The sequence below is a fragment of the Alteribacillus bidgolensis genome (assembly GCF_002886255.1).
Classification (GTDB): Bacteria; Bacillota; Bacilli; order Bacillales; family Marinococcaceae; genus Alteribacillus; species Alteribacillus bidgolensis.
Window position 1 is genome coordinate 975791 of sequence record NZ_KZ614149.1, and the last position, 115343, is coordinate 1091133.

Consider the following 115343-nt stretch of genomic DNA (forward strand, 5'->3'; position numbering starts at 1 on the left):
TGTTCCGACTAACGTGTCTGGATAGGCTTCTACTTCACCGTTTTCGGTCTCATTAGCATGAACGACAGAAGCAAGATATTCCAAGTTTACTTGGTGAACAATACCTGTAGCCGGCGGAACTGCACTGTAATTATCAAATGCTTTTGTAGCCCAGCTAAGAAGTTTGTATCTTTCTTCGTTTCTTTCAAACTCCAAATCCATATTACGTCGAAGAGAATCGGACGAACCAAATTCATCCACCTGTACAGAGTGGTCTACGACAAGGTCTACTGGGATAGCAGGGTTAATTTTTTCTGCATCTCCCCCAATATCAGCCATTGCTTTTCTCAAAGAAGCTAGGTCTACTACCGCAGGTACACCAGTGAAGTCTTGAAGGATAACCCGTGACGGTTTAAAAGGAACATCTTCCTTTCCGCCTTTGTCTTGCCCCCAATTAGCAAGGCTTTCTACGTGTTCTTTTTTAATTACTTTTCCATCCAACTGTCTTAGCACAGATTCCAGCAGCACTTTAATAGAGTATGGAAGCTTGGATACATTAGCTACGCCTGCCTGCTCTAGTGCTTTAATGTCGTAGTAATAATACGTCTTTCCATCAGATGTGAAAGACTTACGCGCGTTAAAGACATCTTGATTTGTACTCATATGTATTCCCTCCTCAAAAACTATGATATAACAGATTGAAGAAAAAGTCGAAATCTTGTTTCCGCTTATAAAAATTACCGGAAAAATTCGATGATTTCCACCCACTATCTAAGAATAGCAAAACTTTTTACAAATATAAAGTGAAACTTATAACCTGCAGTACTTCTGCCTTACACAACCAGTGCCTGCATTACCTTAGGGGTTTCTAATTACCTATGAAAGGGATTGCATTTCTTTTTCGATGGTTTGGAGTGCGCCTGCAATAATTTTACTTTCTTCTTCTGTAATAGTGCGGAAATCAAAGACAACTTTTTCTTCTTTTATACGAGCGACGACAGCTGGTTTCGTTTCTGTACGAAGCTTATCTATTACCACTTGGGCAGGGGTATTGCCCGAATGCAAATGTACTACAGCAGTAGGCAGTGTCACTTCCGGCATCGTACCTCCCCCTACTTTCGATACATCTTCTTCAATGAAAGTTTGCCATTCAGATAAATGAATTAAATCAGTAAATGCCTCCGCTCTTTGCTTTATGGACTGTTTTGTTTCTAGAACCCGCTCTGCTGTAGGTATAGTATATACGCCTTCTTCTCCTTGCAAATATGCTTTCAGCGTTTCCTCTAATGCTGCAAGTGTCATTTTATCTACTCGCAGAACTCTAGCAAGCTGGTGTTTTTTTAAGTGATTGATCCATTTCTTTTTCCCTGCAATAATTCCAGCTTGAGGTCCGCCAAGCAATTTGTCTCCGGAAAAAGTCACAAGGTCAGCACCATCGTTCAAAGCCTCGGAAACAGTAGGTTCTCCCCCTATACCATGGTTTTTGAAGTCATAAAGCGCTCCGCTTCCAAGATCTTCATATACAATTAGGTCTTCGTTTTCCTTAGCTATGTTAACTAATTCTTTTAACGGTACTTCAGCTGTAAATCCAATTGTTTTAAAATTGCTTGTATGTACCTTCATTATCATAGCTGTTTGTTCATTTACTGCTTCTTTATAATCATGCGGGTGAGTTTTATTCGTCGTGCCTACTTCTACTAAAGAGGCTCCGCTTTCTTCCATAATAGAAGACACTCTAAACGAACCGCCAATCTCCACGAGCTGCCCTCTTGATACAATTACTTCTTTTCCTTCTGTTAATCCTTTTAATACTAAATACACAGCTGCAGCGTTATTATTTACTACCATCGCTGCTTCTGCTCCTGTACACTCTTTTATTAAGTCTTCTAGAATAGAGTGGCGAGAGCCTCTTTGTCCAGAAGTTATTTCATATTCTAGATTTGTATAGGACCTGGCAGCCATAGCTACTTTTTTCACTGCTGCCTCACTCATATTAGCACGGCCGAGATTGGTATGAAGAATCGTACCTGTGGCATTTATCACACGTTGGAGCCGATCTTCCTGAAAATATTCACTTTTATACTTTAAACGTTCTAAAAGGTATGTTTTAATTTCTTCTGTTGTATGTACATCTGGCCCGATATTTTCTAGAAATGCTTGTCTGAGCAGGTCCACTTCATTACGCAGCCAGCTTGTTACAACCTTTTCTTCTCCTATTTGTTCAGCTGCTTGTTGAAAAAGCTGATTTTGTTGCAATTCATGAACAGACGGAATTTTTCTTAACTTTTCTTTCATTTCAATCTCCTTTTTTAGGGAGAAAACTTGGGTTCTCGGCAGTTCCGTTTATCTAAACTGTTTACCGTTAACACTTCACTCTTTTCTAATAGTGGGAAAACCAGAAGAATAAACTTTTTCTGGCTGCCTTCCAAGTTATCTTCCGAGCTTCTCTACAAATTCTTCTTCATCTGGAAAATCGCCAGTTTCCTTTTTGGAATAAATTTTCTCTCCATTTAATGAAACTTCAAACACCCCGCCAGAACTAGTAATAAGCTGGATTGATTCAATTTCTCCCCTGTATTTATCATATAGTTTGTCCGTGAGACTCACGGCTTTTGGAGCATAGTTTCACTGCATACAAAATTCAATGCTTAATTTCATCGTCCCTCGTCCTTTCTTTCGATAGGTTTCTTTTTTTATTTTAGTTTATCGTTTGTATTCATGCAAACAAACGAATTATAATAAGATATAGATGCCGACTGGAGGTGAGCGTATGAGTAATGAAGAAAAAATCAGATTAACAAGCCTGTCTTCAAAAGCTGGCTGAGGATGCAAAATTGGTCCTGAGGACCTGGCGCAAGTATTGCGTCACTTACCTGAACGAGAGACAGACCCTAATTTACTAGTAGGTATGGATACTTCTGATGATGGGGGTGTCTATAAACTAACCGATGATATTGCCCTCGTACAGTCGGTCGATTACTTTACACCGATTGTGGATGATCCATATATGTTCGGCCAAATTGCTGCTGCTAATGCGCTAAGTGACATATATGCCATGGGGGGGAAACCAACAACGGTATTAAATATTGTCGGCTTTCCTATTAAAGAGCTTCCCGATGAGATTTTGGCCGGTATGATGAAAGGAGCATCTGATAAAGTTGACGAAGCAGGAGCTGCCATCGTAGGCGGTCATTCAATAGATGACCAGGAACCAAAGTTTGGACTGGCTGCAACCGGTATTGTTCACCCTGAAAAAGTGTGGGCAAACAAAGGGGCAGAACCAGGAGATGTTCTCGTGTTAACTAAGCCTCTTGGTGTTGGTATTCTAACAACCGCTATTAAACGAGAAGCAGCAACGGCCGACCAAGAAAAAGCCGTGACAAAAGTAATGGCACAGCTAAATAGAACAGCTGCTGAAACATTGTCAGCTTATACTCCTCATGCCGTTACAGATGTCACAGGATTTGGTCTGCTCGGTCATGCATTTGAAATGGCTGAAGCAAGTCATGTTACATTTTCCTTTGATTCGGAAACTATTCCGCTTTTAGATGGCGCAGTTATTCTAGCGGAACAGGGAATTATTCCTGGAGGTTCCAAGGCAAATGCAAAGTACCTTGCATCTCACATTGCACGAGAAAATCATGTCTCTGAGTTAATGCAGTCTATTCTTTGTGATGCCATTACATCAGGCGGTCTTCTCATCGCTATGTCAGAGGATGAAGCTGCAAATTATGTCCAAGACATGCATGATAAAGGAGAAACCGATACAAAAATCATCGGTAAGGTAATGGAAAGAAATACACAATCCATTTTTCTCAAGTAATAAATACTATGTATAGTAGCCAGACCACAGCCAAGGTCTGGCTTTTTATTATCTAGCCATAGTTATGAAGCGATTGAAAATTTTAATTATCACCGTTTTATTTATGGTTCTTTTGCTCATTCGCTTTAAGATTGGTGATACAATTTTTTTGCTTTTATGCACATATCTCTTAGTCATTACTCTTATTTGGTTTGAGCAAGCTTATTAGAAGACAATTCCTCATATAAAAAAAACAGCTTTGATAAAATGAGCATCAAAGCTGATTTTTCAATATATAGATTTGGATTTCAAGTCAATGCTTAATTCCCGATCCTCCAACCTTTATTATTGTTGTCATTAATTTCATCCCTTTTAATAAATAATAGAATCCAAATAATGTTGTCAAGGTTGCTGCGTTAAGGATGAAATAATAATTAACTGGTAATTGAAATACGGGAGTTGTAACAAACATATAATTAGAACCTATGATAGGATTGATGATTCCTACACATGCTGCACATAAATAAATGAAAACACCATTGTACATAATGGTTTTAAAAGAAATCTGCAACCTTATTTTTATTAAATGATATACTCCAATAAATAGTATGACAAAATGATAATAAAAAAAGTAAATGGCATATTCTGTTCCATAGGAAACGATGCCAAATGGGTAGGAAATTGCAATTACCGGCCCTATAATTAATGGGCAAATCATGATATCCATAATTCTTTTGTCGTTTTTAAGGACAGCATATACTGCGAGTATTTGCATAATGTTGCATAGATGTAAAGGGGATTGTCTAGAAATATCAAACAATCCGTCCTTTAACAACATAGAATAATAAATACTCCAGCCGATCGTTATCAAAACACATACTGTGATTCGAAATGTTTTAGTCATTTTACCACCATTAACAAATAATCGCAGGGTTTTAACTTATTATTCCAAATGGATTCACGGTTTATGTATATTTATTTTGTAAAGAACCACTAGCGAAAAGGTAAAATCAATGACTTTTGCCCCTGTCAACGCTACATCCGCAGTGACTTTTCTATTGTTCCATTCCTACCTTTTTAATCCATTTAAATAATCTGCTAGTACTTTAAACTTGTTCCTCCCAATGACAGACATTTTCCGCTATTTTTCACATATTATGTTGGAGAAAGGAGGAATCAAGATGGATAATTGGATTTTTTTAATGCTAGCAAATATTTTGGCTGGGGTTGCGTTAATAAAAGTTCCATTAGAAGGGACTTTCTTAGAAGGTATCATTCCCGTTACAACTATCATTGGTATTCTTGCTGTATTAATTTTTTCTTTTTATCTTCTTTTTAAAGGTGTAAGGTTTCTGTTTGGTAAATATTAAATAAAAAGCTGCTAAGTAAAGTGTTAGCAAAAAATTCTCTTTATTGTGTGGGCTTGAACCGGCTTGAGCACATACGCCAAAATTTACTTTTTGAAAAAAGACACTCCTCAGCGTCATAAAGCCAAGGAGTGTCCATTTCATGTTATTTAGTCGTGCAGTGTGTGAGCTCATCTATGCCTATACATAGGTGATTACGCGACATTGTTTTTATCGTTAATGTTTTCTTCTAACGGCAGTTGATTCGCTCGGGCTTTTTTCGCCGCCTGGAAAAAGAGAACGGTTACAATAATAGTTGCAATTGCAGCACCAATGTAGGAAAGGTTCATTGGTAAGCCAAAACCGATAGGTGCATTCAAAATATAAGTTGTCGTTGCCATCGTCATAAATATTCCTGGAATCATAGCAATCCAATAGTTTTTCTTTGCAATAAATAGATACATTGATCCGACCCATAAAGCAATTACCGCTGTAGACTGATTTGCCCAGCTAAAGTAACGCCAAAGCAGCTCAAAATCAATATTGGTTAATACAAAAGAAATAGCAAATAGAGGAAGAGCAATCCATAAACGACTACGCCATTTCTTTTGAGGCAGTTTAATATAATCCGCAATAATCATTCTTGCACTTCGGAATGCCGTGTCACCAGAAGTAATTGGCAGAACAATAACACCAAGTACAGCTAATGTTCCTCCCACGGCACCAAGCATTAAAGTTGACGCTTCACTAACAATAGCTGCTGGACCTCCATCTGCAAGCAATTCGTTTAACCCTGCAGGACCGTTGAACAGACTCATCGCAGCTGCCGCCCAAATCATGGCAATAATTCCTTCTGCAATCATCATTCCGTAAAAGATTTTACGACCTTGTTTTTCATTTTGTGTCGTACGAGAAATTATTGGTGTCTGTGTGGCATGAAAACCAGATAATGCCCCACATGAAATAGTTAAGAACAATAATGGAAAAATCGGTGCATTGTCAGGATGAAGATTTGTAAAAGACAGCTCTGGGATCGGTGCTCCGGTAAACACTAGCATTCCCCCGACACCGAGTGCACTAATTAATAACAAGGCTCCTAAAAACGGATAAACACGACCAATAATTTTATCCACAGGTAAAAGCGTCGCGATAATAAAGTAAACAAAGATAGCCGCTAAAATGAGACTCATCGTTGTCCAACCATTTGACAAACTAAAAAGCAGTTCAGCTGGAGCAGATACAAACACCGTACCAACTAATACAAGCAGCAAAACAGCGAACACGTTAACAACGTGCTTCATCACATTTCCTAAAAACTTACCTGCAAGCTCAGGCAAGTGAGCACCACGATTACGAATCGAGATCATACCTGTTAAATAATCATGGACGGCTCCAGCAAAAATACACCCAAACACGATCCAGAGAAAAGCAACAGGCCCATAAAGCGCTCCCATAATTGGACCGAAAATTGGTCCAACTCCTGCAATATTCAGCAGTTGAATTAACGAATTTTTTTTCGAGTTCATTGGCAGGTAATCCACGTTATCTTGATTAGCATAAGCTGGAGTGGTTCTGCCTTCATTTACTCCAAACACTTTTTCTACAAACTTACCATATGTGAAATATCCTATCACTAATAAAATAATGGCTATTAAAAAGGTATACATATTGTCATCCTCCCTTTTACAACTGTGAATGCGGTTACAAAGAAGTATAACGCAGCGTACGATCTAATAGTGAATACAGGAAATAACATGTAGAAAACGAGCACTATCATGTCGTATTACCATCCTCAAACGCAAAAAATGTAACCCTTTTCCTATGATTCACTTGGACAACATGATAACATCGCTTTCCCGCATCCATATTTTTACAATACTATCTGGAAGTTCCGATTTACTCGCCTATCTACGCAATTTACTCGCCGTTTTATTGATTTTACTCGCCAAGCTCTTATAAGGACTTGGACGACTAACGACATCACTTACAACAATATCTTCCCCATCTGAGCAAAATGAAAAAACAGTTCGCTTTATCCAGCGAACTGCTTTACAGCTCTAATCGTGCTCTTAATGCTTTAACGTAATTTCGACTAACAGAAAGCGTATCCTTTTCGCCTTTTACTTTAAGCTGATAAGCGCCGTTAAACCATGGAGTAAGGCGAACCACGTAATCTAAATTGACAAGATAGCTTTTGTGTATGCGAAAAAAAGCATATGAAGACAGCCGTACTTCTAAATCTTTTAATGGTGTTTTCACTTCATATGTCGCCTCATTTGTGATAACCTTTGAGACTTTTTCCTCTCGGTAAATATAAATGATTTGTTTTGGATCAAGGTAAAATATTTCACCATCTTCGTCGACTGCCAATTTTCCAAGTGGATTTTTTACAGTTTGGTTTTCGGTTGAGATTGGCTGCAAAATTTTTTTAATTCTCTTGATCGCCTGGTTTAATTGTTCTTCATCATAAGGTTTTAACAAATAGTCGACAGCCTCGTACCGAAAGGCTTCTGCTGCAAATTGTGGATAAGCGGTAGCAAATACAATAAGCGGTACTTTTTTTAGCTCTTCAAGTGACTTAGCTGTTTGCATGCCATTCATTTTTGGCATTTCTACATCTAAAAACACAACGTCCGGTTCAAGTTGGAGTGCTTTAATAATAGCATTTTCTCCTGAATCAGCTTCACCTACAATGGAAAGCGAAGGATGTTGACTGATTAAATGTTTTAATTCATCCCGGCTGTAACGTTCGTCATCAACGATGAGTACGGTAATAGCTGTTTCCATTTCATTATCCTCCTTCACTGGGTAAGAAAAAAGTGATCTTCGTTCCAATGTCAGGTTTACTTATTATTTGAAGGAAAGCTTTCTCTCCGAACATCATCGTCAGTCTTCGATTAACATTGAAAAGCCCAATGCCCGCTCCAGTTTCTGACATTGCCCGTCCATGTTGAATTTTATCAATCGTTTCTTCAGCCATGCCATGTCCATTATCTTCTACTTTCACTTCTACTCCATGCTGGCTCTTGTGAATGACAATATTTACGAAACAATCCTCATTTTTATTTTTTAATCCATGTTTGATTGAGTTTTCAACAATTGGCTGCAGCGTAAGCGGTGGAATATTTGTATTAAGCCCATCCTCATCAATGTCGTAGAAGATTTTTAACTTATCTACAAAACGGGCTTCTTCTATCGCTAAATATGCTCTTACGTGCTGAAGTTCTTGGTCTAAAGATATCATATCAACGGTAGTTCCAGTTAAATTTTGTCGTAAAAAATGAGAAAGAGACACAAGTAAATTCCGAGCTTCTTTAGGATTAATTCGGATTAAAGAAACAATGATATTGAGCGAGTTAAAAAGAAAGTGCGGACTAATTTGTGCTTGTAAAGCTTTAATTTCCGCTTCCTTTGCAAGCTGGTACGCTTTATCTGCTTGTGCAACTTCGAGCTGATGACTTAAAAGGTCACTCAGCCCTGCAATTAATTCTTTAATAACACTGGTGATTTCTTTTTCGGAATGAAAATAAATTTTTAATGTTCCAACAGTTTCACCACGCTGCTTTAATGGGGCAATAATAGCTGCACCAAGCTGGCAATTTTCATTCGCACAGTGTATGGTTTGATCCGTGGCTACCACAAGCTTTCCTTTGTTTAGGACATCTTTTGTTATATCCGTTTGGATAAGGCTGTTTGTACGATGATGAGAGCTTCCGTCCCCAATATGAGCCAATATGTGGGTTTGGTCTGTAATGGCCACTGCACTGGAATCAATCTCATTGTATAAGATCCGGCAAACCTGCTGCGCAGATGCCGTTGTCATACCCTGGCGGAGGTGTGCTAATGTTTGATCAGTAATCCTTAATGTTTTTTGTGCTTGCAGAGCCCCTGCTTTTTCTTCTTCATTCATTACATTTTTGATCACTAAAAGAAAAAGAGCTGAACCGAGTCCGTTTGCGATAATCATTGGAAGACCAATAGCTTCCACCAATGTGACAGCTGCTTCGAATGGTCTTGAAAGCATTAAAATGATGACCATCTGCACTGCTTCGGCAATCCCTCCTACAAAAAAAGCGGTTTTCAGTTTCACATGGTGGTTACGCTTGTACACTGCCCCTGCGATAAGACCAGCTGCGATAGAAGCGATACTACAAGAAAAACCGGTAAAGCCGCCAAGAGTAAAACGATGAATACCAGCAATGAGACCAGCGCCTACGCCTACTTTATAGCCACCAAGCAGTCCAGCTAATACAACACCAATTACTCGAGAATTAGCAATTGCTTCATCTGCAGCGACTTCAGCTGTCCAACGATTAAATTGAAGAGTTTCCGTGCTAAAAGTTAATCCGGAATACGTACCAATAATTCCAAAAAAGCCAAAGAAAAAAATCACGGTATACTGTTGTTTTCGGTTTAACCGGTCTTGATAAAACAACCCTCTAAAAAAAGGAAACCGAGTGAGGATAAAAGCAATCGTTACAATAATCCCTAGACGTTCTAGCATCGTGAACAATAACTCAAACATGAACGTACCCCTTATTACATGCTTTTGCATGGTTAGAATAAAACATAATATGAATGAATTTCATATTCATTTCTATATCATTATAAACGAACATTATAAAATTCCCTCGTTATCGTTCGATTTTCGCTTCAGGCGGACGCTTTCACCCTCGGGGCACAAGTGCGACATCTACTCCCACTCACTTTGTTTGTTCTCGTAGTGTCTTCTTTACCACGGGCTTGGCTTCAGCCTCCTCGGCAGCAAGCTGCCTGCGTGGTCTTCAGCTCAATCTTATCCCGCCGAAGTCGCCGCCTTCCGCTACAATCGATATAATGTTCGTTTTTGATAATCAAAATAGCACTTCCTTATGGAATTGATTCAAATAATAGGTTACTTTATTTTTTCCAAAAAAGTGTAAAAAACTCGAGATACCATATTAGGATCTCGAGCTTTGATTGAATATAAAAATCATTTTACGCTTGAAGCGCTTTTCCGTAAATGGTTTCAAGACCTATAGATGTTAAGTCGTCTGGCGAGCCATTAAAAATGACTTCACCATGAGATAATCCGATGATACGAGTGGCAAATTCCTTAGCAAGTGTAACATCATGAACATTTATTATCGTGGTGAGATTTTTTCTTTCATGTACCTCTCTTAAAAGCTGAAAAATTGATCGAGCTGTGCCTGGGTCGAGACTTGCAACCGGTTCATCTCCTAAAAAAACTTCGGGCTCCTGCATAAGTGCTCTGGCCACTCCAACGCGCTGTTTTTGTCCGCCGCTGAGCCATTCTACCCGCCGGTCAGCCATTTCTTCCAAACCGACTTGCTTTAAAATCGCTTGTGCTTTGTTTTTTTCGGATTGGGAAAAAACACCTGCAAACGCCGCGATGCCATGTTTTTGCCCAAACAGCCCCGTTAAAACATTATGTTCTACCGTAAGCCTGGGAATAAGATGAAAATGCTGAAAGATCATACCGGTGCGGCTTCTCCACTGCCGTCTTTTCCATTCAGACCATTCAGCAATATCGCTCCCATCAATGATAACTTTGCCATCCGTCGCCTGCTGCAAAGCGTTAATCGTGCGTATCATCGTAGATTTTCCTGCGCCGCTTGGGCCTAGTACACAAACAAACTCCCCTCGATCGAAGGAAAGATTTATATTATTTAATGCAGGTTCCTCAGATTTTGGGTAAAACACAGTCACATCATTTAATTCAATCATTTTCTCACCTCGTGCACTTGCTTAAATTACTTTTTTACGTATAAACGCTCCAAATAAATCTACAATAATAACCAAAAGCATAATCAATATAACTTCAACTGTTACAGCTGGATAGTTAAAACTGTTAAAATCATTTATTAGTTTTTGCCCAATTCCGCCCCCGCCAATGAACCCAAGAATCAAGGATGTACGAATGGCTACCTCAAAACGATAAAAGTAATGGGATAATACATTTGGCCAAATTTGCGGCAATATCGAAAATAAATTTCCAATACGCCGTCCTGCTCCTACCGATTGCATTGCTTCTTGAGGTCCTGCATCAGCTGCTTCAATAAGTTCTGATATTAATTTGCCCAAAACTCCAATATTATGAAGTAAAATAGCCATCACTGCAGGAAACGGACCAAGTCCTAATACGACAACAAACACCAAACCAAATACGATCTCCGGAACCGAGCGTAGTATAGATAAAAAAAACCGGTTCACATAATATAAAAAAAGATTTGCCGTTGTATTTTTTGCAGCTGCAAAGCTTAACGGCAAGGCAATGAGCAATGCAATAAACGTTCCTAAAAATGCTACAGCTAATGTGACAAGAATAGGATCAATAAGAATTGGCAAAATATCCCAGCTTGCCGGCAGAAATCGATCATGTATAAAAGAATATGCATTGTTGAATTCTTCAAAATTGTTCCATTCAAATTCTGTTTTCCTCATGCTCCACCAAGTAAACAGACCTAATAGGACTGCATAAATCCAGGCTCTTTTCCGGAACCAGCTCATTGCCTTTACTCCTTTACTTGACTGTAATGCTAATCTTCAATGCTTTCCATATTCAGCATGCCAAAGTCTTCGGCTGCTTTAGAAATACTTTCATATTGGCTGTGATCCGTTTCTACAAACGCCGAAGCACCGCCAAATATTTCAAGAATTTCTTCATCTTCGATACTAGTAAATGCCTCTTGTAATGCTTGTTTTGTATCTTCATCCATATCACTTGGAACCGCCCAAGGATATTGGTATAATTGTTCTGATTCCCATATAACTTTTAATTGACTGTCGTCTATTACACCATCCGCAACTAATTCATTGTAAATAGCACTGTCAATCGCACCAGCATCTACTTCTTGACTTTCAACTGCGCTTGCAGTGACATCATGTGAACCTGTGTAGCGAACGGATGCAAAATCATGTTCGTCTTCGGATTCAAAAACGCCTCTGTCTCTTAGTTCAAGACCTGGAATGAGAGAACCGGAAGTAGAAGAAATACTTCCAAATGCAAAATCAACTTCCTCAGAGTCCCCCAATAGTTCATCTAAGCTATCCCAGGGCTGATCTTTATGGGTAAGAATATATGAATAATAATAAGGTTCCCCGTCAATCTCTTGTGTAATGATAGCCTCTGCTCCGCTTTCTTCATTAGCAATAACATAAGTAAGCGGTCCGAGATAGGCCATATCAATATGCCCATAATTTAAAGCTTCTACAACCGCATTATAATTGGGATAGTGATCTACAGCTACTTCCTGGTCCATGCTATCATTTAACGTTTCTTCTAGTTTTCTCAATCCATCTTCCATTTCTCCAGAAGATTGTGCTGGTATAACGGCAATTTCTAATGCATCCTCAGATTCGCTGCTGTTTTTATTTCCTTCTTCATTCTCTTCATCAGCCCCGCCGCAAGCTCCTAAAAAAAATAAAGAACTTACAGCAACAGTAATACCCCACGTTTTCATCACAGTACCACTCTCCATTTCTAATATGTAATGACTATGATTCCATATTGGAATACCCTTGCGTTAATAAGCTATCACTGTTTATGATCATTGTAAAGAATTATTTAGCATCTGTAAAAAGGAGCAGCCCATTATGAATGAAAAACAATTAGAGGTTTTTGCGGAACTTGCAGCTTGGCGGAGCTTTTCAAAAACAGCTCATAAGCTGGGAATATCGCAATCAACGGTAACAAAACAGCTTAAAAGCCTCGAACAAGAACTTGGCAGCCGATTAATAAACAGGCAGACTGCTGCACTAACAGAAGAGGGCGAACTAGTGTATGAAAAAGCAATAGAGTGGCTGAAAGAATGGAGAGATCTTCGCAAACTCTGTCAAAAGCGTGGAGAAAAGTACACACAAACTTTACGAATCGGTGCAAGTACTACACCAGGGACATATTTTTTACCATCTATATGTAAAGAATGCCACAATCAGTTTCCACACCTGCGTTTAAACCTTTATATTGATGATTCAAACAATGTTTTAACATTACTTTCTGAAAACAAAATAGATATTGCGGTTGTCGGCACGAAATCGTCTTCTGCCACTATCGATATGTATCCGCTTTGGAAAGACCGTCTTGCCGTTATCGGTCCTCCCGAAGCAGATGATGACCCAGTTACTCATTTCTCTGATCTTCAATCCTTTTCATTTGTGAAAAGAAAGCAAGGCTCTGGTACGTACCAAGCGGTCGAAATAGCTTTAAGCAGCTGGAGAGGCTCACTCCCTGAATTAGAAACAGCTGCTGTCGTACCCAATACAGAAAGCTTGCTTTCTCTAGTAGAAGCAGGAATAGGCTACGGATTTATTTCCGAATTAGCCCTTCCTTCTGCAAAAGCGAGAGGCTGTGTTTTTAAAGGATTTTTGCCATATAATAGAGACTTTTATATCGCCTGTTCAAAAAGTGCTCAAGAAATGGAAACAGCCGCCGCTTTCAAAAACGCAGCAGAAATATGGAAGACAGTCTATAGGAAAACATAGATCTATTACTCAAGTATATTTTTATACAATTCAATATATCGTTTAGCTTCTTCTACAGGATGATGATATGTCAAAACATAGTCACGAGCCTGCTCGGACAACTTTTGGTATAGTTGGTCGTTAGAAAAAAGCTGTTCAAACTGTCTGGAAAATTGGCCGGGAGATGAAAATAAATAGCCATTGCAGCCAGGCTGCACAACACTTTTATTGCCCGGGTTGTTTCTTGCTAATGCAGGAACTCCCTCTGTCATTCCTTCTAAAAGACTGACAGGCTGTCCTTCTGACTCGGAAGTATTGACTACCGCATCTGCCCATTTATATAGTATGTGCATTTCTTCTGGTTCAACCGGCGGATGATAGGTAAACCAAGGGCGTTTACTAGACTCATGAAGTACCTGCTGCTCAATTTCTTTATTTAACGGTTCTCCTATCAACATAAATCTCAGATTGGGATATGACTTCTTTTTTTCATCAAGTTCATCAAGCACGTACAGAACATCTTTCACAGGACGAAGACCAGCCGGCAGCAAAATATTGGGGAAACCATCAGGCAGTTCTAAATTAGTTTGCTGTTTAGGTAAAGGTATGTTTACAGCCTGTGGTATAACATGTGTTTTTCCACGAAGGAAGGGAAAATCCTGTACCGCCTTTTCTTTCCCATCTTCAGTAAAAACAGTTAATGCTGCTGCATCCTCTAAAAGATGGGCCATGCTGTCTTTTTTTTGTTTTTCTTTTAGATCTATATTTATATCTGTTCCTCCGGTTGTTAAAAGAAACGGTTTTTGAATAAAGATTTCGTTCGAAGTAAGCCACTCTGCTGTTTTTCTAACATGAAGTGCATGAACAATATCTGCTTGTTCTAAATATGGTTCCGCAGAAGCTGTTTCCTCCTTAAAGGCAAAGACATTCACTGTTACACCAGCTTTATTTAAATATTCCTTCATTCGTTTTGCAGTAGTTGCATTACCTCGTTTTGAGTAATAATAGGGTGTTAAATATAATACGTTTAATGTTTCTCCAGTTTTCATGTCAGTTACGCCACACTCTTTCCTGATCTATTCTTTTTGTCCATCCTGATTCATCCATCCATTCTAAAAGGGGGACCAGGTATTTTCTCGTTAAGTGAAGTACATCTTTTGCCTCCTGCAGGGTAAATGAAGCTGGGTGATGATCACGAAGCTTTTGTGCAGCTTCACCTGCTGCATGTTTAGACCATACGTGTTTATCATCCATCCCGACAGCTTTCTCTTGTTGCAGCAGCGACCGTTTCAGTTCCTGCGATAGTTCATTAGGCAGCTGTTGTTCTTTTGCATACTCGTCCCAAGGTTTCACTGAAATCCCGTCTTTTCTCCAGCTTTCCAGCAATTGCTGTATTCTTTTTTCCCAGCCTTTTGGATAATACGGGGCAAAACTATGCAGTGATACATATTGTTTGTGCTTTTTGATTTTGTTCTGTGTCTCTGCTTCTTCTAAAAATCGCTCGATGAGTTCTTTTGGCAGTGATCGTAATTTCAATGACTGCAATTCTTCTTTATTTTTACCTGTTCTTAAAGGATACCTTTCATGATAATCTTTTAATTCGTCTATTAATTCCTTCCAAAACTGTTCGTATGTTTCCTTTAATACCAGTTTTTTATTAGAAAGCTCCCAAATTGTACTATTTTCTATTAATTGCGTCACCAGCTCATTCGCGTCCTCTTTCGTTAGTCCTGTCTGTTTTGCAATTTCTTCTCTGGTCAGCCATTTTTCTTCAAGAAGAGCGGTTTTAATGAGTTCGTCTGGTGTGCCTTCTAATTCTTTTTCGAGACGCTGCACCGACTTTTCGCCAAAAGGAAGACGTTCCCCTTGCGGATTTATGATCCAGCCGCCGCCGATTGTTTCAGTAGGTGTTGGCCGGCGTAAAATAAACCGATCTTCTCGTTTGGTAACGACCGGTTTGTCTAAGCGCAGCTGACAAACTACTTTATGTACTCCCGGTTCTAATACATTACGGTCAAAAAACACTATGTTTCCGTAAACTTCGGCTGTGCCAAGGTGAAGCTTAATATATCCCCGCTGTTTTAAATCATAAAAAAATTCTTTAGAAGGGAATAATACGACGTGGACAATAGATGTAGTGACATAATGTTCGGCAGCCACAACGACATCTCCTCGTTTTATTTCTTCTTTTGAAACGCCGCTGAGATTCATGGCAAGCCTTTGACCAGCAATCCCTTCCTGTACTTGGCTGCCGTGAATTTGCAGCTGTCTTATTTTTGTTTTTTTGCGCTGCGGGAGGACCTGCACAGTATCTCCTTCGTAAATACTTCCTTCATATACAGTGCCTCGCACAACGGTTCCTTGTCCATGGACCGTAAACACCTGATCAATTGGAAGTCTAAAAGCCCCTTTTTTGTCTCGAACGGGGATTTTTTCTAAAATATATATTAACTGCTTACGGACTTCCTCTACTCCGCGACCGGACACACTATCGACAAATACCATCTCTGCTTTTTCAAAAGGTGTTCCTTTTACTTCTTCACGAATGTCTTCTCCGGCAAGCTCCAGCAAATCATCATCTACTTTATCTGCCTTTGTGACCGCAATAAGTCCGCCCTTTACGTCTAGCAAAGATAAAATATCGAGGTGCTCTTTTGTTTGCGGCATCACTCCTTCATCTGCGGCAACAGTAAGGACAACTGCATCAATGCCTGCCACTCCAGCAATCATCTGCCGGATAAACCTTTCATGTCCAGGGACATCGATAATAGAAACATCCAAATCATCTGTTAACTGTAAAGGAGCAAATCCGGGTTCAATTGATATATTGCGTTCTTTTTCTTCTTTTAGACGATCCGTATCTATTTTCGTTAATGCTTTTGTAAGCGTGGTTTTTCCGTGATCAATATGACCAGCCATACCTATTGTTAATGTCCTCTTCCCCATGTCACTTCCCGCCTTTTTTTTGCTCGATCTGATATTATTTATTATGTGTCAATATTACTATAAGTAAGAAAGGATTGAAAATAATTCTACCTGCTTGCATAATACAGCCAGAGCGGGTAAAATACAAATGATTATGGGGCCGGTTGCGATGCTGGTGCACGCCGAGGTCTTCAAAACCTTCAGGGAGGCGCGTGCCGTCTCCGCTGGGTTCGATTCCCAGACGGTCCCGCCATATTTTGTTTCCTTGTATAACCTGAAATATTCCATACAAAACCCTTCTGCAAAGAGAGCAGAAGGGTTTTTTAAGGTATTTATTCATAACTTTGGGGATCATTTTGAAGTTTTTTGGTAAGAACTTTAATTTTTTGCTGATACTCTTCGGTTAATTCTTTTGCCCCTTCAATAATTAAACTAGAATAGTAAGCGAAAGGAGCGATGTCTACTTCAGACTTTTCTACGACACTGTAGGTTTTTGCTTTGACCCATTCTTTTGTCTCTAATAACTGTACATTCACTTCGATTCTTTCGTAAAAATGAGGGTGGCCTTCTCTTTTGTCTAGTCCTTTAAAGTCGGGAACCTCAAACAAAATCCCTTCCACTTCATTGCCTGTCTCCGGAATTATGTCTGCTACTCCGCCTTTTCTAGCCTTTGAATATGCACGGTAGCCGAATCGATAGTCTTTAAGTACAGCTGCTCCAACAGGCTTAGCATCCACCGTCCTTTTTATATCCCTTACATTCATACATGAACCATATGCAAAATAATACACGTTTATAAATCCTCCTATTACACTGCGAGGCTTTTTTCATCACGAAACATTGCTATTTTTTTCACCTATTATACCAAACTAAGACGAAGCAACAAACTTCGTTAATTCCAGCGCAATGCTAAAGTTAATTTACAGCAGTCCAAATCCTCTATCTGTGATTTAAATTCTAAACGAATGCCGTCAGGATTGTAATGCACTTCTACCTCTGAGGTTACTCCGATGGAATAAATCAACCGAAAAACCTCTTCTTCATCCGATTCTTGTGCAGCAGACATTAAAAAAGCAGCAAATTCTTTTGAAGCAGACAAACTTTCGACAACTGTATCAGCATCTCTTAGAAGCTTTTTCATTTCATGAGCTGAGCTATACAAAAGTTCAGGGTTCACTGGCAGTGATTGTCTAAGAGGTAAATAGTGCATAGGGCCATAACAGCAGCGTGGCGGATAAAAGGAATACATAAAAATAGTACCCTCCTAGAAGAAGAAGTACTATTAAAATATGACTCTTCAATCGTATCAGTTACTCGTTTGACGTCGTCTTTTAATTTGTACTCTGCCCCCATTACAATTCTTACTTTATTAATTCAAAAAAGGAACATTGGATGGAGTGTTTATTAAAAGGAATCGTTTATCATAATAAATTATAATATAAATGCAAAAAAATCTTTCTTAAATTATTTCCTCACTCCATATTTACTTTTTCGCTTTCCTTTTATATTTCCTGATTTTATTATATTGGGTTTTATCCTTCAGACTCTTAAACCCCTGAATTAATGGCCATCGATTGAGCTCAAAAATATAAAGAGAGCCATCTTCTTTCATTCCAATATCTACACCAAATATTTTTTGGTTAGGAAAAGAACGTCCTAACGTCTCAGCGGCAGCAAGAGCTATTTTCTTAATCTCTTCTACGATAAAATCTTTCTTTTCAACTGCATTTAATTTTTCCATTGCTGTTTCTAAGGGGAGGACAATTCCGCGGCGGCGTTTGTTCGTTACTTTATATCCCGCTCCAGCTTTTCTTGCGATGATGCCATTTACAACCCAATCATCTTTTGTTGTTAATCGTTGTACGATAATCCTGAAATCAAAACGCTTCCCATCGATGGTTGCAAGATCAATTTCTTGTTGAATAATATACTTTCTTTTTTCTGCTGACTTTTTAATATAATTATAAGCGGCTGTTCTTCTTTTAAAATACTTCCTTGTTTTGTTTATATGCACCAGATACTTTGAATTTATTTTACTAACAAAATAAATTCTTTGACCTTGCCGGCCGCTTCGTGGTTTTACAACAACAGAATTGTATTTTTTTAACATATTAATAAAATTTTGTCTATTCCATTTTAATGTAGCAGGAAGATGTTTTTGCAGAGCTTCATCTTTCTTTAAAGCAAAATACATTTTATATTTATTTCTTCCTTTTAATTTCACTACCATCCTAACATCCCTCTTTTATTTGAAGATATAAGCTAAAAAGAGAAAGCAGCTTAATAAATGAAAAAGAATTACCGTTTATCTTCTTTATACTCCTTAAGCCGTTGTTCCTGTAAATCAGTAAAACCCTTCAAAGAAGGTTTACGGTTGATCTCAAAAATATGAAGCGATCCATCCTTTTTTATTCCAATGTCTATTCCATAAAGCCGTTTCTTTGGATAATACCGGTTTAATGCGTTTGCTGCTAGAATGGATACATCTTTAATGTGATCTAACAAATATCCTTTTTCTTCATTTGAAATATTACTTTGATTCATGGCCTCATCAAAAGATAAAATATTTCCGCCCTTACTAGCATTTGTTACCATTCTTCCTTTTTTTGCCACCCTCACTTTGTGAGCCGTTGCTTCCCATGGTAAATTTATAGATTTTCTTTGCAGAATGACCCGGATATCAAAGAGTCGTCCGTCTATTTTTGCCATTTTAATACGTTTTTGAATAATATAAGAGGTATTATTAATTCTTTTTTTCATATATTCATATACTCTTTGACGAGATGAAAAATAAATTTTATTTTCGTATAGTTGAACGACATAACTTTTGGAATTTCTTTTGAATATGAAATAAATATTTTTCGCCTTCAATCCTTTGTTTGGTTTCACAACAATAGATTTGTTTTTAGATAACATTCTCTCAAAGTTTTTTTTGTTCCACTTTTTGGTGTGAACGAGATAAGGCCTAAGCTCTTTATTTCTCTTCATCGCAAGGTATAATTTCCATTTATTTCTCCCGCTTATTTTCAATTTTTCTATCCCTCCTCTATTTATCACTGAATCTATTACCTTTTCAGTTTATTCATAAATATAAAATAAGTAAGGGTATATATGGGAAATAATAAAGTGAATATTGAAAATAAGGCTTTCAACCATTAATAGAATCACTAAAAAAATAATGTCAAAACAGCCTTCTGTTATCTATGCTGATTCGATAAATTTTTATTTAAGAATCAATTAACATTGGAATAAACTACCATTTTTCCCAAAATCATCAACTTTCTAATATGCATGTATACCTGCTAAACACAAATAATAAGAAAAACACAGGCATATGTCTGTTAGACAGGTTTACTACTAGAAAAACTCAGCTTGCGCCATGTAGTGGAAACCGCCTAACAAAAGGTAAAAGGAACTTCTACTACTAAAAATCACATTGTATGTTGAGTGCCGTAGTTTTGCTTGTACTGTTAACTATAAAAACTTATTTTTTTGTAAGTATAAAAAAGGAGGGATCTCATTCTTGCATATTTCAACACAAACACAAAAAGAAAAAGTCATGTTGGAAGGTTTTTTGCGCTCGCTTGAACAAGACAATACAAAAGCGGAATACGAACCTATTGTTCAAATGTTAAAAGAAGCTGTGCAGGAAGAAAATACGCCAAGTACAGAAGCATCACTAAGTGAGGCCTGTAATGTGAAAAACGCTTGGGAAAACAGCGATTGCTGGTATGAAGATGTCCCGGAATAAAGGTTGTTGTTAGAAAAACTCGGCTTGCCGCCGAGCCTTACGGCGGAAGTCGTAGTTTTACTTATACTTTGTTCCTTAACAAAGTTAAACATTTCAAAAATAGAGAAAAGCATTCATGGATTGTCCCCGTGAATGCCATTCCTTTTGTTATTTTTTCAAGATGGTTTTAACACTTTCTTCCAAAATGTCTAACCCTTTTTCTAAGGATTCTTCTTTAATATTTAATGGCGGCATTACTTTTACCACTTCATCATCAATACCTGCTGTTTCTAATATCAATCCTTTTTCAAATGCGCTGCAGCAAATATCACTTCCCATTCCTTCCACATGACAGGCTAATCCTTTCATTAATCCTCTTCCACGCACTTCTCCATTCAGTTCTGGATGATGCTCAACTAATTTCTCTAATCTTGCTTGAACGATGTCACCTTTACGTTCTACTTCTTTAGACAACGTGTCATCTTCCCAGAAATGTAAAGCTTCTGAAGCTGTTACAAACGCTAAATTGTTTCCTCGAAACGTCCCATTATGCTCACCTGGTTCCCAAATGTCATGTTCAGGTTTCATTAACGTAATAGCAAATGGAAGTCCATATCCGCCTATTGATTTAGACAAACAGATGATATCCGGCTTAATTCCTGCCGGTTCAAAACTAAAGAATGTTCCGGTTCGACCTACCCCGGCTTGTATATCATCAACAATTAAAAAGATGTCAAATTTCCGGCAGATTTCTTCGACTCGTTTAAGCCAATCAAAACTAGCAACATTAATACCGCCTTCACCTTGAACTGTTTCTAAAATAATCGCGGCTGGTTTTGAGACCCCGCTGCCATCATCCGATAAAAACTGTTCAAGATATTTCGTCGAATCTGACCCATCTTTTAAAAATTTATCATATGGCATGACAACCGCGTTATGCAGCGGAATCCCTGCCCCGTGACGTTTAAATTCGTTACCTGTTATAGAAAGTGCTCCCAATGTCATACCGTGAAATGCATTGGTAAAACTCATTACCGTTGTGCGTCCTGTTATTTTCCGTGCTAATTTTAACGCCCCTTCTACCGCATTGGTTCCCGTCGGTCCTGGAAACATCACTTTATATGCCATATTCCGAGGTTCAAGAACGATCGATTGGAGCTGTTTAATAAAGTCTTCCTTTGCTTCCGTCGCCATATCCAGTCCGTGGGTAACACCATCTTTTTGCACATATTCTAAAAGCTTTTCTTTCATTTTAGGATGGTTATGACCATAATTTAATGCTCCAGCTCCTGCAAAAAAATCTATAAATTCATTGCCTTCTTTATCCCATAGAAATTCTCCCTGGGCTTTCGAAAAAATGGTTGGAAAACTGCGGCAATAGCTTCGAACTTCTGATTCATGCTCATTAAAAATATTTAAATCTGAATTAATTTTTATCGTCATGATTTAATCCTCCTCTTTTCCATTTCCCAATATAGGGCTAATCTCATAAGTTTGTTCTGCTTCATGCTCATTACCTGGAAAGGCGTCCGAAGAAAACCGCAGCGTTTTCACCATGTTTGCTCCGAGATGTTCCGAAAGTTTCCGAAAAAGAGCTAGGGAAGCTTTATTGGAAGGTGAAATTGTTGTTTGAATAGCTTTAATATCAGAACATTCATCGCTTTTTAAAAGCTTTTGGATCAAAGTTGTGGCAAGACCTTCTCCTCGCTCTGATTTAGCAACAGCTACTTGCCAAACAAACAAAATATCGTGATGTTCAGGATGGCGAAAACCAGAAACAAAACCAACGATTTCTCCCTCGTTCTCTGCTACCATGCACGTATTGGAAAAATACTCACACAAAATTAAGTAGTAATAAGATGAATTTAAATCTAATACATCTATTTCTCGAACGAGCTCCCAAACTTTTTTACCGTCATTAATATTAGGATGCCGAAACGTGCGAGTTTTAATCGAAGTCAGTGTCATCTCCCCCAAAATATTTATTTATATGGATTAATATCCGTAAAAAAACAAACACTTATTAGTAAAACCTTACTCCAAATATTGAAATTTCTACATAAACTCAAAGGTGGTTTTTATCATGGGAATTGTCGTACAAAAATATGGCGGAACATCTGTTGGAGATGTGTCAAAAATAAAAAAAGTGGCAGAGCGTGTAAAACAAACAGTGGAGGAAGGTGATAAAGTTATCGTCGTCGTTTCTGCAATGGGGGACCAAACAGACAAATTGGTATCTTTAATGTATGAAGTAACGGATACTCCGCCTCGTCGTGAAATGGATATGATATTAACAACCGGAGAACAAGTGTCGATTGCTTTATTATCAGCTTCTCTGCAAGAAATGAATGTGCCATCCATCTCTTATACAGGCTGGCAGGCTGGAATAGCCACCGAACCTTATTTTGGAAATGCTCGAATTATTAATATAGAATCAGAGCGAATACAAGAATCAATTGATGAAGGAAAAGTCGTCATTGTAGCGGGTTTTCAAGGAATGACCAATGAAAAAGAAATCGCAACGTTAGGAAGAGGAGGCTCTGATACAACAGCAGTAGCAGTAACTGCTGCATTAAAGGCCGATCGTTGTGAAATAAACACAGATGTAGACGGAATCTATAGTACGGACCCAAGAATCGTACCATATGCCAAAAAACTCTCCACCATTTCTTTCGATGAAATGTTAGAAATGGCTGTATTAGGTGCTTCTGTTCTTCATCCTAGAGCCGTTGAATTAGCCAAAGTTCATGGAGTAAATTTGTTAGTTCGTTCTAGTTTTTCAGATAAAGAAGGAACGTATGTAAAGGAGGAAAACACATTGGAAAAAGAAATCGTTGTTAGTGGAGTTGCATACGATGAAGATGTGAGCAAAATAGAGGTATTGGATATACGAAATGAAATTGGGGCAATGTCTAAAGTGTTTGACTCCCTTGCACAGGCCAATATTAACGTTGATATGATCGTATTAAGTGAACACGGAGCAGAAACCTTTCATCTAGCCTTTACAGTTGGTAAAGAAGAAGCCGAACGCGCTATGGAAATTATAGAAAAACAGAAAGAAAATTTAAGCTTTCGTCACGCTTTTTTCGAAAAAGATGTTGCAAAAGTTTCTATCATCGGTGCAGGTATGATTACTAACACCGGGGTAGCAGCTAAAATGTTTAACGTATTAAATGATAACGACATTCGGATGAAAATGATTACAACATCAGAAATTAAAGTCTCTTGTCTTGTACCGCTAGAATACGGCAAACAATCCGTCAAAATCCTCCATAGTGCATATGATCTAGATACAGAAAATGAAACTAAAATAGAAGCATAAAGACTTTCCAGTAAGAATAAAGGGACCATTCACCAATCTTAGTGAATAGGCCCTTTTTTACTATGGCAGCTCTGTTGTGCCCATTAAATAGCGATCACATTCTCTGGCTGCTTCTCTTCCTTCATTGATCGCCCATACAATTAAACTTTGTCCGCGTCTCATATCGCCTGCTGCAAAAACCCCTTTTACATTCGTGCGGTAGTTTCCATACTCAGCCTTTACATTTGAACTTTCATTCGTATCAATACCAAGGGATTGAATTAAGCTTTGTTCTGGTCCGCTAAAGCCTATAGCTAAAAGAACAAGTTGAGCCGGCCATATTTTTTCTGTCCCAGGTACTTCTATTCTTTTTTTGTTTCCATTATTATCGATTTTTTCCTCTACATTTATTGTATGGACTTCTTTCACGCGGCCATTTCCGTCTCCAACAAATTTGGTCGTTTGCACCATATAAGCACGCGGGTCTTCTCCAAAGACAGTGGCTGCTTCTTTTTGTCCGTATTCTACCCGGTGGATAATCGGCCATTGCGGCCATGGATTATGAGCTGGACGATCTGTTTGCTTTTTGTCATGAATGTCAAATTGCGTTAATGATTTGCATTGATGTCTTATTGATGTGGCAAGACAATCAGTTCCTGTATCTCCTCCTCCAATAACAATAACATCTTTTCCTTTTGCTGAAATATATTGGCCGTCCTCTAACTTTGTATCCAATAAACTTTTCGTATTGGCATGCAAAAAATCCATCGCAAAATGAATTCCTTTTAAGTCCCGGCCTTCCATTGTTAAATCACGATGTTGGGATGCACCGCCGCAAAGAATAACCGCATCAAACTCTGATTGAAGTTTAGAAACAGGATAATCTTTTCCTACCTCTGTATTCGCAATAAACGTAATTCCTTCTTGTTTTAATAAGTCAACTCGGCGTTCCACTATACGATAAGAAAGTTTCATCTCAGGTATACCGTACGTTAAAAGGCCCCCTATACGGTCATTTCTTTCAAAAACAGTAACATAATGACCGGCTTTATTAAGCTGAGCAGCACAAGCTAGACCTGCTGGGCCGGATCCGACTACTGCCGCTTTTTTTCCAGTCCGATGTGAAGGCGGTTCCGGCTTGACCCACCCTTCTTCAAATCCCTTTTCAATAATCGCGCGTTCTATCGATCTAATAGCAACCGGGGGCTCATTAATTCCAAGTACACACGCTCCTTCGCACGGGGCAGGACAAGCCATACCCGTAAATTCGGGAAAGTTATTCATTTTATGTTCTCGTTCTAAAGCTTCTTTCCACTGGCCTTGATAAACAAGGTCGTTCCATTCAGGGATGAGGTGATAAACGGGACAGCCAGTTGTCATTCCATTTATATTTGTTCCCATATGACAAGTGGGAATACCGCAATCCATACAGCGAGCTCCTTGTATTTTTACTTCTTCCTCTGCCATCGGCAATGTATAATCGTTCCAATCTTTCACCCGATCTGCCGGATGACGCTCTGGCCAAGTTTGGCGTTGATACTCCATAAATCCAGTTGGCTTACCCATTGTTTATCCCTCCAGTTCCATTGGTTCTTTTATTTCTTCTACCGCCTTTTTGCTTTCATTAAAGGCAGTAATCGCTGCCTCTTGTTTTGTCATTCCTTCTGCTTCTAGCTCTTGAAGTCTTGTCTGCATTTCTAAATAATCTTTTGGAATGACTTTAATGAAAGAAGACAATAGATTTTCCCAATTATCGAGCACGTATTGCGCTTTCGTACTATTCGTATACTGAACATGTTTTTTAATCAGCATGTGTATGTCTTTTTCCTCTTGTTGATCCTGTACACGCTGTAGCAGTACTTGTTCTTGGTTGCATTTCTCATGAAAAAAAGAATCTTCATCAAGCACATATGCAATTCCGCCTGACATGCCCGCAGCAAAATTTTTTCCGGTATCTCCTAAAACAATGACTTTTCCTCCTGTCATGTACTCACAACCATGATCACCAATTCCTTCAACCACTACTTCGGCTCCGCTGTTTCTAACACAAAAACGTTCGCCGGCTATACCACGGAGATAAGCTTCTCCAGAAATAGCTCCATAAAAGCAAACATTACCGACAATAATATTTGCTTCAGCGGGAAAGGTTGATTTTTTTGAAGGATGGATAATTAATTTACCGCCTGAAAGTCCTTTTCCAACATAATCATTGGCATCACCTATTAGTCTCATTGTTATTCCAGGAGGTATGAATGCTCCGAAACTCTGTCCAGCCGACCCTTTACATGTTAAATGAATCGTATCTTCAGGCAAGCCGTGCCGGCCGTATCGTTTAGTGATTTCATTTCCTAACATCGTTCCTGCTACACGATTAATATTCCGAATAGAGACGGTCGCTTTTACTGTTTTTTTCTGTTCGATTGCTTGTTTACACATCGGAATAAGTTCTTGCTGATCTAACGTTTTATCAAGACCGTGAACCTGTTCTATCACGCTGTAGCGGCTGACATGTTCAGGAACGTCAGGTTGATATAGAAGCGCATCCAAATTTATTCCTCGTGCTTTCCAATGTGATAAAACTTGTTCATCAGCTTTTAATACATCGGTCCGGCCAATCATTTCATTTATCGTTCGAAACCCAAGTGCAGCCATCCATTCCCGAACTTCTTGTGCAATAAATTGCATAAAATTCACAACGTGGTCTGGACTACCTGTAAATTTCCTTCTTAGTTCAGGGTCTTGTGTTGCTACACCTACAGGACAAGTGTCTAAATGGCAAACTCTCATCATGACACAACCAAGTACAACCAACGGTGCGGTAGAAAACCCAAACTCTTCAGCTCCGAGTAAGGCAGCTACAACCACGTCACGTCCAGTCATCATTTTGCCGTCTGTTTCTACAACGATTCGATCTCTCAGGCGATTCATTAATAATGTTTGGTGGGTTTCAGCTAATCCAATTTCCCAAGGCAGCCCGGTGTGCTTGATACTAGTACGCGGAGCCGCTCCAGTGCCGCCGTCATATCCACTGATTAAAACAAGATCTGCTCTTCCTTTTGCTACACCGGCAGCTATTGTCCCTACCCCTACAGCAGAAACAAGTTTTACACTAACGCGCGCTTTTGGATTCGCATTTTTTAAGTTATGAATTAATTCAGCTAAATCTTCAATAGAATAAATATCGTGATGCGGAGGCGGTGAAATCAAAGCCACACCTGGCGTAGATCTTCTTACTTCTGCGATCCAAGGGTATACCTTTTTTCCTGGCAGGTGGCCTCCTTCTCCTGGTTTAGCACCTTGAGCAATTTTAATTTGAATTTCATCGGCATTAGATAAATAATGACTGTTCGCCCCAAAACGGCCGGAAGCTACTTGCTTGATTGAGCTGCGCCTCCAATCACCGTTAGGGTCCTTTGTAAATCGCGTTTCCTCTTCCCCGCCTTCACCCGAATTGCTTCGTCCGCCAATCCGGTTCATTGCAATAGCTAACGCTTCATGAGCTTCTTCGCTTATGGAACCGTATGACATTGCTCCTGTTTTAAAACGTGCTACAATTGCTTCTACGGGCTCGACTTCTTCGATTGGAATTGGTTTTCTTCTTTTAAATGTCAATAAGCCTCTTAATGATTGCAGATGGTTCGTTGAATCCGTCAGTAAGTGAGAATACTTTTTGAAAAGCTCATAATTATTATTCCGGCATGCTTGCTGAAGCAGATGAATCGTTTGGGGGTTATATTGGTGGTCTTCACCATGTTTTCGCCATTGAAATTCATCGCCTGACTCTAGCGTTGGAGTCCCTCTGTTTATTCGAAAAGCTTTTCCGTGCCTCGTTAGTACCTCTTTTTCAATTATATCTAAACCTATTCCGCCTAATCTTGAGGCTGTACGTGTAAAATATTTATCAATTACATCCATATGAATACCAACTGCTTCAAAAATTTGTGCGCCGCGATAGCTTTGAATGGTAGAAATTCCCATTTTAGAGAGTATTTTTACCACTCCATCCACTGCAGCTTCCACATACGTCTGAATTGCTTTTTGTTCATCAGTATGCCGAAGATCTCCTAGCTTAATCAGCTGACGTAAAGAATCATATGCAAGATAAGGGTGAATTGCTTCAGCTCCGTAGCCGATCAGCATTGCAAAGTGATGAACTTCCCTAGGCTCTGCCGAATCTAGCAGAATACTGACTTTTGTTCGTAGTCCTTTCCGTATTAAATGGTGATGCAAACCAGATACTGCTAGCAAAGCAGGAATTGCTGCGTTGTCAGCGTCTACCCCGCGATCGGATAAAATAAATAATGTCACGCCATTTTCAATAGCTTGCTCGGCTTCTTCAAATAACGCGTTTAATCTATTTTCTAATTCATTTTCCTCTTTATTGACATTAAATAAAATTGATAACGTTTTTGTTTGAAATCCTTCATAGGCATTCAAACGAAGTTTTTCTAATTGAGAACTTGTTAGAATAGGCTTTTCCAACCGGATTTTTTTACAGCTTGCTGGCTGTGGTTGAACGAGATTTCCCTCAGGACCAATTGTTGTTTCAACGGCAGTAATTACTTTTTCTCTGATTGCATCAAGCGGTGGATTCGTAACTTGTGCAAACAGTTGTTTAAAGTAATTGTACAAAAGCTGCGGACGTCTGGATAAAACTGCAAGCGGTGAATCATATCCCATAGAACCAACTGGATCTTTTTTGTCTGTTACCATCGGTTTTAAAATTTTGTTCAGTTCTTCTGTCGTATACCCAAATGCTTGCTGAAGAGTTATCAGTTCCTCTGCAGTGAAAGACTCCTCTGTATTAACCTCAGACAAATCTTCAAGGTTAACCATATGTTCATCCACCCATTTCTCATATGGTTCTTCTAAAGCGATCGTATGTTTCAGCTCTTCATCACTAATAATCTTCCCTTCTTCTACATCGACAAGCAGCATTTTTCCTGGATGAAGCCTTTCTTTGTACTCAATTTCTTCCGGGTATATATCAAGTACGCCTACTTCCGAACCGAACACTATCATGCCGTCTTTTGTGACATAATACCTTGCTGGTCTTAAACCGTTTCTATCCAGACAGGCGCCTATTTGTTTTCCATCTGTATACACTACAGCAGCAGGACCATCCCAAGGTTCCATCAAGCAGCTGTGATACTCATAAAATGATCTTTTTTCAGGACTCATTCGTTCATCGTTAACCCATGGTTCTGGTATCATCATCATAGCTGTATGAGCAAGAGAACGGCCAGACAAATGCAGAAATTCAAAACAGTTATCAAACATAGAAGAGTCACTTCCATTTGTGTCAATAACAGGTAATATTTTTTCTAATTTCGTTTTGTTAAATGCGATTGAATGACAAAACTTTTCCCTTGCCCGCATCCAGTTTACATTACCTCGAAGTGTATTAAATTCTCCATTGTGTATTGTTAAACGATTCGGGTGAGAGCGTTCCCAGCTAGGAAATGTATTTGTGCTAAAGCGAGAATGAACGAGAGCTAATGCTGATTTGAAATCAGGGTGATTTAAATCAATATAAAAAGAATCGAGTTGTTCTGGTATTAACATACCTTTGTAAACAATAGTAGTACTAGACAAACTGCATATATAAAACGTTCCTTCAATATTGCCGGTTTCTTTTTCAGACCGTTTACGAACAATGTATAACAGTCTTTCAAATTCCATTCTATCGTTTGGATCCGTTTTAGGTGCAATAAAAAGTTGACGGATAAAGGGTTTTGACTTTTTTGCATGGTCGCCGACAAAGGAGTCGTTAACAGGCACCGTTCGCCACCCTAGAAATGTGAGGCCTTCCTCGTTAATGATTTTTTCAACTATTTGCTCGGATTTTTTCCGCTCTTCTGGTTTTTGAGGCAAAAACACCATACCTATCCCATAATTTCCTTTTGGAGGGAGTTCGATATCTAGCTTTTCACAGGCTTGTTTGAAAAAGGAATGCGGAATCTGCGTTAATATTCCCGCTCCATCACCTGTACTGATATCAGCGGATTGTCCTCCTCTATGTTCAAGGTTGCAAAGTATCGTAATCGCATTCTGAACAATATCATGTGATTTTTTGCCATTGATGTTCGCGATCATACCAATCCCGCAAGCTTCATGCTCATTTGCAGGATCATATAATCCTTGAGCCTTTGGATAGTCGTTTGCTTTCATGAAATCACTCCCTTGGAAAAGTAATCCTTTTCTACAAGGTAGTTTTCGTATATAGTAAATGCATTATTCCATATGAAATTAATTAGAAAAACTTGGCTTGCCGTTAAGTCTAACAGCGGACTCATATTTTCTAAATGCTTAAGCAAATATAAAAACCGGTGGAAGCACCACCGGTTTTAGTTCAAACTGAATATTTTTTTCCACCAAGGCTTTTTTTCTTTTTTCTCATCTTGATTTCCGTTTTGTTCTTCAATAAAAATTATTTCTTTATTTACGGCGTACTCTTTAGCGAGCACAAGTCCAATATCTGTTTTCTTATCCATGTTTGTCACTCGCTTAGCGTGCACACCATAATGAGCCGCCATTTTAGTGTAAGGAGACAAGGCCGTATATCCTAATTTTCCATTCACGATCATAACAGTATCCGCATGATTTTGTAACACTTTTTCTACTTCTGGATACGTACCTTTTTCCATCACTTGTTTTTTTGTAAGGGCTAGAAGCACACGTTCTCTGTACGTACCTAGAAATCTCCGTTTTTCCTCTGGATTTGTTTCTTTTGGTCCGTAGATCCCTTGTTCTATATAATCGTTCACATCTTTTTTGGCCATTGTTTACGTACATCCTTTCTTACGACAATAATTAGTATGTACCATTTACACTAAAACCAATTGGCAAACTTCAATATAAACATTCCTAGTATAGCCACAGTAAGAATGTAACTGAATCTCAATAAAGAACGATCTTTATTGTTATTTTCCATGGATAGACGAAGGTTTTTGGCAGTTAATCCTAAGAGAGCCCCAATGGTGAGCCAAAGTACAAAAACAACAATAATCCACCACGATAACCCGTTTTGTATAAGAAATATCCCGGTAATAATAGAGCCGATTAAACCAACGTGAGCGAAATGCATGATTGGACGGTACAGTTTCTTAATGAATAGGAGGTTCTCTCCTTCCATCCCTTTTAAGAAAAAGGGTAAGGGAATCAGCATAAAAAAGGCCAGGGCCATCAGCCAATGAATAATAAAGCTGCTAATTTCTAACCACATGTTTTCCTCTCCTTCCATTGGAAGTATACCAAATCCGCCTTCATTTTGATATTGCGAAAGATATGAAATCTATGTCTTCCCCTGCTTTTTTGTGATTTCTGTGATAAAATATCGTTTAGATTCAGCAAATGAGGTGAATCGGATGCCTTCCGATATATTTATGTGGTTTATTGTTTTCTGGTCCGTTTTTCTTACTGTCGTTATGTTTATCGGCGGTTATTTTATGTTTCGAAAGTTTTTAAAAAGATTTCCAAAAGAAGACGGAAAATCTATTTTAGACTGGCAGGATTACTACCTCGAAAGAACCATTCATTTATGGCCGCAGGAAAAAAAGGATCTGCTAGAAGAGTTGGTAGAACCTGTCCCGGAATTGTTCAGGGATACAGCCAGAGAAAAAATTGCCGGAAAGATCGGGGAACTAGCGTTACAAGAAGACGTAAACCAAATTGATGAGGATCTTTTAATCCGTGGTTACATAATCGCTACCCCCAAAAGAGATCACAAATTTTTACGAAAAAAACTAAATGAAAAGGATATAGATGTTTCTCCTTATGAACATTTATTTTCGTAAAACAAGCTAAAAGCTTCCTAGTAAAGGAGGAGAAGTGAAAATAAGCCGCCTAAAAAAAGAGGGCTGTCTGCGTGTAATTAGGCAGACAGCCTGTTTCTTTTTGAAAAATATTATGACCTAAATGCTACAGCTGTGTTTTTTTCTTCCAACCGCATTTGTCTTTCCATTTTTTTATAGGCAATAAGCATAAATATCCGCCATGGAATAATCATGCCATATGCAAGGATAAAAAACATTGCTCCTAATTCTTCTATGTTTATAGCATCACCAATCAGTAGTTTAAAAATGATTCGTGCAATTAATAAACCAAATAAAATAAAGACAAAAGCTTTAGAACGTTTCATATAGATATGTTGTTCTCTAATTTCAAAACTAGACGTTTTTATTAAGAGCAATGAAAATACAAGACCAACCGATAAAGCTTCTATGGTTTGTGATATCGTAATATGGGTTGGTTCATATAAAAACATTAAAAATCCAGTAGACATAAACAATGGCGGTAAAATTATTTTTTTTGCTGTTGCCGGCCTTTTTATTGCTTTCATTCGAATAAAAATGGCTATTGCTGCCATCATTGCTGCGCCGAAGGTGGTAATTATTAACATGGTATTCATTCTTTCCAACTCCCCTCCCTGCTTGATATCATATGCTGTGATTACAGGGACGCTCATTAAAAAAACATTACTACTATCATACAACGAGTGAGAGAATTCATGCAAACAGGTTTAAGCCTTTGATTTCGGAATTGAATCATTAATGATTTTTTCCAAAACAAAAGACTGCTTCAAAATGGCATGTGAAACTCTAAACGTCCACAGTTCCTTTTGAAACAGCCTCTTGATTACTTTTTATCTTGTTGCTTCTGCATTGCTTTCATCATCTGATTTATTTTCTTTTGAGAAGGGTTTTGTCCCATTTGCATCATCATTACCCGAAGCATTTGCTCGTTGATTGGCGGGTTTTTCTTCAAATAGTTCATCATTGTTTTTCGAGCAATAAAAAATCCTAATGCAGCACCCGCCAATAGACAAAGCACACCGACGAGTACAAACCAAAGCCAGTCCATCCTCTAATTTCCTCCTTCTAAAGCCATTAAAACAAATATTCTGTAATAATTGCCACGTTTAACCTATATAATTATAACGTATCCCCTGTGCCATTAAAAGAGGTGAAGAAAATTTCTTTATAAAGGCGGCTGAAAATACGGAATTTCAATACAACAAAAAAGAGCAAAATTAGAGACCAAGCTTTACAAAAACATTATAAAACGGAAAACACTTTTAATGGTTTTAACCAGCCGTACGTTTCTTTTTCAAAATTGACAGCAAATACATACGGGGACAAACTTTTTAAACAGTCAAAGACTTCCCATTCGACTTTAGGAGAACCAGAGTGAGTAAAATGCACAAATCTGTCATCAACAAACAATTTACTTTTTGACTTTTCTGAAAAATATAAATAACCTGTTTCGGCTTTCTCTTCTTTATACCCAATGTTGTGCAGTTGACATGACAGGGAGTCATTCCAGTGAGCAGGTAAGATGGCCTCCGTAATATAACGTATTTGTTTTTCTAAAACAGGACGAGCCCACTCGTATGCACGCTCATAATCAAGAAACAAACGAAACAACTTGTTTTCAGATTGATAATATTGCATCGCTACTTCTTTTGTAATAATGACCATTTGAAACCGGGTTGTCATGATTTCTCCCCCTTCACTGCTTTTATTATATAATACCTCATCATAAGTAAAAGTCCTGTCATTTTCTGAAAATAATTAATACTGATTTTGTCGAATAAAAAATTGAGAACATAGTTAGAGGTAAAAGAATAACATTTATATCTTTATACCTAAAAAAATAGAAAAACCCCGAAAAAAGAGCAATTTATTTGATTACTCTTTTTCGAGGCGCCAGAATTATTTTGAATCCAACAAAGATTTTGCTTTAGCTACAGCATTTTCTACTGTAAACCCGTATTCCTGTACAATTTTATCTCCAGGGGCAGAGGCACCAAATCGATCAATGCCTAAAACAACCCCATTATACCCTACATACTTATGCCATCCGTGGGAAGCTCCCATTTCTAATGCAAGAGCAGGAACACCTTGTGGAAGAATTTCTTCTTGATAGGCTGTGTCTTGTTCATCAAAAGCTTTCCAATTTGGCATACTTATAACATTTGCTTTTATTCCATCCTTTTCCAGCTCACCTTTTGCTTCAACGGCAAGTGATACTTCAGAACCTGTAGCGAGAAGAAGTATATCCGGACGCTTGGAAGATTCTGAAAGAACATATGCTCCTTTTTGCACTCCTTCTTCTGCTTTATCAACAGTACCTGGAAGTGTTGGGAGGCCTTGTCGAGTTAACACAAGTGCGGTTGGAGTATTTTCACTTTGAAGAGCAGCTTTCCATGCAGCCGTTGTTTCATTTCCGTCAGCCGGACGAATAACATTTACATTAGGAATTGCTCTTAAAGAAGATGTTTGCTCAATAGGCTCATGAGTTGGGCCGTCTTCCCCAACAGCAATGCTGTCGTGAGTGAACACATAAGTTAGCGGCAGTTTCATGAGAGCACTCAGGCGAAGAGCCGGGCGCAAGTAATCCGAAAATACGAGAAAGGTGGAAACGTAAGGATGGACGCCTCCATGAAGTTTTAAACCGTTTCCGGCCGCAGCCATCGCAAACTCACGCACTCCAAACCATACATTTCTCCCTTTATAATTATCACGGCTGAAGTCTGATTCTTCTTTAATTAACGTTTTATTAGAAGAAGCAAGGTCAGCTGAACCGCCAAACAAAGAAGGAACCGCTTTTGATATTTTTTGTAGTGCTTCTCCGGAAGCTGCTCTTGTAGCAAGTTTTTCGTCATTGTATACAGGCAGTTCTTTTTCCCAGTCCGCCGGAAGGTCTCCTTTTATGGCACGTATAAATTGTTCAGCCAGTTCAGGATATTTTTCTTTATATGTTTCTACCTTGTCGTTCCATTCTTGTTCTTTTCGTGCACCTTCTGCTTTGCCTTCAGCAAAATGTTCTGTTACTTCAGCAGGTACATGAAATTCTTCTTCAAAATTCCATTTGTACGTCCCTTTAGCAAGTGTTACTTCATCTTCACCTAACGGAGCACCGTGGGCTGCATTTGTCCCGCCTTTGTTCGGAGAGCCAAATCCAATCTCTGTTTTTACTTCAATAAGAGATGGACGATCCGAGTTTTTCGCTTCTTCGATAGCGCTTTCGATTGCTTCAAGATCATTTCCATCTTTTACAAGAATCGTGTGCCAGCCATAAGCTTCATAACGTTTCATTACATCTTCGGAGAAAGATTGATGCAGATCTCCATCAAGAGAAATATCATTTGAATCATAAAGTACAATTAACTTTCCTAACTTCAAATGGCCAGCTAATGATGCAGATTCAGATGAAACCCCTTCCATCAAGTCTCCATCACCGCATAAAACGTAAGTGTTATGATCTACTACGTTAATATCTTCTTTATTATATACAGCAGCTAAATGACGTTCTGCCATTGCCATTCCTGTGGCCATCGCCAATCCTTGTCCAAGCGGTCCTGTTGTAGCTTCTACACCAGGTGTATCTCCGTATTCAGGATGTCCTGGGGTCTTGCTGTCCCATTGTCTAAAGTTTTTTAATTCATCCAGTGATAAATCATATCCGCTTAAATGAAGGAGACTGTATAAAAGCATAGAACCATGCCCTGCTGATAATACAAATCGATCACGATCAAACCAGTCAGGATTGCCCGGATTATGTTTCATAAATTTACTCCACAATGTATAGGCCATAGGAGCAGCGCCCATCGGTAATCCCGGGTGACCGGAACTGGCCTTTTCAATACTGTCAATAGATAGTGTACGGATAGTGTTAATGGCTAATTCTTCCACACTCTTAGCTGCCATGTCATTCCCTTCCTTTCCCAAAATTCAATATGTATTATTACCTACGTATTTAATCATAAACGTTCTATCTTAATAGTACAAGGCTGATGTCAAGTATTATCGATAAACGACCTTCAAACAATTTGTTTTTTAAAATAAAGTACCTGAAAACGACTGCTGATAAATTTTAAGCATATTGCCATTTTAGATCATAATTAGAATTGTATCCGATTTTCACAGTAATATATAAAAAGCCTGATGGTGCGTTAACCATCAGGCACTTTTTATCTGTATATGAAACTACTGACGATAGTTCAAGTTATTTCTTTTCGTTTTAACTAATTGATCGGGAGTAACATCTTTACCATTCGGATCCACAACTTTTACGGATTGCAGCTGGCTTTTAAAGGAGGAACGGAATTTAGATAAATATTCTTGCCGCAGCATTTTCTGTTCTTTTTCTTCCTGCTCCGTTAAACCCGTAGTTTTAGAACGGTTAGCTAGTTCATTAATACGTGCAATCTTCTCTTGAGAAAGCATAAATGTATGAAAACCTCCCTAATGTTCCGCTTTTTTAACTTGTCTTTTAATGTAAATGATCTATTTATGATTTGCAACAGCTATTGTACTTGATGAGAGGCGCTCCATAACACTCAAATTCAAAATTTTCCAAGCAACAAAGGAATTACTCCGAATTATTAGCTATTTTCTCCATGTGTTCTTTGTACCTTCTGTGTACAGTAGCCTTTGAAACATCATAACCAAATCCACGCAATGTTGCTGCAATATCATAAAATGTCAGTTCTAATTTTCTAAGCCGAACAATTTCTTCAATTGGTGCATCTTTCTTTTTCCTTCCGCCCTGCCTGCGGTCAGATAAATTTTTTTCAGGCTTATATCCACTGGCTACTGCTTGTTTCATTCCTCTTTTAATCTTTAAATTATGTAATTTTCTTTGATGTTCTTCTACCATAGACAATATATCCATCAACATGTTATCAGTTTCAGACAACTGAAGTACTCCTTCGTCTTTCACCGTATATATAGGGATATTTAGTTTAAATAATTGATGAAGCATGGCCACTTTGGCATTTCCTCGTCCTAATCTAGTATCATCCTGTATACATAAAACATCAGCTTCTTTTGCAGATAAAAGATCCAGAACTTCAAGCAGGCCATCCCTTTCAATCGAATACCCGCTAGCTTCCTCTGCAATAATTTTTGAGAGGTAAAATCCCTTTTTTTCTGATAAATGAATGAGTTCTTCTTGTTGCCTTTTTAATGATGATTTCTGTGTTTCTTTATTTGTACTTACCCGGCAATATATTATGCAGCTTTTCAATAATTCCCTCACCTTTTCATTAGCTCATATTTATTTTCCTTTTTCACTCATCCACCCACGTATAGGTTAGCACATCTTCTTTCTCTTCATCCAGCGTATTTACATACACGTCTTTATCTTCTTCATACGAAGTTAATTGAACAGTTAATACGAGTGAAATGATAGAAATAATAAAAAGAATTAAAATGGCCCATTCCTGACTGCTTAACTGTTTCATTTTGGTATACATTACTTTCCCTCCGACTCATGAGAATGTATGTTCTTATTATGATTCAGTATAAAGGGAACCTTTGTTCCCGTCAAGTGATAATTAGAACGAATGTTTGCGTACATATGTTTTCCATGCTATACTTAACACATGAAAATATTAGAAATAGAGGTGCTGAACCGATGCCAAAATTATCGAAACGCCAGCAGCAAATTTTAGATTATATAAAAGATGAAGTCCGGCAAAAAGGTTATCCTCCTTCCGTACGTGAAATCGGTGAAGCTGTTGGCCTCGCATCCAGTTCAACGGTGCACGGTCATCTCTCCAGGCTTGAAAATAAAGGGTTGATTCGGCGTGACCCAACCAAGCCAAGAGCGATTGAAGTATTAGAACTAGAAGACGTGCAGCCGCACATTTCAGAAAGCAATGCTGTTTATGTTCCTGTATTAGGTAAAGTTACAGCGGGGGATCCAATTACTGCTGTAGAAAATATTGAAGAGTATATCCCCTTACCAGAGCGTATGGTCTCAGATGAAAAAGTATTCATCTTAACTATTCAAGGGGACAGTATGATCGAAGCTGGTATTTATGATGGCGATCTCGTCATTGTTAGACAACAGCAGACCGCAGATAATGGAGATATTATTGTAGCAATGACAGAAGAACTTGAAGCTACAGTAAAACGCTTTTACAAAGAAGAAAATTTTATTCGTCTGCAGCCAGAGAATGCTGCGTTGGAACCAATTATTTTAGACAATTGTACTATTCTGGGGAAAGTTACGGGTGTATTTCGAACGCTGCATTAATTGTCCATATTTTACATGAAACAACCCGGCCATCAATGTTATGAAACATTAGCCGGGTTATTTTTGGCCTCTCATTTTACTGCACTATTGACAAATCACCCCACGTTCGAAGCGGTGATTAGTATTTAACAAATGCAGTTCCTACGATGATTAGCAGTATAAATAATACTACAATCAACGCAAAACTGTCTTTATAACCGTATCCCATTAATATCCCTCCCCTGACGTGTCCTCTTTAATAATTTATGATCTCTCTTTAGATTTGTTTAGACAGTTGTATAACCTTTTCAGAAATAAATTATTAATAATTGGATGTTGGTCTAAGAGTAGAAAAACGCGGCTTGTCGCTATATAAAAGACCACTAATGAAAAAGGAAAAGAACTTCTGCTAAAAACGCACATGTCCTTTACCTTGAATCGTTTATCGCTGCATTTTTAAAATGAACCTTTTCGTTTCTATTCATTTCTCCTTCATATTTATTCCATCCAACTCATCCATTGTCCTAAAGTTAGATAACCTGCAATTTCATAGCCGTTTCCCTGTCCAAATGGTTTTACAACTACTGTTCCCATGTTAGGAATCTGACCTAACCCTACGCCTGGGGGAAAACTGTGAGCGACAACGACCTTATTTTTTCTCGGAGCAGGCGGTATTTCTAGAAATGAATGTAGGGAGTTTAAAATTCTTTCCTGTTTTATGGCACTCATATGACTTCCCAGTCTATAAATATTAATCCAAAAAGGGTCCTCTACGAGATTGCTTTTGCCAAAAGCCAATTCAGCAGTTTCTCTCGTTCGGCAAAAAGGAGCAGTTATAATTGGATACTCAATAGGAATACGTAACGTGCGAATTACTTCTCCGTATAAAACAGCTTGTCTTCTTCCTGCCTCAGAGAGATTTCTTTGAGTAAAACAATTTTCGAAAAGGAAATTCGGTTGATCTTCTCCTACGGTTGCTTCTCCGTGCCTCGTATAAAAAATATATCCCCCTTCTTGGAGCAAATCGAGCAGTGATCGGTTGATGAAAAGAGGTTCTGCTGTATATCCATCAGCAGCGTTATGTGGTGGCGCTGCCCCGTAACGATTTGGAAGTCCTTCATATACATATGATAGAACCGAGTTTAGGTGCTTTACATTCAAAATGTTTGCCGATGCTGTTTTAAAAAGCTTAAAACGTTCAGATTGGGCAAAATGGTACAGTGCGGGGTCTACAGAACGCAAACGTATATTCAATGTAATTACTCCTTCTTACAACGACTAGGCAATGGTTAATATATGTTATCCCCCATAAAGTGTGCAGACGTCTCCCTGTTGCCTATACCAAACGTGTAAAAACCCCTTGATGATACGTCATCAAGGGGTTAAAAATTAATTTTAGTATGTGGAGAGAAATTGTTCTCTTTCCCAAGGGTGTACTTGAGAGCGGAACATATCCCATTCGATTTCTTTTGCTTCTGCAAAATGTTCAATAGCATGAGGTCCGATCGCATTAACAAGAACTTCGTCGTTTAAGAGACTGTCCAACGCTTGTTTAAGGTCAGCTGGAAGATCTTTAATGCCTTCTTCTTCACGCTCTTCTTTGCTCATGACATAAATATTACGATCGGTTGGCTCAGGCGCCTTGAGTTTTTTCTTAATACCGTCAAGACCTGCAGCAAGCATTGAAGCAATAGCAAGGTATGGGTTAGCAGCTGGGTCTGGGCTTCTTACTTCTACACGTGTGCTAAGTCCTCTAGAGTTAGGAATACGAACAAGTGGACTTCTATTTCTAAGCGACCAAGCTACATATACAGGAGCTTCAAATCCTGGTACAAGACGCTTATAAGAGTTAACGATAGGGTTAGTCAATGCAGTGAATGCTTGAGCGTGCTCAAGAATACCGCCTAAAAACTGCATTGCTGTTTCACTTAGTTGAGAGTCTGTGCTTTCATCTAAGAAAGTGTTCTCTTTGCCTTTAAACAAGGACATATTACAGTGCATCCCGGAACCATTCACCCCAAACAATGGTTTAGGCATAAATGTCGCATGCAAACCATGCTTTCTTGCAATGGTTTTTACTACAAGCTTAAAGGTTTGAATATTGTCGCAAGTAGTAATTGCATCAGCATATTCAAAGTCAATTTCATGCTGTCCAGGAGCAACTTCATGGTGAGAAGCTTCAATTTCAAATCCCATATCTTCAAGCTCAAGTACGATATCGCGGCGGCAGTTTTCACCTAAATCTGTAGGGGCAAGGTCAAAGTACCCGCCTTTATCATTAAGTTCCATTGTAGGTTCGCCTTTTTCATCATTTTTGAAGAGGAAGAATTCTGGTTCTGGTCCAATATTGAAAGCAGTGAAGCCCATTTCTTCCGCTTCTTTTAATACGCGTTTCAAAATACCACGCGGGTCGCCGGAAAATGGTTTTGGTTCTCCACCTACTTCACCAGGTTCATATATGTCGCAAATAAGGCGTGCTACTTTCCCTTTTTCAGGAGTCCAAGGGAATACTACCCATGTATTTAGATCAGGATATAAGTACATATCAGATTCTTCAATTCTAACGAACCCTTCTATGGAAGAACCGTCAAACATCATTTTGTTATCCAAAGCTTTTGATAGTTGATCCACTGGAATTTCTACGTTTTTAATAATACCTTGAAGGTCTGTAAATTGAAGTCGAATAAATTTTACGTTTTCTTCTTCAGCCATTCTTGTGATATCTTCTCTTGAATACTTGTTGGCCATTTGGTGTGTCTCCTCTCTTTCGTTTCAATAAATAATAGTATGAAATCTTCTGTCATGATGGACAAAAGGAAATCACCTGATCAATGAAAAAATCTGGACAATTGTCCTTGGATCATTGAAGTTCTTCCCTGCTTTCCTGCAACCAATACTTCATTTTTTAAGTGTCGACGCAGTTCTTTATCACTCATACTTTCTGTATTTTTAAGAACAGGCTTCGGTTTTTCCTCTTCATTTTGGGCACGCAGTTCAAAAATTTCTTTAATTCCTGATAAATTCACTCCGCGTTCAATGAGAGTTTTAATTTCTAACAGCCTATCTACGTCATTAAATGAAAATAATCGTTGATTGCCTTCAGTTCTTGCAGGATAAACAAGACCATGTTCTTCATAATACCTAATTTGCCTAGCGGATAGTTCTGTCAGCTTCTTCACTATGCTAATAGGAAATAAAGGCATATTCCGCCGGATATGATCACCCATTTGGCTGCCTCCTTCCCTTAAGAAGTTATTTTCATCCTACACGATGTTAGGTTTTTAGTCAAGTACATGTTAGCTTTTTTTACATTAATTTTTTCAGTAATGTCAGATGTCTTTTCACCTATTTTTCCGTATAGGAATGAAACGGAGGAATCAACTTCTCTTCGATCAACACATTTAATGCATGCGAAACAGCATATTTCACATGAGAAAAGGTCAGACCTCCTTGGATATAAGCTGTATAAGGGGGCCGCAGCGGTCCATCAGCAGACAATTCGATACTAGAACCTTGTATAAAAGCCCCAGCTGCCATAATAACTTCATCTTCATAACCTGGCATATTTGATGGCTCTGGTACAACCTTAGAATCGACTGGAGAAGCTTCCTGAACAGCCTGACAAAAACGAACCATCCTTTGTTTATCCTCAAATGTCACTGCTTGAATAAGATCCGTTCTTTCTTCTGTTGAAGACGGAAAAGTTTGCAGGCCCGCTTCTTCAAGAAGAGCGGCTGTGAAAAAAGCCCCTTTTAACGCTTCACTAACAACGTGTGGAGCCATAAATAACCCCTGATACATTTCGAGAAGGCTGTTTAACGTTGCTCCGCCTTCTAGACCGATTCCTGGAGCAGCAAATCTAGAAGCGGCTTGTTCTACATATTGATTCTTCCCTGCAATATATCCGCCTGTTCGTACGAGCCCGCCTCCTGGGTTTTTTATGAGAGATCCAGCTATTAAATCTGCTCCAACATGTCCAGGTTCAGTCGTTTCCACAAATTCACCGTAACAATTATCAACAAATACAATGACATGAGGGTGAGATTGTTTAATTTCAGTAATTATTTGTTTCATTTTGTCCATAGGGATAGAGGGACGGGAGGCATACCCTTTTGATCGCTGCAGGGCAATGACCTTTGTTTTCGATGTCATATTTTCCCGTATGGCTTCACTATTTGGATATCCATCTTTATTTAAAGGCGCAACATCACAAATTATGCCATACTCTACCATCGAGCCGGTTTTGTTGTCAGTAAGGCCGATGGCAGTTTGCAGCGTGTCATAAGGCATTCCTGCATACAGCAGTCTGTCTCCAGGTCTTAGTATGCCGAATAACGCTGCATTGATCGCATGCGTGCCTGATATAAATTGATGTCTAACGATAGCCGATTCAGTTCCAAATACTTTTGCATATATGCGATCAAGCGTTTCACGGCCTGTATCGTCATATCCATACCCCGTGGATGGATTAAAATGAAACGATGATACACCTTCCTCTTGAAAAATATTTAAGAGTCTTGCTTGATTCCAATCAGCTGCTAATTCTGCTTCACGTATTTTAGATTGTATTTTGGCTTCTGCTTGATTCATTAGATTTTGTAATTCTCCCTTATTATGCCAAGGTGAAACCATTTTTTATTCCCAACTTTCTACATGTATGCTTCATATTTTTTTATTGTGCCGTTAATTGGATGATCTGGGAGCACGTAACCTTTGCAATTAAAACTGTTTTCCTCTTCCAATAACTCTTCTTCTTTAATTAGTGTATATCTTTGAAGTTCGGATAAGCTTTTTCCATCTTTTGTCGGAATTTTTACGTGATAATAGTCCATTTGTTGTTTTAACGTTTCTTCCATTAACGTAAGGAGTTCTTCAGTATCTTCATCACTGAAAGCAGAAATAAAGATGGACGGCCGCTCAGAACTAGGTAAAGCAGCTGGTTCTTTAATGAGATCACTTTTATTGAATACAGTTATAGAAGGTATCGCATTTGCTTTTAATTCACTCATAAGCTTGTCCACTGTTGCCATTTGTTCATGGGCTTCTGGATGAGATGCATCCACCACATGAAGAAGTATATCCGCTTCTTTTACTTCTTCTAATGTAGAACGAAAAGCAGCAATTAAAGTTGTCGGCAAATCCTGGATAAATCCTACCGTATCTGTAAGTAAAGCTTGATAACCAGATGGAAGTTCCATTTGTCTAGTCAGCGGGTCCAGCGTGGCAAATAATAAATCTTCTTGAAACGTATCAACACCAGATAATTTACTTAAAAGTGTTGATTTTCCAGCATTAGTGTAGCCTACAAGTGCAAATTGAACAGCATTGTTTTTGCGCCGCTGTTTTCGATAACTTTCTCTATGGGCCTGTACATCAGCAAGCTGCTTTTTTAAATCATCCATGCGTTTTTGAATATGACGCCGGTCTGTTTCAAGCTTTGTCTCCCCCGGTCCTCTCGTTCCAATCCCCCCGCCAAGACGGGACAGCACTTGGCCTTGTCCGGATAAACGCGGCAATAGGTACATCAACTGGGCTAGTTCTACTTGAATTTTGCCTTCCTTTGTTTGTGCCCGTGATGCAAAAATATCAAGAATGATTTGGGTGCGATCTATAACTCTCACATCAATTTCTTCATCCAAGTTGCGGATCTGTCCGGGCGATAATTCATCATTGAAAACAATTAAATCAACATCTTTTTCAGCTGCTGCAAGCGAAAGTTCAGCTACCTTTCCCTTACCGATATAGGTAGCAGCATCAGGGCGTTCTCTCGCTTGCACAATCTCCTCAACAATCTCTCCGTTTGCGGTGTGAACTAGTGCCTTTAATTCATCCATTGACATTTGATAAGATTCCGCTTTCTGCTCTGATAATCGACAGCCTGCAATGATTACTCTTTCTTTCATACATGCACCTCTTTTCAGCACTCTTCTATTATAAAGTCCCCTGCTTCCAATGTCATGAGCGTTTGTTTATCTATCTTTTCTTCTTTTTCTAGTATTCGAAGAGCATGCCTTCTAATGACACGTTCGATGAGGTTGCGGACATAACGTCCATTGTGACTTTTTTTCTCATAGTACGAGATCGAATGAAAATGTCTTCTCATCTTACCTATGAGCTCTTCTGTACATTGATAATCCTTTTCCTTTGTCATCCGCCTAAACAATTCAAGCATTTGTGTGCCAGTAAAATCATGAAAATACAGTTTATTTGGAAACCGTGAAGGAAGCCCTGGATTTAAAGAAAGAAACCGTTTCATTTCTTCTGGGTACCCTGCGAGAATAAGAATAAACTTATGCTGGTTATCTTCCATTGCTTTTACAAGGGTATCAACGGCTTCACGGCCAAAATCCTTTTCTCCGCCACGTGCTAGAGAGTAAGCCTCATCAATAAACAGAATACCCCCCTCAGCTTTTTTTATTAAATTTCTCGTTTTTTGAGCAGTCTGACCAATATATTCACCGACGAGATCTGCTCGCTCTGCTTCAATAAAATGTCCTTTCTCAATAACTTTCATATCTTTTAACATGTCGGCCATGATCCTTGCTACCGTGGTTTTCCCGGTGCCTGGATTTCCTATAAATAGCATATGAAGGTTTTGCTGGGTAGGCTGTAAAGCAGCATTTTCCCTGCACTGATTAACATACACAAGCGCATACATTTCTCTTATAAACTCTTTAATGTTTTTCATTCCTATCATCGTATCCAAACTTTTCTCCGCTTTTAGAAGCGGGTAATGCTGTTCGGATGAAAGCTCATTTTTTTGTTCTTTTAGGGAAGCCCCCTTTTGAGCAGAATTTATAGTAATTTGAATTTTGTCTCGACCTTTTGTTTGAATCATCACGAACAATCCCCTCTCTTCTTGCAAAGTATAAAGCGGGCGTTTACCCATACTATACGCAAAAAAATCTTATTGGTGATTCGTCTGTCTGATATAATCGAAGGTAAATTCTTATATTATGCAGCGAAAGGAAGATTGTTATGACAGGACAAGCCTTTCAGCTCCCACTTGATGCAGAACGCTTTCTTGAAAGTCTTGCAGCAAAACAACGAAAAGAAAGTACCATTACCAGATACCGTTATGACTTGGCTGATTTTTTCCGTTATCTCGAAGTAAAAACAGAATCAAACATGATTATACAGTCCAAATCCATTACTCCTCACTTGGCAGAAGAGTATTTTTATTTCTTAGAAAATGTGCGCCATTATCAGCTTCGCACCTTAAAAAGAATTCAAACTGTTTTAAAACGATATTTTGCTTATTTGCTTTCTACCGGAAAAATACAAATAGATCCAATGACTTCTCTTGATTTAGATGAGTCCATTTGGAATCAACTAACAAAAGAAGAACTACTTACTCGTTCAGAAGAAAAAAAATTAACAGGATCGCTGCTCTCGGATAGTGGATTATCTCAAAAACAAGCCGCTGCCAGGCCGCTGCTTGCTCCCCGAAACTTATTGATCGTGACCTTGTTTTTAAATTACGGACTTAGACTGCAAGAAATTTCAAACCTAAAAATAAAACACATTAATCAAGGAAAAGGACAAATTATGATACCTGAGGAAACAGGAAATCCTCGTACTCTCCGTTTGACAAAAAGCGATCAAAAGCTTCTTTTTCATTATGTCAAAGTGATCCCAGAGCCTGTTCGTCCAAAACGTCCGGAAGATCCTCTATTCGTTGCTTTTGATTTTCAGCGTCAAACTTACCGGTGGAGTTATGAAACCGATGCACCGAAAAACTTAACAGAAATTGCCATCCAAAAAATGATTCGAGAAGAACGTAAACGAGCAGGAATTGACCGCTCTGTATCTGCCAGACACTTTCGCAATACGTTTATTATCCGTGTCCTTCAGCAAGGCCAAACGCCGGAGCAAGTAAAAAAAATGCTTGGCTTACAGACGATTTTGACATTAAATAAATATATCGATTATGTAGAAAAAGAACACTCTTCATAAATGACCTTATTTTTGACTGAATTCGTAAGAAAAGCTTCCGGAAGTCCGGAAGCTTTTGTTCTTACGCATTTGCAGAAGCATTTTCTGTTTCTGCTTCTACTTGAATAGGTATATTGCGCTGAGGTGCAAAAGTCGAAATAGCATGCTTATATATAAGCTGCTGTTTGCCATCACTGTCAAGCACCACTGTAAAATTATCAAATGCTTTCACCTGACCGCTCAGTTGAAAACCGTTTAGTAAATAAACCCTTACTGGCATTTTTTCTTTACGTAATGTGTTCAAAAATTGATCCTGGATGTTAATTGGCTGCTTCATCTCATTCAGTCCCCCTCATCATACTCTACTAGGAATATTCGACTTTTAATACATTTTTCCTTCTACATAGGAAATCATTTCTTTTATTTTTTCTTGTTTATTCTCTTTGGTTATATCAAACCATTCCACTCTTTCTTTATTGCGAAACCAGGTTAATTGTCTTTTTGCATAACGGCGCGTATTTTTTTTTAATAAATCAATCGCATCTTCTAAGGTGTATTCCCCTTTAAAATAAGGATAAAACTCTTTATAGCCAATAGCTTGGGCTGCTTGGCAATCCTCTGAATAATTGTCATAAAGCCATTTAGCTTCGTTGATTATTCCTTTTTCTACCATGTGGTCAACTCTCAAATTAATGCGTTTATATAGAGCATGCCTGTCCATTGTCAGACCCGTCATCACCAAGTGGTAAGGAGACTCATATCTGTCTTGATTCGAAAAATCTTTGCGTTTTTGACCGGTCAGATGATGGATTTCTAAAGCTCTTATCACTTTTTTTATATTGTTATGGTGAATAGAACGTGCGCTTACCGGGTCCACTTGTTCTAGTTTTCGGTGCAATGCCCTGGCCCCATATTGCTCTTTAAACGTATCCATCTCTTCTCGAAAAGACGGATCTGACGGAGATTCATGAAAATCCAGCCCTCTTGTAAGAGAACGGATGTAAAAACCAGTACCTCCGACAACGATTGGCAGCTTGTTTTTTTGATTAATATGAGTAATCAACTGCGCTGCATCTTGTTTAAACGATGCAGCAGAATATGATTCAGAAGGATCCTTTTTGTCAATTAAATGATGCGGGATGCTTTGCTGCTCTTCTATAGAAACTTTCGCTGTTCCAATGTCAAGTCCTTTATATATCTGCATAGAATCTCCGCTTATAATTTCGCCTTGAAAATGTGAAGCAAGCTCTAGACCAGCTTCTGATTTTCCAACCGCGGTGGGACCAACAATAACTACTAGTTTTTCTTTATTCATACCTATTTCCTTTCTTTTCCATTACAGCAAAACCAAAGGAAGCCCCTTTTCTTCTCTTCTTAAAAACAAATCCCATCTCTTCTACGTGTGGGTTTGGTATAGAGCTTTTTACAACAACCTTTCGCTTAGCAACTCTCAGAGCTTCTTTTATTTGTTCAGCCTGCAAAGTTTCATAATTTGCAAAAGATCGAAGAGGAGCGATATGAACAGAAGACTCCACCGTCTGTTCAAACATTGGATCGAAATACACGATATCAAAAGCCTCATCTGTCTGGTTCTTTAAAAAATCGAAATAATCTGCGTTTGCAACGACAATTCTTCGCATAGCTTGATTAAATGTACTCCGTTCTTCCTCCCAATGTTGAAGCCCCTTTCTGACAATTTCAGCTATGTACTTATTTTTTTCAAGAGAAGCAATATATCCTTTTTTTCCGGTAATAAAACTTGCGACTATACTATCTGAAGCAAGTCCCATCGTGCAATCAAGACAAGTCATACCTTCTTTTAAATCCATTGCTTCTGCCATAGGATCATTATATCCTTTAAAAATACGCTGGACACGAAGCCATGCCATGCTCGGATGAAAATGAAAAGGCTGAGAAGAATGAGGGTGATAAAGTTTGTCTCCTGTTTTACTTACAACGTAAATCGGTTCATTCGTTTCTTGAACCCATTTTCTAAATGATCGTTTTTTTCTTTCTTGAAAAACGACACCCCAATTTTCAGCTAACCGCTGAGCCTCTTTCATATCAGCTTGAGAGACTGTTTTACCTGTCGTTACAATCATCCAATTATTTCCCCTTACCTTCATCCATTATACCATTTTTTATGAAAAAAATCCCTTTTGTACAAAGGGATCACGCATCACTCTTATGTATAGACAATAAAAAGGCGCTTTAAAAGCGCCTTTTTTATCATGATTAATTGTCAGATTGGGATTGTTTTAGCATATAAACCGCCATGATAAGACTTACGATAATGACAAAAGCAGAAACTCCCAAAACAACAACAAGATCCAATGGTGTCATGCATAAACTCCCCTTCACCTGCTTTTGCATGAATTATAACATGGCCATATTGTTAATATTTCATGAAATTGTGACAAAGATGTAAACATTTTTTTGGAAGCATTGGTATTTACATGACACGTTTAAACATTTTTTCCATATCATAACCTGAAAAATGGATGATAATAGGTCGTCCATGCGGACATGTAAATGGTACTTCGCATTGACGGAGCCGATCAATCAGTGCATGTATTTCATCCATTCTTAAATACCGGTTCGCTTTAATTGCTGCTTTGCAAGACATTAAAATGGCAGCTTCTTCTCTTAATTTATGAATACTGATTTTTTTATTTTCCAATAATTGCTCGAACAACTCTCGTATCGTACTTTCCTCTTCTCCATCTGGAAACCAAGCAGGATGTGCAGTTACTCTGTACGTACGAGTTCCAAAGGGCTCTAAAAATACTCCAACTTTTTCTAAATCTTTTTTATGCGTTGTGATAAGCATCTCTTCTCTTGGAGAGACCTCAAAAGTTACCGGGACGATAAGATCTTGCAGATGAGGATTGGTTTCACCGATTTTCTCTCTGTAATGCTCATAAAATATTCTTTCCTGAGCTGCGTGCTGGTCAATGATATACAATCCGTTTTCGTTTTGAGCTAAAATATATGTTCCGTGCATTTGGCCAATAACTTCAAGTTCTGGCACTTTCTTTTTGCTTATTTCCTCTCCTATAGGCGCAGATCGTTCATAAACCTCTTCATTCGTTTTTTCTTTGTCCGCGTCGCGAAAAATGGCCTCATTGCTCTCCCATTCATCAAGCACAGGTGTTTTGTTTTCTATATATTCATCTTCCTGGATTTTTGTTTCCTCTGCTTTCGACGAGTTTTCTGAGTTACGTTCATAAGAAGAGGGTATGTTCTCTAGGTTCGTCTCTATTGGATTCGGTCTTTCTATACTCTTATTTTCCGAAAAAGTTAAGTTCAGCTGCTGGCTGTCTGCACGTTTTCCACGCTTTTGATCCACTTCTGGAATAAGCTGTTCTTCAAAAAGCTGTGCTTTAATCGCTTCTTCTAGGACAGCAGTAAGCTCCTTTTCTTTACTAAGCCGCACTTCAAGCTTAGAAGGATGAACGTTAACATCTATTAAGACGGGATGCATCCATATATGAATAACAGCTAACGGATACCTTCCAATTGGCAGCAGTGTGTGAAACGCATTTTCAATTGCTTTAGTAAGCGGGAAATGCCGCACATACCTTCCATTAATAAAAGTCGAGATATACTGCCTAGACGCTCTGTTTATTTCTGGTTTGGCTGCAAAACCTTCTACTTTGTAATCGACTGACTCTTCTTTTACGGACAAAAAATTTTGAGCGGTGCGGCGTCCGTATATTGCTGCAATAACTGCTTTCATGTCTCCATTACCATTCGTAAACAGCAGCTGTTTTTTATTATGCATTAATCGAAAAGATATATGAGGATTAGCCAGAGCGAGTCGGTTAACCACATCGCTTATGTTTCCAATTTCTGTATTTATGGTTTTCATATATTTCAACCTTGCCGGCGTATTAAAAAACAAGTCTCTAACCGTCACTTCTGTTCCGCGTCTGCTTTTTGCAGAAGAAAAAGCAATACGCTTTCCTCCTTGATAACGAACGAGTGTACCGGCACCTACTCCTGTTCCTGACTCTAAACTGAGTTTGGATACTGCAGCAATACTCGGGAGCGCTTCTCCACGAAAGCCTAACGTAGAAATTCGGAATAAATCTTTTTCTGTTTGAATTTTACTCGTAGCATGTCTTAAAAACGCAATTTCTGCATCTTCTTTTGGCATCCCTTTTCCGTTGTCCACTACTCTTATTTCTGATAATCCGCCTTCTTGAATTTGTATATCAATCCGTGTGCTTTTTGCATCAATCGCATTTTCAGTCAGCTCTTTGACAACAGAAGCCGGTCGTTCCACTACTTCACCTGCTGCAATTTTGTTAGAAAGATCGTCGGAAAGTTTTTTTACTGAAGACATGTACAATCATCCTCCTTTCCTATGAACGCAGCTTCCGCTGGTATTTATACAGGGCTTCAAGCGCTTCTATTGGCGACATGTGTAATACATCTGTATTTTTGATCTCTTTTATTACCGCTTCTGTGTTTTCATCTAATGAGACATAAGCTGATTTTTGTTCTGGTTGAAACAAGCTTAACTGCTCCGGGTATTCTTCCGTTGTAATGGACTCTTGTTCCGAAGAAGCAGCGTACTGAGATTGAATCACTTGTTCCTCATACGTTTTATCAAAACCAGATTGTTCTGCAGAAGGAGCTGTTTGTTCAAATTCTGCAAGCAGCACCTCTGCTCTTAATAGGACGTCTTTTGGCAGCTCCGCAAGTTTTGCGACATAGATTCCATAGCTTCGGTCAGCTTTTCCTTCTTCTACTTTATGCAAAAAAACAATCTCTCCGGCTTCTTCTACAGCACGAACATGGACGTTTTGTAGTTTGGTCATGGCCTCTTCTAACGTTGTAAGTTCATGATAATGAGTAGAAAACAAAGTTTTAGCTCCAACATGGTCGTGTATGTATTCTACGATAGACTGTGCGAGCGCCATGCCATCATAAGTAGATGTCCCCCGCCCTATTTCATCGAGTAAAATAAGACTGTTCGGCGTTGCTTTTGCAAGAGCATGTTTCGTTTCAAGCATTTCAACCATAAATGTACTTTGCCCCGAAGCTAAGTCATCAGCTGCTCCAATACGCGTGAAAATCTGATCAAATATAGGGAGTTTTGCTTGCGCTGCAGGTACAAAACAGCCTGTTTGTGCCATAACAGATATTAACGCGGCCTGGCGCATGTACGTACTTTTACCGGCCATATTCGGGCCGGTAATTAAAAGCATTTCCCGTTCACCGTGCATAAAAATGTCGTTAGCGACGTAATCACCGTGGTTCAGCATGTGTTCCACAACCGGATGGCGTCCCTCGTGAATAGTGAAAGTACGGTCATTCGAAAACTCTGGTTTTACGTATTGATTTTGTTCACTTACAAGCGCAAAACCTTGCAATACATCAATTTCACTAATAATGCGCGCTGTTTTTTGCAGCCTTGGAATAAACTTTTTCACTTTTTCTCGCAGTTCTAGAAATAATTTATGCTCAAGCTCCGTACTGTTTTGTTCTGCACCTAAAATGAGTGATTCTTTTTCTTTTAATTCCGGTGTAATAAAGCGTTCTGCATTCGTTAATGTTTGTTTTCTTTCATACCGCCCTTCTGGAAGAGAAGGAATATTTGGTTTCGTCACTTCAATATAGTAGCCAAAAACTTTGTTAAACCCAACTTTTAAAGATTTAATGCCTGTTTCACTACGTTCTTGCTGTTCAAGTTTTGATATCCATTCTTTACCGTTTGTGCTTGCTTCTCTGTATTCGTCTAATTGTTTATTATATCCCTCTCTAATGATGCCTCCGTCCGTAATTGAAAGAGGGGGATCCTCTGCTAGACTGTCTTCTAGAAGCTGGCGCAAATCATGAAAATGTTCGACTTCGTCTACTAATTCACCTGCATACTCATTATTTAACTTTTTTAATAAAGTAAATATATTAGGAAGTTCCTGGAGTGACCGTCTTAACTGGACAAGTTCACGTGCGTTCACATTGCCATAGGACGTTTTGCCAGCCAGCCTTTCTAAATCATAAACATGTCGGAGCCTGTCCCTTAAATCTTCTCGTTCGAAAAAATATTCTAATAGAGATTCAACCAGAGACTGCCGTTTATGAATAGTATCTATATTTAATAATGGTTCTTCGAGCCATTTTTTAGCTAGTCTTCCTCCCATTGCAGTTACAGTCTGGTCCATTAACCATAAAAGAGACCCTTTTTTCTTTTTTTCACGAAGGGATTCGGTTAATTCCAAATTACGGCGTGAATGCAAATCAAGCTGCATATGTTCATTTGGTTTGTATATTCGGACAGGCTGAAGATGAGAAAGTGCCCGTTTTTGGGTTCTCTTAAAGTAATTGGTTAAAAGAGCGACCGCTTTTTGTAATTTTTCATTGCTCCACTGTTCACAAAGCTTTTCAAATTCAGGTGCAAGTTCAACTGAGGGTTCTATTGAAAATATAATGGCGGATCCACGAAGAATGTCTTCATGGAAATCTGGCGGTACCACAAGTTCTTTAATATCAGATCTTGTAATTTCGCGCTCCCATTCACTCTGCTGATTTCCAAGCACCGCTGCTGCTGTTTCCCCAGTTGTTAAATCAGCTTTTATAAAAGCAGCCGTTTTATCATTAAAAGGATATAAAGCCGCAATAAAATTATTCTCATTTTCTTGTATGGCTTTTCCTTCCATAACCGTTCCAGGTGTAATAAGCTGAGTGACTTCTCTTTTCACGACACCTTTTGCCGTTTTCGGGTCTTCTACCTGTTCACATATTGCAATTTTATAGCCCTTTTCTATTAAAGTTGATATGTATTGTTCTGCTGAATGGTAAGGCACCCCGCACATCGGTATATCTTGTTCATTTTTACTTCCTCGTTTCGTCAAGGTGATTTCTAATTCTCTTGCAGCTTTTATCGCATCATCAAAAAAAAGCTCATAAAAATCACCGAGCCGAAAAAATAAAAAAGCATCTTCATATTCTGATTTTATTTGTTTGTATTGCTTTATCATTGGTGTTTCTTGTGCCACTTCTATTCCTCCAGCAATTGGTTATAATTTAGCAATCTATTTATACTTTCATCTTATTATATCATACAGCATCCTTTTTCAGGTTAAGGAAAGAAAAAGCCTGACTTTGCATAAAGCTAAAGTCAGACTGTTTAAGGAGAGTTATTGCTTTTTGTCATCTAGAAAGTCCGTGTCAATCTTTTTCAATTCCTCATCGGACACTTGTTCATCCCACCTAATGTTTTTATAATCATCATCTTCTGCTTCAGGGTGTATTTGGATACAGACTTTCGTTTCACCAACAATTTCAGCTGAGAACTCTTTCTCAACGTCCACCTTAACTTCTTTACCTTTTTCTCCAATAGATGCTTCTAAAGTATTTGGCTGCTTTAAAGCTCTTGCAATGACATCGACTTCATCACCGATCATCTCATTTTGTTTCATTGCAAGCGGGACAACTTCTGTGTACGTAACATTTTCTGAGGTTACATCTGTTTTAGTGTTTTCATCATAAGAGTACCATACATTAATGTCATAACTGCCTAAAATTTCTACAGAATCCCCTTTTCGATCCGCTTCATACTCATGGTTAATAATCCAGCATCCCAGAATGCTTGTTGGTTTTTGAGGCGGTTTAACGACATGAGTATCTTTACAATGCTTTTTCCCTTTTCCACACACGGCTTTGGTGACAATCTCCCTGTAGCGTGCATTATCTTTTTCCGATGGCATGTAGTACCCTCCTTTTCAAACATGAAAGACATCAGCTAAGAGATGCAATCACAACCATTCATGTTTAACTATATGCATGGCAAACGTCTATGTTGTCAATTTTATTCAGCCGTGCTCTCAGGTATGTCTTTTAGCTGACCAAGGCCCTTGCTCTTTTCTGGTCGCAGGCTCTTTTACTTTATATGTATTAGCTGTACTTGTAATATATGTCTATTTTATCTATTGAATACGGTACGTGAAATTTTATTAGAAAGTTAATAAGGAAGGCAGGCAATGCTGCGCTCTGATCATCCATTAGAGATTCCAAAAATAGAGCCATCCCACATTAATTTATGGGACGGCTCTGAATGATTATCAGCTATTCTTAATATCGATAAATGGACTTTTGTTCGTAGTGCCTCTTAGTTTATCTCCACCGGTTGATTCAATGATTTCATCGGTAACCGTATTAGAAATCGTCGTAGAAACGAGCTGCAGCAAGTGATTAACATCTTTTTGGCTCTGTTTAAACTCTTGTACTAACGGGATCTCATCAATTTCCTTGTTCAGCTCATCGATTTCTTGTTCTACTTGTTTTAACGCTTCACGTTTTTCATAATGCTGCAAGTTTACGGCTTGTTTTTGTTTATTTTTAATTTTACCAATTAATTCTTGCACTTTAAGATTTTTATTAATTTTCTCTTCTGCTTTTTTAAAGAAATCCACTTCTTCTGTTTCTGAAATTAATTTTCCAAGCTCTCTCGCTTTATCCAGCACTTCTTTTTTGGAATAGACTGTTTCGCTCATTATTTATTCACCTCTGCCATTTCTACCATTTCGCCGTCAAGTGTCCATGTCTTCGCCTCTGTAATTTTCGTGTAGACAATTTCTCCAATGCATGATTTTGGACCGCGGAAGTTAACAAGTTTATTGGTGCGGGTACGCCCCGATAAAATATCTGGATTTTTCTTGCTTTCACCTTCTACAAGTACTTCAACAATTTGGCCTTGCAGTTCCTTGTTGCGGCGGGCAGAAATCTCATTCACGACTTTGTTTAACCGTGCCAAGCGGTCTTTTTTTATATCCATCGGTACATTATCTTTCATTTTAGCCGCAGGCGTGCCGTCTCTTGGAGAATAAATATACGTAAAGGCACTGTCGTAATCCATCTCCTTGACAAGAGATAGAGTATCTTCAAACTGCTCTTCTGTTTCATTTGGAAAACCTACAATAAGGTCTGTTGTAAAGGAAGCGTGCGGCATTGCTTCTTTTATTTTTCTCGCAAGCTCCACGTATTGTTCTCTCGTATACTTTCTTGCCATTAATTTCAAGACAGCATTGTTACCAGACTGCACTGGCAAATGAATGTGCTCTACTAAATTTCCGCCTTGAGAAAGTACATCTACTAAGTGGTCATCAAAATCACGCGGATGACTTGTCGTAAAACGGATCCGCGGAATATCTATTTTATGCAGCTCATCCATTAAATGACCGAGTCCATAATCTCTATCTAGGTCTTTACCATACGCATTGACATTCTGTCCTAGAAGTGTAATCTCTTTGTAACCTTGACGGGCAAGATCTCTTACTTCTGCAATAATATCTTCTGGAAGACGGCTTCTTTCTTTTCCGCGAGTATAAGGAACGATACAATACGTACAAAATTTGTCACAGCCGTACATAATGTTGACCCAGGCCTGCGTTTTACCAGCACGTTTTCGCGGCATGTTTTCAACAACATCGCCTTCTTTGGACCACACTTCGATCACCATTTCTTTTCCTTGAATGGCGTCTTTTAAAAGGTGAGGAACGCGGTGAATATTATGAGTTCCAAAGATTAGATCGATATGCTGGTGTTTTTGCATAATGCGGTTGACAACAGACTCTTCTTGGGACATACAGCCGCATACTCCTAGAATTAACTCTGGTTTTTCCCGTTTCAACGTTTTCAAATTACCGATTTCACCGAATACTTTATTTTCTGCGTTTTCACGGATAGCACATGTATTTAAGAAAATAACATCCGCATCTTCCGCCTTATCTGTTTCCGAAAATCCCATTTCTTCTAAAATACCAGACATATTTTCCGTATCATGATAATTCATTTGACAGCCATAGGTGCGGATCATATAATTTTTTCCCGCCCCGATTCCTTGCATTTCAGCTGGTATTGAAAAATTGTAATACACTTCTACGTCTTCTTTACCGCGCCGCTTTCCTTTTTTGTAATTGGGCTGTTCATTGATTAAAATACTGCGGCCGCCGATTTTCATATATTGCTTTCCGTTATTATCCTCTTCCATTTGAGCCTTTGAGAAATCAAAATATTTACTGTAGTCTTTTGATGCATTGTTATTATTTTGAGAAGAAGCATCTTGTGAGGTCATTTCACCTTGCTGCTTACGTTGTTCTTCATTCATTAGCCAGCATCTCCTTTCTTCCATTTTCCTAATAAAAGCTGAAACTATTTATATACCAAATCAACACATCTGTTTCCTTCAACAGTGAATGTCAGATTAGCAAAACATATGGAAGGTCCAATTTTAAATTATACCTTCTATGGACGAGGAAAACAATAGCGCACTGCCTTTAAACAGTGCGCTTAACGTCATTTTATACCGTTAGGAAACAATACTCGTTTACCGGAATATATGTTTGCTTTTATCTCACCAGTTTTTACGAATAGTCATGATTTTTTATGGTGAGGTTTCTGTGGCGGTTCATTGCTGTTGCTATTTCAAATCGGCGGGGCATTGCCATATCACCTGGATGTTTTCCTTTAAATGGAGATACCACGTCCAAACCTTTTTCTTTTACTTCGTTTTCAAGAAATGAAAGAATCGCCTCTATGGATGCTTCCTTGCCTAGATGAGCACATGAGTGGCGAATCATATTAGCGATAGCGTTCGTCTGGCTGCTATTTATGAGCTGTTCTACACCAGAGAGGTCAATGATATCTTTTCCATACATAATCGTTGTGCGCCCCTTGGCACTTACTTTTTCTTTTTTTCCTTTTCTAGGTTGAAAACTAGAAGTGAGTAATGTCCTGTTCGTAACGTCTCCAAATTCCACTCCAGCTTCTTTTTCACGTTCGGATCCAAACCGTTTCGCAATATCTTTTGCTTCCTCTGTTACGTTTTTTGGCTTATATTCTTCCATCATGACGACACAATCAGCTACATCAAAATAGTCTCCAGCACCGCCAACTACAAGAATAGTTGAAACATCATGTTCTTCGTATAACGCTTTTACTTTATCAATAAAAGGTGTAATTGGTTCTTTTTCTTTTGCAACAAGAGCCTGCATGCGGCCATCTCGGATCATGAAATTTGTTGCACTTGTATCTTCGTCAATTAAAAGGCATTTCGTACCAGCTTCTAAACTTTCTATTATATTAGCTGCCTGAGAAGTGCTTCCGCTTGCATTTTCCGTTGTAAAGGTCCGTGTATCTTTTTGAATCGGAAGGTTTGATATAAAGGGAGAAATGTTTACACTTGCAACACTTCGTCCATCTTCAGCGCGAACTTTCGCAGCTGAATGGTCAGTAATGACGAATTCCCGTCCATCCCCGGCACGATGATTATATACTCCGCGCTCAATAGCCTCTAGAAGCGTACTTTTGCCGTGATACCCTCCTCCGACAATGAGGTTTACACCCCGCTTTAATGCCATGCCTTTAATAGGTGATCGGTGAGGCACCTCTATTTCGACTTCTAAAGACGAAGGGGCATAAAAAGGAACAGCTTGATCGGTATGCAGCGGTTTGTTGCTGATCCCACTTTCTCTTGGAAGGATGGACTCATTGGCAATAAACGTTATATAGTTGTTTTCTATAAGAAACGTACGAATGGCTTCCTGCTGGTCAGAAAGCTCTAATTGTTTTGTCAGTTTCTGCTTGTTATATTGTTTTACTGTACTGTTTATCACTTCAGGCAGATCCTTTGTCAGACGCTGTTTTGCTTGTTTTCCTAAAATGGTTCTTCCCCTTGCTGGAAGATGGATGGAAAGACGGATGTCTAATTCATTTTCTTTTAATACGACCGCTGTTCTGTCGATTATCTCTTGGCCTGGACCATCAATAACGATCGCGTTTCGCTGATTTCTTTTTTTCAGCTCGGTTTGAATTTCATTTGCTAAATAATCAATTGTCGCAATTCTTCTTGCGTTTGTTTTATCACAACTTTCGTCAAGACCGAGTGACTTCCTGCTCATGACAACTCGTGCACGCGAAGGACTTGCATAAGGATCTGCCTGGATATGATCCATATGTAAAGTAAAATCATTAAATCGAAAGGACCCTTTCATGTCGTTGTATGCTTTATATCCTTTATGATCAATTCTGTCTAATGTTTTAATTAATTGCTGCATCTTTTGTCTCCTTTCTTCTATTTCTTCCCAACTATTTCCCGAACAGATTTATTTTAAACAAAAAGGCTTGGTCTATAACGTTAGACCAAACCATTAAATCAGCTTACATAAATTCACTTGCAAGCCGTTCAAATTTCTCCCTGTCAAGCTCTAAATTATCATCTGAAAGCGGAGTTGATTTGTACCCTGGGATTTTATCTTGATATGAAGGCGTTTCTTCATCATGATAAATAAGCCCGGTTACTAATCCATTGTGTTCCATTAAGGTTTGCATTGCTTTATTGCGGTCTGTATGGTCATAATCTTCCACATCACTTAGTTTGGTCAAATTTTCTTTAAACCAATCGTATGTGTTTACTTTATTAAAAGTGACACAGGGACTAAATACGTTAATAAGTGAAAAACCATTATGGTTCATTCCTTGTTCAATTAACGAAGTAAGCTCTTTTAAATCACTTGAAAAGCTTTGTGCCACAAATGTTGCTCCTGCAGTTAATGCTGTTTCCATAGCATTCAAGGACGCTTCAATCGAACCATCCGGAGTGCTCTTTGTTTTAAAGCCGGCATCACTTCGCGGAGATGTTTGTCCTTTTGTCAACCCATAAATTTGATTATCCATAACGATATAAGTCATATCAATATTTCGGCGGATAGAGTGAATAGTGTGGCCCATCCCTATAGCAAAACCGTCCCCGTCTCCACCAGAAGCAACAACAGTCAGATCCCGATTTGCCATTTTTACTCCTTGTGCTAAAGGAAGTACTCTTCCGTGAACACCGTGAAAACCATAAGCGTTTATATATCCTGAAATTCTCCCTGAACATCCGATACCGGTAATTAGTGCAAGCTCGTGCGGTTCAAGACCAACGTTAGCAGCTGCACGCTGGATAGCAGCTTGAATGGAAAAATCACCGCAGCCAGGACACCAATTCGGTTTCACTTTATTACGAAAATCTTTAACTGTAGCCAATTATAACAACTCCTTACACTTGCTGTATATTTCAGCAGGTAAAAATGGATTACCGTCATATTTTAAAATGCTTTCAACTTTCACTCCTGTATTCAGCCGGATAATACTTGCGAGCTGCCCCGTAGCATTATTTTCGATCACTACTGTCTTTTTGGCGCGATGTAATCTTTCCTCAAGCTCTTCTGTTGGAAATGGATGCAAAAGCCGAATATGTGCATGATTAACGTTGAAGCCATCTTCATCCAAGCGGCTGATTGCTTCTTGAATGGCTCCTCGTGTAGAGTTAATTCCAACCACAAGCAAATCAGGCTCCTCATAAGGGTCATTTGTATAAATTGGCTCATCAAATCGATAAGGAACCGTCTCTGTTTTTCTTAAACGTTTATCCATTTGTCTTTGTCTATTTTCAGGTTTTTCAGAAGGCTTTCCTGTGTTATCATGCTCTACGCCCGTAACATGGAAAATTCCATTTTCCATACCAGGTAATAATCTTGTTGAGATGCCGTCTTCTGCTGCAGCGTATCTTTCAAAATATTCTTCTGGCGCCTGCTCTGGCAAATTTGGTTCCTTTTCAAGCTTTCCTCTTCTAATTTGAATTTTTTCATAGTTTAATGGCTCAACGGTTTGTTTTCCTAAGGACAGCGCAAGATCTGTCAGCAAAATAACCGGGCATTGATATTCTTCAGCCATATTAAAAGCTGTTATAGTATCGTAAAAGGCTTCCTGTACAGTGCTAGGCGTAATAACAATTTTTGGAATTTCACCGTGTGTGCCGTATAATATCGCCATCATATCGGATTGCTCCTGTTTTGTCGGAAGACCCGTGCTCGGTCCGCCTCTTTGGGTATCTACAATAACCATTGGAGTTTCGGTCATACCAGACAGGCCAATCGCTTCTGTCATCAACGACAATCCAGGACCAGCAGAAGCTGTGAAAGCACGTACACCAGCGTAATTAGAGCCTATCGCCATGTTGGCTGCTGCTATTTCATCTTCGGTTTGAATGACAGTTCCTCCAAAGTCTGGGAACTTTTTAATTAAGTATTCCATAATTTCAGATGCTGGTGTAATCGGATAAGCTGCCATAAAACGCGAACCTGCTGCAATGGCGCCAAGACCTATCGCATCGTTTCCAATCATAAACATACGTTTTTTGCCATCTGCTTCGTTCAAAAGAAAGTCATCAAGCTGCCCTCCGGCTTGTTGAGAAAAATAAGCAGCTCCTTTTCGAATCGCCTCCATATTTTTTTCAACTACCGCTTCGCCTTTTTTCAAAAAGATTTCCTCTACGACCTCTTGATAATGATCAGCTGAAATGCCAAGAATGGCACTAGATGCACCGACTGCCACCATATTTTTCATCAATGGAGTGCCTAATTCCTTTGCTATTTCTGTAAATGGCACATCGTATAAAGACGCTTTCCCGTCATCAGGAATGGTTGGTTTACATTTCGCATCTGCAATGACAACTCCTCCTGAACGAAGCTCCTGATAGTTGACATCAATCGTTTCCTGATCAAATGCTACTAAAATATCTAAATCATCTGATATTGCATTGATTTGTTTTGTACTTACACGAATTTTATTGTTCGTATGGCCGCCTTTTATACGGGAAGAGAATTGACGGTAACCGTATAAATAATAGCCAAGCCGGTTGAGGGCTACGGAAAAAATTTCACCGGTGCTTTCAATCCCCTCTCCCTGCTGACCTCCGACTTTCCAAGAAAGTTGATCAATCATATGTCTCATCCTTTCGGTTCCTTACCTCTCTATCATCTATTTCTATATGTGTTTGTTTCATATGCAGCATGACGATTATTAACATACACTTTTTCATCGTAGAATGAACCTTCTGAAAAAGCAAGGGAAGAAGACTTTACTTTATTAAAATATTATACCAAAGTATCCTTATATGTTCTATAGGTTTTATTGCACATAAAAACCTGGCTTTGTCGTTGGACAGCCAGGTTTTTGTGTATTACATTTTTCTTCATTAACGGGGCTCTATGATTAACTTAATTGCCGTTCTTTCTTCTCCATCGATTTGAATGTCAGTAAAAGCGGGAATGCAAACTAGGTCAATTCCGCTTGGAGCCACAAACCCCCTTGCGATTGCTATGGCTTTGATGGATTGGTTAAGGGCACCTGCGCCTATTGCCTGAATTTCAGCGGCGCCTCTTTCACGAATAACTCCTGCCAATGCGCCTGCTACAGAATTGGGAGTGGATTTGGCTGATACTTTTAATACTTCCATTTTTAGTACCTCCTTATGTGGGATAATGCCCCTCATTAACTATATTCATGATATCCATGTATATTCCTGCTTATTTGTGTTATATTTTCTAAATTTTCTAATGAATAGCGCAAGGTGCTGAATGGAGATATTATTATTCAAAAAAAGGGTTTTCATCGCTTATTTGAATCCGATCGATTTTTTTAGCACTCCCCGTATTTGAATCTGCTTCTATTAGTATCCCATTTAATTGTTCCCTGCCTTTGGCAACTTCAAACCTAACTGGAAGATTTGTTAAAAATTTATTGATAATATCCTCTCTTTTCATACCGAGTATACCGTCTATTGGTCCTGTCATCCCTGTATCGCTTATATAGGCGGTGCCATCAGGTAATATGCGGTTATCAGCTGTTTGCACGTGTGTGTGGGTACCTGCCACAGCAGTGACTTTACCATTTAAAAACCAGCCCATTGCTTGCTTTTCGCTCGTTGCTTCAGCATGAAAATCTACGAAAATGATAGGGGTCCGCTTCTTTATCTTTTTAATAAGTGCTTCTGCCTTTTTAAAAGGACAATCGTTGGGAGGCATAAACGTACGGCCCATTAAACTGATCACCCCTATTTCTAGATCGTTTACTTTCGTAATAACATATTCATTTCCCGGAGTTTCTTCAGGATAATTTGCCGGTCGTGCCATTAATGGGGCTTCATTAATAAATTCAAAGATATCTTTATTATCCCACGTATGGTTTCCTAAGGTCACCGCTTGTGCTCCTTTTTCTAAAAAACCTTTATAAATTTTCTCTGTAATTCCTTTGCCCCCTGCTGCATTTTCTCCATTTACTATCGTGACAGTCGGTTTATATTTTTTCTTTAGTTTAGGAAGGTATTCATTCACCATATTTCTGCCGGGAGAACCAACCACATCTCCAATAAATAGAATTCTCATATTACGTCTCCTTTTGTATTCCATATATCCTTATTTTTTATTTTATATAATTTGTTTATATCAAAAGTTCGATTAGAAGTTCAAATTTTGAGCAGTGAACGGCTTTTTAGCTTATAAAAATAAAGCGGCGAAATCGCCGCTTTATTTTGCATATTCTACTGCTCGTGTTTCCCGTATCACCGTCACTCTAATGTGACCAGGATAATCGAGCTCTTCTTCAATTTGTTTCGTAATATCTCTGGCCAACCGATGAGCCAATGCGTCATCTACCAAATCAGGTTTCACCATAATTCTTACTTCACGACCTGCTTGAATGGCGTACGTTTTTTCAACTCCATCGAAGGATTCAGCTATTTCTTCTAGCTTCTCTAATCGACGAATGTACGTTTCAAGCGTTTCTCGTCTAGCACCTGGCCGCGCGGCAGATAATGCATCTGCTGCAGCAACTAGGGTTGCGATTACCGAAGTTGCTTCTGTATCTCCATGGTGAGATGCAATACTGTTAATGACAACTGGATGTTCTTTATATTTCTGAGCGAGCTCTACACCAATTTCTACGTGACTGCCTTCCACTTCATGGTCAATCGCTTTACCGATGTCATGAAGAAGCCCTGCTCGTTTCGCTAACTGTTCATCCTCACCAAGTTCTGCAGCCATCAACGCCGTTAGATGAGCCACTTCCATTGAGTGGTTAAGAACATTTTGCCCGTAGCTCGTTCTAAATTTCAATCGGCCGAGAATTTTAATTAAATCAGGATGCAGTCCGTGAATCCCCATTTCAAAGGTGGTTTCTTCACCGTATTCACGAATTAATTCATCTACCTCCCGCCTTGATTTTTCAACCGTTTCTTCTATGCGGGCAGGGTGAATACGTCCATCCTGTACGAGCTTATCTAATGATGTTCGGGCAATTTCTCTTCTAATAGGATCAAATCCTGAGAGAATAACAGCTTCCGGTGTATCATCAATGATTAGATCAATTCCTGTCAGCGTCTCTAATGCGCGTATATTTCTTCCTTCTCTTCCAATAATACGGCCTTTCATTTCATCATTTGGAAGATTTACAACCGAAACAGTTGTCTCAGCAATGTGATCTGCTGCACAACGCTGAATAGCCAGGGAAAGAATCTGCCGTGCTTTCTTGTCTGCTTCACTTTTAGCACGTTCAGTATGCTCTTTCACCATTATGGCCGTTTCATGGTCCAATTCCTGTTGTACATCTCTTCTAATCATGTCTCTTGCTTCTTCACGGGACAATCCTGAAATTCTCTCCAGCTCTTCTTGCTGTTTTGTTAAAATCTCCTCCACTTTGCTGTTATTATCTTCTACCTGTCGTTGTTTGTCGGCGAGAGATTCTTCTCTCTTTTCCAACGATTCTTCTTTCTTGTCCAATGTTTCGCTTTTCCGGTCAAGAATCTCTTCTTTCTGCATTAAGCGGTTTTCTTGTTTCTGAACTTCATTTCTTCGGTCCCGCAAATCTTCTTCTGCTTCTGCACGAAGCTGATGCGCCTGGTCTTTAGCTTCTAGCACTGCCTCTTTTTTACTGGCTTCTGCTTTCCGCTCAGCATCCTCTACGATTTGTTTCGCGGCTTGTTCCGCGCTCGCTATCTTCGCTTCTGCAATAGATTTACGAACAAAATAACCAATCAATCCACTCAAAGCTGCAACGACAACAAGCAAAATGGAGATGAGAAAGATGTTGTTATCCAAGTCTTTTCACCTCCTCTTGCTATCTGGTTGTACCCTTTTTGTTCAGGTCTTTGTGCCTAAAGGGAAACTTGTTTCATTTTTGTTCATAGAAAGCATTACAAACATCTGAATGTTTCTTTGACGTGGTGTCGACCGGTTGCGCCGTCGATAAAAAAGGCTTTATTTCTGTGAAATAAATTTACTAATTTCTCCATTTTAAAAAAGCCTTTTAAAGCAAATACGGTGAACATTCCATGACCCTTTTTCAAGCATCACTCCATTTAATTGTATCCTCCAGTTCTAGACATGTCAAGACTTCCCAATGGCTCAAACCCTTGGCCGTAAATGGATTGCGAAGATTTAGATTACATGGCTTTAAGGACAAAGGTTCTCCGTAAAAATAATCGCTGCTAAACTGTACGTTTATAGCTGAAGTTTTAGCGTAAACCATACATTATTCTTTCTGCGTTTTTAAAAACCACCCTTTTCGTAATAAAAGGGTGGTATAATCCTTCTTATTCTTCTGTATCTACCAGCAGTCCTTCTTCTTCTTGAGATTGAATGGCATCAAGGTTATAGTGCTCACGGATGCTTTCTTCAATTGCAGCAGTCACTTCTTTGTGTTCCTTTAAGTATTGCTTAGCATTTTCTCTGCCTTGTCCTAAACGGTCTCCATCATAGGAATACCAAGCTCCGCTTTTTTGCACAATGTCGAGTTCAGAAGCAATATCAAGGATAGATCCTTCCCGTGAGATTCCTTCCCCGTACATGATGTCCACCTCAGCCTGCTTAAACGGAGGAGCCACTTTGTTCTTCACGATTTTAATACGAGTTTTATTTCCTACCATTTCATTTCCTTGTTTGAGTGTTTCAGCCCGGCGAACTTCTAAGCGGACAGATGAATAGAATTTTAAAGCACGGCCGCCTGGAGTAGTTTCAGGACTACCAAACATTACACCGACTTTCTCACGAATTTGATTAATAAATACAGCAATCGAATTGGATTTGCTAATCGCTCCTGACAATTTACGAAGAGCCTGTGACATCAACCGAGCCTGCAAACCGACGTGGCTGTCGCCCATTTCCCCTTCAATTTCCGCTTTTGGCACAAGGGCGGCAACGGAGTCAACAACAATAATATCGACCGCACCGCTTCTTACAAGTGCTTCCGCTATTTCAAGCGCTTGTTCTCCTGTGTCCGGTTGTGATAATAGCAGTTCATCAATGTTTACACCTAAATTTTGGGCGTAAGATGGATCAAGAGCGTGTTCGGCATCGATAAAAGCCGCCTGACCGCCTTTACGCTGGACTTCCGCAATAGCGTGAAGTGCTACAGTCGTTTTACCGGACGATTCCGGGCCATAGATTTCTACAATTCTGCCACGCGGATATCCGCCCACTCCAAGGGCAATATCAACAGCCAAAGCGCCGCTTGATACGGTGGAGACTTTTCGTTCGGCCTGTTCTCCAAGCTTCATAATCGAACCCTTGCCAAATTGCTTCTCAATATTTCTAAGCGCCTGATCCAGCGCTGCTTTTCGTTCACTCATTTTATCTCTCCTTTTTATTGCCAAACTCCAACTGTCCAATTGGTCTTGTTTCCCCCGAAAACAAGAAGAGCATTCTTACCTCATATTTAAAACGCCTTGACAAAAGAAAGACCGTTTTGTTTTACCACCTATTTCATCATACCTTGTTTTATTTCATTTGCCAATAGTTTTACGAACATTTATTCGGTTTTTTAGTCTATAATTCCTGTACTGGTATTGATAAGATTATAACTCTGCTATGTACGCATTGAAAAACTGTTCAAAGGAATTTCCTCTGAACAGTTTTCATGCCTGGTTCTATTTAGTTGAACGCGGTTTTGATGGAGAAGAGCTTCTTTTCGGACGCGGTTTTGCTGGTTCTAAATTAACACGCGCGCCATTTATACGCGAATAACGCAGTGCTTCATAAACAAAAGGTGCAACTTCTTCTGGAACTTCTACAAACGTAAATTTTTCAAAGATATCAATGCGTCCTACTGCTTTTCCAGGTATGCCGACTGCATCTGAAATTTCTTCAATCAAAACTTTAGGACTCATATTAACATTTCGTCCAACATTAATAAAGAATCGAATCATTCCTTTTGCGCCGCCGGTTTCTCCAAAATTATAGCCGTCATCATTTTCCCCGATAGCAGTCGAGAAATTCATTTTCATTAAAGAACGAATAATGTTTTTTGGATCATACTCTGCTAAAAGTTCATCTGCAAGATCATCAAAAAGTGATAATTCCTGCTCATCTTCGAATTGGTCAATAATAAGATTTTTCCATGCTTCTTGCTGTTTTTCCACGACTTCTTCAATAGAAGGTACACTCTTTGTTGGTATAGACATCTTTATCTCTGATTCGATTGAACGAAGGTGTTTCATTTCTCTTGGTGTGACAAGAGTCAAGGCTTGTCCTGTACGGCCGGCTCTTCCTGTACGACCGATACGGTGCACATAACTTTCCGGGTCTTGCGGGATATCATAGTTTATAACGTGACTGACATTTTGTACGTCTATTCCGCGAGCGGCTACATCAGTTGCTATAAGTAATTCAATTGTACTTTCACGGAATTTTTTCATGACAGCATCACGCTGGGACTGAGTAAGATCTCCATGAAGCCCATCTGCTAAATACCCTCTCGCTTGCAGCACTTCCGTTAATTCTGCTACTCCTTTTTTTGTGCGGCAGAAAATAATGCCAAGCTCCGGGTCCTGACTGTCTAAGATTCGGCACAAAGATTCTTGTTTGTTGCGTTCAAGCACCTTGTAATACCATTGATCAATAGAAGGAGCAGTTACTTCGCTTTTATTTATAGAAACAGTTGCCGGCTTCACCATATAACGTTTAGAAAGCTTACGAATCGCTGGAGGCATCGTAGCTGAGAAGAGAAGTGTCTGTCTATCAACATTAATTTGTTTTAAAATGGTCTCAATATCTTCAATGAAGCCCATATCAAGCATTTCATCTGCCTCATCAAGAACGACTGTTTTTACGCGGTCAAGCTTTAATGTCTTCCGTCTTAAATGATCCTGCACCCGCCCTGGAGTACCAATTACAATCTGTACCCCTTGCTTTAATGCTTTAATCTGATGTCCAATCGATTGTCCGCCGTAAATAGGAAGTGTACGAATATTTAAGTATTTAGATAGTTTTTGCAGTTCCCCGGACACTTGTATAGCAAGTTCTCTTGTCGGAGTTAAAATCATAGCCTGAACGTGCGTTTCCTTTGTAATTCGATTGATCAGCGGAATCCCGAATGCGGCCGTTTTCCCAGTACCAGTTTGCGCCTGGCCAATTACATCTTTTGATTGCAATATTTCAGGAATTGCTTTTTCCTGAACGGGAGAAGGTTCTTCAAACCCCATTTCCCGAATCGCTTTTTTAATTTCATCTTTTACATCAAAATCGTCAAAGTACGTCATTTGTTTACCACCTTTTCCTTCAGTAAAAACCAGCAGCCGTAATAAACTGCTAAGCGGCGAATTTGTTCACGGCTCCCAGCGAGATTTAATTCATGAGATGTCACTCCATGTGGTCCGGCAATTCCAATCCACACTGTACCCGGTAACTTTCCTTCTAAAGCGCCTGGTCCTGCTGCGCCAGTAAAACTAATGCCTATGTCTGTCTGATACTGGAGGCGGACCTTCTCTGCCATCGACTCGGCACATTCCTTACTTACCGTTCCGTATGTATTCATCAAATCATTGCTTATCCCTAACACCTTGTTTTTCACTGATTGAGAATACACAGTGGAGGATCCTTCGAACATTGCCGAAGCTCCGGAAACATCGACAATATGCTTGGCAAACCATCCGCCAGTTAAACTTTCCGCAGCAGCCAGAGTTATTTTTTGGTCACCGAACCTTTTTACAACTTGTACAGGCAATGTCTCATTTTCTCTGCCGTAAATATATTTTCCCACTCTGAGTTTAATCTGGCTTTCTATATTATCTAATAAGTCATCTGCCACAGAACGGGTATTTGCTTTTGCTGTAAGTCGGATTGTCACTTCCCCGTCAGAAGCTAGCGGCGCAATAGTCGGGTTCGTTTGTGCTTTTATAAGATCTATCAGTTCTTCTTCAAGTCTGGATTCTCCTATATTGAAAAAACGAAGAACTCTAGATAACACTAAAGATTCTCCAGACATTTTTTTTAATAAGTAAGGTTTCGCTTCGTTTTCATACATGTGTTTTAATTCACGAGGAGGTCCCGGCAGAAGAATGAATAAAGTTCCTTTGTATTTATCTGCCATACCACAGGCAAGTCCGGCTCTATTATAAAATACATCACTGCCTTCTGTATAGTGAGCCTGCTTTTTATTATTTTCAGACATAACTCTTTTTCTTTGTTTAAAAAACTGTTTCATGTTATCAAGAGTAGGTTCATGATACATTAAGCGCTTACCTGTCAAATCGGCGACAACTTCCTTTGTAAGGTCATCTTCGGTTGGTCCGAGACCGCCTGATATAAATACAACATCCACTCTTTCGCAAGCTTCTTCGAGCACTGATTTCATACGTGGTTTATTATCACCCACAACTGTATGCCTGTAAACATTTATACCAACGGCAGCCAGCTCCTGTGACAAAAATTGTCCATTAGTGTTCGCTATTTGACCTAGAAGAAGTTCTGAACCTACTGCGATAATTTCTGCATTCATTTTTCCACCCCATTCAACACTTCATTACATCGAATGCTTGAAAATATGCTTGTTTTTCAAAAAATAATCAACACCTGATATTATCGTCAATACAACAGCAATCCACATAAGAATCATTCCTAATGGAATATTTAGGATGGCAAAAATAAGACCATCTAAAAGAAGAACAGCTAGGGCAGTCATTTGAAAAACTGTTTTCCATTTACCGAGATTGCTCGCTGCAATAACTTCTCCATCAGAAGCAGCGACGAGCCGAATTCCTGTTACTGCGAATTCTCTGCTTAATATGACAATGGCCATCCAAGCTGGAAGTATCTGCAATTCAATTAAAGTCAGCAATGCGGCGGTTACAAGTAATTTATCAGCCAGAGGATCTAGGAATTTACCAAAATTACTGACTAAGTTGTATTTTCTTGCATAATAACCGTCCAGCCAATCAGTAGAAGCGGCAATGATAAACATAATAAAACCTGCTGCATGCGTGACGGGAAGTGATATCCCGCTTATTTCAATACTGCCCATTGATAACGGAACGAGCATAAATATCATAAAAATCGGTATTAAACATATACGTGCAATTGTTATTTTATTCGGCAGATTCATGGTTTTCCCTCGTTTCTAATGCTCTATGCTCCCCTAGACGTCATTGTATCACACAATACACATACCGAGGAAAGGAAATCAATTTGAACCATGTTCATTAAAGAAGGCAGGAGAAGGATGGAAGTTTTAAAATGAATGGAAAAATCCCCGGAGTTTACCCCAGGGACTACATTATTCAGCTTGCTTATCGAAAATAAGGTGCTGATGAACCGCTTCGGAGGGGTCAATCGGATATTCAATAACTTGTCCATTAAAACGAACGGTAACGGCTGTGGTATTTCCAATATTTAATTTCACATAATCTTCATCACTGTAATCAAGTTCTACAATATCGCCTTCTGAAACACCTGCAAAATCTTCAAGAATAGTACCATTTTTATCTTGGGCATCCAGGTAAGAGTCTCCCGAAAGCTCTAATTCAATCATCATATCCTCTGAACCTGATACATCAAAAGTGGACCGGCGATTGTCTGTAGATAGGAGCTCTGGTTCCTCATTTTCTGCTTCTTCTGTTTCATCTTCTTTTTCTTCAGATCCGTTTTTATCTTCCTTCGTTTCACTGCCGTCTTCGGTTTGTTCCTCTTCTTGTTCTTCTTCTTGTTCTTCTTCATTGCCTTTATCTTCGTCTGATGTACCCATATTATCATTAGAATCAACTTCAATGGATGGGTCATCTTCCGGAGATACACCGCCCGGATTGCCGCCGCCAGCTCCTTGTACAACCAGGTAGACTCCAGCAGCTACTACAATAAAAAATAAAATGCCCATTAATGCAGGAAAAACATTTGATTTTTTTTCCTTCTTTTTTTGTACATTTGGTCTTGCCCGTTCCGCTCTAGAAGGCAAATCTGTTGCCTGCTGCTTTGGCTGCGGAAGTTCTCCTCCATATGTCTCAAAAATATCATCCGGGTCAAGTGCTAACGCTTCTGCATAACTTTTCACAAAAGCCCGCGTATAAAATGCTCCGGGAAGAGCTTCGTACTTTCCATTTTCAATGGCTGATAAATATCGTTTTTGTATTTTTGTTATCTCTTGCATCTTTTCAAGCGAAAGTTCTTTTTCTTCTCTTTTCGTTTTTAAAAATTGACCAAGCTCTGACACTATTAACACCTACCACCTAACTGATATCAAAAGAAGAAAAACCTGATTCTACCACTTCATATGTGATCTCCTCTTTTTCGTCATTTCTTAATTCAATTATACAATCAAAATCATCAAGCGTATAAGAAGACTCTCTTACAAATATATCAGGGTGTTCCACCACTTTTACGGCAGGGAGCCTTAAAATATCGTCCACTAACATTCTATGTTTTTCTGTAGCTCTCATCATTGAAACAATTCCATCAATAATGTAAATATGTCCTTCTTCGAGCTCATCATCAGCCAATTGATTTCGTACGGTCTGTCTAAGAAGCGTTGACGATATAAAAGACCACCGTTTATTAGCGCAGACGCTGGCAGCTACTAAAGATTCTGTTTTTCCTACCCTCGGCATCCCTCGAATACCAACGAGATAATGACGATCTTTTTTAAACAATTCTGCCATAAAATCAACGAGCAGGCCAAGTTCATCACGAACGAATCGAAATGTCTTTTTGTCGTCCGCATCTCGTTCTATGTAACGGCCGTGCATAACCGCCAGCCGATCACGCAGCCTCGGTTCTCTCATTTTTCTTACGGTAATATTATCAATTGTGTCAAGAATGGAACGAAAACGGGTGATTTGATCATCATGCTTACTTCGAATAAGCATACCTCGCCGGCTGTCTTCTACACCATTAATGGTAACAATATTGATTGAAAGCATACCTAGTAAGGAGGATATATCCCCAAGAAGGCCTGGACGGTTTTGATGGATTTCATACTCTAAATACCACTCTTTTTTTTCTTCCATCCTTCTTTCACCTCTTCTTACAGATCTTTCTTTTCAGATATTTGTCATTTTACGCTATTTTTCTCTATTTGAACAGAGTAATAAACTGATTTTCAAACTATTGTACTTGCAATTTTTTTCGAAAAACTCGGCTTGACGCCGAGTCCTTTATGGGCGGAAGGCTTAAATTTACTTATACTATGATCTTTTAACAAAGTTAAACATTCCTGGTGTATGAAATAATAGAATGGCCAAAATGCTCTGGAATTGAGGTGAGATCGAAATATTCCTTGGAGGCCTATAGACCTCGAACTTTAGCATTGTCCACCTCCTCCTGCAAATGCGAATTGTACGTTAACTTTACGTCGTACTCTATGCCAGGATGCACTTTCTGCAGAATGAAAACGAGGCTTTTCCACTTCAGGTCCGAGAAGGTGTGGTTAATGACATAACGTTCCCTGTCAGTTGCTTCCTTCCAATCCAAAAATTGAAATGGATTGGTGGTAGGTGTATTTCCTATACCCAAAAAACGAAAAAAACTATTTGACATTGTACGCTAAAGTATAAAAAAGAAAAACTGTCCCCCTTATTAAGAAGGACAGCATCGGTCTTTGCAGCATTATTGAGAGGAGTTCGACTGTACCATTTTAACCATTATATTGGCAATTGCATGCTGCTCCTGCTCATCAGCTACCTTCCATAGATCAGCTAATACTCGTTCTTGTTCATTTTTAGGATCTACGTTGTTTGCAAGATATTCTCCTACCTCATAAGCTATGTCAGAAGTAACATTTTCTGTCATACCGTCTTGCTTGGCCTGCTGAAGTCTTCCATCTAAGAACTGTTTCCATTGATCCCAATTATCTAATACAGACATGTAATTCCCTCCTTAAAGGTGTCATCATATTTTAAGATGCTCCGGCAGGAGGAAAATTATGTGTTGATAAAAAGAAAATTATTTTACCAGCCACCATTTATATCAAGAACATGACCATTTATATAACTAGCTTTGCCGCTCGTTAAAAATGTAACTGCTTCGGCTGCTTCTTCAGCATATCCGAAACGCCCAGCAGGAATTTCGTCTTTTAAAGCTTGCATGTCACTTTCTGAAAAACCTGACATCATAGGGGTATCAATTACACCTGGAGCAAGTGCGTTTACACATATGCCAGATCGGGCAGTTTCTTTGGCAAGCGACTTCACAAACGTATTTAAGCCGCCTTTTAAAGCAGAGTAAGCCACTTCCATCGCTGCCCCGCGCTCTCCCCAAATAGAAGATATCATCACAATTTTTCCTTGTTTGTTAGAAATCATAGCTGGCAGCAATTTCTTGGTTAACAACATGGCATTTAATAAATGAAGATTGGCCAGTTCATAAAGCTCTTCTTCGCCAATATCCTGAAAAAAACCATAATGCTGGATTCCACAATTATATATGAGCGTATCTACAGGGGAGTGCAGCTGTTTAAAAAGCTTATCAGCCCCTCCTTTTTTTGAAAGGTCACTCATTACTAAGAATACAGGTACCTCAAAAGTTTCACATTTTTCTTTTAAAAAAATGGCATCCTGTTTGGACTTATTATAATGGAGAAACAACGGTTTTCCTTCAGCAGCCATTTTAAGAGCAACAGCTCTGCCGATAGCACCGCTAGCCCCTGTAATTAATGTAAACCGTGACATCTTTTAATTCGCCTGCTTTTGTATTATTTGTGAAACAGAACGTGTACTTTCTTCAAAATGGGTTTCCAGCATTTGATTTATTTCATCTATTGTTATTTCTTCTAAAACCGGAATGGCTTCAAACAAATGAATATTGTGAAACGCAAAACTCGTATATTGATTTGCAACAAACTCAAGTGAATTCAGCTGTTTTAAAAAGTTACCGATTTTTTTCTTTCTTACCCGTTCGAGCTGGTCTTCAGATAAACCTTTGTCCCTGGCATTGTCAATTGTTTGAATAATACGTTCTTCCAATTTATCAGGCTCTTTTGTATCGCCTCCTACTGCTAGAAAAGAAAAGGAGCGTTCCGCTGTAAACTCTGTGGAAAAAGAATCGTCAATCAATCCATCTTCGTATAAAGCTTCATACGCATCAGAACCTGGACCAAACAATGCATCAAGCATTAACTGCATGGAAAATTCATATTTCAGCAGTTCTTTCCCCTCTAACTTACTGGCATTCACTTTATATCCGACCATACATTTTGGCGTGTTCACACTCATTTTTGCAACCGATTTATCATTTTTTACCTCTTTTGGCTCACCGTCAAAGATCCGTTCAATTTCTTCAGGCTCTTTAAATGATTTATTGTTTTGGTTATTTCGTACCAATTCAATAATCTGATCAGTCTGCACATCTCCAGCAACAAATAAAATCATATTAGATGGATGATAGAACGTTTCATAACATTCGTAAAGGTCTTCTTTTGTAATCTCATAAATCGAATCTGCACTGCCTGCAATATCAATTTTTACCGGGTGTTTATGATACATACTGCCAAGCAGATTAAAAAATAACTGCCAATCAGGATTATCTTCATACATTGTAATTTCCTGCTCAATAATTCCTTTTTCTTTCTCAACCGTTTCATCCGTAAAATAAGGGTGCTGAACAAAATCAAGCAAAGTCTCTAAGTTTTTATCCGTATCCTGTGTACTTGAAAATAGATATGCTGTCTTTGTAAAACTTGTAAATGCGTTTGCTGAAGCTCCCTGTTCTCCAAAGGTCTGAAACACATCGCCTTGTTCATCTTCAAACATCTTATGTTCAAGAAAATGAGCAATGCCGTCTGAGACCGTTACTGCTTCTTTTTTTCCAATAGGTACAAAGTGATTATCAATCGATCCATAATTTGTTGAAAAAACAGCAAATGTTTTATGAAAATCTGGTTTAGGAAGAACATATACTGTTAAACCATTATCGAGCTGCTCATTATAAATTGTCTCTTGCAACTGGTCAAATGTTTTCTTGTTTGTCATTTTGCAGCCTCCTCACCGCGTAAAAAGTAACATGTATCCAATTCAACAGTAGCGGCTCCTTCTATAACATCTTGCTTTGTAACAGAATCAATTGCTTTTACCCATTCTGATAAATCCCGTTTTTTATCTGCAGCTACGCTTTGAGAATATAGATCGACAATACCTCTTGCAGAGTCTGCTGTTTCAAGCAATTGATTTTTTACCATCACTTTTGTTTGTTCAACAGACTCGTCGGTAAAATGGCCTTGTTTCATATCATCTAACTGTTTTTTTATAATATCCACCGCTTTTTCATATTTAGAAGCTTCAATGCCTGCAAAGACTAACACCAATCCTTTCAGGCTCTCATACCTTGAAGCAGCGTAATAAGCCATGCTTTCTTTTTCTCTTACGTTCATAAACAGTTTAGAATGAGGAAAACCTCCAAATAAACCATTCATTACTTGCATTGCTGGAAAAAGGTTATCAGCAAAAGTGATAGACGTTCTATATCCTAAATGGAGTTTGCCTTGTTGAATATCATCGGTTTCCGTTATTTCTTTTGGCTCTTTCGCTTCGCTGTCATTTCCTTCATTCATCGCCTCTTCTGTTTTAGAAGTGACAGAAAATATAGAAACTGCCTCTTCTGCTTCTTCTGCTTTCACATCTCCAACAATATATAGGCGGATGTCATCTTCTTGAAGCATTCGCTTATATTCCTGCATTAAAGTCTCAGAAGTGACCTCGTCTACTTTTTCCATCTCACCATATGGGTGAACAGAATATGGTTCATCTTTGCACATTTCTTCTAACAAACGTTTATTTGCATACCGAATTTTATCATCATAGATGGATTCCATTCTCTGTTTTAGCGTACGTTTTTCTTCTCGTATAACTTTCTCAGAAAAATTTCCATTTTCATCAAGGTATGGATTTTCAAGCACTTCACGCAAAAAGGACAGGCTTTTTTTAAACAAAGGGACTTTGTCTTTTAAGAATTTTTCATTTGCTGCCTCCAGCCGCAGCGAAAGGAGATGATTTTCTCCTTTTCTTTGAACATCTGCCTGAAAAGATGCTCCATACAGCTCATCTAAATAAAGCCTGATTTGCTTTCGAGAAGGGTACTCGTTTGTTGCGCTTTTTAACACACTCGCTAAAAGTGATCGTTCGGTTGCTGTTTTTTGTGTTAAACTGCTTTTTATTTGTAACACAAAAGTCGTGGTTTTGTATTTTGGAGTGGATACCAAATGTACATCGAGTCCATTCTTATTAATAACTTGTTCTTCTAACATATTGGTTCATTACCTCCTTGTTTTTACAGCTTTTAGCGCGATGGCATCTCTTCATTATTTTGATCGCTATGTTGACTGACAAGAACCTCTCTTGGTTTACTTCCTTCATAAGGCCCTATAATACCCCGCATTTCCATTTCATCAATTAACCTGGCTGCACGTGTATATCCTATTCGAAATCTGCGCTGCAGCATGGACACGGATGCACTTTGCATTTGCAGTACCAATTGAACAGCGTCGTCATAAATTTCATCACTTACTTCTTCTTTCACTTCTGGTTTATCTTCTGGAATCATTTCTTCCTGATAGATCGCTTTCTGCTGAGAAATGACGGCATCCACTACCGTTTCCACCTCTTCATCAGATACAAACGCCCCTTGTACCCTTGTTGATTTGTTCGCTCCTACCGGCTGAAAAAGCATATCCCCTTTTCCTAACAGTTTTTCTGCCCCGGATGAATCTAAGATCGTTCTAGAGTCGGTTTGGCTTGAAACACCGAAGGCAATTCGAGAAGGAATATTTGCTTTGATTACTCCTGTAATAACATCCACCGAAGGACGCTGCGTTGCAATGATCATATGAATACCTGCTGCCCGTGCCATTTGAGCAAGCCGTGTAATAGCATCCTCCACATCGCTTGAAGCTACCATCATTAAATCAGCAAGTTCATCTACTAGTACAATAATATATGGAAGCTCTGGCTGTTTTTCCTCTTCCTTTTCATTTTGCTTTTTAATGAGTTCATTATACCCTTCAATATTTCTCGTTCCAGTGTGGGAAAATAAATCGTAACGTCTTTCCATTTCTGCTACGACTTTTTTAAGCGCCTGTGCAGCTTTTTTTGGCTCGGTAACAACAGGGGTAAGCAAATGCGGTATCCCGTTGTATACATTTAATTCAACCATTTTAGGGTCAATCATCATGAGTTTTACTTCATGCGGCCTTGCTTTCATTAATATACTTGTAATAATACCGTTAATACAAACACTTTTACCGCTGCCAGTAGCCCCTGCAACAAGTAGGTGCGGCATCTTATGCAGAGACGCCAGTACAGGTTCGCCCGAGATGTCACGACCTAATGCTACAGCAAGTACATGATCTTCTTTTTGGTAACCTGCTTCTAATACTTCTCTTAACGTAACCATCGCTACTTCTTGGTTAGGAACTTCGATACCTACAGCTGCTTTTCCTGGAATCGGAGCTTCTATCCGTATATCTTTAGCAGCAAGAGCGAGTGCCAAATCATCGGCTAGATTGACTATTTTACTGACTTTCACTCCCGTATCAGGCTGCACTTCGTACTTTGTAACAGCAGGGCCTAAATGCACTTCATTAACACGGGCCTTTACTCCAAAGCTATGCAATGTTTCTTCTAATTTACGGGCATTAGAGGAAATTAGCCCACGCTCTTGATTTTGCGTATTATGCTTTGGAGTACCAAGTAAATGCAGGGCTGGCAACTCATAGTCTTTATTTTCTTGTTCATGTGATATTAACGGTGTTTGTTCTTCTTTGCCTCCTTCTTCCTGATTGCTTATTGTATGAGATGGCTTTGGTTCTTCTTTTGTCTCAGCTTGATTGGATCGTTCTTTCTTTTCTATTTCTCCACCTTGATAAGCTTGTTCGGCAAAATTATAGATAACAGGTTCTAGTGCTTCCTCCTTTTCAGGAGATTGATCGGCTGATTTATTGTTATGTTTTGAAGACGTCTCTTGTACACCTTTTTCCTTTTCAACTTTTCTTCGTTCTAAAGCTTCTTTTCGCTGCTTTGTTTTAGTTTGTATAGAAAGCACTGCTTGTTTTAATTTTGGTCCGCTTTTTTTAGAAATATACTGAATAATATCCTGAATCGAAAGACCAGTAATAAGTAAAAAAGAAAGGATAAATAATAAAACAGCTATAACTCTTGTTCCGCCGGCATCAAATAAAAACTGCGTCGTAACAAACAGTACTGCCCCAGCCATGCCTCCGCCTAGGTCTTCCACACGCCCGCTGTCAAAGGGATCAAGAATAAATAACTCCCAAGTTGTTACAAGCGCCGAACTTTCCTGATATTCACCAAGGCTTCCCAGATTCTCAAACATTTGTACGTGACTTAAAAGCAGTAATGTAATAATAGCTAGATAAACTCCGCTTAATCGCTTCCCAAATAAGGTTGGAATCTTTCTTTTTATAATTAACGCCGCTGCTAAAATTAATATCCCTATATTTATTAAAGGGGACCATTCACCTGCAATAAAACGAAAAAGGGACAATGTTACTTCCCCTGCCCGTCCTAAATGGAAGAGTGCAAGAATGCCAAAAGTGAAAATAAAAAGTCCGCTCAATTCATATTTCATTTGTGCCTTCCAATGTTTGGAAGACCTTTTTTTACGCTTAGATTTTTTTGCCATTTTATCACCTCGAACCTTCCGATGCTGATTAGTTGCAGAAAACGGCATGTATTATCCGAGAAAAATACTTAAAAAATGTTAACCACAACGAATTGGGCTGCCTCATGCGAGAAAATATCGGAGACAGCCCTCTTTGTATGACTATTCTTATTTTATTATAACACATTTTTCCTTCATTTCCTTCAAAAAAACATTATTCTCCTGTCCATTCTATACCTGGTTGGTATTTTTGCAATAAATAATCATGAGGATTTGAACTATGAAGAGAAACGACCTTCCAAGTGAAGTCATCTGTTTTTTCAATAACGAGCGTACCGTTTTCAATATTCACCTGCCTTTTATTGTTCCAAGCATTTTCATCAGGTGGAAAAATCGAATCCATGGAAAGCGGAGTATAGAGAATCATTGCAGCATGTCCCCATTCTTTTGTTTCTCTTCATCAATAAGTTGATTGAGTTTTTTTAAAGCAAGCCCAATGCCTCCAACCTCGTCAATTAATCCATATTTCACGGCATCGGCTCCAATAACATTTGTACCAATGTCTCTTGTCAAATTTCCTTTTGCAAACATCAATTCTTTAAATGTTTCTTCTTCAATATTAGAGTGGCGGGTAACAAAACTAATCACCCTATCCTGCATTTTATCGAGATACTCAAAGGTTTGAGGAACTCCGATTACAAGTCCGGTTAATCGAATCGGGTGAATCGTCATGGTGGCTGTTTCTGCAATATAAGAATAGTCAGCCGCTACAGCAATTGGAACACCGATTGAATGCCCTCCCCCAAGTACAATTGTTATGGTCGGCTTACTCATGCTTGCTACCATTTCGGACATAGCAAGGCCTGCTTCTACATCTCCTCCAACTGTATTTAATATGAGCAGCAGTCCTTCTATCTTTGGGTTTTGTTCTGCTGCTACGAGCTGTGGAATAATATGTTCATATTTCGTTGTTTTATTTTGCGGAGGAAGCTGCATATGTCCTTCGATTTGACCCACCACCGTAATACAATGAATATTCGAATTCTCCATTTGTGCTACATTGGTTTGGCCAAGTTCTTGTATTTTATTGACAAGGCTTGAACTTTTATCATCTTTGTTTGGCTGCTGCGGTTGTTGTGGAGATGGATTAGGAGACGTTCCAGGGCTGGGCTGCTGTGGTGTGGATGGGCCTTGATTATCTGACATTTAAATACCTCCCTTATTGAATGTATTGTTAGTATGACAACCGTCCTCTTTAATCATGCATATCATTCAGAAATTAGATAACCTGAATACGGATAGGAAAAGAAAGTTGCAGGAAGAATAAAAGAGAAAAACAAAAAAACCAGAGGGAGGAATTGGAAATTTCTTTCACACAACATTTGACAGAGAGCCAATTTTTTTACGCTGGTGTTAAGAAAATATAAGAGACAGGGCAAAAAATTCAAATCGTTATTATTATGCGTATACAATAGTAAGGATATCAGTCCCTTTCTTCCATAGATCACGCTGTACTATCGGAAATTTTTATCTTCTACTTTAGCCTTGATCTTACGAAAGCTCCTATTTTAGTTTTGTTTTAAGCAAAAGCGCAAAAAAGCTGCCAGAATTCTATTCTGACAGCTTTCGTTATGGCCTGGCAGCGTCCTACTTTCACAAAGGGTTGCCCCTTCATTATCATCGGCGCTGAAGAGCTTAACTTCCGTGTTCGGCATGGGAACGGGTGGAACCTCTTCGCTATCGTCACCAGACTTTGGATGGAATCGTTTGATCATCGTCTTAGGAGACAACATCTCAACGATCCTTTTCTTGATAGGGAATTGCTCCCTCAAAACTGCACAACGAAATACATGAGCCGCTCTACGAGGCGCTTACCTTTGTTTTGGATAAGCCCTCGACCGATTAGTATCTGTCAGCTCCACGTGTCACCACGCTTCCACCTCAGACCTATCAACCTTGTCATCTGCAAGGGGTCTTACTAGCTTGGCGCTATGGGAAATCTCATCTTGAGGGGGGCTTCATGCTTAGATGCTTTCAGCACTTATCCCGTCCACACGTAGCTACCCAGCCATGCTCCTGGCGGAACAACTGGTACACCAGCGGTGTGTCCATCCCGGTCCTCTCGTACTAAGGACAGCTCCTCTCAAATTTCCTGCGCCCGCGACGGATAGGGACCGAACTGTCTCACGACGTTCTGAACCCAGCTCGCGTGCCGCTTTAATGGGCGAACAGCCCAACCCTTGGGACCTACTTCAGCCCCAGGATGCGACGAGCCGACATCGAGGTGCCAAACCTCCCCGTCGATGTGGACTCTTGGGGGAGATAAGCCTGTTATCCCCAGGGTAGCTTTTATCCGTTGAGCGACGGCCCTTCCATACGGTACCGCCGGATCACTAAGCCCGACTTTCGTCCCTGCTCGACTTGTAGGTCTCGCAGTCAAGCTCCCTTTTGCCTTTGCACTCTGCGAATGATTTCCAACCATTCTGAGGGAACCTTTGGGCGCCTCCGTTACTGTTTGGGAGGCGACCGCCCCAGTCAAACTGCCTACCTGACACTGTCCCTGGACCGGGTTACGGTCCGAGGTTAGAATTTCCGTACAGCGAGGGTAGTATCCCACCGACGCCTCCACCGAACCTGGCGGTCCGGTTTCCAAGGCTCCTACCTATCCTGTACAAGCTGTACCAAAATCCAATATCAAGCTGCAGTAAAGCTCCATGGGGTCTTTCCGTCCTGTCGCGGGTAACCTGCATCTTCACAGGTATTATAATTTCACCGGGTCTCTCGTTGAGACAGTGCCCAAGTCGTTGCACCTTTCGTGCGGGTCGGAACTTACCCGACAAGGAATTTCGCTACCTTAGGACCGTTATAGTTACGGCCGCCGTTTACTGGGGCTTCAATTCGGAGCTTCTCCCAAAAGGGATAACCCCTCCTCTTAACCTTCCAGCACCGGGCAGGTGTCAGCCCCTATACTTCGCCTTGCGGCTTCGCAGAGACCTGTGTTTTTGATAAACAGTCGCTTGGGCCTATTCACTGCGGCTCTCCAAGGCTATTCACCCTAGAGAGCACCCCTTCTCCCGAAGTTACGGGGTCATTTTGCCGAGTTCCTTAACGAGAGTTCTCCCGAGCGTCTTAGAATTCTCATCCCACCTACCTGTGTCGGTTTGCGGTACGGGCACCTCTTCCCTTGCTAGAGGCTTTTCTTGGCAGTGTAGGATCAGGAACTTCGGTACTATTATTTCCCTCGCCATCACCGCTTCGCCTAATGATGAACGGATTTGCCTGTTCATCGGCCTTACGGTTTGGACGCGCTATTCCAGCAGCGCGCTTACCCTACCTTCCTGCGTCCCCCCGTCACTCAAACGGGAAGGAGGTGGTACAGGAATTTCAACCTGTTTTCCATCGCCTACGCCTTTCGGCCTCGGCTTAGGGCCCGACTAACCCTGAGCGGACGAACCTTCCTCAGGAAACCTTGGGTTTTCGACGGAAGGGATTCTCACCCTTCTTTTCGTTACTCATACCGGCATTCTCACTTCAAAGCGCTCCACCGGTCCTCACGATCCGGCTTCTCCGCCCTTTGAACGCTCCCCTACCACGCACACCCGATGGTGTGCATCCACAGCTTCGGTGATACGTTTAGCCCCGGTACATTTTCGGCGCAGAGTCACTCGACTAGTGAGCTATTACGCACTCTTTCAATGATGGCTGCTTCTAAGCCAACATCCTAGTTGTCTAAGCAACTCCACATCCTTTTCCACTTAACGTATACTTAGGGACCTTAGCTGGTGGTCTGGGCTGTTTCCCTCTCGACTACGGATCTTAGCACTCGCAGTCTGACTCCCGGATAACAAGTCGCTGGCATTCGGAGTTTGACTGAATTCGGTAATCCTGTAGGGACCCCTAGTCCAATCAGTGCTCTACCTCCAGGACTCTTTTATCCGAGGCTAGCCCTAAAGCTATTTCGGGGAGAACCAGCTATCTCCGAGTTCGATTGGCATTTCACCACTACCCACACCTCATCCCCGCAATTTTCAACTTGCGTGGGTTCGGGCCTCCAGCAGGTGTTACCCTGCCTTCACCCTGGACATGGGTAGATCACACGGTTTCGGGTCTGCGACCGCATACTGTACGCCCTGTTCAGACTCGCTTTCGCTTCGGCTCCGCGTCTTCCGCTTAACCTTGCATACGATCGCAACTCGCCGGTTCATTATACAAAAGGCACGCCGTCACCCATAAACGGGCTTCGACTACTTGTAGGCACACGGTTTCAGGATCTCTTTCACTCCCCTTCCGGGGTGCTTTTCACCTTTCCCTCACGGTACTGGTTCGCTATCGGTCACTAGGGAGTATTTAGCCTTGGGAGATGGTCCTCCCGGATTCCGGCGGGGTTTCCCGTGCCCCGCCGTACTCAGGATCCACTCCGGAGGAAACAGCGTTTCGACTACCGGGCTCTTACCGTGTCTCGCGGGCCGTTCCAGGCCGCTTCGCCTACGCTGTTTCTTGGTAACTCCGATGGAGTGTCCTACAACCCCAGGGTGCAAGCACCCTGGTTTGGGCTGATTCCGTTTCGCTCGCCGCTACTCAGGAAATCGCATTTGCTTTCTCTTCCTCCGGGTACTAAGATGTTTCAGTTCCCCGGGTCTGCCTTCTCACACCCTATAGATTCAGGTGCGGATACCATCCCATTATGGATGGTGGGTTTCCCCATTCGGATATCCCCGGATCAAAGCTTACTTACAGCTCCACGGGGCGTTTCGCCGTTCGTCGCGTCCTTCTTCGGCTCCTAGTGCCAAGGCATTCACCGTGCGCCCTTTCTAGCTTAACCTACAAAGGTAGTTGTTCTTCTAAAACACGCCTCGAAAGTCTCACAATCATGGTCATTTACCGACCACCTTGATGAAACTCCGGTGTATTCTTTGGCTCTTGCATTCGTTATCCAGTTTTCAAGGAACAACGGACAGTGATGTCCTAACTTCGGCGTTGTCACAGGACGTGACGTACTTAGCCGAAGATCATTCATTGAGAGTTCTCCTCTCAAAATTGAATGAAAGTCACAGCGTCCGCTCCCTGGATCATGAGATCCAGCGGAGCTCGACTCGGAAAATACTCCGTAGAAAGGAGGTGATCCATCCCCACCTTCCGGTAGGGATACCTTGTTACGACTTCACCCCAATCACCTGCCCCACCTTCGGCGGCTGGCTCCCATAGGGTTACCTCACCGACTTCGGGTGTTGCAAGCTCTCGTGGTGTGACGGGCGGTGTGTACAAGGCCCGGGAACGTATTCACCGCGGCATGCTGATCCGCGATTACTAGCGATTCCGGCTTCATGCAGGCGAGTTGCAGCCTGCAATCCGAACTGAGAATGGCTTTTTGAGATTCGCTTCACCTCGCGGCTTCGCGTCCCTCTGTACCATCCATTGTAGCACGTGTGTAGCCCAGGTCATAAGGGGCATGATGATTTGACGTCATCCCCACCTTCCTCCGGTTTGTCACCGGCAGTCACCCTAGAGTGCCCAACTGAATGCTGGCAACTAAGGTTAAGGGTTGCGCTCGTTGCGGGACTTAACCCAACATCTCACGACACGAGCTGACGACAACCATGCACCACCTGTCATTCTGTCCCCCGAAGGGGAACCTTCCATCTCTGGAAGTGGCAGAAGATGTCAAGACCTGGTAAGGTTCTTCGCGTTGCGTCGAATTAAACCACATGCTCCACCGCTTGTGCGGGCCCCCGTCAATTCCTTTGAGTTTCAACCTTGCGGTCGTACTCCCCAGGCGGAGTGCTTAATGCGTTTGCTGCGGCACTAAGGGCGTCGAAACCCCTAACACCTAGCACTCAACGTTTACGGCGTGGACTACCAGGGTATCTAATCCTGTTCGCTCCCCACGCTTTCGCGCCTCAGCGTCAGTTACAGGCCAGAGAGCCGCCTTCGCCACTGGTGTTCCTCCACATCTCTACGCATTTCACCGCTACACGTGGAATTCCGCTCTCCTCTCCTGTACTCAAGTTCCCCAGTTTCCAATGACCCTCCACGGTTGAGCCGTGGGCTTTCACATCAGACTTAGGAAACCGCCTGCGCGCCCTTTACGCCCAATAATTCCGGACAACGCTTGCCCCCTACGTATTACCGCGGCTGCTGGCACGTAGTTAGCCGGGGCTTTCTGATCGGGTACCGTCAAGGTACCGGCCTATTCGACCGGTACTTGTTCTTCCCAGATAACAGAGCTTTACGATCCGAAAACCTTCTTCACTCACGCGGCGTTGCACCGTCAGGCTTTCGCCCATTGCGGATGATTCCCTACTGCTGCCTCCCGTAGGAGTCTGGGCCGTGTCTCAGTCCCAGTGTGGCCGATCACCCTCTCAGGTCGGCTACGCATCGTTGCCTTGGTAAGCTCTTACCTCACCAACTAGCTAATGCGCCGCGGGCCCATCTTGCAGTGTAAGGAACAAGTCCCTACTTTTACAATCAAATCATGCGATTTGGCTGGTCATCCGGTATTAGCTCCGGTTTCCCGGGGTTATCCCAGTCTGCAAGGCAGGTTGCCCACGTGTTACTCACCCGTCCGCCGCTCGTTCCACATGCGTCACCCCGAAGGGATCTGCTTGCTTCCCGCGCTCGACTTGCATGTATTAGGCACGCCGCCAGCGTTCGTCCTGAGCCAGGATCAAACTCTCCAATAAATTGGTTCGTCTGATACAAGCTGTATCTTACATAACAATTAAAGAAATTAACAGACGCTTGACTTTCATTCAATTTTCAAAGGACAACTTCGCCGCCTCGTTTAAAGCGACAATTAATATATTAACAACATGCTATTGATAAGTCAATAATTTTTTTTGAATTATTTTAAACAACACAGTTGAACTGTCCTGTTCATTAACTCTGCAACCTATTGTAATTATTTTTTGTAGTTTACACAACATCTAAAATATGGAAACTAATTGCACAAGTTATCATGAAAAAAATTATCTTTCATTACAGTGTAAAAAAGCTGTCCCGCTAGGAGAATACTATAGACTCACCCGTGGGACAGCTTTGTTTTTAAACTTCCATTATAATTGGAAGGATCATTGGACGCCTTTTTGTTTTTTCATATAAATAACGGCTTAACACATCACGGATATTACTTTTTAATGAGGACCATTCATTAATATTTTCACTCATGCACTTTTCAAGTGTAGCGGAAACTTTTTTATTCGCTTCTTCTAGAAGTTCTTCGGATTCTCTAACATAAACAAAACCCCGAGAAATGATATCAGGTCCAGATACTATTCCACCGTTCTTTTTGTTTAAAGTCACGACTACCACTAATATTCCATCTTCTGATAATAGTCTACGGTCCCGTAAAACAATGTTTCCGACGTCTCCTACACCAAGACCATCAATTAAGACATTTCCTGAAGGCACTTTACCTACCTGTTTCGCTTTACCGTTATCAAACTCTATTCGTTCTCCTTTATCAACAAGGAAGATATGATCTGGATCTACGCCGGCCTTTTCTGCAAGTTCACCGTGAGCGTGCTGCATCCTGTATTCCCCGTGGACAGGGATAAAATACGTAGGTTTTAAAAGATTCAACATAAGCATAAGCTCTTCCTGACATCCATGACCGGAAGCATGCACATTACGATCGCCATAAACGACTTCAGCCCCAATTTGATATAAAAAATCAATAATTCTAGAAACCGATTTTTCATTACCAGGAATGGGATTCGCAGCTATGATTACCGTATCACCACTTTCGATTGTAACTTGCCGATGGGCTCCTTTAGCCATCCGGGTTAGTGCTGACATAGGTTCGCCCTGGCTTCCTGTACAAAGAATAGTCACTTTATTATCATCAAGGTCGTTCACTTTATCTGTATCAATAAAAAGCTCGTCTGGGCAATGAAGATACCCAATATCACGTGCAATATCAATTACTTTCTTCATGGAATGCCCAACAACAGCAATTCTTCTTTGCTGCTGTCTAGCAGCGTCTATCGCTTGTTGGATGCGATGGACATTAGAAGCAAAGGTGGTAATGACAATCCGCCCTTCTGCTTCTTGAAATACTTCTTTAATTCCTTCGCCAGTAGAAGTTTCTGAAGGACTGGTACCCGGCCTTTCCGCATTGGTACTGTCCGATAGCAAACAGAGTACTCCTTCTTTACCAATGTGTGATAATTTATCAATGTCAGCAAATTTACCGTCTACCGGGGTTTGGTCAAATTTAAAGTCTCCCGTATATACGATAATGCCCTGCGGCGAATGAATACAAACACCTAGAGAACCTGGAATGCTATGGTTTACACGGAAAAAGCTTATCGGTATTTGACCGGCTTTGATCCGGCTGTCTTCATCAATTAAACGAAGGTCAGATTTTTTCCGAAGGCCTTTTTCTTTTAAGTGATCTTCTACAAGGCCTAATGTTAATTTTGTTCCGTAAACAGGAACATTTACTTTTCTAAGAATGTAAGGAAGGGCTCCAATATGATCCTCATGGCCATGGGTCAAAATAATGGCTCGAAACCGTTCTTTGTTTTGGACAATATACGAAATATCGGGAATAACAACATCGACACCGAGCATATCATCCTCAGGGAACATCAGCCCTGCATCAATCATAAAAATATCTTCATCTGATTCTACAATATACATGTTTTTGCCTATTTCACCGACTCCGCCCAGGGCAAAAACACGTATGTTTTCAATAGACTGCTTTGACAACATTATTTCCTCCTAAGGTATTCAATTCTCTAATGGATTGATACGTTCAATTTAACTACTTTATTTATTTGTACCCGGACAGATCACTTGATAGTAGTATAACTTAAATATATTAAAGAATACAAGTATATTCCAATGTTTGAAAAATAAGAAAGCCTGGCTTTACGCCAGGCTGAACCATTGTTCAAGTTGTTTTATTTCGGCTGCATTTAATGGCAGAATTGGTGATCTTGTATATTTTGAAACGAAACCTAGCTGTTCAAGCATCGCTTTAACAGGCGAAGGGTTTGGTGCGATAAAACAAGCTTTCATTTGTGGAAGAAGCTTTCTGTGGGCAGCAGAAGCTGTTTCTGTGTTACCTTTTATAAAGCTTTTTATCATTTCGTTCATTTCACTTCCAATGACATGAGCCGCAACAGACACCACTCCATGGCCTCCTACTGCCATAATTGGAAGCGTCATCGAATCATCACCACTATACACGTAAAAATGATCCTGGCTCTCTTCTATTACATAAGAGATCTGCTCTAAATCACCGCTGGCTTCTTTAACAGATGTAATGTTTGGTATTTTACTTAAATGAAGGAGCGTATCTGCCTGAAGATTAACGATACATCTTCCTGGAATATTATAGATCATTAAAGGAAGGTTTGAAGCTTTTGCAATCGTTTCAAAGTGATAATACATACCTTCTTGACTGGGCTTATTATAGTACGGGGTAACCGCCATGAAACCGTCTACCCCAAGCATAGCTGCTTTTTCTGTTAAATCTGCCGAATACGCAGTATCATTCGTTCCCGTCCCGGCAATAACAAAAGCACGGCTCCCAGCTATTTCTTTCACTCGTTTAAAAAGAAATAATTTTTCTTCTGATTTTAGAGTAGGGGACTCACCGGTAGTTCCAGCCACTACCAAACCTTCTGTACCGGTAGAAATCAAATGTTCTACCAATGGCTCAAGTGCTGGCTTATCTATTGCCCCATTCTCATCAAAGGGTGTAACCATAGCGGTGAGCAATCGACCGAAATCCAATCATGTTCCGCCCCTTTCCATCTAATCCGCCAACCAACTCAAGTCGAAGCGGCAGGATTTTACCGCCTGTTTAATCATCATTTGTGGCAGAATTATTCTGTTTTTCTAGCTGAAACATTTTATGAAGAGCAAAGACTGCTTTTTTCATGTCCTCTCCTTTCACAAGCACCCAAATGGTGGTGTGAGAATCTGCAGATTGGAAAATTTGAATATTTTCTTTTGTCAGCGCCGCTACGATCTTTGATGCTACTCCCGGAACTCCAGTCATACCTGCACCGACAGCGGAAACTTTAGCACAATTTGATAAACATTCAGGTTCATATCCTTTTGCTTGCAATACGTTTAAAGCCTGCTCAGCACGTTCATCTGGAACAGTATAAACTACTGCAGCAGGTTGGATATTAATAAAATCCACAGATATGTTGGCTTTTGCCATTTCTTGAAAAACATCTGTCTGGAGATTCAAATAATCTTTTCCTCTTACAGTTATTTGAGATAAACCCGACATATGTGCAATGCCTGTTACTGGCCGATCTTCTAAGTCTACACCTGGATCTGATCCAACCGTAATAAGTGTTCCTTCTGCTTTAGAAAGAGTGGAGCGTATTCTTATCGGAATCTTTGCCTGCATGGCGATCTCTACTGCTCTTGGATGAATCACTTTTGCGCCTTGGTAGGCCATGTTGCAAATTTCCTGATAGGTAACAAAATCGATGATAGTAGCTTCTTCTACAATACGGGGATCAGCAGTCATAATACCATCTACATCTGTAAAAATATCTACCCGTTCCGCTGTTAAGGCGGAAGCAAGTGCTGTAGCTGACGTATCACTTCCCCCGCGGCCAAGTGTGGTCATTTCTCCATTTGAAGACACCCCTTGAAAACCTGCTACTACTACAGCATCGACTTTTGAAAGCGAGTGTTCTAAGGAATGGCACTGCATATCTACAATACGAGCTTCACCAAACTCTTCATTTGTTCGAAAGCCAGCCTGAGGGCCGGTCATCGCTATTGCATCTACATCAAGTGATTGTAAAAGCTCTGTAAAAACAACGGAAGAGATAACTTCTCCACAGGAAACAAGTAAATCCTTTTCTCTGTTCCCTACGTGCGAATTTTCTTTATCAACAAGGCCAAGTAATGTATCTGTTGCGTATGGATCGCCATCTCTTCCCATCGCCGAAACGACGACCACCACTTTATAACCATCTTCTACCGCTTTTTGCACATGTCTTGCTGCCGCCAATCTCGTTTCTTCATTTTGAACAGAGGTTCCGCCAAATTTTTGAACGAGCACTTTCATAGGCAACCCTCTTTAACCCTTTAACAAATTCAATTTCACAAGGCTTTCCGCAATTTGTACCGAATTATACGCTGCTCCTTTTAAAAGGTTATCAGATACTACCCAAAAGTGATAAGCATTTTCACGATCTAAATCGCGGCGAATTCTTCCGACAAATACATCTGGAAGACCAACGCTGTCAACAGCCATTGGGTATTCTTGCTCTGATGGGTTATCTTGCAAGGTAATGCCTTTGCCATCTGAGAGCAGCTGCTTTAACTCTTCTGCGTCAGGAGAGCCCTTTTCTACTTCAATATAAACAGATTCAGAATGTCCTGTTTCTACTGGAAGACGTACACACGTTGCTGCTACTTCTAAATCATTCTGATGCATGATTTTTTTGGTTTCGTTAATCATCTTCATTTCTTCAAAGGTATAACCATTATCTTGGAATTTATCAATTTGAGGAATCGCATTAAAAGCTATTTGATAATGTTTTTTGTCACCGCCGACCGGCAGGATTTCAGGGTTAATTTCCTTTTCGTCAAGAACATCTCTAGATTGTTCTTTCATTTCCTCCACTGCAGCAAGCCCTGCTCCTGACACGGCCTGATAAGTGGATACAATTACTTTTTTCAAACCATACTTTTCTCTAATCGGCTCAAGTGCTACCACCATTTGGATAGTGGAACAGTTAGGGTTTGCGATAATGCCATTATGTTCCTTTAAGGCATTCTCGTTTACTTCTGGTACGACAAGCGGAACGTTTTCATCCATACGATAAGCACTTGTATTGTCTACCACTACAGCCCCTCTTTTTACTGCTTCGGGAGCAAGTGCTTTTGATACAGATCCACCTGCAGAAAATAGTGCCAGCTGTACACCTTCAAATGCTTCTGGTGTGGCTTCTTCAACAGTATATTCATTTCCTTTAAAGGAAATTTTTTTCCCAGCAGATCGTTTAGAGGATAGTAATTGTAGATTTTTAATAGGAAATTCTTTTTGCTCTAACGTTTTTAACATTTGTTCACCTACTGCACCAGTTGCTCCAACAACCGCTACGTTATATCCTGTTTCATTAGCCATGATTAAATGACTCCTTCCTGTTTTCGTGAAAATTACTTCCATGATAATAGTGATGGAAGCTTCGTATTTAACTGCATCTATTTTAACATAAAAGATCACGCAATAATTCGCAATAGCGGTAATCGTCTAATCTTTGAATTTTTCAACAATAACTGGCTGATATTGGCGACCAGAAAGAGCTTCTTCCAATGTTGCAGAGATATCTTCCATTCTGGCAACTAGAGAAGTAGGTTTTTTTACTGGATTATCCTGACCAAATGGAACAAAGAAAATATTTTTTGAATTCATTAACTTCAAAATATTTGGTCCGTTGAGCCCTAAAGCATCGTTTGTTGAAATAGCAAGTATTACTGGCTTACTGTTTCTAAGTGTTGCTTTTGCTCCCATTAATACGGGGGAATCTGTAATAGCATTTGCGAATCTGCTGATGGAATTGCCTGTAATTGGGGCAATTATCATTGCATCAAGCGGCGTTTTTGGTCCAAATGGTTCTGCTTTGACAATTGAATCGATGACTTCCGTTTTTCCAGAAGCTGCTTGAATTTGTTTTAACCATTTTTCTGCTGCCCCAAATTTACTATCCGTTTTTAACACAGTTGGAGTTATAAAAGGATACACATCAGCTCCTTTTTCCCGCAATTCTTTCATATAGGGAATAGCTTCTTCTAAAGTACAGTGTGAACCTGTTACACCAAAACCTATTTTCTTATTATGAAAAGGCATGTTAAGCCTCCTTTTCCACCTGGTTTTCACCAAGCAATTGACTTATGACTTTCGCTAAAATACGTCCAGCTGTTTTTGGGGCAACTGCTCCAGGCAGCCCTGGGGCTAGAATAGCTTTTATACCTCTTTTTTTTGCATATTCAAAATCTGTCCCCCCGGGCGGAGAAGCGATATCAATGATCACGGAACGAACAGGAAAATGTATAAGAATGTCTTCTGGTAAAACCATTGCAGGTATGGAATTTATACAAAGATCGGCCGATTGAACAACGGTTGACAGGTCTTCGAATTCAAAAGTCTCTAAACCCATGGCTTCTGCACGTGCTTTTTCGGATGGATGTATAGTTCCTACTTTTGCATATGCACCCAGCACAGAAAAGGTTCTTGCTATCGTTTGACCTGTGCGGCCAAATCCTAAAATCACTGTGTTTGATTTGTGCATGGTAATCTCGGTTTCTTGCATCGCCATTAAAAGTGTACCTTCTGCAGAAGGAATCGAATTGTAAATGGCTACGTCATCTCTCTCTAAAAGTTTTATTAACGGACGCTTCACTGTATGGATTACTGTTTCAAGTTCGTTAGTATGAATACCGCTCATTATTAAACAGTTCTGTGGTGTCTTTTTAAGCCAGCTTTCTTGTAAAATTAATTCTTTTGAAGAAAAACAGGCCTCTACTTTATTATCTGATTTCAAACCACTGACCGGGAGCAAAACAGCATCTAATTCACTCCATGGCACATCAGTATCACTAACAGCTTTTGAAATTCCAGCCACATTTCTCATCCATTGATCAAATCCTAATAAAAATACTTCATTTCCTTCTGCCAGTAAACTTTCTGCGATTTCAATCTGTCTGGCATCTCCTCCAATAATCACCACTTTGTTTGCTTTTCCCATATTTTGCTCCTCTCCTTCGCACTGCATATCTGCCTTTAATACATTATGAGAAAAGAAAGTAATAGTGAAATACAATAGCCTAGGATATATGCACAAAAAGCACAGCAGCCATTATTAAAAGACTGCTGTGCTTATCAACAATATAATTTGAGGTTTATTCAGATCTCTCTGGAATTTTCTTTAAATGCGCGGTATCAATAATAACAAAATCCTCACCAATTCGTTGAATGTTTTCCCAAGGAATGACCCATTCTTTTGTTCTTTTTCGGAACGGATAAGCTGGAGATGAAGGAAGTACAAGCGATTCTATTCTCCCTGTTTCTTTTTTAATAACCAGATCGGCTGAACCAGGCATTCCTAGTTTTTCTCCTGTATTGGCATCGAGCACTTCCTTTTTACTTATTTCACTTAATCGCAACTCCCTTAACCCCTTCCTTGCATATTATATAGAGGTAGGCAATTTCCCATCTTTACTTATCAAGGATAGAGCAAAGTCTTCTTGAAAAACCTTCTCTGCCGTTTTTTTAATATCTTTTAAATCAACATTTTCAATTCGCTTCATTACTTCATCTAATGTCCGGTGGTAACCGAGCAAAAGCTCATTTTTTCCGTTACGGCTCATACGGCTGCTTGTGCTTTCTAGGCTCAGCATAAGGTTCCCTTTTAATTGCTCCTTACCATTTGCCAGCTCTTTTTCTGTTAAGCCGTTAGCTCCCAAATCGCGTACGCATTTCATCGTAGCATCAAACAATTCATCTAACTGGTTAAAACCAGTACCTCCATATATAGTCAGCATACCATTGTCTTTAAACGATGAATGGTAAGAAAAAACAGAATACGCTAGCCCTCTTTTTTCACGAATTTCTTGGAATAAACGACTGCTCATACTTCCACCAAGTACGTTATTTAATAGTATCAAAGAATAAATGTCATCATCACCAATAGGCAGACCTGGAAACCCTAAACAAAGGTGAGCTTGTTCTGTGTCTTTTTTTCTCGTTTTTTTGCCTGTCAAAAAACTTGGCTGCTTCACCTGTTTTTTGTCTTTGCTGGATGGCAGCGAGCCAAATCGTTCATTCAGCTTCTGTACAACATCACTGCTGATATTTCCTGCTAAGGAGATGACTACATTATCGGCCGTATAAAAACGATCCTTATAAGCTTGTAAATTTGACTTATTGAATGCAGACACTGTTTCTTCGGTTCCAAGAATCGGTTTACCGAGAGGGTGATTGCTGTAACTTGCTTCACTTAATATATCGTGTACAATATCATCAGGTGTGTCATCAACCATTTTGATCTCTTCAAAAATAACGTTCCTCTCTTTTTCTAGCTCATCTGAATCAAAGGTTGAGTGAAAAAACATATCTGACAAAATATCCAATGCTCGATTGGCGTGTTCATCCAGCACTTTTGCGTAAAAACAAGTGTACTCTTTTGACGTAAAAGCATTCACTTGTCCTCCGATTTTATCAAAACTTTCCGCAATGTCAGCTGCTGTTCGTTCAGCAGTTCCTTTAAAAAACATATGTTCCAAAAAATGAGAAATACCATTTTCTGTTTGTGATTCATATCTTGAACCTGTTCCCACCCATATTCCCATCGTAATAGAGCGGACAGATGATATATGTTCGGTTACAATTCGGAGTCCATTATCTAAAGTCGTTGTTTGTACCAAAATGAAGCCTCCTTGTACTGGAATTATGACTGAAAATTCAGCGTATTCTTGTCTCGTCAAAGAGATTCGTTACCGTGTCTAGTTCAATGTCTTTTTCTTTAATATTACGGATCATTACTTTTAAACCTCCGGCAGTAGATGCAGTCGGATGCATTAATATCATCGAGCCATTTTCTACTTTAGAAGCTGTTTTCACTGCCATATCAATTGGTTCAGGGTTTTTCCAATCAATCGTGTCTACCGTCCATAAAATTGTATACATATTCAAATCTGAAGCAATTTCTACAACATCTTGATTAAAGCTGCCAGAAGGCGGAGCAAATAGTGTTGGTTTCACAGATAATACAGCTTCTAATGCTTCATTTGTTTTTTGAAGCTCTTCTTTAATACCAGCCCGGGGTGTCGCATTTAAATCGGGATGAGAGTAAGCATGACTGCCTATTTCATGCCCTTCCTCCTCAATCATTTTAGCTAGCTTAGGATTTTTTTGCACCCATCTTCCTTCGAGAAAAAAGGTGGCTTTAACTTTTTCTTCACGCAGCGTTTTTAAAATAGACGGAAGATGCTCTTCCCCCCATGATACATTGATCAAAAAGGCAGCCATTGGTTTTTGCGGATTTCCTTTATATATAGGAGCTGGCGGCAGGTCTTCAAGGTGAACTTCCGGTTCTATATCTTCAAACACTAACTTCCGCTCATCAAAGGAGCCTTCTTTTTTCATTTTCTCATAGGACGCTTTGATATCAACCATTTTACCGTTATAGCCAGGTATAGCTTTCCACACCTTATCTACAACTGCATCAACTGGAGGTTCATTGTATGTTGCTGCCGCTTCTTCTAACTGTTCAAATAAAGATGATGGCTTACTCGTAACAGGGGTAACCACCTGCTTATCATCGTGTATGTATGGAATAGATTCAAACGAGATTTCTTTTTGTACAAAAAAAAGGATAATAAGAATAAAAATGCTTAGTGCAGTGATTTGCTTTTTCATAAGTTCTCCCCCCCTGTCCACATTCTATGCAAATGCATACAAGGGATAGAACTGAAAACCTAGGTCAGGCAGCTGAAAAAGCAGCACAGCCAGTAAAAAGCACTTGGCCAAAGCCAAGCGTCTTTTCTGTTGGGTGCTTCTCTTCGTTTTTATTTTTGATTTTGTTCTCTTAATAAAGCTTTTCTTGAAAGATTAACTCTTCCCTGATTGTCGATCTCTGTTACTTTAACCATGATTTCGTCTCCGATTTTAACTACATCCTCTACTTTATTGACACGTTCTTCAGCAAGTTGTGAGATGTGAACAAGACCGTCTTTCCCTTTGAAAAGTTCTACGAACGCACCAAATTTTTCGATTCGTTTTACTTTGCCAAGGTACGTCTCTCCTACTTTCACTTCGCGGACAAGGTCTTCAATGACTTGTTTTGCTTTGTTGTTCGCTTCAGCATCAGTGGATGATATATATATGGTGCCGTCTTGTTCAATGTCAATCTTTACGCCCGTGTCTTCAATGATTTGATTGATTGTCTTTCCGCTCGGTCCGATGACATCACGGATTTTATCTGGATCAATAGTCATTGTCAGGATTTTTGGTGCGTAAACAGACAATTCATTTCTCGATTGACTAATGGCTGACAGCATGTTCTCAAGTACCTTTAGACGTGCTGCACGAGCTTTTTCTAATGCATATTCAAGAATATTTCGGTCGATACCTGAAATTTTAATATCCATTTGAAGTGCTGTTACACCTTGTTCAGTTCCTGCAACTTTAAAGTCCATATCTCCAAGTGCATCTTCCATCCCTTGAATATCGGTTAGAACGGTTACATCTTCATCTTCTTTCACAAGGCCCATCGCAATCCCGGCCACTGGTGCTTTAATTGGAACCCCTGCATCCATCATGGCGAGAATACTTGCACATATACTTGCCTGCGAGGTAGAACCATTTGATTCTAACACTTCAGAAACAACACGGATGGTATAAGGAAAATCTTTTTCCGGTGGAATAACTGGTTCTAGCGCTCTTTCTCCAAGCGCGCCATGTCCGATTTCCCGGCGGCCTGGTCCTCTCATTGGACCGGTTTCTCCGACACTGAAAGAAGGGAAATTGTAATGGTGCATAAATCGTTTCGATTCTTCCATACCCAGCCCGTCAAGAATTTGAACATCTCCAAGCGCGCCAAGTGTACATACGCTGAGCGCTTGTGTTTGTCCGCGTGTAAAAAGTCCGGACCCGTGCGTTCTTGGCAGCATTTTCACTTGAGAGGCTAAATTTCTTATCTCATCTGGTCCTCTTCCGTCAGGACGGACTTTTTCTTTTGTAATTAAACGGCGGAACTCTTCTTTGACAAGGCCTTGTAAAATTTCTTTTACTTCTTCTTGTTCTTCTTCTTCAAATTGTTCGGCAATCGATTCTTTTACTTCGCCGATCGCTTCTTCTCTTGCTTTCTTTTCCTGCACTTGCACTGCTTCTTTCAAGCGGGATTCTGCTATTTTGCGTACTTTACTTGAAAGTTCCTCATCCGGCTTTTGAAGCTCCACATCCATTTTCTCTTTTAAGCCTGCTTTTTCCATTACTTGTTCTTGGAATTGAACAAGACGTTTGATTTCTTCGTGTCCAAACATGACCGCTTCAAGCATGGTTTCTTCCGGTACTTCACTAGCACCAGCTTCTACCATATTGATAGCATCTTTCGTACCGGCAACAGTGAGTTCTATATCACTATTTTCCATTTGCTCAGAAGTAGGATTAATAATAAACTCTCCGTCTATTCTGCCTACGTTCACACCTGCTACAGGTCCGGAAAAAGGAATATCAGATAAAGACAATGCCAGTGAAGATCCAAGCATTGCCGCCATTTCTGAAGAGCAGTCCTGGTCGACACTCATTACAATACTTACAACCTGTACTTCGTTTCTAAAACCGTCTGGAAAGAGCGGCCGAATCGGACGATCGATTAAACGGCTTGTCAATACTGCAGTTTCACTTGGTCGCCCTTCTCGTTTAATAAAACCTCCCGGAATTTTACCGGCTGCATATAATCGTTCCTCATAATTAACGGTAAGCGGGAAAAATGGGAGATCTTTTGCTTCTTTAGAAGCCGTGGCAGTAGACAGCACTGCTGTATCGCCATATCTAACCATTACCGCTCCGTTTGCCTGCTTGGCTAGCTGGCCTGTTTCAATTTTCAGCTCTCTTCCTGCCCAATCAAGCGTAAAAGTTTTTAATTCTTGTTCCATTTCCAAAGGATCTTCCTCCTGTTTTCAAACATAATTACTCATTATACTTCCTAGTGTAGCCGGACATACTCTATTTTACAATTGTAATATAAGAAAAAGAAAGATCTTAGCTTTTATTCTGCTAATATACCCCTTATATTCCTACACAACTGTTAAACATACTAGGTATTAGAAAAACTTGGCTTATCGCCAAGTTCTGCTGGCAGAAGCCTTAGCATTTTCTTATAAGGCCTTCCCCTATTTTATACTATCTGAGGTTATAACAAAAAGCGGGATCTCTCCCGCTTTTTCTTCTTATCGGCGCAAACCGAGTTTTCTAATTAGATCACGATAACGAGTAACGTCCTTCTTACGCAAGAACGTTAGCAAATTACGACGCTTACCAACCATTTTCAAAAGCCCGCGGCGAGAATGGTGATCTTTTTTATGATCACGCAAATGTTCGTTTAGGCTATTGATCTGCTCAGTAAGGATAGCTACTTGAACTTCTGGAGAACCAGTATCATTGTCGTGCGTTTTAAACTCTTCAACAAGTTCCTTTTTTCTTTCTTGTGTTAAAGCCATCCTAACACCTCCTTGTTTTTTAATCGCCAATTCCCTAGCCAGTCGTCGGAGAATCGCACAGGCCAAGCAATGGCTTCTTTATGGTACAATGTATAGAATACCTTTTTTCACTTAAAAATGCAAGAGAAGATTACCGTTTTTAAGGAGCCAAAGAAGATTGAAGTATACATTTTGCTTTTTCTTTGTCTTGGCTAATTTGCTCTACTAGCTCTTCTGCTGACGAAAATTTCTTTTCACCGCGAATAAAAGCATGCCAATGCACAATAACATTTTCTCCATAAATATCTTCATTAAAATCGAATAAATGTACTTCGATTTCAGGATTTGGGCTCTTTTCGTCATGAAAAGTCGGTTTATATCCAATGTTGCAAACACCATTATACCATGCGTTTCTTATTTTCATTTGAACCGCATACACACCGACAGCAGGGACTAAATAAGGCTCATTAATCTGAACATTTGCAGTTGGAAAGCCAATAGTCCTGCCTCTTTGTTCTCCTTCTACAACCTTTCCCCCTATGCTATATGAACGCCCTAACAGCCGGTTGGCATTTTCTATTTTTCCTTCTAAAATGCTTTCTTTTATGAGAGTAGAGCTTATTTTTTGATCTTTATCTGTAACTTTTCCGACGGTTGTTTGCTCAAATTTTTTTCTTGAATGAAAAGGCAGTGTCTCCATCGTGCCTTTTCCCATTCTCCCATAAGAAAAATCAAACCCCGCTACTACATGAACTGCATGGAGACCAATGACATATTGATCAACAAATTCCTGGGGTTCAAGCGCTGCAAACAATTTATCGAAATGAACAATAAATAAATAATCTGCTTGTTCTTTGGATAACTGCTCTTCTTTTTCAGGTAAAGGAGTAATATAGCGCATATTTTCTTCTTTTACTTTTGAAGACAGCACCGTTTTTGGGTGAGGGTGAAATGTCATTACCCCAAGAGCTTTTCCTTTTATACTTGCAATCTCCCGAGCTGTCCGGATTACTTCCTGATGCCCTCGATGAACGCCGTCAAAGTATCCAAGCGCAAGCACCATTTCGGGATAGGAAACACCCGAGTCACCTTCCTGATGATACAAATACATGGTTTTCACCGGTTTTTTCACCTGCCGTTTTACTATTAAATTAACTGCGTCCATACCTGCTAGTAATTCAGCTTCCCTCTAATTACTTGGATTTAAGCATTGTCTTTGGTTTTATTAAACCGGGTTTCTTAGGGTGATCTTGATAAATTGCAAGGGATTCGCCTTTATAAATAAGCAGAAAGATGGAATCATTTGTTTTTATTTTTTTAGGCAGTACGCTGCCGTTAAGAATTTTTTGGGCCGTTATCTCATCTACTTCTATATGTTCTATATGCTGTAATGCTTTCGTGATCGGGGCAATTGTCTCATCTAGTATGCCTGCTTCTTTTTTTTCAGTTAATTCTTCCAAAGTATAACATTCTTGAGAGGAAAATGGGCCGGACTTTCTCCTTTTTAAATAGGACATATGAGCAGGATAACCAAGATATTTTCCGATGTCTACTGCAAGCGTTCTAATGTATGTGCCTTTACTGCACGTTACTGTACATCGAAAAGAAACATTTTGTTCTATTTGTTCTATTGATTCACTATTAAGAGCTAGATCATAAATTTCTATTGTTTTAGAAGGTCTTTCAACCTCTGCGCCTTCTCTGGCATATTCATATAATTTTTTCCCTTTCACTTTTACCGCTGAGTACATGGGAGGGGTTTGCTGCTGTTTACCGTGAAATTGATGCAGCACTTTTTCTATTTCTTCTTTCTTCACAGGAGAATTAACCGGTTTTTTTTCAACTATATCACCGCTGGCATCTTCCGTTGTCGTTGAATAGCCTAATGTTATCTCAGCTTCATACTGCTTTGGCAGAAATGTAATGTATTCTGATATTTTGGTTGCCTTTCCAATACAGATAGGGAGTACTCCTTCAACATCCGGATCCAATGTACCCGTATGCCCTACTTTTTTTGTTTCATACATTCTTCTTAATTTCATTACACAATCATGCGAAGTTATGCCTTTTCGTTTATAGAGCGGGACGACCCCATTTAACATATGTATGTCACCTACTTAAGCTATTTCACCAAGGTTTTATGGTGAAAAAACATAGCTGCCTTATGATGTTTTATCGAAAAAATATTATACTATCTAACAATAAGAAAAAAAGAAGCTGTCTTCAAAGAAGGATGTCCCAGGGCTGCAAGCAGGAGACCCGAAAAAGGTGCTGCACCCTTATTACACATCCATTTTTTCTTTAGAGACAGCTTTGCAGCTTATGAAAAATCTTGCTTACTTTTCTTCTTCATTTATTTCCCTTAATAACCTTTCAATACGGTTCCCGTAATCAATTGACTCATCAAAATGAAAGGAAATTTCCGGGGTTTTACGCAAATGTACTCGATTACCAATTTCACTTCGTATAAAACCTCTTGCTTTTTGTAATGCTTTTAATGTTTCTTCTTTATCTTTCTCTTCGCCAAGAACAGTTACAAAGACTTTAGCCTGCTGGAGGTCTCCAGTTACATCTACTCCTGTTACCGTTACAAATTGAACACGTGGATCTTTTACCTCTCGGGCTAAAATATCAGCTAGTTCTTTTTTTATTTGTTCGCCTACACGGTCAGCTCTGACATTGCTCATATCCGCTGCCTCCTTTATTACAGCCATTCGTATTCTGTTACGGTACGCTCTATCTCTGGCATCTGATCTATCATATCAAGGGCTGCCTGCAGCTCTTTTTCCACTATGCTTTTCTCTTGATTAATGGTGACAACTGATATAGCTGTGCGCTGCCAAAGATTTTGATAATCCATTTCGGCGGCCGATACGTTTAGCTTTTGCTTCAATCGCGCAGTTATACTTTTAAGCACTGCTCTCTTTTCTTTTAACGACTGGGCTTGATAAATTAGACATTCACAATGTACAGCTCCTATCATGCGGGTTTAATTTCCTCCATGATGTAAGCTTCAATAATGTCGCCTTCTTTTACATCGTTATAATTTTGCAGTGTAATCCCACATTCATACCCAGCAGCTACTTCTTTTACGTCATCTTTAAACCGTTTTAACGCATTTAAGTTTCCTTCATAGATGACAACACCATCACGAATTAATCGAACGGTGGAATCTCTTGTGATTTTTCCTTCTAATACATAACTACCTGCGATGGTTCCAATACGAGAAACTTTAAACAGCTGGCGTACTTCTACCTGCCCGATAACTTTTTCCTGGTATTCTGGATCGAGCATACCTTTCATGGCAGATTCAATTTCTTCAATGGCATCATAAATAACACGGTGCAGTCGAATGTCAACTTTTTCTGTTTCAGCAGTTCGTTTTGCATTCGCATCAGGTCTTACATTAAAGCCGATAATTAACGCATTCGAAGCAGAAGCAAGAATGACATCCGATTCAGCAATGGCACCGGCGCCAGCATGAATGATGTTAATTTTGACGCCTTCTACGTCAATCTTTTCCAAAGAACCTTTCACTGCTTCGACAGAGCCTTGCACATCTGCCTTAACAATAACATTAATCTCTTTGACGTCGCCTTCTTGGATTTGATCAAATAAATCGTCAATGCTCACTTTCGATGTTTGACTTCTTTCTTGTTCGCGAGCCCGATTTGCTCTTGCTTCACCAAATTGACGGGCTTTCTTTTCATCTCCAAAAATAACAAATTGATCCCCCGCATTCGGAACACCGTTTAAACCAGTAATCTCAACGGGGGTAGACGGTCCTGCTGATTTTTCACGTTTCCCGAGGTCGTTTACCATAGCACGTATTTTCCCATACGTATTTCCGACAACGATTGGATCGCCAACTTTCATTGTACCTTCTTGGACTAACAGAGTAGCAACAGGCCCCCGTCCTTTATCCAGTTCTGCTTCAACAACTGTGCCCCGTGCTCGTTTATCAGGGTTAGCTTTTAATTCTTCTACTTCGGCAACAAGTAAGATCATTTCAAGAAGCTCATCTATGCCGTCCCCTTTTAACGCGGAAACATTTACATAGATAGTGTCACCGCCCCAAGCTTCTGGCACAAGTTCAAACTCTGTTAATTCCTGCATTACTCTATCCGGGTTAGCCCCTTCTTTATCCATCTTGTTTACAGCTACAATAATCGGTACTTCAGCTGCTTTTGCATGGTTAATGGCTTCTTTCGTCTGCGGCATAACCCCATCATCTGCAGCGACTACTAGTATTGTAATATCAGTTACTTGAGCACCTCTAGCACGCATCGTTGTAAATGCGGCGTGACCAGGTGTATCTAAAAACGTAATTTTTTTTCCGTCTTCTCTTACTTGATACGCACCAATGTGCTGTGTAATCCCGCCTGCTTCTCCAGCGGTAACTTTGGTATGACGGATAGAATCTAATAGTGTTGTTTTCCCGTGGTCGACATGGCCCATGATTGTAACGACTGGTGGACGTTCTTCTAATTTAGCCGGATCGTCTTCTTCGACTTGCGTTTCAATACCAAGTTCATCAATTTCTATTTCCTCTTCTACTTCTACCCCGTAATCTTCTGCAATAAGTTCAATTGTTTCTTTTTCTAAATCTTCATTTTTTGTAGCCATTACCCCGAGAAACATAAGCTTTTTAATTAATTCTGAAGAATCCTTGTTTAATTTCTCCGCCAACTCTCCAACAGTCAGCGAACCGCTGTACGTAATTTTTTCGGGTACAGCTGCTTGTTGTTTCGAATCTTGAGGACGCTGCTGGCGATTGTCTTTTTTATGTTTTTTTCCTTTTTTTGCATTGTTTTTATTTGGTTTATTTTGGGTGTTCTCTTTTTTTGTTTTATTCATATTATTTTTCTTTTTATCTCCTCGTTCACTTTTTTGGCTAGAAGGCTGTTTATTTTCTGGTTTTGGCTTATTCTCTTGACTATTGTTCGTTTTTCCTTCCAGCTTTTGAACAGTATTTTCATCTATGACAGACATGTGGTTTGAAACGTTCACATCCATATTTTTTAATTGTTCTACTATTTCCTTGCTTGATTTATTAACCGATTTCGCATATTCATAAACTCTCATTTTTTTCATAAGCATAACCTCCACCTTCTAATTATCCAGCATTGAGATCAGCTTTTTGGCAAACCCTTTATCTGTAACGCCAATGATTACACGGCTATTTTTTCCAATAGCATGACCGAGTGAGTCCCGGTCGCCTGCAATGAAGAGCGGCACTTGATAATAGCTGGACTTATCTTTGAATTTTTTTCGTGTGTTTGGTGAAGCATCTCCGGCCACAATGACGAGATGAAGAGACTGATTTCTTATCTCTTTCAGTACTGTTTCTTCTCCCGTCTTTAATTTACCAGCTCTAGCGGCTAGTCCGAGGAAGGAGTGAAAAGAATCGTTCATTATTTCGTTCCTTTCTTTCTTTCCTCAAGCAGGCGTTCATAAACCTCCGGAGAAACTTGTGTGTTTAAATGACGGGAGAGAGCATCTTTCTTTTTGGCCTGGAGAAAACATTGTTCATCATTAGTTAAATAAGCACCGCGGCCGTTTTTTTTGCCAGTGTGGTCTACAAAGACATTACCGTCCGGGTCCCTTACAATACGAACGAGTTCTTTTTTCTCTTTCGCTTCACCTGTCACAATGCATTTTCGTATAGGCTTTTTCTTTTTCAAGGTTCTTCGCTCCTTTTCCACCCATCAATCTTCTTCTATATATTCTTCATCGCTGCTGTCTTCAAAAGCCAAAGCTTCATCACTTTCAAGCAGCTCCTCCGATTCTTCTTCTACATTTGGTTTAGAAGCAGGGGCGTTTGGGTCATAAAGGCCTAGTTCTTCTGCTTCCGATTCGCTTTTAATATCAATTTTCCACCCTGTTAATTTTGCTGCCAGTCTAGCATTTTGACCTCTTTTACCAATAGCGAGAGAAAGTTGATAATCAGGAACGATAACAAGCGTGCTTTTTTCCTCATCATCCACCTGTACGTCAAGAACTTTGGATGGACTTAACGCATTGGAAACATATTCAAAAGTATCCTCAGACCAATGAACAATATCGATTTTTTCTCCTTTCAATTCATCAACAATAGCTTGCACACGATGCCCTTTCGGACCAACACAAGCTCCAACCGGATCCACGTCTGGATCTTCTGCATACACAGAGATTTTAGAGCGGTCACCGGCTTCTCTAGCCACCGATAATATTTCTACGGTTCCATCATAAATTTCTGGGACTTCAAGCTCGAACAGCCGCTTCAAAAGACCTGGGTGACTGCGGGATATAAGAATTTGCGGGCCTTTCGTTGTCTTCTCCACTTTTGTTATATACGCTTTAATCCGGTCATTGTGCTTATATGTTTCATTTGGCATTTGTTCTCCTTGTGGGAGCAATGCTTCTACTTTTCCAAGGTCAACGTAAATAAAACGGTTGTCCTGGCGCTGCACAATCCCGGTCATAATATCTTCTTCACGATCAATAAAGTCTGAATAAATGATGCTTCTTTCCGCTTCACGCACTCGCTGAGTAACTACTTGTTTAGCAGTTTGAGCAGCAATTCTTCCGAAATTTTTCGGCGTCACCTCAAGCTCAACCACATCATCTAATTCATAGTTTGGATTCATGTCTTTGGCTGCTTCAAGCGAAATCTCAAGTCGAGGATCAAATACTTCTTCTACAACTTCCTTACGGGCAAACACCCTAATGCTTCCGTTTTCACGGTTTATAGAAACCCGTACGTTTTGAGCCTGGTTAAAGTTTCGTTTATATGCAGAAATCAATGCTGCTTCAATGGCTTCTAAAATAATTTCTTTTTCAATGCCTTTATCAGTTTCTAATGTCGTTAGCGCCTCCATAAAATCACTGTTCATGGACTTTGGTTCCCCCTTTTTACGGCTGGTATTTCTATTGGCTCCGGTATCTTCTTAAAATTGGATAGCAAGTCGTGCTTTTGCCACCTTATTGTATGGAACAGTATACGTTACTGTCTTTTGCTTCACTTTCCCTTCGATCGTTAATGTTTCTCCATCAAAGTCTTTAAGTAATCCTTCAAATGCTTTTTCACCATCAATGGCTTCATAAGTAGTAACATAAACATGCTTGCCAATCGACCTGGCAATGTCTTTATCGTTTTTTAATGGGCGCTCAGCACCTGGAGAAGAGACTTCAAGATAGTACATTCCTTGAATCGGATCTTCTTTATCAAGTTGTTCACTAAGACGCTCGCTTACTTTTCCGCAGTCTTCGATATCAACGCCTTTTTCACCATCTATAAATACGCGTAAAAACCAATTTTTCCCTTCCTTTTTATATTCCACATCAATTAATTCTAAATTCATTTCTTCTAAAATAGGCTGTGCCAGTCTGGATGCTGTATCTTTTATTCTTTCACTCATTTCCTGCCTCCTTATTAGAAAAACTTGGCTTACCTCCAAGTCCAAATGGCGAAAGCCTTAGTGCATAGCTAAACTTCCCTAAAGTATTAGAAAAACTCGGCTTGTCGACGAGTTCTTATGGCGAATGAATGCCGTACTTTATACAGAGTCTTAGAAAAGTATGTGATATTTCCCTCGACAAACGTGAAGGGGGCGAGGTACCTTTAAATGCGTCGTCTTGTTAAAAGTATTATCCAGCAGGAATGCTTAATAATAAACGTTTTACGACAACGCTGAATGACCTGTTTCAGGAATCAAAGCAGAATTTAAAAACATAGGTCATGTCGTTCCTTCCATACATTAGAAAAACTTTGCTTGCCGTTAAGTTCAAATGGCGAAAGTCGTAGTTTTGCTTATATCGATCCTTTAACAAAGTTAACATTCTAAAGTATAAAAAAGAACTGCATGGATTTTCTTAGTATAGATCAATTTAAGTCTTTACATGTGTGTGATCCGGTATCTTAAAGAATGCTATAATTGCAAACGAAAGAGTGGGTAATTACCCACTCTTCGCCCCGTGCATATTTGAAGTATCCATCAAAAAGACTACCACACTCTGCCATAGAATGCAACATACTCCGTTTTCGACAAATGACGCCATCTGTAAGAAAAGCGGAAGCTCCTTGATCGAGGAAGTTCGGCTAAGGTAATGGAACATTAAGCTCCTTCCTCAATTAGCGCCTGCAGCAAATGAGCATTTATCGCATGTGCAGCAAGCTGCTAAGGATCGACAGCATACCGCATGTAAAAAATCTTATTCCTTAAAAAAGCGATAGTTGATTTGAATCGGGCAGACCTTCAAGACAACCATGTAAATCTAAGTGCTCAATAACTGTTTTTGTTGCTTTGCTTCGCTGCTGCAAGTCTTCTTTAGATAAAAATTCTCCAGCTTCTCTAGCTTTCTCAATATTAACTGCCGCGTTCGTACCTACCCCGTCGAGTGCGTTAAACGGAGGAATTAAGCTGTCTCCATCAACAACAAACTCTGTTGCTTTTGAGCGGTACAAATCTACTTTTTGGAAAGTAAATCCTCTTTCACACATTTCAAGCGCCAGCTCTAATACTGTTACTAAACTTTTTTCTTTCGGGGAAGCATCCAAACCTTTCGCTTGAATTTCCTCAATTCTGCTTCTGATAGAAGCAGCTCCTTTAACCATTGTTCCCAGATCAAAGTCGTCTGCTCTGACCGTAAAGTAAGCTGCATAAAATAATATAGGATAATGGACTTTAAAATAAGCAATACGAACAGCCATTAACACATAAGCTGCGGCATGTGCTTTCGGGAACATATATTTAATTTTCAGGCACGATTCAATATACCAATCAGGAACGCCGTGCTTTTTCATTTCTTCTACCCATTCTTCCTGCAGTCCTCTGCCTTTTCGGACAAATTCCATGATTTTAAAGGAGAGAGAGTGTTCCACACCTTTGTAAATGAGATAAACCATAATGTCATCACGACAGCCGATCACATCTTTAAGCACACACGTACCGCTTTGGATAAGTTCCTGCGCATTGCCCAGCCAAACATCTGCCCCGTGAGACAGCCCGGATATTTGAACAAGCTCTGAAAATGTGCTTGGATTTGTCTCTTCAAGCATCTGCCGAACAAACCTAGTACCAAACTCAGGTATACCATATGTTCCTGTTTTACACAGTATTTGTTCTGGTGTCACTCCAAGTACTTCTGGTCCGCTAAATATCTTCATAACTTCTTCGTCATCTGTAGGTATCGTTTTCGGATCTATCCCGCTCAAATCTTGGAGCATACGAATCACCGTTGGATCATCGTGACCGAGTATATCAAGTTTTAACAAATTATCATGAATGGAATGAAAGTCAAAATGTGTTGTTCTCCATTCTGATCCCTTATCATCTGCAGGAAATTGAATCGGGCAGAAGTCATGAATATCATATTCATCTGGGACAACGATAATCCCGCCTGGATGTTGTCCTGTTGTTCGTTTTACCCCTGTACATCCAGAAACCAGTCTGTCGATTTCTGCCCCACGGTAATGAATATCCAAATCTCCTTGATAGCCTTTAACAAAACCATAAGCTGTTTTATCTGCTACTGTTCCAATCGTGCCTGCACGGTAAACACTGTCTTCTCCAAACAGCTCTTTTGTATAGTTATGAGCAATTGGCTGATATTCTCCGGAAAAGTTCAAATCAATATCCGGAACTTTATCTCCCTTAAACCCGAGAAACGTTTCAAACGGAATATCTTGCCCGTCTTTAACATAAAGTGTTCCACACTGTTCACATTCTTTATCAGGTAAATCAAAGCCAGAACCGACAGAGCCATCGTTAAAGAAATGCGAATGCTTACAAGACGGACATACGTAATGCGGAGGGAGCGGATTTACTTCTGTAATTTCTGTCATCGTTGCAACAAAAGAGGAACCTACCGAACCTCGGGACCCTACCAGATAGCCGTCATCTAAAGATTTTTTCACGAGCTTCTGAGATATTAAATAAATAACAGCGAATCCATGGCCAATTATACTTTCTAACTCTTTTTCAAGCCTTTTTTCAACAATTTCAGGCAATGGATCACCGTAAATGCTTTTAGCCAACCCATAACTCATTTCACGAATTTCCTGGTCGGACCCTTCGATGTTTGGCGTGTATAATTCATCAGGAATAGGATGTATCTCCTCAACACGGCCGGCGAGTTCCCTGGCATTATCAATAACTATAGATCGTGCCGTATCTGTTTCAAGAAAAGAAAAGCTCTCTAGCATCTCTTTCGTCGTTTTAAAATGAACTTGCGGTAAGGTTTGTTTATTTAATGGATTAGCCCCGCCTTGTGAAGCAATCAATATCTTTCTGTATACGTGATCTTGAGGCTCCATGTAATGAGCATTTCCTGTAGCAATAACCGGTTTTCCGAGTTCCTCACCGAGCGTGATTATTTTTTTTAAAATATCATAAATAGCATCCTCGTTTCGAAGCAGTTCTTTTTCGACGAGGTGAGAATAGTTACCAGGAGGCTGCACTTCTAGGTAATCATAAAACTCAGCAGCTTTCTTTGCTTCGTCTCCTGATTTTTGCATCATTGTCTCAAAAACTTCTCCTTTGTCACACCCTGAACCTACTAAAATACCTTTGCGGTGCTTTTGAAGTTTGGATCTTGGAATACGGGGAGTCCGGAAAAAGTAATCAATATGAGACATGGATACGAGTTTATATAAATTTTTTAACCCTTCTTGATTTTCAGCGATTAAAGTACAATGAGAAGGTCTGAGCCGATGAAAATCACCTTGTCCCATATTTTTATTTAATTCATAGTGGTAGTTGATTCCTTTTTCTATTGCGTCTTTGACCATTTTCCATAACAAATAACCAGTAGCCTCCGCATCATAAATCGCGCGGTGATGGCTGACCAGTTCAATATCAAACTTTTTACAAAGCGTGTTCAATCGGTGGTTTTTTAATTGCGGGTAGAGAAAACGGCCCAGCTCTAAAGTATCAATCACTGGATTTTCAGCAGTTTCTATGTCTGCTTTTTTATACCCTTCATTTAAAAAGCCCATATCAAAGCTGGCATTGTGAGCCACAAGGACGGCATCTTCCGTAAATTCTTTGAAGTCTTTTAATACCGTACTCACTTCTGGGGCATTTTCAACCATATCATCGGTTATACCTGTAAGGTCTATAATTGTGTCTGATAGCTTCTCATGCGGGTTCGCAAAAGATTCAAAACGATCAACAATTTCTCCGTCTTTCACTTTTACTGCCGCTAATTCAATAATGGTGTCGTATACGACCGAGAGTCCGGTTGTTTCGACGTCAAAAACAACAAATGTGTCATCATATAGATTTCTGTCCGCCTCGTTATAAGCAATGGGTACACCGTCATCTACAAGATTTGCTTCCATTCCGTACAACACTTTAATTCCATGTTTCTGTCCAGCATTATAAGCTTCCGGGAAAGCTTGCACCACTCCATGATCGGTAATAGCGACTGCTTCATGTCCCCATTCCGCTGCTTTTTCTACATATTGAGAAGCTGTAACCGTGGCGTCCATTTGACTCATCACTGTATGAGCATGCAATTCTACTCTTTTCTCTTCTGCATCATCCGTTCGAATATCCGGCTGTATTTGAATAATATCATTTGCAATCATAACTAAATCACGAACAAATGTATCATTTTGTACGCCGCCTCGTACTTTCAGCCACATTCCTTTTTTGAGTGCTTCAAATTGAGGAACATCTTCTTTATCTCTTGAAAACATTTTCACCAATATGGAATCCGTATAATCGGTTATTTTAAACGTTAATAACGTTCTGCCGCTTCTAAGTTCTCTTGTTTCCGCCTCAAATACATAACCTTGTACGGTCATTCGTCTTTCTTCTTCTTGAATGGTTTCTAGCGGTACAGGTTCATCTTTAATCGGATATCCAATCTGCAAGGTTTTAACTTTATTTTCTTCCTGCGTTTGTTTTTCCTGTTTTTTCTTTTCCATCATCACTTCTACTATTTTGGAACGGTCTTCTTGTTTCTTTTTTTCCTCAAACTGAGCTACCTCTTCTGCTGACGTTTCCACTTTCGTCTCTATTTGACAGGTTGGAAAACCAAATTCAGCCAATATTTTATTAAGAGGCTCATGTAATCGGCGTTCAAGAGCAGCACCTTCTGCTTCATTTTTACAAATAATCGTTAATTTGTTGCCTGTTATGGTTGGCGTTCTGCCATTCAAACGTTGCCTTACGTAGGGAGCTAGTCCCTCGAGCCTGTTAATAATAGAAGGCCAGTAAGAAGGTATATGTGACAGTGGCAGTGCTTCTTGTTCATAGGAAATAGAAAATTGCACAGAGGCTATTTGCTGAAAAGCTCTAGTAATTCTTTCTTCTAATTGTAAAAATACTTCATACGGAAGAGGAGTTAACAACGTGAATCGAAAATGCCACTTCTTTTCTTCTTTCCATATCGTTAATTTGTCAACTTTTCCTCCTTTAAAATGTTCGTCGATAACATCTTTTGGCATCATAATCTGTTGAAGGAGCAATTGAAAACGATCTCTTCTAATTTGGTTCTCCTCGGTGCTCATAGGATATAGTCCTCCCCCATTATTAGAAAAACTCGGAATGTCTCCATGTATAAACACCACGTCCTATGTTTGCTACATGTTCAGTTTATTTTTGAAAACCGTTAAAAGCATCATTGGAAACAAAAAGGCTGTTTTAAATAGGCTCTGTTATTAGAGCCTGAAAACAGCCTTAAAGCATGTATCAAAATAATTCTTTTTCTATCGATGCTAAATACGAGGGCAAATCATTAATATGCACTTCTTCCATTTTTCCATCCCGTCTTATTTTTACTTCTACTATCCCTTCTGCTGCCTTTTTACCACATGCTATTCGGATCGGAAGTCCAAAAAGATCAGAATCCTTAAATTTCACGCCTGCACGTTCTTTCCTATCATCATAAAGTACATCGTATCCTGCTCTTTTCAGCGTTTCATATAATGTTTCACCTAGCTGGTTCTGCTCTTCCTGCTTTGGGTTTAACACTAAGAGATGGAGATCATACGGTGAAACAGCCTTTGGCCACATTAATCCGTTATCGTCATGGTGCTGTTCTACAATCGCGGCAATGGTTCTGCTTACACCGATTCCGTAACATCCCATAATAATTGGCTGAGCCCGTCCGTTTTCGTCCAAATACTGAGCTCCCAAGGCTTCACTATATTTTGTTCCAAGTTTAAAGACGTGGCCGACTTCAATCCCTTTGGCAAATTGGATCGTACCTTTACCATCAGGGGATGGATCCCCTTCTTGTACGAGACGGAAATCACCATATTTTTCGACTTTAAAATCACGGTCTGGGTGTACATTTTGATAGTGTTTGTCTACTAGATTTGCTCCGCAAATACCAGAAGATACAGCCTTTACCGCAAAGTCACACACGATTGTTACTTCTTCAGGTGCGTTTACAGGCCCGATAAAACCAGCTTCTGTTCCCATAATATGTTTAATGTCTTCTGTTTCTGCTAACATTACATTTTCAGCGTCAAAAGCATTTTGAACTTTTATTTCATTAATCTCATGATCGCCTCGGCAGACGATTAACACAGGTTTATCATCTATTAGAAACAGTACTGATTTTAACAAGCTGCTATTCTCTATTTCAAGGCCGTTCGTTAAATCTTCAATTGTTCTCATTCCTGGTGTGTACAATTCTTTTAAGCTCTCAGAAGGAGAATCAGCTTTTTCATACATATCCGGCAGCTCAGCAATTTCAATATTTGCTGCGTATTCAGAGCTATTTGAATAAGCAATCGTGTCTTCCCCCACATCAGAGAGCACCATGAATTCGTGGGTGCCGCCTTTTCCTCCAATCGCACCTGCATCCGCTTTTACAGCTCGAAAATCCAATCCGCATCGTTTAAATATATTTGTATACGCCTCATACATGGCTCTGTAATTTTTGTCCAGATCCTCTTTATTCGTATCAAATGAATAAGCATCTTTCATAATAAATTCACGAGAGCGAAGCACACCAAATCTTGGTCTGCGTTCATCTCGATATTTTGTTTGAATTTGATATAAGTTCATCGGCAATTTTTTATACGAGTTTACTTCATCTCGAACAAGGCTGGTGATGACTTCTTCATGCGTTGCCCCTAGCACAAAGTCCCGCTCATGCCTGTCCTTTAATCGCATAAGCTCAGGACCGTAATCATCCAACCGTCCGGATTCCTCCCATAACTCAGCAGGTTGAATGGCAGGCATTAATAACTCCTGACCGCCGGCAGCGTCCATTTCCTCCCGAATAATCTGTTCGACCTTGCGAAGGACTTTGCGTCCGAGCGGCAAATAAGAATAAATCCCAGAGGCTGTCTGGCGAATAAGACCGGCTCTAAGCATCAGCTGATGGCTCGGTATATCTGCTCCCTGAGGAACCTCTCTCATGGTAGGACTGAAAAATAATTGCTGTCTCATAAACGAAGAACCCTCTTTCTTATGTTATTACGTCCAATAATTGTTAGCATTTCCTACATAAAAAATTTATTAATATCATTCCAGGTGACTACTAGCATCAACAAAAAGAGCAAGGCAAACCCAATAAAATGAATCATCCCTTCTTTTTGAGGATCTATTGGCTTTCCGCGCACGGCTTCTGCAAAGATAAACAGCAGTCTTCCTCCATCCAAAGCCGGAAGTGGGAGTAAATTAACAATCCCAAGGTTGACACTTAACATAGCAGCCCACTGAATAAGCACAGCCATTCCTAATGAAGCAGCTTCTCCTGTATAATTATAGATACCTACTGGTCCAGATAAGTAATCAAGTGAAAATTCACCAGTTACGATCATCCCTAACACGTCAAAAATAAGCATGCTCACTTGATAGACTTGACTTGCACCATACTGGACAGCTTCGAGAGGAGAGTGTGCCATCACACTTGCTACCCCAATAATGCCGACTTCTTGCTCTGCCATTTCATCATATCTCGAATTTGTCTCGACAGGGATAGTAAGTGTTTCCCCATTTCTAACTACTTCGAAAGTAATTTCTTCATTTGGATGCTCGCGAATAGCTGTAGTCATTTCATCCCAGCTGCTTACTTCTTGGCCTTCAATCGCTCGAACCTCGTCACCTTCTTCAAGTCCTGCTTCCCTAGCTGGACTCTCCTCCGTGAATTCTCCTAACTTGGCATCATCCTGAGGCACTCCGCTAGTCAACCCAAAAGTCACAAGAATGACGAATGCTAGTGCAAAATTCATAAATGGGCCGGCAAAAATAGCAACTGCTTTCTGCCATGGCTTTTTTGAACCATATTGACGATCGAGCGGGGCAATTTGTTCAGCTTTTTCATCTACAATGACATCACATTTATCGTCTACCTTAAATGTTTGCAGCCCTTCATCCTCATCTGTATATGCTTCAATTTGCAAACGTCTTTCAAGATCAATCCTCTCTACAGAAACAACCTTTGCTTCAGGATGCTTTGATTTATTGTTTACAATAATTTGGCGAACTTTATTTTCAAGATTAAATACAAGACCAACTTCATACCCAGGTCTAATTTGTACAGCTTCAGGATCTTCTCCTGCCATACGGACAAACCCGCCTAACGGTAACAAACGGATAGTATAGACGGTTTCATTTCTCTTCGTTGAGAAAATTTTCGGCCCAAAACCGATAGCGAATTCACGGCAAAGGATACCTGCTTTTTTTGCAAAATATAGATGCCCCCACTCATGAACAGCTACCAGTACACCAAATATAATAATTATCGCTATTAAAGTATCCACGTTTCTCCCACCTTCATCCTATTCGAGAGCTAACATATGCCCTTGTTTCCTTATCTACTTCCAAAATAGTATCAAGGGACGGACCAGCAATGACCTGATGACGCTCTAGAGCTTTTTCTATGTGTTCTTCAATCGAAAGGAATGTTATTTTTCCTTGCAGAAATTGTTTCACTGCTTCCTCGTTAGCTGCATTTAACACCGCAGGTAATGTTCCGCCCGTTCTTCCTGCTTCATAAGCATAGCGTAAACAACGGTATCGGTCAAAATCAGGCTTATCAAAATGCAGTTTTCCTATTTCCCATAAGTTTAACCTGTTCGTATCTCTTAATTCAAGCCTTTCTGGATAAGACATTGCATATTGAATAGGAACTCTCATATCAGGAGTACCAAGCTGAGCAAGAACGCTTTTATCACGATATTCAACGAGTGAATGAATAATGCTTTCTTTATGAAGAAGGACTTCAATATCATCGTAAGGGATATTAAAAAGCCAATGTGCTTCCATTACTTCAAATCCTTTATTCATCATTGTTGCTGAATCAATTGTGATTTTAGCACCCATATTCCAATTAGGGTGATTTAGAGCATCTTCTACAGACACCCCTTCCAATTGATCACGTGTATATTCTCTAAAACTCCCTCCAGAAGCTGTCAGGATAAGCCTTTCGACTTCATCGATCCGATTTCCCTCGAGGCTTTGAAAGATCGCTGAATGTTCGCTGTCTACCGGCAATAGGTTTACATTATGCGCTTTTGCTTTTTCTGTAACTAAGTGCCCAGCTGTTACTAACGTTTCTTTATTGGCAATTCCGATATCCACTCCAGCTTCCATTGCCTGCAAAGTCGGTTCAAGACCAAGACTTCCGACTAAAGCATTCATTAAAAAATCAGCATCATGTAATACAGATGCTTCAATAAGGCCCTCTTTTCCATAGAATACTTTCACAAACTCTCCAAATTGCTGTTGAATTTTCTCTGCATCTTGTTTTCGTTCAACGGCCACCACACGCGGCTGAAATTCCTGGACCTGTTCAATAGCACGTTCTACATTTCTGCCAGCTGCAAGGGATATAAGATTAAAACGGTCAGGGTGCTTTCTAATAACATCAAGTGTTTGGGTACCAATGGAGCCAGTGGAACCTATTAAAGCTATGTTTTTCATTGATATGCTCCTTTATGATATGTGAAATGTATATAGTCTTTATCCAAAAAAGTGGAAAAAGTGCAATATCGGCATGACAAAAATTAAACTATCAAACCGGTCAAGGACGCCTCCGTGTCCAGGTAATACGCTGCCAGAGTCTTTCACAGCATAATGGCGCTTTAATGCCGATTCAACGAGATCGCCAAGCTGGCCAAAAACCGAAGTCACAATGATAAAAGCAGCTAAAGTAAAGGTTGAAGAAAACACAGGGAAATATGAATGAAACAATACACCGATAACTGCAGCAACGACAATTCCCCCGATAAATCCTTCAACCGTTTTTTTTGGGCTTATATGTGGAGATAACTTATGTTTGCCCCATTTTTTCCCTACAAAATAGGCACCAGAATCAGTAGCCCAAATAATGAACAAGATTAAAAAAACCATCACAAGGCCAGTATCTTCAAGATTTCTAGCTAAAATAAGATGATGAAATCCATATCCAATATAAACTGAGGATAATATAACAAAGCCTGCTTCATCAAATGTAAACGTATTCTTCGTGACCACCGTTAAAGCCAAAAGTAATAAAATCATCATTAAAAATAATTCTACTTTCGACACGTGCAAAAGAAGCGGAATATCAAGCCAATCCGAAGGAACTAATAAAATCCACATAATAATTAAACTAATAATTCCCATTAACGATATAGGTTTGATTTGTTTCATCTTTAACAGCTCATACATTGCTATGGAAGCGACGACGGCAATAGCAAGAGTGAATACATTATCTCCTATTATTACGACGCTTAATAATGCGATTGCACCAATAATTCCGGTAATAAGTCGCTGTTTCATGTTTAGTCCTCCATTTATACACCGCCGTACCGCCTTTTGCGCTGTTGATACGTTTGAATGGCCTGCATTAGATCATTTTCCTTAAAATCAGGCCAAAGTACTTCTGTAAACCAAAATTCGCTGTATGCAAGCTGCCAAAGCATAAAGTTACTAAGGCGCTTTTCACCGCTTGTCCGTATGAGCAAATCAGGATCAGGAAGCCCGCTGCTTAAAAGACGATCGGATATCATTTTTTCATCAATATCCTCAGGAGATAATTCTCCTTTTGAAATGCTTTCCCCCATTTTTTTCATCATATGCACTAACTCATGTCTGCTTCCATAATTCAGAGCAAAATTTAAAAGCATACCCGTGTTTTCAGATGTTTCCTGAACGGCTTTTCTTACAGCTTGAATCGTATGAGGCGGGAGAAGTGTCTCATCCCCCATAATTCGTACTTTCACATTGTTTTTTTGGAGCTTCGGTAATTCCTTCGATAAAAATCTTTCTGGTAACTTCATCAAAAAATCCACTTCTGATTTTGGCCTTTTCCAATTTTCTGTAGAAAAAGCGTACAATGTCAAATATTTCACGCCGAGTTCATCTGCTTTTTTAACAACTTTATTAATTACTTTCATTCCTTCTCTATGTCCGGCTATCCTCGGCAGTCCTTTTTGTTTGGCCCAGCGTCCATTACCGTCCATAATAATTGCTATATGTGCGGGGATATTGTTCGGGTCTAAAGGTGTATTACTTTGTTCACTATTAACTTCTGCGGGATGAAAAAATCGATTAATCATATAGAGGGCACCAGCCTTTGTTAAGGTATAACGTATATGTAAGTTAAGCATACATCATCTATACTCATTTTTCATTCTTTAACGGTGCAAAAAAACCCTCCTAACTAAGAAGAGGGTTTTATTAGCACGTTCTCATTGTAACGTGATTTGCATTAAACTTCCATAATTTCTTGTTCTTTATTTTCAGCAGCTTTGTCGATTGTATTAATATGTTTATCCGTTACCTTTTGAACTTCATCTTGATGTCTGCGCAGCTCATCTTCCGTAATTTCGCCCTCTTTTTGCTGCTTTTTCAATTCATCATTTGCATCGCGGCGTATATTTCGTACAGCAACCCTGGCATCTTCAGCGTATTTTTTCACCAATTTACTTAATTCTTTTCTTCGCTCCTCTGTTAACGAAGGAATGTTAATGCGGATAACTTCTCCATCGTTATTTGGCGACAGGCCAAGATCTGCTTTT

The 115343-nt window shown here is 39.8% G+C and carries 98 protein-coding genes, 1 tRNA gene, 3 rRNA genes and 1 pseudogene (2 of these 103 running past the window's edge); 9 read left to right on the forward strand and 94 right to left on the reverse strand.

The window, feature by feature from the left end; translation table 11 throughout:
• The 3 genes and pseudogenes from acnA to CEF16_RS24760 all read right to left on the reverse strand — a co-directional run.
• Positions 1-642, reverse strand: the 5' portion of a protein-coding gene (gene acnA / locus CEF16_RS05080) for an aconitate hydratase AcnA (protein ID WP_091580509.1). It extends 2094 nt beyond the left edge of the window; 642 of the gene's 2736 nt are visible here — the first part of the coding sequence; its start codon is at positions 640-642; its stop codon lies beyond the left edge, outside the window.
• 213 nt (positions 643-855) lie between these two features.
• The gene (gene selA, locus CEF16_RS05085) at positions 856-2274 is read right to left on the reverse strand and encodes an L-seryl-tRNA(Sec) selenium transferase (protein WP_091580511.1); all 1419 of its coding nucleotides are present in this window, start codon (positions 2272-2274) and stop codon (positions 856-858) included.
• A 135-nt stretch (positions 2275-2409) separates the two neighbouring features.
• Positions 2410-2592, reverse strand: a pseudogene (locus CEF16_RS24760) (Rdx family protein); the annotation flags it as partial.
• A 157-nt stretch (positions 2593-2749) separates the two neighbouring features.
• Between CEF16_RS24760 and selD the strand changes: the two are divergent.
• Entirely contained in the window at positions 2750-3802 is a 1053-nt protein-coding gene (gene selD, locus CEF16_RS05095) for a selenide, water dikinase SelD (RefSeq protein WP_091580517.1), read from the forward strand.
• Between the two features lie 292 nt (positions 3803-4094).
• On the opposite strand, the gene CEF16_RS05100 is transcribed toward selD, so the two are convergent.
• The gene (locus tag CEF16_RS05100) at positions 4095-4685 is read right to left on the reverse strand and encodes a TMEM164 family acyltransferase (protein WP_091580520.1); all 591 of its coding nucleotides are present in this window, start codon (positions 4683-4685) and stop codon (positions 4095-4097) included.
• A gap of 277 nt (positions 4686-4962) precedes the next feature.
• On the opposite strand from CEF16_RS05100, the gene CEF16_RS05105 reads away from it, so the two are divergent.
• On the forward strand, positions 4963-5151 hold the full coding sequence (locus tag CEF16_RS05105) for a hypothetical protein (RefSeq protein WP_091580522.1): 189 nt from the start codon (positions 4963-4965) through the stop codon (positions 5149-5151).
• Between the two features lie 191 nt (positions 5152-5342).
• Here the strand turns inward: CEF16_RS05105 and CEF16_RS05110 are convergent, their stop codons facing one another.
• The 6 genes from CEF16_RS05110 to phnD all read right to left on the reverse strand — a co-directional run bounded on the left by CEF16_RS05110 (position 5343) and on the right by phnD (position 12590).
• Positions 5343-6794: a carbon starvation CstA family protein gene (locus CEF16_RS05110; RefSeq protein WP_091580525.1), complete on the reverse strand. Its 1452-nt coding sequence runs from the start codon at positions 6792-6794 to the stop codon at positions 5343-5345.
• Between the two features lie 382 nt (positions 6795-7176).
• A complete protein-coding gene (locus CEF16_RS05115; RefSeq protein WP_091580528.1) occupies positions 7177-7914 on the reverse strand; it encodes a LytR/AlgR family response regulator transcription factor in 738 nt (245 codons plus the stop codon).
• A gap of 4 nt (positions 7915-7918) precedes the next feature.
• Positions 7919-9652 (reverse strand): sensor histidine kinase, encoded by a 1734-nt coding sequence (locus CEF16_RS05120; RefSeq protein ID WP_091580530.1) that lies wholly within the window; start codon positions 9650-9652, stop codon positions 7919-7921.
• A gap of 452 nt (positions 9653-10104) precedes the next feature.
• Positions 10105-10854 carry a phosphonate ABC transporter ATP-binding protein gene (gene phnC, locus CEF16_RS05125; protein ID WP_091580533.1) on the reverse strand — a complete coding sequence of 250 codons (750 nt, stop codon included), beginning with the start codon at positions 10852-10854 and terminating at the stop codon, positions 10105-10107.
• A 21-nt stretch (positions 10855-10875) separates the two neighbouring features.
• Positions 10876-11637: a phosphonate ABC transporter, permease protein PhnE gene (phnE, locus tag CEF16_RS05130; protein WP_091580535.1), complete on the reverse strand. Its 762-nt coding sequence runs from the start codon at positions 11635-11637 to the stop codon at positions 10876-10878.
• Between the two features lie 29 nt (positions 11638-11666).
• A complete protein-coding gene (gene phnD / locus CEF16_RS05135) occupies positions 11667-12590 on the reverse strand; it encodes a phosphate/phosphite/phosphonate ABC transporter substrate-binding protein (protein WP_091580760.1) in 924 nt (307 codons plus the stop codon).
• Between the two features lie 133 nt (positions 12591-12723).
• Here phnD and CEF16_RS05140 point away from each other — a divergent pair, with 133 nt between their 5' ends.
• Entirely contained in the window at positions 12724-13611 is an 888-nt protein-coding gene (locus CEF16_RS05140) for a selenium metabolism-associated LysR family transcriptional regulator (RefSeq protein WP_091580538.1), read from the forward strand.
• A 5-nt stretch (positions 13612-13616) separates the two neighbouring features.
• Here CEF16_RS05140 and CEF16_RS05145 read toward each other — a convergent pair whose 3' ends face one another.
• Both CEF16_RS05145 and selB read right to left on the reverse strand, forming a co-directional pair.
• Complete coding sequence (locus tag CEF16_RS05145) at positions 13617-14639, reverse strand: glycosyltransferase (protein ID WP_091580541.1); 1023 nt, start codon at positions 14637-14639, stop codon at positions 13617-13619.
• Position 14640: 1 nt separating this feature from the next.
• On the reverse strand, positions 14641-16536 hold the full coding sequence (gene selB / locus CEF16_RS05150; RefSeq protein WP_091580543.1) for a selenocysteine-specific translation elongation factor: 1896 nt from the start codon (positions 16534-16536) through the stop codon (positions 14641-14643).
• A 135-nt stretch (positions 16537-16671) separates the two neighbouring features.
• On the opposite strand from selB, the gene CEF16_RS05155 reads away from it, so the two are divergent.
• Positions 16672-16768: transfer RNA gene (locus CEF16_RS05155), tRNA-Sec, on the forward strand.
• A gap of 79 nt (positions 16769-16847) precedes the next feature.
• Here CEF16_RS05155 and CEF16_RS05160 read toward each other — a convergent pair.
• The 4 genes from CEF16_RS05160 to CEF16_RS05175 form a co-directional block, all read right to left on the reverse strand.
• Complete coding sequence (locus CEF16_RS05160) at positions 16848-17306, reverse strand: gamma-glutamylcyclotransferase family protein (protein ID WP_091580546.1); 459 nt, start codon at positions 17304-17306, stop codon at positions 16848-16850.
• Positions 17307-17407: 101 nt separating this feature from the next.
• Positions 17408-17764 carry a YuzC family spore coat inner layer protein gene (locus CEF16_RS05165; protein ID WP_091580549.1) on the reverse strand — a complete coding sequence of 119 codons (357 nt, stop codon included), beginning with the start codon at positions 17762-17764 and terminating at the stop codon, positions 17408-17410.
• A gap of 234 nt (positions 17765-17998) precedes the next feature.
• Positions 17999-18739, reverse strand: a complete 741-nt coding sequence (locus CEF16_RS05170) for a YheC/YheD family protein (RefSeq protein ID WP_170031616.1) — start codon at positions 18737-18739, stop codon at positions 17999-18001.
• Positions 18740-18813: 74 nt separating this feature from the next.
• A complete protein-coding gene (locus tag CEF16_RS05175) occupies positions 18814-19545 on the reverse strand; it encodes a YheC/YheD family protein (RefSeq protein ID WP_091580554.1) in 732 nt (243 codons plus the stop codon).
• Between the two features lie 493 nt (positions 19546-20038).
• On the opposite strand from CEF16_RS05175, the gene CEF16_RS05180 reads away from it, so the two are divergent.
• Positions 20039-20266, forward strand: coding sequence for a hypothetical protein (locus tag CEF16_RS05180; protein WP_091580557.1), 228 nt, complete (start codon positions 20039-20041; stop codon positions 20264-20266).
• Between the two features lie 147 nt (positions 20267-20413).
• Here the strand turns inward: CEF16_RS05180 and ectB are convergent, their stop codons facing one another.
• Together ectB and ectA are read right to left on the reverse strand one after the other, a co-directional pair.
• On the reverse strand, positions 20414-21688 hold the full coding sequence (gene ectB / locus CEF16_RS05185; protein ID WP_091580559.1) for a diaminobutyrate--2-oxoglutarate transaminase: 1275 nt from the start codon (positions 21686-21688) through the stop codon (positions 20414-20416).
• Between the two features lie 3 nt (positions 21689-21691).
• The gene (gene ectA, locus CEF16_RS05190) at positions 21692-22213 is read right to left on the reverse strand and encodes a diaminobutyrate acetyltransferase (protein ID WP_091580561.1); all 522 of its coding nucleotides are present in this window, start codon (positions 22211-22213) and stop codon (positions 21692-21694) included.
• Positions 22214-22328: 115 nt separating this feature from the next.
• Here ectA and CEF16_RS05195 point away from each other — a divergent pair, with 115 nt between their 5' ends.
• Positions 22329-23567: an aspartate kinase gene (locus CEF16_RS05195; protein ID WP_091580564.1), complete on the forward strand. Its 1239-nt coding sequence runs from the start codon at positions 22329-22331 to the stop codon at positions 23565-23567.
• Between the two features lie 60 nt (positions 23568-23627).
• Here the strand turns inward: CEF16_RS05195 and CEF16_RS05200 are convergent, their stop codons facing one another.
• The 4 genes from CEF16_RS05200 to CEF16_RS05215 form a co-directional block, all read right to left on the reverse strand.
• Positions 23628-25112: a glutamate synthase subunit beta gene (locus tag CEF16_RS05200; RefSeq protein ID WP_091580567.1), complete on the reverse strand. Its 1485-nt coding sequence runs from the start codon at positions 25110-25112 to the stop codon at positions 23628-23630.
• Between the two features lie 3 nt (positions 25113-25115).
• Entirely contained in the window at positions 25116-29717 is a 4602-nt protein-coding gene (gene gltB, locus CEF16_RS05205) for a glutamate synthase large subunit (RefSeq protein ID WP_091580571.1), read from the reverse strand.
• 176 nt (positions 29718-29893) lie between these two features.
• A complete protein-coding gene (locus CEF16_RS05210; protein ID WP_091580574.1) occupies positions 29894-30328 on the reverse strand; it encodes a YueI family protein in 435 nt (144 codons plus the stop codon).
• A gap of 50 nt (positions 30329-30378) precedes the next feature.
• On the reverse strand, positions 30379-30771 hold the full coding sequence (locus tag CEF16_RS05215) for a hypothetical protein (RefSeq protein ID WP_091580576.1): 393 nt from the start codon (positions 30769-30771) through the stop codon (positions 30379-30381).
• Positions 30772-30913: 142 nt separating this feature from the next.
• On the opposite strand from CEF16_RS05215, the gene CEF16_RS05220 reads away from it, so the two are divergent.
• Entirely contained in the window at positions 30914-31342 is a 429-nt protein-coding gene (locus CEF16_RS05220; protein WP_091580579.1) for a DUF2621 domain-containing protein, read from the forward strand.
• 110 nt (positions 31343-31452) lie between these two features.
• Here the strand turns inward: CEF16_RS05220 and CEF16_RS05225 are convergent, their stop codons facing one another.
• The 7 genes from CEF16_RS05225 to CEF16_RS05255 all read right to left on the reverse strand — a co-directional run bounded on the left by CEF16_RS05225 (position 31453) and on the right by CEF16_RS05255 (position 36807).
• Complete coding sequence (locus tag CEF16_RS05225; protein WP_175488331.1) at positions 31453-31956, reverse strand: CcdC family protein; 504 nt, start codon at positions 31954-31956, stop codon at positions 31453-31455.
• A 227-nt stretch (positions 31957-32183) separates the two neighbouring features.
• The gene (locus CEF16_RS05230; RefSeq protein ID WP_026701153.1) at positions 32184-32408 is read right to left on the reverse strand and encodes a YneF family protein; all 225 of its coding nucleotides are present in this window, start codon (positions 32406-32408) and stop codon (positions 32184-32186) included.
• 194 nt (positions 32409-32602) lie between these two features.
• Entirely contained in the window at positions 32603-33043 is a 441-nt protein-coding gene (sirA, locus tag CEF16_RS05235) for a sporulation inhibitor of replication protein SirA (RefSeq protein WP_091580582.1), read from the reverse strand.
• Positions 33044-33259: 216 nt separating this feature from the next.
• Positions 33260-35257 carry a transketolase gene (gene tkt / locus CEF16_RS05240; protein ID WP_091580584.1) on the reverse strand — a complete coding sequence of 666 codons (1998 nt, stop codon included), beginning with the start codon at positions 35255-35257 and terminating at the stop codon, positions 33260-33262.
• A gap of 279 nt (positions 35258-35536) precedes the next feature.
• Positions 35537-35776: a DUF896 domain-containing protein gene (locus CEF16_RS05245; protein WP_091580587.1), complete on the reverse strand. Its 240-nt coding sequence runs from the start codon at positions 35774-35776 to the stop codon at positions 35537-35539.
• Positions 35777-35921: 145 nt separating this feature from the next.
• Complete coding sequence (locus CEF16_RS05250; protein ID WP_091580589.1) at positions 35922-36578, reverse strand: YneB family resolvase-like protein; 657 nt, start codon at positions 36576-36578, stop codon at positions 35922-35924.
• 43 nt (positions 36579-36621) lie between these two features.
• Entirely contained in the window at positions 36622-36807 is a 186-nt protein-coding gene (locus tag CEF16_RS05255) for a hypothetical protein (RefSeq protein ID WP_091580593.1), read from the reverse strand.
• Positions 36808-36968: 161 nt separating this feature from the next.
• On the opposite strand from CEF16_RS05255, the gene lexA reads away from it, so the two are divergent.
• Positions 36969-37592: a transcriptional repressor LexA gene (gene lexA / locus CEF16_RS05260; protein WP_091580765.1), complete on the forward strand. Its 624-nt coding sequence runs from the start codon at positions 36969-36971 to the stop codon at positions 37590-37592.
• Positions 37593-37710: 118 nt separating this feature from the next.
• Here lexA and CEF16_RS05265 read toward each other — a convergent pair whose 3' ends face one another.
• From CEF16_RS05265 to CEF16_RS05295, 7 genes are all read right to left on the reverse strand, one after another.
• Positions 37711-37800, reverse strand: coding sequence for a YjcZ family sporulation protein (locus tag CEF16_RS05265; protein WP_091580595.1), 90 nt, complete (start codon positions 37798-37800; stop codon positions 37711-37713).
• 269 nt (positions 37801-38069) lie between these two features.
• Positions 38070-38825, reverse strand: a complete 756-nt coding sequence (locus CEF16_RS05270; RefSeq protein ID WP_245917769.1) for a histidine phosphatase family protein — start codon at positions 38823-38825, stop codon at positions 38070-38072.
• Positions 38826-38966: 141 nt separating this feature from the next.
• Positions 38967-40319 carry a type I glutamate--ammonia ligase gene (glnA, locus tag CEF16_RS05275; RefSeq protein ID WP_091580598.1) on the reverse strand — a complete coding sequence of 451 codons (1353 nt, stop codon included), beginning with the start codon at positions 40317-40319 and terminating at the stop codon, positions 38967-38969.
• A gap of 80 nt (positions 40320-40399) precedes the next feature.
• On the reverse strand, positions 40400-40798 hold the full coding sequence (locus CEF16_RS05280; protein WP_091580601.1) for a MerR family transcriptional regulator: 399 nt from the start codon (positions 40796-40798) through the stop codon (positions 40400-40402).
• Positions 40799-40916: 118 nt separating this feature from the next.
• Positions 40917-42161 (reverse strand): methionine gamma-lyase family protein, encoded by a 1245-nt coding sequence (locus tag CEF16_RS05285; protein WP_245917770.1) that lies wholly within the window; start codon positions 42159-42161, stop codon positions 40917-40919.
• 59 nt (positions 42162-42220) lie between these two features.
• A complete protein-coding gene (gene hflX / locus CEF16_RS05290) occupies positions 42221-43474 on the reverse strand; it encodes a GTPase HflX (RefSeq protein WP_091580607.1) in 1254 nt (417 codons plus the stop codon).
• Between the two features lie 14 nt (positions 43475-43488).
• Positions 43489-44418, reverse strand: coding sequence for an AAA family ATPase (locus tag CEF16_RS05295; protein WP_425427959.1), 930 nt, complete (start codon positions 44416-44418; stop codon positions 43489-43491).
• A gap of 131 nt (positions 44419-44549) precedes the next feature.
• Between CEF16_RS05295 and CEF16_RS05300 the strand changes: the two genes are divergently transcribed.
• On the forward strand, positions 44550-45527 hold the full coding sequence (locus tag CEF16_RS05300; protein WP_091580611.1) for a tyrosine-type recombinase/integrase: 978 nt from the start codon (positions 44550-44552) through the stop codon (positions 45525-45527).
• Between the two features lie 61 nt (positions 45528-45588).
• Here CEF16_RS05300 and hfq read toward each other — a convergent pair whose 3' ends face one another.
• The 58 genes from hfq to frr all read right to left on the reverse strand — a co-directional run.
• Positions 45589-45843, reverse strand: a complete 255-nt coding sequence (hfq, locus tag CEF16_RS05305) for an RNA chaperone Hfq (RefSeq protein ID WP_091580614.1) — start codon at positions 45841-45843, stop codon at positions 45589-45591.
• 45 nt (positions 45844-45888) lie between these two features.
• Entirely contained in the window at positions 45889-46821 is a 933-nt protein-coding gene (gene miaA / locus CEF16_RS05310) for a tRNA (adenosine(37)-N6)-dimethylallyltransferase MiaA (RefSeq protein ID WP_139185890.1), read from the reverse strand.
• Positions 46814-47608: a class I SAM-dependent methyltransferase gene (locus tag CEF16_RS05315; protein ID WP_170031619.1), complete on the reverse strand. Its 795-nt coding sequence runs from the start codon at positions 47606-47608 to the stop codon at positions 46814-46816. Before CEF16_RS05315 ends, miaA begins: the two co-directional genes overlap by 8 nt.
• 350 nt (positions 47609-47958) lie before the next feature.
• Positions 47959-49854 (reverse strand): DNA mismatch repair endonuclease MutL, encoded by a 1896-nt coding sequence (gene mutL, locus CEF16_RS05320; protein ID WP_091580621.1) that lies wholly within the window; start codon positions 49852-49854, stop codon positions 47959-47961.
• A gap of 19 nt (positions 49855-49873) precedes the next feature.
• Entirely contained in the window at positions 49874-52513 is a 2640-nt protein-coding gene (gene mutS, locus CEF16_RS05325) for a DNA mismatch repair protein MutS (protein ID WP_175488332.1), read from the reverse strand.
• A 141-nt stretch (positions 52514-52654) separates the two neighbouring features.
• A complete protein-coding gene (gene cotE / locus CEF16_RS05330) occupies positions 52655-53224 on the reverse strand; it encodes an outer spore coat protein CotE (RefSeq protein ID WP_091580622.1) in 570 nt (189 codons plus the stop codon).
• Between the two features lie 354 nt (positions 53225-53578).
• Positions 53579-54010, reverse strand: a complete 432-nt coding sequence (locus CEF16_RS05335; protein ID WP_091580625.1) for a YlbF/YmcA family competence regulator — start codon at positions 54008-54010, stop codon at positions 53579-53581.
• Positions 54010-55623, reverse strand: coding sequence for a tRNA (N6-isopentenyl adenosine(37)-C2)-methylthiotransferase MiaB (miaB, locus tag CEF16_RS05340; protein ID WP_091580627.1), 1614 nt, complete (start codon positions 55621-55623; stop codon positions 54010-54012). The genes CEF16_RS05335 and miaB overlap by 1 nt, the downstream gene beginning before the upstream one ends.
• Before the next feature lie 256 nt (positions 55624-55879).
• On the reverse strand, positions 55880-57571 hold the full coding sequence (locus tag CEF16_RS05345; RefSeq protein WP_091580630.1) for an ABC-ATPase domain-containing protein: 1692 nt from the start codon (positions 57569-57571) through the stop codon (positions 55880-55882).
• Between the two features lie 103 nt (positions 57572-57674).
• The gene (locus CEF16_RS05350) at positions 57675-58541 is read right to left on the reverse strand and encodes a 2-oxoacid:ferredoxin oxidoreductase subunit beta (protein ID WP_091580633.1); all 867 of its coding nucleotides are present in this window, start codon (positions 58539-58541) and stop codon (positions 57675-57677) included.
• Positions 58542-60281 carry a 2-oxoacid:acceptor oxidoreductase subunit alpha gene (locus tag CEF16_RS05355; protein ID WP_091580635.1) on the reverse strand — a complete coding sequence of 580 codons (1740 nt, stop codon included), beginning with the start codon at positions 60279-60281 and terminating at the stop codon, positions 58542-58544.
• Between the two features lie 253 nt (positions 60282-60534).
• On the reverse strand, positions 60535-60795 hold the full coding sequence (locus CEF16_RS05360) for a stage V sporulation protein S (protein WP_091270499.1): 261 nt from the start codon (positions 60793-60795) through the stop codon (positions 60535-60537).
• 133 nt (positions 60796-60928) lie between these two features.
• Positions 60929-61723 carry a TIGR00282 family metallophosphoesterase gene (locus CEF16_RS05365; protein ID WP_091580638.1) on the reverse strand — a complete coding sequence of 265 codons (795 nt, stop codon included), beginning with the start codon at positions 61721-61723 and terminating at the stop codon, positions 60929-60931.
• Between the two features lie 141 nt (positions 61724-61864).
• Positions 61865-63433 carry a ribonuclease Y gene (rny, locus tag CEF16_RS05370; protein ID WP_091580641.1) on the reverse strand — a complete coding sequence of 523 codons (1569 nt, stop codon included), beginning with the start codon at positions 63431-63433 and terminating at the stop codon, positions 61865-61867.
• A 494-nt stretch (positions 63434-63927) separates the two neighbouring features.
• Positions 63928-64962, reverse strand: a complete 1035-nt coding sequence (recA, locus tag CEF16_RS05380) for a recombinase RecA (protein WP_091580646.1) — start codon at positions 64960-64962, stop codon at positions 63928-63930.
• A 297-nt stretch (positions 64963-65259) separates the two neighbouring features.
• Positions 65260-66870 carry a DEAD/DEAH box helicase gene (locus tag CEF16_RS05385; protein ID WP_091580648.1) on the reverse strand — a complete coding sequence of 537 codons (1611 nt, stop codon included), beginning with the start codon at positions 66868-66870 and terminating at the stop codon, positions 65260-65262.
• Positions 66867-68108 carry a competence/damage-inducible protein A gene (locus CEF16_RS05390; protein ID WP_091580651.1) on the reverse strand — a complete coding sequence of 414 codons (1242 nt, stop codon included), beginning with the start codon at positions 68106-68108 and terminating at the stop codon, positions 66867-66869. Before CEF16_RS05390 ends, CEF16_RS05385 begins: the two co-directional genes overlap by 4 nt.
• Positions 68109-68132: 24 nt before the next feature.
• Positions 68133-68711, reverse strand: a complete 579-nt coding sequence (gene pgsA, locus CEF16_RS05395; protein WP_091580653.1) for a CDP-diacylglycerol--glycerol-3-phosphate 3-phosphatidyltransferase — start codon at positions 68709-68711, stop codon at positions 68133-68135.
• A 171-nt stretch (positions 68712-68882) separates the two neighbouring features.
• A complete protein-coding gene (locus CEF16_RS05400; protein ID WP_170031622.1) occupies positions 68883-69812 on the reverse strand; it encodes a helix-turn-helix domain-containing protein in 930 nt (309 codons plus the stop codon).
• A gap of 16 nt (positions 69813-69828) precedes the next feature.
• The gene (locus CEF16_RS05405; protein ID WP_091580659.1) at positions 69829-70605 is read right to left on the reverse strand and encodes a DUF3388 domain-containing protein; all 777 of its coding nucleotides are present in this window, start codon (positions 70603-70605) and stop codon (positions 69829-69831) included.
• 598 nt (positions 70606-71203) lie between these two features.
• Positions 71204-71461, reverse strand: coding sequence for a DUF3243 domain-containing protein (locus tag CEF16_RS05415; RefSeq protein ID WP_091580664.1), 258 nt, complete (start codon positions 71459-71461; stop codon positions 71204-71206).
• A gap of 83 nt (positions 71462-71544) precedes the next feature.
• Positions 71545-72264, reverse strand: a complete 720-nt coding sequence (ymfI, locus tag CEF16_RS05420) for an elongation factor P 5-aminopentanone reductase (protein WP_091580666.1) — start codon at positions 72262-72264, stop codon at positions 71545-71547.
• A gap of 3 nt (positions 72265-72267) precedes the next feature.
• Positions 72268-73563, reverse strand: coding sequence for an EF-P 5-aminopentanol modification-associated protein YfmH (yfmH, locus tag CEF16_RS05425; protein ID WP_091580669.1), 1296 nt, complete (start codon positions 73561-73563; stop codon positions 72268-72270).
• Positions 73560-74834 (reverse strand): EF-P 5-aminopentanol modification-associated protein YfmF, encoded by a 1275-nt coding sequence (yfmF, locus tag CEF16_RS05430; protein WP_091580672.1) that lies wholly within the window; start codon positions 74832-74834, stop codon positions 73560-73562. Before yfmF ends, yfmH begins: the two co-directional genes overlap by 4 nt.
• A 32-nt stretch (positions 74835-74866) precedes the next feature.
• Positions 74867-77227, reverse strand: coding sequence for a DNA translocase FtsK (locus CEF16_RS05435; RefSeq protein WP_091580674.1), 2361 nt, complete (start codon positions 77225-77227; stop codon positions 74867-74869).
• A 193-nt stretch (positions 77228-77420) separates the two neighbouring features.
• A complete protein-coding gene (locus CEF16_RS05440; RefSeq protein ID WP_091580677.1) occupies positions 77421-77633 on the reverse strand; it encodes a YlzJ-like family protein in 213 nt (70 codons plus the stop codon).
• Complete coding sequence (locus tag CEF16_RS05445; protein WP_091580679.1) at positions 77630-78412, reverse strand: ClpP family protease; 783 nt, start codon at positions 78410-78412, stop codon at positions 77630-77632. The genes CEF16_RS05440 and CEF16_RS05445 overlap by 4 nt, the downstream gene beginning before the upstream one ends.
• 428 nt (positions 78413-78840) lie before the next feature.
• A 5S ribosomal RNA gene (rrf, locus tag CEF16_RS05450) occupies positions 78841-78957 on the reverse strand.
• 131 nt (positions 78958-79088) lie between these two features.
• Positions 79089-82028 (reverse strand): 23S ribosomal RNA (locus CEF16_RS05455).
• Entirely contained in the window at positions 82023-82223 is a 201-nt protein-coding gene (locus CEF16_RS23190) for a hypothetical protein (protein ID WP_141395263.1), read from the reverse strand. Before CEF16_RS23190 ends, CEF16_RS05455 begins: the two co-directional genes overlap by 6 nt.
• A 94-nt stretch (positions 82224-82317) precedes the next feature.
• Positions 82318-83886, reverse strand: a 16S ribosomal RNA gene (locus CEF16_RS05460).
• Together the 16S, 23S and 5S rRNA genes form the textbook arrangement of a ribosomal RNA operon.
• A gap of 361 nt (positions 83887-84247) precedes the next feature.
• Entirely contained in the window at positions 84248-85918 is a 1671-nt protein-coding gene (locus tag CEF16_RS05465; protein ID WP_091583146.1) for a ribonuclease J, read from the reverse strand.
• A 159-nt stretch (positions 85919-86077) separates the two neighbouring features.
• The gene (gene dapA / locus CEF16_RS05470; RefSeq protein ID WP_091583143.1) at positions 86078-86947 is read right to left on the reverse strand and encodes a 4-hydroxy-tetrahydrodipicolinate synthase; all 870 of its coding nucleotides are present in this window, start codon (positions 86945-86947) and stop codon (positions 86078-86080) included.
• A 70-nt stretch (positions 86948-87017) separates the two neighbouring features.
• Entirely contained in the window at positions 87018-88250 is a 1233-nt protein-coding gene (gene dapG, locus CEF16_RS05475; RefSeq protein WP_091583140.1) for an aspartate kinase, read from the reverse strand.
• Positions 88251-88262: 12 nt separating this feature from the next.
• On the reverse strand, positions 88263-89315 hold the full coding sequence (asd, locus tag CEF16_RS05480) for an aspartate-semialdehyde dehydrogenase (protein ID WP_091583137.1): 1053 nt from the start codon (positions 89313-89315) through the stop codon (positions 88263-88265).
• Between the two features lie 126 nt (positions 89316-89441).
• Positions 89442-90038 (reverse strand): dipicolinate synthase subunit B, encoded by a 597-nt coding sequence (locus CEF16_RS05485; protein ID WP_091583135.1) that lies wholly within the window; start codon positions 90036-90038, stop codon positions 89442-89444.
• Between the two features lies 1 nt (position 90039).
• The gene (gene dpaA / locus CEF16_RS05490) at positions 90040-90936 is read right to left on the reverse strand and encodes a dipicolinic acid synthetase subunit A (RefSeq protein WP_091583132.1); all 897 of its coding nucleotides are present in this window, start codon (positions 90934-90936) and stop codon (positions 90040-90042) included.
• A 154-nt stretch (positions 90937-91090) separates the two neighbouring features.
• On the reverse strand, positions 91091-91354 hold the full coding sequence (locus CEF16_RS05495) for a YlmC/YmxH family sporulation protein (protein ID WP_091583129.1): 264 nt from the start codon (positions 91352-91354) through the stop codon (positions 91091-91093).
• Between the two features lie 24 nt (positions 91355-91378).
• Entirely contained in the window at positions 91379-92614 is a 1236-nt protein-coding gene (locus tag CEF16_RS05500; RefSeq protein WP_091583127.1) for a M16 family metallopeptidase, read from the reverse strand.
• 37 nt (positions 92615-92651) lie between these two features.
• Complete coding sequence (locus CEF16_RS05505; protein ID WP_091583124.1) at positions 92652-93608, reverse strand: polysaccharide deacetylase family protein; 957 nt, start codon at positions 93606-93608, stop codon at positions 92652-92654.
• 149 nt (positions 93609-93757) lie between these two features.
• Positions 93758-95848, reverse strand: coding sequence for a polyribonucleotide nucleotidyltransferase (locus CEF16_RS05510; protein WP_091583240.1), 2091 nt, complete (start codon positions 95846-95848; stop codon positions 93758-93760).
• A gap of 294 nt (positions 95849-96142) precedes the next feature.
• Positions 96143-96412 (reverse strand): 30S ribosomal protein S15, encoded by a 270-nt coding sequence (gene rpsO, locus CEF16_RS05515; RefSeq protein ID WP_091583121.1) that lies wholly within the window; start codon positions 96410-96412, stop codon positions 96143-96145.
• A gap of 139 nt (positions 96413-96551) precedes the next feature.
• Positions 96552-97556, reverse strand: coding sequence for a riboflavin biosynthesis protein RibF (gene ribF / locus CEF16_RS05520; RefSeq protein WP_175488343.1), 1005 nt, complete (start codon positions 97554-97556; stop codon positions 96552-96554).
• A gap of 28 nt (positions 97557-97584) precedes the next feature.
• Positions 97585-98493, reverse strand: coding sequence for a tRNA pseudouridine(55) synthase TruB (gene truB, locus CEF16_RS05525; protein ID WP_091583119.1), 909 nt, complete (start codon positions 98491-98493; stop codon positions 97585-97587).
• A gap of 234 nt (positions 98494-98727) precedes the next feature.
• The gene (gene rbfA / locus CEF16_RS05530) at positions 98728-99078 is read right to left on the reverse strand and encodes a 30S ribosome-binding factor RbfA (protein WP_091583116.1); all 351 of its coding nucleotides are present in this window, start codon (positions 99076-99078) and stop codon (positions 98728-98730) included.
• A 17-nt stretch (positions 99079-99095) separates the two neighbouring features.
• Positions 99096-99374 carry a DUF503 domain-containing protein gene (locus CEF16_RS05535; protein ID WP_091583113.1) on the reverse strand — a complete coding sequence of 93 codons (279 nt, stop codon included), beginning with the start codon at positions 99372-99374 and terminating at the stop codon, positions 99096-99098.
• Positions 99371-101485, reverse strand: a complete 2115-nt coding sequence (infB, locus tag CEF16_RS05540; protein WP_091583110.1) for a translation initiation factor IF-2 — start codon at positions 101483-101485, stop codon at positions 99371-99373. The genes CEF16_RS05535 and infB overlap by 4 nt, the downstream gene beginning before the upstream one ends.
• An 18-nt stretch (positions 101486-101503) precedes the next feature.
• On the reverse strand, positions 101504-101806 hold the full coding sequence (locus CEF16_RS05545; protein WP_091583108.1) for a YlxQ family RNA-binding protein: 303 nt from the start codon (positions 101804-101806) through the stop codon (positions 101504-101506).
• Entirely contained in the window at positions 101806-102075 is a 270-nt protein-coding gene (gene rnpM / locus CEF16_RS05550; protein WP_091583105.1) for an RNase P modulator RnpM, read from the reverse strand. The genes CEF16_RS05545 and rnpM overlap by 1 nt, the downstream gene beginning before the upstream one ends.
• A 24-nt stretch (positions 102076-102099) precedes the next feature.
• Positions 102100-103266 (reverse strand): transcription termination factor NusA, encoded by a 1167-nt coding sequence (gene nusA / locus CEF16_RS05555; protein ID WP_091583102.1) that lies wholly within the window; start codon positions 103264-103266, stop codon positions 102100-102102.
• A 54-nt stretch (positions 103267-103320) separates the two neighbouring features.
• Entirely contained in the window at positions 103321-103791 is a 471-nt protein-coding gene (gene rimP, locus CEF16_RS05560) for a ribosome maturation factor RimP (protein WP_091583100.1), read from the reverse strand.
• 800 nt (positions 103792-104591) lie between these two features.
• A complete protein-coding gene (locus CEF16_RS05565; protein WP_091583097.1) occupies positions 104592-108890 on the reverse strand; it encodes a PolC-type DNA polymerase III in 4299 nt (1432 codons plus the stop codon).
• A 181-nt stretch (positions 108891-109071) separates the two neighbouring features.
• On the reverse strand, positions 109072-110784 hold the full coding sequence (locus tag CEF16_RS05570) for a proline--tRNA ligase (protein ID WP_091583094.1): 1713 nt from the start codon (positions 110782-110784) through the stop codon (positions 109072-109074).
• Between the two features lie 53 nt (positions 110785-110837).
• Positions 110838-112100, reverse strand: coding sequence for an RIP metalloprotease RseP (gene rseP / locus CEF16_RS05575; protein ID WP_091583091.1), 1263 nt, complete (start codon positions 112098-112100; stop codon positions 110838-110840).
• A gap of 13 nt (positions 112101-112113) precedes the next feature.
• Entirely contained in the window at positions 112114-113262 is a 1149-nt protein-coding gene (locus tag CEF16_RS05580) for a 1-deoxy-D-xylulose-5-phosphate reductoisomerase (RefSeq protein ID WP_091583089.1), read from the reverse strand.
• Between the two features lie 39 nt (positions 113263-113301).
• Positions 113302-114102 (reverse strand): phosphatidate cytidylyltransferase, encoded by an 801-nt coding sequence (locus CEF16_RS05585; protein WP_091583086.1) that lies wholly within the window; start codon positions 114100-114102, stop codon positions 113302-113304.
• Positions 114103-114116: 14 nt separating this feature from the next.
• The gene (locus tag CEF16_RS05590) at positions 114117-114881 is read right to left on the reverse strand and encodes an undecaprenyl pyrophosphate synthase (RefSeq protein ID WP_091583234.1); all 765 of its coding nucleotides are present in this window, start codon (positions 114879-114881) and stop codon (positions 114117-114119) included.
• A 152-nt stretch (positions 114882-115033) separates the two neighbouring features.
• Positions 115034-115343, reverse strand: the 3' portion of a protein-coding gene (gene frr / locus CEF16_RS05595; protein WP_091583083.1) for a ribosome recycling factor. 248 nt of this gene lie beyond the right edge of the window; 310 of the gene's 558 nt are visible here — the last part of the coding sequence; its start codon lies off the right edge, out of view; its stop codon occupies positions 115034-115036.

Excerpts from the sequence above, each read along its gene's own strand:
- rpsO (WP_091583121.1), bottom strand. The coding sequence starts at position 96,412 with ATGGCTTTAACACAAGAAAGAAAAAAGGAACTTGTTGAAGAGTTTAAA.
- CEF16_RS05360 (WP_091270499.1), bottom strand. The coding sequence starts at position 60,795 with ATGGAAGTATTAAAAGTATCAGCCAAATCCACTCCCAATTCTGTAGCA.
- CEF16_RS05510 (WP_091583240.1), bottom strand. The coding sequence starts at position 95,848 with ATGGAACAAGAATTAAAAACTTTTACGCTTGATTGGGCAGGAAGAGAG.
- CEF16_RS05445 (WP_091580679.1), bottom strand. The coding sequence starts at position 78,412 with ATGTCAGATAATCAAGGCCCATCCACACCACAGCAGCCCAGCCCTGGA.
- CEF16_RS05345 (WP_091580630.1), bottom strand. The coding sequence starts at position 57,571 with ATGCAGCAATTAATTAAAACATTAGACAGAATTGATCATAAAGGATAT.
- CEF16_RS05200 (WP_091580567.1), bottom strand. The coding sequence starts at position 25,112 with ATGGGTAAGCCAACTGGATTTATGGAGTATCAACGCCAAACTTGGCCA.
- ribF (WP_175488343.1), bottom strand. The coding sequence starts at position 97,556 with ATGGACGCAGTTAATTTAATAGTAAAACGGCAGGTGAAAAAACCGGTG.
- ectA (WP_091580561.1), bottom strand. The coding sequence starts at position 22,213 with ATGACACTGACTTCGATTAAAACTCGCACGTTTCGGCATCCTAATATT.
- CEF16_RS05265 (WP_091580595.1), bottom strand. The coding sequence starts at position 37,800 with ATGGGATACGGTTATAAAGACAGTTTTGCGTTGATTGTAGTATTATTT.
- hfq (WP_091580614.1), bottom strand. The coding sequence starts at position 45,843 with ATGAAGCAGCCAATTAACATCCAGGATCAATTTTTGAACACATTACGT.
- selB (WP_091580543.1), bottom strand. The coding sequence starts at position 16,536 with ATGGGGAAGAGGACATTAACAATAGGTATGGCTGGTCATATTGATCAC.
- CEF16_RS05165 (WP_091580549.1), bottom strand. The coding sequence starts at position 17,764 with ATGTATTCCTTTTATCCGCCACGCTGCTGTTATGGCCCTATGCACTAT.
- CEF16_RS05230 (WP_026701153.1), bottom strand. The coding sequence starts at position 32,408 with ATGGACTGGCTTTGGTTTGTACTCGTCGGTGTGCTTTGTCTATTGGCG.
- rimP (WP_091583100.1), bottom strand. The coding sequence starts at position 103,791 with ATGAGTGAAAGAATAAAAGATACAGCATCCAGACTGGCACAGCCTATT.
- CEF16_RS05545 (WP_091583108.1), bottom strand. The coding sequence starts at position 101,806 with ATGAACGATTCTTTTCACTCCTTCCTCGGACTAGCCGCTAGAGCTGGT.
- CEF16_RS05105 (WP_091580522.1), top strand. The coding sequence starts at position 4,963 with ATGGATAATTGGATTTTTTTAATGCTAGCAAATATTTTGGCTGGGGTT.
- CEF16_RS05385 (WP_091580648.1), bottom strand. The coding sequence starts at position 66,870 with ATGACGTACTTTGACGATTTTGATGTAAAAGATGAAATTAAAAAAGCG.
- CEF16_RS05285 (WP_245917770.1), bottom strand. The coding sequence starts at position 42,161 with ATGAATCAAGCAGAAGCCAAAATACAATCTAAAATACGTGAAGCAGAA.
- CEF16_RS05335 (WP_091580625.1), bottom strand. The coding sequence starts at position 54,010 with ATGAGCGAAACAGTCTATTCCAAAAAAGAAGTGCTGGATAAAGCGAGA.
- yfmH (WP_091580669.1), bottom strand. The coding sequence starts at position 73,563 with ATGACAAACAAGAAAACATTTGACCAGTTGCAAGAGACAATTTATAAT.
- CEF16_RS05300 (WP_091580611.1), top strand. The coding sequence starts at position 44,550 with ATGACAGGACAAGCCTTTCAGCTCCCACTTGATGCAGAACGCTTTCTT.
- dapG (WP_091583140.1), bottom strand. The coding sequence starts at position 88,250 with ATGAAAGTGCTCGTTCAAAAATTTGGCGGAACCTCTGTTCAAAATGAA.
- CEF16_RS05505 (WP_091583124.1), bottom strand. The coding sequence starts at position 93,608 with ATGAAAAAGCAAATCACTGCACTAAGCATTTTTATTCTTATTATCCTT.
- phnE (WP_091580535.1), bottom strand. The coding sequence starts at position 11,637 with ATGAGCTGGTTCCGGAAAAGAGCCTGGATTTATGCAGTCCTATTAGGT.
- CEF16_RS05120 (WP_091580530.1), bottom strand. The coding sequence starts at position 9,652 with ATGTTTGAGTTATTGTTCACGATGCTAGAACGTCTAGGGATTATTGTA.
- yfmF (WP_091580672.1), bottom strand. The coding sequence starts at position 74,834 with ATGTTAGAAGAACAAGTTATTAATAAGAATGGACTCGATGTACATTTG.
- rbfA (WP_091583116.1), bottom strand. The coding sequence starts at position 99,078 with ATGAGCAATGTCAGAGCTGACCGTGTAGGCGAACAAATAAAAAAAGAA.
- CEF16_RS05145 (WP_091580541.1), bottom strand. The coding sequence starts at position 14,639 with ATGAAAACTGGAGAAACATTAAACGTATTATATTTAACACCCTATTAT.
- CEF16_RS05535 (WP_091583113.1), bottom strand. The coding sequence starts at position 99,374 with ATGATAGGAGCTGTACATTGTGAATGTCTAATTTATCAAGCCCAGTCG.
- CEF16_RS05195 (WP_091580564.1), top strand. The coding sequence starts at position 22,329 with ATGGGAATTGTCGTACAAAAATATGGCGGAACATCTGTTGGAGATGTG.
- CEF16_RS05255 (WP_091580593.1), bottom strand. The coding sequence starts at position 36,807 with ATGTATACCAAAATGAAACAGTTAAGCAGTCAGGAATGGGCCATTTTA.
- CEF16_RS05315 (WP_170031619.1), bottom strand. The coding sequence starts at position 47,608 with ATGATTGTAACGACAGGTAAAACAGTCTCTCAAGCTGATATGAAAGAG.
- CEF16_RS05390 (WP_091580651.1), bottom strand. The coding sequence starts at position 68,108 with ATGAATGCAGAAATTATCGCAGTAGGTTCAGAACTTCTTCTAGGTCAA.
- CEF16_RS05415 (WP_091580664.1), bottom strand. The coding sequence starts at position 71,461 with ATGTCTGTATTAGATAATTGGGATCAATGGAAACAGTTCTTAGATGGA.
- pgsA (WP_091580653.1), bottom strand. The coding sequence starts at position 68,711 with ATGAATCTGCCGAATAAAATAACAATTGCACGTATATGTTTAATACCG.
- ectB (WP_091580559.1), bottom strand. The coding sequence starts at position 21,688 with ATGACGATAAAAATTAATTCAGATTTAAATATTTTTAATGAGCATGAA.
- glnA (WP_091580598.1), bottom strand. The coding sequence starts at position 40,319 with ATGGCCAACAAGTATTCAAGAGAAGATATCACAAGAATGGCTGAAGAA.
- CEF16_RS05215 (WP_091580576.1), bottom strand. The coding sequence starts at position 30,771 with ATGTGGTTAGAAATTAGCAGCTTTATTATTCATTGGCTGATGGCCCTG.
- recA (WP_091580646.1), bottom strand. The coding sequence starts at position 64,962 with ATGAGTGAACGAAAAGCAGCGCTGGATCAGGCGCTTAGAAATATTGAG.
- infB (WP_091583110.1), bottom strand. The coding sequence starts at position 101,485 with ATGAAAAAAATGAGAGTTTATGAATATGCGAAATCGGTTAATAAATCA.
- CEF16_RS05140 (WP_091580538.1), top strand. The coding sequence starts at position 12,724 with ATGAATGAAAAACAATTAGAGGTTTTTGCGGAACTTGCAGCTTGGCGG.
- CEF16_RS05590 (WP_091583234.1), bottom strand. The coding sequence starts at position 114,881 with ATGATTAATCGATTTTTTCATCCCGCAGAAGTTAATAGTGAACAAAGT.
- CEF16_RS05580 (WP_091583089.1), bottom strand. The coding sequence starts at position 113,262 with ATGAAAAACATAGCTTTAATAGGTTCCACTGGCTCCATTGGTACCCAA.
- CEF16_RS05565 (WP_091583097.1), bottom strand. The coding sequence starts at position 108,890 with ATGAGCACCGAGGAGAACCAAATTAGAAGAGATCGTTTTCAATTGCTC.
- CEF16_RS05440 (WP_091580677.1), bottom strand. The coding sequence starts at position 77,633 with ATGATTCTCTATACTCCGCTTTCCATGGATTCGATTTTTCCACCTGAT.
- ymfI (WP_091580666.1), bottom strand. The coding sequence starts at position 72,264 with ATGTCACGGTTTACATTAATTACAGGGGCTAGCGGTGCTATCGGCAGA.
- lexA (WP_091580765.1), top strand. The coding sequence starts at position 36,969 with ATGCCAAAATTATCGAAACGCCAGCAGCAAATTTTAGATTATATAAAA.
- asd (WP_091583137.1), bottom strand. The coding sequence starts at position 89,315 with ATGGCTAATGAAACAGGATATAACGTAGCGGTTGTTGGAGCAACTGGT.
- sirA (WP_091580582.1), bottom strand. The coding sequence starts at position 33,043 with ATGACAACCCGGTTTCAAATGGTCATTATTACAAAAGAAGTAGCGATG.
- mutL (WP_091580621.1), bottom strand. The coding sequence starts at position 49,854 with ATGTCTTCAGTAAAAAAACTTTCCGACGATCTTTCTAACAAAATTGCA.
- CEF16_RS05585 (WP_091583086.1), bottom strand. The coding sequence starts at position 114,102 with ATGAAACAGCGACTTATTACCGGAATTATTGGTGCAATCGCATTATTA.
- CEF16_RS05225 (WP_175488331.1), bottom strand. The coding sequence starts at position 31,956 with ATGAATACCATGTTAATAATTACCACCTTCGGCGCAGCAATGATGGCA.
- phnD (WP_091580760.1), bottom strand. The coding sequence starts at position 12,590 with ATGAAAACGTGGGGTATTACTGTTGCTGTAAGTTCTTTATTTTTTTTA.
- selA (WP_091580511.1), bottom strand. The coding sequence starts at position 2,274 with ATGAAAGAAAAGTTAAGAAAAATTCCGTCTGTTCATGAATTGCAACAA.
- truB (WP_091583119.1), bottom strand. The coding sequence starts at position 98,493 with ATGTTAAATGGGGTCGTCCCGCTCTATAAACGAAAAGGCATAACTTCG.
- CEF16_RS05365 (WP_091580638.1), bottom strand. The coding sequence starts at position 61,723 with ATGAGAATTCTATTTATTGGAGATGTGGTTGGTTCTCCCGGCAGAAAT.
- CEF16_RS05110 (WP_091580525.1), bottom strand. The coding sequence starts at position 6,794 with ATGTATACCTTTTTAATAGCCATTATTTTATTAGTGATAGGATATTTC.
- miaA (WP_139185890.1), bottom strand. The coding sequence starts at position 46,821 with ATGAATAAAGAAAAACTAGTAGTTATTGTTGGTCCCACCGCGGTTGGA.
- gltB (WP_091580571.1), bottom strand. The coding sequence starts at position 29,717 with ATGAAAGCAAACGACTATCCAAAGGCTCAAGGATTATATGATCCTGCA.
- CEF16_RS23190 (WP_141395263.1), bottom strand. The coding sequence starts at position 82,223 with ATGAATGATCTTCGGCTAAGTACGTCACGTCCTGTGACAACGCCGAAG.
- CEF16_RS05115 (WP_091580528.1), bottom strand. The coding sequence starts at position 7,914 with ATGGAAACAGCTATTACCGTACTCATCGTTGATGACGAACGTTACAGC.
- miaB (WP_091580627.1), bottom strand. The coding sequence starts at position 55,623 with ATGAATGAAGAACAACGTAAGCAGCAAGGTGAAATGACCTCACAAGAT.
- tkt (WP_091580584.1), bottom strand. The coding sequence starts at position 35,257 with ATGGCAGCTAAGAGTGTGGAAGAATTAGCCATTAACACTATCCGTACA.
- CEF16_RS05570 (WP_091583094.1), bottom strand. The coding sequence starts at position 110,784 with ATGAGACAGCAATTATTTTTCAGTCCTACCATGAGAGAGGTTCCTCAG.
- hflX (WP_091580607.1), bottom strand. The coding sequence starts at position 43,474 with ATGAAAGAAAGAGTAATCATTGCAGGCTGTCGATTATCAGAGCAGAAA.
- CEF16_RS05465 (WP_091583146.1), bottom strand. The coding sequence starts at position 85,918 with ATGTTGTCAAAGCAGTCTATTGAAAACATACGTGTTTTTGCCCTGGGC.
- CEF16_RS05210 (WP_091580574.1), bottom strand. The coding sequence starts at position 30,328 with ATGGCCAAAAAAGATGTGAACGATTATATAGAACAAGGGATCTACGGA.
- CEF16_RS05100 (WP_091580520.1), bottom strand. The coding sequence starts at position 4,685 with ATGACTAAAACATTTCGAATCACAGTATGTGTTTTGATAACGATCGGC.
- CEF16_RS05220 (WP_091580579.1), top strand. The coding sequence starts at position 30,914 with ATGCCTTCCGATATATTTATGTGGTTTATTGTTTTCTGGTCCGTTTTT.
- cotE (WP_091580622.1), bottom strand. The coding sequence starts at position 53,224 with ATGCCATCGGAAAAAGATAATGCACGCTACAGGGAGATTGTCACCAAA.
- dpaA (WP_091583132.1), bottom strand. The coding sequence starts at position 90,936 with ATGGGAAAAGCAAACAAAGTGGTGATTATTGGAGGAGATGCCAGACAG.
- nusA (WP_091583102.1), bottom strand. The coding sequence starts at position 103,266 with ATGAACAGTGATTTTATGGAGGCGCTAACGACATTAGAAACTGATAAA.
- CEF16_RS05355 (WP_091580635.1), bottom strand. The coding sequence starts at position 60,281 with ATGATTGATCAACTTTCTTGGAAAGTCGGAGGTCAGCAGGGAGAGGGG.
- phnC (WP_091580533.1), bottom strand. The coding sequence starts at position 10,854 with ATGATTGAATTAAATGATGTGACTGTGTTTTACCCAAAATCTGAGGAA.
- CEF16_RS05245 (WP_091580587.1), bottom strand. The coding sequence starts at position 35,776 with ATGCTTTCTCAAGAGAAGATTGCACGTATTAATGAACTAGCTAACCGT.
- CEF16_RS05280 (WP_091580601.1), bottom strand. The coding sequence starts at position 40,798 with ATGGGTGATCATATCCGGCGGAATATGCCTTTATTTCCTATTAGCATA.
- CEF16_RS05435 (WP_091580674.1), bottom strand. The coding sequence starts at position 77,227 with ATGGCAAAAAAATCTAAGCGTAAAAAAAGGTCTTCCAAACATTGGAAG.
- CEF16_RS05485 (WP_091583135.1), bottom strand. The coding sequence starts at position 90,038 with ATGCCTTTTCATAATAAGAAAATAGGTTTTGGTGTAACAGGTTCACAC.
- CEF16_RS05405 (WP_091580659.1), bottom strand. The coding sequence starts at position 70,605 with ATGGAAGAAAAAAAAGAGTGGTATTTAGAGTATGAAATCCATCAAAAC.